126 protein-coding genes, 4 pseudogenes and 1 riboswitch (2 of these 131 only partly in view) are annotated in these 114,742 nt (G+C 38.6%); of the genes and pseudogenes, 102 read left to right on the top strand and 28 right to left on the bottom strand.

Annotation, left to right across the window (positions count from 1 at the left end; translation table 11 throughout):
- Together ACGLYD_RS10020 and ACGLYD_RS10015 are read left to right on the top strand one after the other, a co-directional pair.
- A protein-coding gene (locus ACGLYD_RS10020) for a sulfurtransferase (protein ID WP_187045108.1) crosses the window boundary here: on the top strand, positions 1–819 show its 3' portion. 3 nt of this gene lie to the left of the window's left edge; 819 of the gene's 822 nt are visible here — the last part of the coding sequence; its start codon lies beyond the left edge, outside the window; the stop codon is at positions 817–819.
- 18 nt (positions 820–837) lie between these two features.
- Positions 838–1,428 carry a metallophosphoesterase family protein gene (locus ACGLYD_RS10015; RefSeq protein ID WP_187045107.1) on the top strand — a complete coding sequence of 197 codons (591 nt, stop codon included), beginning with the start codon at positions 838–840 and terminating at the stop codon, positions 1,426–1,428.
- A gap of 25 nt (positions 1,429–1,453) precedes the next feature.
- Here ACGLYD_RS10015 and ACGLYD_RS10010 read toward each other — a convergent pair whose 3' ends face one another.
- Complete coding sequence (locus ACGLYD_RS10010; RefSeq protein WP_067210269.1) at positions 1,454–1,843, bottom strand: ribonuclease HI family protein; 390 nt, start codon at positions 1,841–1,843, stop codon at positions 1,454–1,456.
- 90 nt (positions 1,844–1,933) lie between these two features.
- On the opposite strand from ACGLYD_RS10010, the gene ACGLYD_RS10005 reads away from it, so the two are divergent.
- Positions 1,934–2,122 (top strand): zinc-finger domain-containing protein, encoded by a 189-nt coding sequence (locus ACGLYD_RS10005; protein WP_067210267.1) that lies wholly within the window; start codon positions 1,934–1,936, stop codon positions 2,120–2,122.
- 40 nt (positions 2,123–2,162) lie between these two features.
- On the opposite strand, the gene ACGLYD_RS10000 is transcribed toward ACGLYD_RS10005, so the two are convergent.
- Positions 2,163–2,372, bottom strand: coding sequence for a cold-shock protein (locus tag ACGLYD_RS10000; RefSeq protein ID WP_067210265.1), 210 nt, complete (start codon positions 2,370–2,372; stop codon positions 2,163–2,165).
- 145 nt (positions 2,373–2,517) lie between these two features.
- Here ACGLYD_RS10000 and ACGLYD_RS09995 point away from each other — a divergent pair, with 145 nt between their 5' ends.
- The gene (locus ACGLYD_RS09995; protein WP_067210263.1) at positions 2,518–3,147 is read left to right on the top strand and encodes an HD domain-containing protein; all 630 of its coding nucleotides are present in this window, start codon (positions 2,518–2,520) and stop codon (positions 3,145–3,147) included.
- Positions 3,148–3,363: 216 nt separating this feature from the next.
- Here ACGLYD_RS09995 and ACGLYD_RS09990 read toward each other — a convergent pair whose 3' ends face one another.
- The gene (locus ACGLYD_RS09990) at positions 3,364–3,921 is read right to left on the bottom strand and encodes a YkoF family thiamine/hydroxymethylpyrimidine-binding protein (RefSeq protein ID WP_399632769.1); all 558 of its coding nucleotides are present in this window, start codon (positions 3,919–3,921) and stop codon (positions 3,364–3,366) included.
- A gap of 198 nt (positions 3,922–4,119) precedes the next feature.
- Positions 4,120–5,499, bottom strand: a complete 1,380-nt coding sequence (locus tag ACGLYD_RS09985) for a glycine--tRNA ligase (RefSeq protein WP_187047908.1) — start codon at positions 5,497–5,499, stop codon at positions 4,120–4,122.
- Between the two features lie 443 nt (positions 5,500–5,942).
- Between ACGLYD_RS09985 and ACGLYD_RS09980 the strand changes: the two genes are divergently transcribed.
- From ACGLYD_RS09980 to ACGLYD_RS09940, 9 genes are all read left to right on the top strand, one after another.
- On the top strand, positions 5,943–6,572 hold the full coding sequence (locus tag ACGLYD_RS09980) for a helix-turn-helix transcriptional regulator (protein WP_082786604.1): 630 nt from the start codon (positions 5,943–5,945) through the stop codon (positions 6,570–6,572).
- Between the two features lie 10 nt (positions 6,573–6,582).
- Positions 6,583–7,398 carry a pyruvate, water dikinase regulatory protein gene (locus tag ACGLYD_RS09975; RefSeq protein ID WP_067210252.1) on the top strand — a complete coding sequence of 272 codons (816 nt, stop codon included), beginning with the start codon at positions 6,583–6,585 and terminating at the stop codon, positions 7,396–7,398.
- Between the two features lie 269 nt (positions 7,399–7,667).
- Positions 7,668–9,482 (top strand): DNA primase, encoded by a 1,815-nt coding sequence (gene dnaG, locus ACGLYD_RS09970; protein ID WP_067210250.1) that lies wholly within the window; start codon positions 7,668–7,670, stop codon positions 9,480–9,482.
- Positions 9,483–9,516: 34 nt separating this feature from the next.
- Positions 9,517–10,635, top strand: coding sequence for an RNA polymerase sigma factor RpoD (gene rpoD, locus ACGLYD_RS09965; RefSeq protein ID WP_067210248.1), 1,119 nt, complete (start codon positions 9,517–9,519; stop codon positions 10,633–10,635).
- Positions 10,636–10,744: 109 nt separating this feature from the next.
- Entirely contained in the window at positions 10,745–11,296 is a 552-nt protein-coding gene (locus ACGLYD_RS09960) for a hypothetical protein (RefSeq protein ID WP_187045105.1), read from the top strand.
- A 92-nt stretch (positions 11,297–11,388) separates the two neighbouring features.
- A complete protein-coding gene (locus ACGLYD_RS09955) occupies positions 11,389–12,528 on the top strand; it encodes an acyl-CoA dehydrogenase family protein (protein ID WP_067213966.1) in 1,140 nt (379 codons plus the stop codon).
- 197 nt (positions 12,529–12,725) lie between these two features.
- Positions 12,726–13,094 (top strand): cytochrome c550, encoded by a 369-nt coding sequence (gene cccA / locus ACGLYD_RS09950; RefSeq protein ID WP_067210244.1) that lies wholly within the window; start codon positions 12,726–12,728, stop codon positions 13,092–13,094.
- A 218-nt stretch (positions 13,095–13,312) separates the two neighbouring features.
- Positions 13,313–14,011, top strand: a complete 699-nt coding sequence (locus ACGLYD_RS09945; protein WP_187045104.1) for a tRNA (adenine(22)-N(1))-methyltransferase TrmK — start codon at positions 13,313–13,315, stop codon at positions 14,009–14,011.
- Entirely contained in the window at positions 14,008–15,126 is a 1,119-nt protein-coding gene (locus ACGLYD_RS09940; RefSeq protein ID WP_187045103.1) for a Nif3-like dinuclear metal center hexameric protein, read from the top strand. Before ACGLYD_RS09945 ends, ACGLYD_RS09940 begins: the two co-directional genes overlap by 4 nt.
- A gap of 112 nt (positions 15,127–15,238) precedes the next feature.
- On the opposite strand, the gene ACGLYD_RS09935 is transcribed toward ACGLYD_RS09940, so the two are convergent.
- A complete protein-coding gene (locus ACGLYD_RS09935; protein WP_067210236.1) occupies positions 15,239–16,216 on the bottom strand; it encodes a 4-hydroxy-3-methylbut-2-enyl diphosphate reductase in 978 nt (325 codons plus the stop codon).
- A gap of 64 nt (positions 16,217–16,280) precedes the next feature.
- Complete coding sequence (gene vrrA, locus ACGLYD_RS09930) at positions 16,281–16,796, bottom strand: VrrA/YqfQ family protein (RefSeq protein ID WP_067210233.1); 516 nt, start codon at positions 16,794–16,796, stop codon at positions 16,281–16,283.
- Between the two features lie 112 nt (positions 16,797–16,908).
- On the opposite strand from vrrA, the gene ACGLYD_RS09925 reads away from it, so the two are divergent.
- Positions 16,909–18,204 (top strand): DEAD/DEAH box helicase, encoded by a 1,296-nt coding sequence (locus ACGLYD_RS09925; RefSeq protein WP_187045102.1) that lies wholly within the window; start codon positions 16,909–16,911, stop codon positions 18,202–18,204.
- On the top strand, positions 18,201–19,106 hold the full coding sequence (locus ACGLYD_RS09920) for a deoxyribonuclease IV (protein ID WP_067210228.1): 906 nt from the start codon (positions 18,201–18,203) through the stop codon (positions 19,104–19,106). Before ACGLYD_RS09925 ends, ACGLYD_RS09920 begins: the two co-directional genes overlap by 4 nt.
- Positions 19,107–19,168: 62 nt before the next feature.
- Here the strand turns inward: ACGLYD_RS09920 and ACGLYD_RS09915 are convergent, their stop codons facing one another.
- Complete coding sequence (locus ACGLYD_RS09915; protein ID WP_067210225.1) at positions 19,169–19,417, bottom strand: hypothetical protein; 249 nt, start codon at positions 19,415–19,417, stop codon at positions 19,169–19,171.
- A 102-nt stretch (positions 19,418–19,519) separates the two neighbouring features.
- On the opposite strand from ACGLYD_RS09915, the gene ACGLYD_RS09910 reads away from it, so the two are divergent.
- From ACGLYD_RS09910 to ACGLYD_RS09900, 3 genes are read left to right on the top strand one after another with little or no spacing between them, the layout of a single operon-like run.
- Complete coding sequence (locus tag ACGLYD_RS09910; protein ID WP_067210223.1) at positions 19,520–20,290, top strand: metal ABC transporter ATP-binding protein; 771 nt, start codon at positions 19,520–19,522, stop codon at positions 20,288–20,290.
- The gene (locus tag ACGLYD_RS09905; RefSeq protein ID WP_187045100.1) at positions 20,287–21,153 is read left to right on the top strand and encodes a metal ABC transporter permease; all 867 of its coding nucleotides are present in this window, start codon (positions 20,287–20,289) and stop codon (positions 21,151–21,153) included. The genes ACGLYD_RS09910 and ACGLYD_RS09905 overlap by 4 nt, the downstream gene beginning before the upstream one ends.
- Positions 21,150–21,566 (top strand): Fur family transcriptional regulator, encoded by a 417-nt coding sequence (locus ACGLYD_RS09900; RefSeq protein ID WP_067210219.1) that lies wholly within the window; start codon positions 21,150–21,152, stop codon positions 21,564–21,566. Before ACGLYD_RS09905 ends, ACGLYD_RS09900 begins: the two co-directional genes overlap by 4 nt.
- A gap of 382 nt (positions 21,567–21,948) precedes the next feature.
- Here ACGLYD_RS09900 and ACGLYD_RS09895 read toward each other — a convergent pair whose 3' ends face one another.
- From ACGLYD_RS09895 to ACGLYD_RS09880, 4 genes are all read right to left on the bottom strand, one after another.
- Entirely contained in the window at positions 21,949–22,536 is a 588-nt protein-coding gene (locus tag ACGLYD_RS09895; protein ID WP_067210218.1) for a 5' nucleotidase, NT5C type, read from the bottom strand.
- Positions 22,533–23,657 carry a flavodoxin-dependent (E)-4-hydroxy-3-methylbut-2-enyl-diphosphate synthase gene (gene ispG / locus ACGLYD_RS09890; protein WP_067210215.1) on the bottom strand — a complete coding sequence of 375 codons (1,125 nt, stop codon included), beginning with the start codon at positions 23,655–23,657 and terminating at the stop codon, positions 22,533–22,535. Before ispG ends, ACGLYD_RS09895 begins: the two co-directional genes overlap by 4 nt.
- Before the next feature lie 82 nt (positions 23,658–23,739).
- A complete protein-coding gene (locus tag ACGLYD_RS09885) occupies positions 23,740–24,078 on the bottom strand; it encodes a hypothetical protein (RefSeq protein ID WP_067210213.1) in 339 nt (112 codons plus the stop codon).
- 45 nt (positions 24,079–24,123) lie between these two features.
- The gene (locus ACGLYD_RS09880; protein WP_399632759.1) at positions 24,124–24,627 is read right to left on the bottom strand and encodes a DUF1189 family protein; all 504 of its coding nucleotides are present in this window, start codon (positions 24,625–24,627) and stop codon (positions 24,124–24,126) included.
- A 199-nt stretch (positions 24,628–24,826) separates the two neighbouring features.
- Between ACGLYD_RS09880 and ACGLYD_RS09875 the strand changes: the two genes are divergently transcribed.
- The 4 genes from ACGLYD_RS09875 to ACGLYD_RS09860 all read left to right on the top strand — a co-directional run bounded on the left by ACGLYD_RS09875 (position 24,827) and on the right by ACGLYD_RS09860 (position 29,922).
- Positions 24,827–26,458 carry a Na/Pi cotransporter family protein gene (locus ACGLYD_RS09875; protein ID WP_067210208.1) on the top strand — a complete coding sequence of 544 codons (1,632 nt, stop codon included), beginning with the start codon at positions 24,827–24,829 and terminating at the stop codon, positions 26,456–26,458.
- Positions 26,459–26,482: 24 nt separating this feature from the next.
- Positions 26,483–26,965 carry a DUF456 domain-containing protein gene (locus ACGLYD_RS09870; protein WP_067210206.1) on the top strand — a complete coding sequence of 161 codons (483 nt, stop codon included), beginning with the start codon at positions 26,483–26,485 and terminating at the stop codon, positions 26,963–26,965.
- 98 nt (positions 26,966–27,063) lie between these two features.
- Positions 27,064–27,666, top strand: a complete 603-nt coding sequence (locus ACGLYD_RS09865) for a superoxide dismutase (protein WP_067210203.1) — start codon at positions 27,064–27,066, stop codon at positions 27,664–27,666.
- Positions 27,667–27,774: 108 nt separating this feature from the next.
- Entirely contained in the window at positions 27,775–29,922 is a 2,148-nt protein-coding gene (locus ACGLYD_RS09860; protein ID WP_067210201.1) for a penicillin-binding protein 2, read from the top strand.
- Positions 29,923–29,947: 25 nt separating this feature from the next.
- Here ACGLYD_RS09860 and ACGLYD_RS09855 read toward each other — a convergent pair whose 3' ends face one another.
- Both ACGLYD_RS09855 and ACGLYD_RS09850 read right to left on the bottom strand, forming a co-directional pair.
- A complete protein-coding gene (locus ACGLYD_RS09855) occupies positions 29,948–30,439 on the bottom strand; it encodes a hypothetical protein (protein WP_399632756.1) in 492 nt (163 codons plus the stop codon).
- On the bottom strand, positions 30,436–30,798 hold the full coding sequence (locus tag ACGLYD_RS09850; protein ID WP_187045098.1) for a hypothetical protein: 363 nt from the start codon (positions 30,796–30,798) through the stop codon (positions 30,436–30,438). Before ACGLYD_RS09850 ends, ACGLYD_RS09855 begins: the two co-directional genes overlap by 4 nt.
- 170 nt (positions 30,799–30,968) lie before the next feature.
- Between ACGLYD_RS09850 and rpmG the strand changes: the two genes are divergently transcribed.
- From rpmG to ACGLYD_RS09825, 5 genes are all read left to right on the top strand, one after another.
- Positions 30,969–31,118 (top strand): 50S ribosomal protein L33, encoded by a 150-nt coding sequence (gene rpmG / locus ACGLYD_RS09845; RefSeq protein ID WP_067210194.1) that lies wholly within the window; start codon positions 30,969–30,971, stop codon positions 31,116–31,118.
- Between the two features lie 61 nt (positions 31,119–31,179).
- Positions 31,180–31,743 carry a 5-formyltetrahydrofolate cyclo-ligase gene (locus ACGLYD_RS09840; RefSeq protein ID WP_399632752.1) on the top strand — a complete coding sequence of 188 codons (564 nt, stop codon included), beginning with the start codon at positions 31,180–31,182 and terminating at the stop codon, positions 31,741–31,743.
- Positions 31,740–31,928, top strand: a complete 189-nt coding sequence (locus ACGLYD_RS09835; protein ID WP_338656436.1) for a YqgQ family protein — start codon at positions 31,740–31,742, stop codon at positions 31,926–31,928. The genes ACGLYD_RS09840 and ACGLYD_RS09835 overlap by 4 nt, the downstream gene beginning before the upstream one ends.
- Positions 31,929–32,067: 139 nt before the next feature.
- Complete coding sequence (locus tag ACGLYD_RS09830; RefSeq protein WP_399632749.1) at positions 32,068–33,966, top strand: LTA synthase family protein; 1,899 nt, start codon at positions 32,068–32,070, stop codon at positions 33,964–33,966.
- A 234-nt stretch (positions 33,967–34,200) separates the two neighbouring features.
- Positions 34,201–35,298 (top strand): hypothetical protein, encoded by a 1,098-nt coding sequence (locus ACGLYD_RS09825; RefSeq protein ID WP_187045096.1) that lies wholly within the window; start codon positions 34,201–34,203, stop codon positions 35,296–35,298.
- 181 nt (positions 35,299–35,479) lie between these two features.
- On the opposite strand, the gene ACGLYD_RS09820 is transcribed toward ACGLYD_RS09825, so the two are convergent.
- Complete coding sequence (locus tag ACGLYD_RS09820; protein WP_082786602.1) at positions 35,480–35,656, bottom strand: DUF2759 family protein; 177 nt, start codon at positions 35,654–35,656, stop codon at positions 35,480–35,482.
- 213 nt (positions 35,657–35,869) lie between these two features.
- On the opposite strand from ACGLYD_RS09820, the gene ACGLYD_RS09815 reads away from it, so the two are divergent.
- A complete protein-coding gene (locus ACGLYD_RS09815; RefSeq protein WP_354313945.1) occupies positions 35,870–36,508 on the top strand; it encodes an MBL fold metallo-hydrolase in 639 nt (212 codons plus the stop codon).
- 70 nt (positions 36,509–36,578) lie between these two features.
- Here the strand turns inward: ACGLYD_RS09815 and ACGLYD_RS09810 are convergent, their stop codons facing one another.
- Positions 36,579–36,821 (bottom strand): DUF2626 domain-containing protein, encoded by a 243-nt coding sequence (locus ACGLYD_RS09810; RefSeq protein WP_067210178.1) that lies wholly within the window; start codon positions 36,819–36,821, stop codon positions 36,579–36,581.
- Positions 36,822–37,142: 321 nt separating this feature from the next.
- Between ACGLYD_RS09810 and ACGLYD_RS09805 the strand changes: the two genes are divergently transcribed.
- A complete protein-coding gene (locus tag ACGLYD_RS09805; RefSeq protein WP_399632745.1) occupies positions 37,143–37,466 on the top strand; it encodes an ATPase, T2SS/T4P/T4SS family in 324 nt (107 codons plus the stop codon).
- Positions 37,467–37,506: 40 nt separating this feature from the next.
- Here ACGLYD_RS09805 and ACGLYD_RS09800 read toward each other — a convergent pair whose 3' ends face one another.
- Both ACGLYD_RS09800 and ACGLYD_RS09795 read right to left on the bottom strand, forming a co-directional pair.
- Complete coding sequence (locus tag ACGLYD_RS09800; protein WP_399632743.1) at positions 37,507–38,211, bottom strand: recombinase family protein; 705 nt, start codon at positions 38,209–38,211, stop codon at positions 37,507–37,509.
- 44 nt (positions 38,212–38,255) lie between these two features.
- Entirely contained in the window at positions 38,256–38,609 is a 354-nt protein-coding gene (locus tag ACGLYD_RS09795) for a recombinase family protein (protein ID WP_399632741.1), read from the bottom strand.
- On the opposite strand from ACGLYD_RS09795, the gene ACGLYD_RS09790 reads away from it, so the two are divergent.
- Positions 38,596–38,706, top strand: a complete 111-nt coding sequence (locus tag ACGLYD_RS09790; RefSeq protein ID WP_399633175.1) for a dUTP diphosphatase — start codon at positions 38,596–38,598, stop codon at positions 38,704–38,706. The genes ACGLYD_RS09795 and ACGLYD_RS09790 overlap by 14 nt on opposite strands.
- Positions 38,707–38,743: 37 nt before the next feature.
- On the opposite strand, the gene ACGLYD_RS09785 is transcribed toward ACGLYD_RS09790, so the two are convergent.
- Entirely contained in the window at positions 38,744–39,010 is a 267-nt protein-coding gene (locus ACGLYD_RS09785) for a hypothetical protein (RefSeq protein ID WP_399632738.1), read from the bottom strand.
- A 248-nt stretch (positions 39,011–39,258) separates the two neighbouring features.
- On the opposite strand from ACGLYD_RS09785, the gene ACGLYD_RS09780 reads away from it, so the two are divergent.
- The 6 genes from ACGLYD_RS09780 to ACGLYD_RS09755 all read left to right on the top strand — a co-directional run bounded on the left by ACGLYD_RS09780 (position 39,259) and on the right by ACGLYD_RS09755 (position 44,153).
- A complete protein-coding gene (locus ACGLYD_RS09780) occupies positions 39,259–39,585 on the top strand; it encodes a hypothetical protein (protein ID WP_399632735.1) in 327 nt (108 codons plus the stop codon).
- A gap of 570 nt (positions 39,586–40,155) precedes the next feature.
- Complete coding sequence (locus ACGLYD_RS09775; RefSeq protein ID WP_399632733.1) at positions 40,156–41,181, top strand: Kiwa anti-phage protein KwaB-like domain-containing protein; 1,026 nt, start codon at positions 40,156–40,158, stop codon at positions 41,179–41,181.
- A gap of 25 nt (positions 41,182–41,206) precedes the next feature.
- Positions 41,207–41,818 carry a hypothetical protein gene (locus ACGLYD_RS09770; protein ID WP_399632730.1) on the top strand — a complete coding sequence of 204 codons (612 nt, stop codon included), beginning with the start codon at positions 41,207–41,209 and terminating at the stop codon, positions 41,816–41,818.
- A 462-nt stretch (positions 41,819–42,280) separates the two neighbouring features.
- Positions 42,281–42,565 carry a hypothetical protein gene (locus ACGLYD_RS09765; protein ID WP_399632727.1) on the top strand — a complete coding sequence of 95 codons (285 nt, stop codon included), beginning with the start codon at positions 42,281–42,283 and terminating at the stop codon, positions 42,563–42,565.
- 112 nt (positions 42,566–42,677) lie between these two features.
- Positions 42,678–42,884: a hypothetical protein gene (locus tag ACGLYD_RS09760; RefSeq protein ID WP_399632725.1), complete on the top strand. Its 207-nt coding sequence runs from the start codon at positions 42,678–42,680 to the stop codon at positions 42,882–42,884.
- 705 nt (positions 42,885–43,589) lie between these two features.
- Positions 43,590–44,153, top strand: coding sequence for a GNAT family N-acetyltransferase (locus tag ACGLYD_RS09755; protein WP_399632722.1), 564 nt, complete (start codon positions 43,590–43,592; stop codon positions 44,151–44,153).
- 222 nt (positions 44,154–44,375) lie between these two features.
- Here the strand turns inward: ACGLYD_RS09755 and ACGLYD_RS09750 are convergent, their stop codons facing one another.
- On the bottom strand, positions 44,376–45,587 hold the full coding sequence (locus ACGLYD_RS09750; RefSeq protein WP_342537653.1) for an IS110 family transposase: 1,212 nt from the start codon (positions 45,585–45,587) through the stop codon (positions 44,376–44,378).
- A gap of 817 nt (positions 45,588–46,404) precedes the next feature.
- Between ACGLYD_RS09750 and ACGLYD_RS09745 the strand changes: the two genes are divergently transcribed.
- From ACGLYD_RS09745 to ACGLYD_RS09725, 5 genes are read left to right on the top strand one after another with little or no spacing between them, the layout of a single operon-like run.
- Positions 46,405–47,373: a DUF1837 domain-containing protein gene (locus ACGLYD_RS09745; protein ID WP_399632719.1), complete on the top strand. Its 969-nt coding sequence runs from the start codon at positions 46,405–46,407 to the stop codon at positions 47,371–47,373.
- Positions 47,366–49,945, top strand: coding sequence for a DEAD/DEAH box helicase (locus tag ACGLYD_RS09740; RefSeq protein WP_399632717.1), 2,580 nt, complete (start codon positions 47,366–47,368; stop codon positions 49,943–49,945). The genes ACGLYD_RS09745 and ACGLYD_RS09740 overlap by 8 nt, the downstream gene beginning before the upstream one ends.
- Positions 49,946–49,997: 52 nt before the next feature.
- A complete protein-coding gene (locus ACGLYD_RS09735; protein WP_399632715.1) occupies positions 49,998–51,521 on the top strand; it encodes a hypothetical protein in 1,524 nt (507 codons plus the stop codon).
- Positions 51,502–52,140, top strand: coding sequence for a hypothetical protein (locus ACGLYD_RS09730; protein WP_399632713.1), 639 nt, complete (start codon positions 51,502–51,504; stop codon positions 52,138–52,140). Before ACGLYD_RS09735 ends, ACGLYD_RS09730 begins: the two co-directional genes overlap by 20 nt.
- Positions 52,133–54,736 carry an AAA family ATPase gene (locus tag ACGLYD_RS09725; protein WP_399632710.1) on the top strand — a complete coding sequence of 868 codons (2,604 nt, stop codon included), beginning with the start codon at positions 52,133–52,135 and terminating at the stop codon, positions 54,734–54,736. The genes ACGLYD_RS09730 and ACGLYD_RS09725 overlap by 8 nt, the downstream gene beginning before the upstream one ends.
- A 33-nt stretch (positions 54,737–54,769) precedes the next feature.
- On the opposite strand, the gene ACGLYD_RS09720 is transcribed toward ACGLYD_RS09725, so the two are convergent.
- The gene (locus ACGLYD_RS09720; protein ID WP_399632707.1) at positions 54,770–55,123 is read right to left on the bottom strand and encodes a hypothetical protein; all 354 of its coding nucleotides are present in this window, start codon (positions 55,121–55,123) and stop codon (positions 54,770–54,772) included.
- A 940-nt stretch (positions 55,124–56,063) separates the two neighbouring features.
- On the opposite strand from ACGLYD_RS09720, the gene ACGLYD_RS09715 reads away from it, so the two are divergent.
- Together ACGLYD_RS09715 and ACGLYD_RS09710 are read left to right on the top strand one after the other, a co-directional pair.
- Positions 56,064–56,618, top strand: a complete 555-nt coding sequence (locus ACGLYD_RS09715; protein ID WP_399632704.1) for a hypothetical protein — start codon at positions 56,064–56,066, stop codon at positions 56,616–56,618.
- 300 nt (positions 56,619–56,918) lie between these two features.
- The gene (locus tag ACGLYD_RS09710; RefSeq protein WP_399632702.1) at positions 56,919–57,041 is read left to right on the top strand and encodes a hypothetical protein; all 123 of its coding nucleotides are present in this window, start codon (positions 56,919–56,921) and stop codon (positions 57,039–57,041) included.
- Between the two features lie 72 nt (positions 57,042–57,113).
- On the opposite strand, the pseudogene ACGLYD_RS09705 reads toward ACGLYD_RS09710, so the two are convergent.
- Positions 57,114–57,260: pseudogene (locus ACGLYD_RS09705) on the bottom strand (Ku protein); the annotation flags it as partial.
- Between the two features lie 253 nt (positions 57,261–57,513).
- Between ACGLYD_RS09705 and ACGLYD_RS09700 the strand changes: the two are divergent.
- The 9 genes from ACGLYD_RS09700 (at position 57,514) to ACGLYD_RS09660 (ending at position 66,035) form a co-directional block, all read left to right on the top strand.
- Positions 57,514–57,819, top strand: coding sequence for a helix-turn-helix domain-containing protein (locus tag ACGLYD_RS09700; RefSeq protein ID WP_399632699.1), 306 nt, complete (start codon positions 57,514–57,516; stop codon positions 57,817–57,819).
- Positions 57,820–57,975: 156 nt separating this feature from the next.
- Entirely contained in the window at positions 57,976–58,770 is a 795-nt protein-coding gene (locus ACGLYD_RS09695; RefSeq protein WP_399632696.1) for a serine hydrolase, read from the top strand.
- Positions 58,771–59,206: 436 nt separating this feature from the next.
- Complete coding sequence (locus ACGLYD_RS09690; protein ID WP_399632694.1) at positions 59,207–59,986, top strand: alpha/beta fold hydrolase; 780 nt, start codon at positions 59,207–59,209, stop codon at positions 59,984–59,986.
- A gap of 187 nt (positions 59,987–60,173) precedes the next feature.
- Entirely contained in the window at positions 60,174–60,707 is a 534-nt protein-coding gene (locus ACGLYD_RS09685; RefSeq protein WP_399632692.1) for a dihydrofolate reductase family protein, read from the top strand.
- Between the two features lie 136 nt (positions 60,708–60,843).
- Positions 60,844–61,065: a transcriptional regulator gene (locus ACGLYD_RS09680; protein ID WP_399632691.1), complete on the top strand. Its 222-nt coding sequence runs from the start codon at positions 60,844–60,846 to the stop codon at positions 61,063–61,065.
- 611 nt (positions 61,066–61,676) lie between these two features.
- On the top strand, positions 61,677–62,786 hold the full coding sequence (locus ACGLYD_RS09675) for a tyrosine-type recombinase/integrase (protein WP_399632688.1): 1,110 nt from the start codon (positions 61,677–61,679) through the stop codon (positions 62,784–62,786).
- The gene (locus ACGLYD_RS09670) at positions 62,786–64,846 is read left to right on the top strand and encodes a tyrosine-type recombinase/integrase (RefSeq protein WP_399632686.1); all 2,061 of its coding nucleotides are present in this window, start codon (positions 62,786–62,788) and stop codon (positions 64,844–64,846) included. Before ACGLYD_RS09675 ends, ACGLYD_RS09670 begins: the two co-directional genes overlap by 1 nt.
- On the top strand, positions 64,843–65,226 hold the full coding sequence (locus tag ACGLYD_RS09665; protein WP_399632683.1) for a DUF6262 family protein: 384 nt from the start codon (positions 64,843–64,845) through the stop codon (positions 65,224–65,226). The genes ACGLYD_RS09670 and ACGLYD_RS09665 overlap by 4 nt, the downstream gene beginning before the upstream one ends.
- 593 nt (positions 65,227–65,819) lie before the next feature.
- Positions 65,820–66,035, top strand: a complete 216-nt coding sequence (locus ACGLYD_RS09660) for a hypothetical protein (RefSeq protein WP_399632680.1) — start codon at positions 65,820–65,822, stop codon at positions 66,033–66,035.
- Between the two features lie 407 nt (positions 66,036–66,442).
- On the opposite strand, the pseudogene ACGLYD_RS09655 reads toward ACGLYD_RS09660, so the two are convergent.
- A pseudogene (locus ACGLYD_RS09655) lies at positions 66,443–66,703 on the bottom strand (tyrosine-type recombinase/integrase); the annotation flags it as partial.
- Between the two features lie 399 nt (positions 66,704–67,102).
- Here ACGLYD_RS09655 and ACGLYD_RS09650 point away from each other — a divergent pair.
- The 7 genes from ACGLYD_RS09650 (at position 67,103) to ACGLYD_RS09620 (ending at position 73,666) form a co-directional block, all read left to right on the top strand.
- The gene (locus ACGLYD_RS09650; RefSeq protein ID WP_399632678.1) at positions 67,103–67,675 is read left to right on the top strand and encodes a GNAT family N-acetyltransferase; all 573 of its coding nucleotides are present in this window, start codon (positions 67,103–67,105) and stop codon (positions 67,673–67,675) included.
- Between the two features lie 136 nt (positions 67,676–67,811).
- Positions 67,812–68,219, top strand: coding sequence for a DUF4181 domain-containing protein (locus ACGLYD_RS09645; RefSeq protein WP_399632675.1), 408 nt, complete (start codon positions 67,812–67,814; stop codon positions 68,217–68,219).
- Positions 68,220–68,630: 411 nt separating this feature from the next.
- Positions 68,631–69,449, top strand: a complete 819-nt coding sequence (locus ACGLYD_RS09640) for an abortive infection family protein (protein ID WP_399632672.1) — start codon at positions 68,631–68,633, stop codon at positions 69,447–69,449.
- A gap of 38 nt (positions 69,450–69,487) precedes the next feature.
- A complete protein-coding gene (locus ACGLYD_RS09635; protein WP_399632669.1) occupies positions 69,488–70,438 on the top strand; it encodes a DUF2971 domain-containing protein in 951 nt (316 codons plus the stop codon).
- A gap of 133 nt (positions 70,439–70,571) precedes the next feature.
- On the top strand, positions 70,572–71,327 hold the full coding sequence (locus ACGLYD_RS09630) for a hypothetical protein (protein ID WP_399632666.1): 756 nt from the start codon (positions 70,572–70,574) through the stop codon (positions 71,325–71,327).
- Between the two features lie 388 nt (positions 71,328–71,715).
- Positions 71,716–72,255: a sigma-70 family RNA polymerase sigma factor gene (locus ACGLYD_RS09625; protein WP_399632663.1), complete on the top strand. Its 540-nt coding sequence runs from the start codon at positions 71,716–71,718 to the stop codon at positions 72,253–72,255.
- Positions 72,248–73,666, top strand: coding sequence for a DUF4179 domain-containing protein (locus ACGLYD_RS09620; protein WP_399632660.1), 1,419 nt, complete (start codon positions 72,248–72,250; stop codon positions 73,664–73,666). Before ACGLYD_RS09625 ends, ACGLYD_RS09620 begins: the two co-directional genes overlap by 8 nt.
- Before the next feature lie 315 nt (positions 73,667–73,981).
- On the opposite strand, the gene ACGLYD_RS09615 is transcribed toward ACGLYD_RS09620, so the two are convergent.
- A complete protein-coding gene (locus ACGLYD_RS09615; protein ID WP_399632658.1) occupies positions 73,982–74,425 on the bottom strand; it encodes a transposase in 444 nt (147 codons plus the stop codon).
- The gene (locus ACGLYD_RS09610) at positions 74,407–74,961 is read right to left on the bottom strand and encodes a transposase (RefSeq protein ID WP_399632655.1); all 555 of its coding nucleotides are present in this window, start codon (positions 74,959–74,961) and stop codon (positions 74,407–74,409) included. Before ACGLYD_RS09610 ends, ACGLYD_RS09615 begins: the two co-directional genes overlap by 19 nt.
- Before the next feature lie 30 nt (positions 74,962–74,991).
- Here ACGLYD_RS09610 and ACGLYD_RS09605 point away from each other — a divergent pair.
- From ACGLYD_RS09605 to ACGLYD_RS09575, 7 genes and pseudogenes are all read left to right on the top strand, one after another.
- Positions 74,992–75,480 (top strand): annotated as a pseudogene (locus ACGLYD_RS09605) (transposase); the annotation flags it as partial.
- Between the two features lie 239 nt (positions 75,481–75,719).
- On the top strand, positions 75,720–76,202 hold the full coding sequence (locus ACGLYD_RS09600; RefSeq protein ID WP_399632652.1) for a DinB family protein: 483 nt from the start codon (positions 75,720–75,722) through the stop codon (positions 76,200–76,202).
- A 258-nt stretch (positions 76,203–76,460) separates the two neighbouring features.
- Positions 76,461–76,766 carry a helix-turn-helix domain-containing protein gene (locus ACGLYD_RS09595; protein ID WP_399632649.1) on the top strand — a complete coding sequence of 102 codons (306 nt, stop codon included), beginning with the start codon at positions 76,461–76,463 and terminating at the stop codon, positions 76,764–76,766.
- A gap of 322 nt (positions 76,767–77,088) precedes the next feature.
- On the top strand, positions 77,089–78,216 hold the full coding sequence (gene solA, locus ACGLYD_RS09590) for an N-methyl-L-tryptophan oxidase (protein ID WP_399632646.1): 1,128 nt from the start codon (positions 77,089–77,091) through the stop codon (positions 78,214–78,216).
- 778 nt (positions 78,217–78,994) lie between these two features.
- Positions 78,995–79,468 (top strand): DUF4825 domain-containing protein, encoded by a 474-nt coding sequence (locus tag ACGLYD_RS09585; RefSeq protein WP_399632643.1) that lies wholly within the window; start codon positions 78,995–78,997, stop codon positions 79,466–79,468.
- 174 nt (positions 79,469–79,642) lie between these two features.
- A complete protein-coding gene (locus tag ACGLYD_RS09580) occupies positions 79,643–80,038 on the top strand; it encodes a VOC family protein (protein ID WP_399632641.1) in 396 nt (131 codons plus the stop codon).
- Between the two features lie 414 nt (positions 80,039–80,452).
- Positions 80,453–81,607: a hypothetical protein gene (locus ACGLYD_RS09575; RefSeq protein ID WP_399632639.1), complete on the top strand. Its 1,155-nt coding sequence runs from the start codon at positions 80,453–80,455 to the stop codon at positions 81,605–81,607.
- A gap of 200 nt (positions 81,608–81,807) precedes the next feature.
- Here ACGLYD_RS09575 and ACGLYD_RS09570 read toward each other — a convergent pair whose 3' ends face one another.
- Positions 81,808–82,647 (bottom strand): tyrosine-type recombinase/integrase, encoded by an 840-nt coding sequence (locus tag ACGLYD_RS09570; RefSeq protein WP_399632636.1) that lies wholly within the window; start codon positions 82,645–82,647, stop codon positions 81,808–81,810.
- Positions 82,648–82,926: 279 nt separating this feature from the next.
- Here ACGLYD_RS09570 and ACGLYD_RS09565 point away from each other — a divergent pair, with 279 nt between their 5' ends.
- The 13 genes and pseudogenes from ACGLYD_RS09565 to gcvPB all read left to right on the top strand — a co-directional run bounded on the left by ACGLYD_RS09565 (position 82,927) and on the right by gcvPB (position 94,343).
- Positions 82,927–83,385 carry an NUDIX hydrolase gene (locus tag ACGLYD_RS09565; protein WP_399632634.1) on the top strand — a complete coding sequence of 153 codons (459 nt, stop codon included), beginning with the start codon at positions 82,927–82,929 and terminating at the stop codon, positions 83,383–83,385.
- Positions 83,386–84,034: 649 nt separating this feature from the next.
- Positions 84,035–84,256 carry a transcriptional regulator gene (locus tag ACGLYD_RS09560; RefSeq protein ID WP_399632632.1) on the top strand — a complete coding sequence of 74 codons (222 nt, stop codon included), beginning with the start codon at positions 84,035–84,037 and terminating at the stop codon, positions 84,254–84,256.
- Positions 84,253–85,506, top strand: coding sequence for a DNA polymerase thumb domain-containing protein (locus ACGLYD_RS09555; protein WP_399632630.1), 1,254 nt, complete (start codon positions 84,253–84,255; stop codon positions 85,504–85,506). Before ACGLYD_RS09560 ends, ACGLYD_RS09555 begins: the two co-directional genes overlap by 4 nt.
- 13 nt (positions 85,507–85,519) lie before the next feature.
- Positions 85,520–85,678, top strand: coding sequence for a YolD-like family protein (locus tag ACGLYD_RS09550; RefSeq protein WP_399632627.1), 159 nt, complete (start codon positions 85,520–85,522; stop codon positions 85,676–85,678).
- A 256-nt stretch (positions 85,679–85,934) separates the two neighbouring features.
- Positions 85,935–87,143 (top strand): annotated as a pseudogene (locus ACGLYD_RS09545) (DNA polymerase thumb domain-containing protein); the annotation flags it as partial.
- Between the two features lie 39 nt (positions 87,144–87,182).
- Positions 87,183–87,362 carry a hypothetical protein gene (locus ACGLYD_RS09540; RefSeq protein ID WP_399632624.1) on the top strand — a complete coding sequence of 60 codons (180 nt, stop codon included), beginning with the start codon at positions 87,183–87,185 and terminating at the stop codon, positions 87,360–87,362.
- A gap of 5 nt (positions 87,363–87,367) precedes the next feature.
- Positions 87,368–87,496 (top strand): hypothetical protein, encoded by a 129-nt coding sequence (locus ACGLYD_RS09535; protein WP_399632621.1) that lies wholly within the window; start codon positions 87,368–87,370, stop codon positions 87,494–87,496.
- Between the two features lie 314 nt (positions 87,497–87,810).
- Entirely contained in the window at positions 87,811–88,881 is a 1,071-nt protein-coding gene (locus tag ACGLYD_RS09530; protein ID WP_399632618.1) for an MBL fold metallo-hydrolase, read from the top strand.
- Positions 88,874–89,119, top strand: coding sequence for a DUF3006 family protein (locus tag ACGLYD_RS09525; protein WP_399632616.1), 246 nt, complete (start codon positions 88,874–88,876; stop codon positions 89,117–89,119). Before ACGLYD_RS09530 ends, ACGLYD_RS09525 begins: the two co-directional genes overlap by 8 nt.
- A 316-nt stretch (positions 89,120–89,435) precedes the next feature.
- Complete coding sequence (locus tag ACGLYD_RS09520) at positions 89,436–89,951, top strand: shikimate kinase (protein ID WP_067209949.1); 516 nt, start codon at positions 89,436–89,438, stop codon at positions 89,949–89,951.
- Positions 89,952–90,182: 231 nt separating this feature from the next.
- Positions 90,183–90,275, top strand: a riboswitch (glycine riboswitch).
- 136 nt (positions 90,276–90,411) lie between these two features.
- Positions 90,412–91,509 carry a glycine cleavage system aminomethyltransferase GcvT gene (gene gcvT, locus ACGLYD_RS09515; protein ID WP_399632613.1) on the top strand — a complete coding sequence of 366 codons (1,098 nt, stop codon included), beginning with the start codon at positions 90,412–90,414 and terminating at the stop codon, positions 91,507–91,509.
- A 34-nt stretch (positions 91,510–91,543) separates the two neighbouring features.
- Positions 91,544–92,890, top strand: coding sequence for an aminomethyl-transferring glycine dehydrogenase subunit GcvPA (gene gcvPA / locus ACGLYD_RS09510; RefSeq protein WP_187045005.1), 1,347 nt, complete (start codon positions 91,544–91,546; stop codon positions 92,888–92,890).
- The gene (gene gcvPB, locus ACGLYD_RS09505) at positions 92,883–94,343 is read left to right on the top strand and encodes an aminomethyl-transferring glycine dehydrogenase subunit GcvPB (RefSeq protein WP_067209940.1); all 1,461 of its coding nucleotides are present in this window, start codon (positions 92,883–92,885) and stop codon (positions 94,341–94,343) included. Before gcvPA ends, gcvPB begins: the two co-directional genes overlap by 8 nt.
- Before the next feature lie 938 nt (positions 94,344–95,281).
- On the opposite strand, the gene ACGLYD_RS09500 is transcribed toward gcvPB, so the two are convergent.
- Together ACGLYD_RS09500 and ACGLYD_RS09495 are read right to left on the bottom strand one after the other, a co-directional pair.
- Positions 95,282–95,599, bottom strand: a complete 318-nt coding sequence (locus ACGLYD_RS09500) for a rhodanese-like domain-containing protein (protein WP_187047903.1) — start codon at positions 95,597–95,599, stop codon at positions 95,282–95,284.
- Positions 95,600–95,889: 290 nt separating this feature from the next.
- Positions 95,890–96,336: a hypothetical protein gene (locus ACGLYD_RS09495; protein ID WP_197485316.1), complete on the bottom strand. Its 447-nt coding sequence runs from the start codon at positions 96,334–96,336 to the stop codon at positions 95,890–95,892.
- A 101-nt stretch (positions 96,337–96,437) separates the two neighbouring features.
- On the opposite strand from ACGLYD_RS09495, the gene ACGLYD_RS09490 reads away from it, so the two are divergent.
- The 4 genes from ACGLYD_RS09490 (at position 96,438) to ACGLYD_RS09475 (ending at position 99,956) form a co-directional block, all read left to right on the top strand.
- On the top strand, positions 96,438–96,851 hold the full coding sequence (locus tag ACGLYD_RS09490; protein WP_399632609.1) for a pyridoxamine 5'-phosphate oxidase family protein: 414 nt from the start codon (positions 96,438–96,440) through the stop codon (positions 96,849–96,851).
- Between the two features lie 461 nt (positions 96,852–97,312).
- Positions 97,313–98,380, top strand: a complete 1,068-nt coding sequence (locus ACGLYD_RS09485; protein ID WP_399632606.1) for an ABC transporter permease — start codon at positions 97,313–97,315, stop codon at positions 98,378–98,380.
- Positions 98,381–98,383: 3 nt separating this feature from the next.
- Entirely contained in the window at positions 98,384–99,064 is a 681-nt protein-coding gene (locus ACGLYD_RS09480) for an ABC transporter ATP-binding protein (RefSeq protein WP_067209928.1), read from the top strand.
- Positions 99,065–99,119: 55 nt separating this feature from the next.
- Positions 99,120–99,956 carry a biotin/lipoate A/B protein ligase family protein gene (locus ACGLYD_RS09475; protein ID WP_067209926.1) on the top strand — a complete coding sequence of 279 codons (837 nt, stop codon included), beginning with the start codon at positions 99,120–99,122 and terminating at the stop codon, positions 99,954–99,956.
- A gap of 54 nt (positions 99,957–100,010) precedes the next feature.
- Here the strand turns inward: ACGLYD_RS09475 and ACGLYD_RS09470 are convergent, their stop codons facing one another.
- Complete coding sequence (locus ACGLYD_RS09470; protein ID WP_338656455.1) at positions 100,011–100,991, bottom strand: DUF1385 domain-containing protein; 981 nt, start codon at positions 100,989–100,991, stop codon at positions 100,011–100,013.
- Between the two features lie 129 nt (positions 100,992–101,120).
- Here ACGLYD_RS09470 and ACGLYD_RS09465 point away from each other — a divergent pair, with 129 nt between their 5' ends.
- The 19 genes from ACGLYD_RS09465 to dxs form a co-directional block, all read left to right on the top strand.
- The gene (locus ACGLYD_RS09465; RefSeq protein ID WP_187045001.1) at positions 101,121–101,549 is read left to right on the top strand and encodes a hypothetical protein; all 429 of its coding nucleotides are present in this window, start codon (positions 101,121–101,123) and stop codon (positions 101,547–101,549) included.
- 62 nt (positions 101,550–101,611) lie between these two features.
- Positions 101,612–102,052 carry a type II 3-dehydroquinate dehydratase gene (gene aroQ, locus ACGLYD_RS09460; protein ID WP_067209918.1) on the top strand — a complete coding sequence of 147 codons (441 nt, stop codon included), beginning with the start codon at positions 101,612–101,614 and terminating at the stop codon, positions 102,050–102,052.
- Positions 102,006–103,115, top strand: coding sequence for a M24 family metallopeptidase (locus ACGLYD_RS09455; protein ID WP_399632602.1), 1,110 nt, complete (start codon positions 102,006–102,008; stop codon positions 103,113–103,115). The genes aroQ and ACGLYD_RS09455 overlap by 47 nt, the downstream gene beginning before the upstream one ends.
- 25 nt (positions 103,116–103,140) lie before the next feature.
- On the top strand, positions 103,141–103,698 hold the full coding sequence (efp, locus tag ACGLYD_RS09450) for an elongation factor P (protein ID WP_067209913.1): 558 nt from the start codon (positions 103,141–103,143) through the stop codon (positions 103,696–103,698).
- Between the two features lie 135 nt (positions 103,699–103,833).
- Positions 103,834–104,043 carry a SpoIIIAC/SpoIIIAD family protein gene (locus tag ACGLYD_RS09445; RefSeq protein ID WP_067209912.1) on the top strand — a complete coding sequence of 70 codons (210 nt, stop codon included), beginning with the start codon at positions 103,834–103,836 and terminating at the stop codon, positions 104,041–104,043.
- Positions 104,022–104,420 (top strand): SpoIIIAC/SpoIIIAD family protein, encoded by a 399-nt coding sequence (locus tag ACGLYD_RS09440; RefSeq protein WP_156476044.1) that lies wholly within the window; start codon positions 104,022–104,024, stop codon positions 104,418–104,420. The genes ACGLYD_RS09445 and ACGLYD_RS09440 overlap by 22 nt, the downstream gene beginning before the upstream one ends.
- A 15-nt stretch (positions 104,421–104,435) precedes the next feature.
- On the top strand, positions 104,436–105,335 hold the full coding sequence (locus tag ACGLYD_RS09435; protein ID WP_340764027.1) for a stage III sporulation protein AE: 900 nt from the start codon (positions 104,436–104,438) through the stop codon (positions 105,333–105,335).
- 8 nt (positions 105,336–105,343) lie between these two features.
- On the top strand, positions 105,344–105,511 hold the full coding sequence (locus tag ACGLYD_RS09430; RefSeq protein ID WP_156476043.1) for a hypothetical protein: 168 nt from the start codon (positions 105,344–105,346) through the stop codon (positions 105,509–105,511).
- Positions 105,512–105,533: 22 nt separating this feature from the next.
- Positions 105,534–106,004, top strand: coding sequence for a hypothetical protein (locus ACGLYD_RS09425; protein ID WP_067209905.1), 471 nt, complete (start codon positions 105,534–105,536; stop codon positions 106,002–106,004).
- Entirely contained in the window at positions 105,991–106,536 is a 546-nt protein-coding gene (locus tag ACGLYD_RS09420; RefSeq protein WP_067209902.1) for a SpoIIIAH-like family protein, read from the top strand. The genes ACGLYD_RS09425 and ACGLYD_RS09420 overlap by 14 nt, the downstream gene beginning before the upstream one ends.
- 389 nt (positions 106,537–106,925) lie before the next feature.
- Positions 106,926–107,435 (top strand): acetyl-CoA carboxylase biotin carboxyl carrier protein, encoded by a 510-nt coding sequence (accB, locus tag ACGLYD_RS09415; RefSeq protein ID WP_067209900.1) that lies wholly within the window; start codon positions 106,926–106,928, stop codon positions 107,433–107,435.
- A gap of 13 nt (positions 107,436–107,448) precedes the next feature.
- Positions 107,449–108,795, top strand: a complete 1,347-nt coding sequence (gene accC, locus ACGLYD_RS09410) for an acetyl-CoA carboxylase biotin carboxylase subunit (RefSeq protein WP_067209897.1) — start codon at positions 107,449–107,451, stop codon at positions 108,793–108,795.
- Between the two features lie 17 nt (positions 108,796–108,812).
- A complete protein-coding gene (locus tag ACGLYD_RS09405) occupies positions 108,813–109,214 on the top strand; it encodes an Asp23/Gls24 family envelope stress response protein (RefSeq protein ID WP_067209894.1) in 402 nt (133 codons plus the stop codon).
- 114 nt (positions 109,215–109,328) lie between these two features.
- A complete protein-coding gene (nusB, locus tag ACGLYD_RS09400; RefSeq protein WP_067209891.1) occupies positions 109,329–109,709 on the top strand; it encodes a transcription antitermination factor NusB in 381 nt (126 codons plus the stop codon).
- 24 nt (positions 109,710–109,733) lie between these two features.
- Positions 109,734–110,609: a bifunctional methylenetetrahydrofolate dehydrogenase/methenyltetrahydrofolate cyclohydrolase FolD gene (folD, locus tag ACGLYD_RS09395; RefSeq protein WP_067209889.1), complete on the top strand. Its 876-nt coding sequence runs from the start codon at positions 109,734–109,736 to the stop codon at positions 110,607–110,609.
- 72 nt (positions 110,610–110,681) lie between these two features.
- On the top strand, positions 110,682–112,037 hold the full coding sequence (gene xseA, locus ACGLYD_RS09390) for an exodeoxyribonuclease VII large subunit (protein WP_067209886.1): 1,356 nt from the start codon (positions 110,682–110,684) through the stop codon (positions 112,035–112,037).
- Between the two features lie 33 nt (positions 112,038–112,070).
- A complete protein-coding gene (gene xseB / locus ACGLYD_RS09385; protein WP_067213961.1) occupies positions 112,071–112,280 on the top strand; it encodes an exodeoxyribonuclease VII small subunit in 210 nt (69 codons plus the stop codon).
- Positions 112,273–113,157 (top strand): polyprenyl synthetase family protein, encoded by an 885-nt coding sequence (locus tag ACGLYD_RS09380; RefSeq protein WP_399632594.1) that lies wholly within the window; start codon positions 112,273–112,275, stop codon positions 113,155–113,157. The genes xseB and ACGLYD_RS09380 overlap by 8 nt, the downstream gene beginning before the upstream one ends.
- Positions 113,158–113,253: 96 nt before the next feature.
- On the top strand, positions 113,254–114,742 hold the 5' portion of the coding sequence (gene dxs, locus ACGLYD_RS09375) for a 1-deoxy-D-xylulose-5-phosphate synthase (protein ID WP_067213960.1). The gene runs 413 nt beyond the window's last position; only the first 1,489 of its 1,902 coding nucleotides appear in the window; it begins with the start codon at positions 113,254–113,256; its stop codon lies off the right edge, out of view.

Below are 114,742 nucleotides of genomic sequence, written 5' to 3'. Positions count from 1 at the left end.
GCTACCGTTTTTGTTTCGATAAAAGATATTGATCATGCTAAATTCAAATGGGTAGATACACGTTTTTCATTGCAAGATGCGGATGAAGGCAAGCAGAAATACACAAAAAGCCATGTAACAGGGGCAGTTTACTGGGATCTCGAACATGATTTGTCCGACATGACGAAATCGGAAGGAAGACATCCGATGCCAGAGAAGGCGACTTTGACCGAGCTCTTCAGAACGAGTGGACTTTCAATTGACGACCAAATCATCGTTTATGATGACGGTGGAAGCCCTTTTGCAACTCGTGCTTGGTGGCTATTGCAATATGCTGGATTTAACAATTCATATATCGCACTTGAAGGATTCCAGGCAATGAAAGAAGCGGGTTTACCTTTAGATAATCGTCCACCGGAGCCACTGAGGACTTCAGTTACTCCTCAGTGGGATGAAACAATCTATGCCCCTAGAGAGCACGTTGAAGAAACAGTGGCTGGAAAAACAGCGAGTGTCCTGCTAGATGCCCGCTCAGCAGAGAGATACCGGGGGGAGAAGGAACCAATAGACCCGATCGCTGGACGGATTCCAGGAGCGCTAAACTTTGACTGGGAGCAATTAAAAAAAGGAGGCGCCTTCAATTTGGATGGTGCTGTAAGAGAGCAATTGCATACTGTGGTGGAACCGGCAGAAGAAGTAACGGTTTATTGTGGTAGCGGTGTAACAGCAGCCCCATTATATGCTTTACTCAAACACAATGGCTATGAGAAGGCCCGTCTGTATGTCGGAAGCTATAGCGACTGGATATCACAACAAGGTGTCAAAGTCGAAAAAGATTGACTTTCAGGAGGCTTATAAATGCATTATGCACTTCTTGGTGACATACATTCCTCTAAAGAGGATTTAGAAAAAGTACTCATGGATATTTCGGAGAAGTATCCGGAAGCAGTCCGTGTCGGGACGGGCGATCTGTTTGAATGCATAATTAGTAAAAAGAATATTACTGATCAGAAGTTTACGAAACTTAAAGACGTTATGATCATTCCAGAAGGGTTTACCGAGCTATTAACATTCTTGTCGGTTAGCGGCAATCAGGAAGACCGAATAATGATGATTACAGAAACAGACGATCCGCTTCGAGAAAAACTGGGCACTATGCCGGAAATGCTGGACATTGCGACGGCTAAAATAATCCATGGTCATCAGTGGAAATGGGGCGGTGAACCGTGGGCGCTTATTCAAGCGGACGTGGATGAATCTCCCGTGTTTTATGGGCATAGTCATACGTCCAAATTATCCCGAAATGGTGTGAATGAAGCAATTGAATTTGGAATTCCATATGATGTAAGTGGTGACAAGGTCCTCGTGAATGTAGGGGCAGTCGTCATTGATCGAGAATGGGCGCTGTATAATGTATCGGAGAATACGGTTACTTTTATGAAAGCCTAACAAAAAAGACTGAACAGATAACTGTTCAGTCTTTTTTGTGAATTGCTTCTCGTGCAAGTGCGTCTGCAGCACGGTTATCTACATCGGGAATCCATTTGATGAAAAAAAAGTCAAACGTGTCTGCAAACTCAAGTATTTTTTTCAAGTATTCTTTATATGCTTCATTTTTCACGAATTTCTTTTCCACGGCCATGACAACGATTTGGGAATCAGAACGAGCTGATACCATGCCAGTCGTCAGTTTGGATGTTTCTTCCAAGCCGCGTAACAGTGCTTGGAATTCGGCAGAATGATTATCCGTAGGTTCGATTTTTTCGGATAACTTTATTGCATGGCCCTCACCTTTTATGAAAATTCCAATACCACTTTTCCCGGGATTTCCTGCACTTGCGCCGTCTACGTACAACTCAATCATTTGATTTAGCACCTCGATTTAATTGGATTGTTGCACCAGTGTTCAAATAGTATTAGAATATATGAATCGTGTCTTTTGGGGGTAGTCATTATGAATAAAACAATCATTATGAATGAAATAGATGGAATTCTAGATGCCTATTGCGATGGCTGCTTCCTGAAAACACAGCTGTCAAAAGACAAAGGGAAGTCGGGATCACATAAGTTTTGTATTACCGTGTGTACGATCGGAGAGCAGCTTCGGTTTCTAGGCCAGGAAATGAATAAAAACACAAAATAATATCCCGCTGGAAATTGCATCAGCGGGATTTTGTGTTCGATCATTCATCTCCAAGTTTTAAGACATTCGCTGCCTGAGGACCGCGATTCCCTTCGATGATTTCGAAGGATACGGATTGTCCTTCATCAAGCGTTTTAAAGCCTTCAGATAGAATACCGGTAAAGTGGACAAACACATCTTCCCCGTCATCCGCTTCGATGAAACCATAGCCTTTATCATTACTGAACCATTTGACTTTTCCCTGGTACATGTATATTCCTCCTCGGCGATTCGATGTCCCATCCATTAGATACATGGATGCATCAACTATACATGAATCGACATTGTGCGTCAACGATATGCCTAAATATTCAGACGCATTTTCACATAAAAAATCTTTTTATAGGAGTGATTATATGATAAAAACGATTGAAAAATGCATGCAGATAGTCATTGGAATTTACAATAAGTTCGATGCAAGTCATGATTTCGCTCATATCCAACGCGTAATGAAAAATGCGGAAGAAATCTTGGTTCGGGAGCCTTCAGCGAATGAGGAAGTTGTCCGTCTTGCTGTTTTGTTGCATGATATCGAAGATGCTAAATATAAATCAGATGACAACCCATCCATCCTAGACATTTTACAGGAAATTGGTCTCGAAGATGAATTAACTAAGAAAGTAGTAGCGTGTATTGAAAGCGTGTCATTCAGTGGTGGTAATGCGAAGGACATCACGTCCATCGATGGAGCCATTGTGCGCGATGCAGACCGGCTTGATGCAATCGGTGCTATTGGGATTGCACGCACATTTGCGTTCGGCGGTGCAAGGGGAAGGAAGCTATACGATACAGACGAGATGGTTCGTGTTAATATGTCTGAAACAGAATACCGTAGCAAGGAAACGGCATCAGTTACACATTTCTATGAAAAGTTGTTGCTGTTAAAAGAGTTGATGGTGACAGAAGAAGGGAAGCGGCTCGCGGAGCAACGACATGACTATATGGAAGGTTTTTTGAAACAATTAGATCGTGAAATCGGTTCTTAATGATAATGAAAATGTAACCCCTTGTTCAATAAGAGACAAGGGGTTTTTGAATGATGTCAGTTGGCATGTTTTAGTAATTCTTTCTCAATGATTGCCTGGAGTTGATCAGTGCCGATTGCACCGCTAGAGAACGCTTTGCTTTTAATCCAAAATACGGTCCTCATCATTGTGCATCAGTCAATCGAAATTCGATGTATGGCCGATTGTCACCTAAAATTAAACGTTCTTATGCGAGGGACTATTCACACTCATATTCACGGTCATGATTACATGTGACTGAACACTTGAAAAACTATCCTCTAAGAATAAAAATACTGGGTGAACATCGCCGTGTAAACCACTACCATTTTTTGAAGTCGCATTGTACAAATCACTGTTTTTCAACCGGCTAATTTCGGAGCCTATACTATCCATATAATCAGGTTGACCCAAAGGATATAAATTGAACTTAGCGGAAACATATTGTTGAAATGGAGCGTATGATTCTTGATTAATACGGAATTTTTGTTCGGAAGGTTCATGGAATTCATGAACTACCGAAGGACATCCCGAGGAAAACGTACCATTGAATGCTATATGAGTTCCACTTTTTGAGGCGTGAATTATCATCGCTTTCACAGCGTCAAAGACAGCTTCCTGCTCGCCAATCATAGTTGAAGCTACGTCGTCTGTAGACATTGTCACATTTGAAGTGTTGACTCCTTGGAGTGCACCTTTTATGATTTCGATAAAGTTGTTAGTCATTGGATGGATGGAAAATTGGAGAGTGATCAAATTTTTTTCATTTCAACGTCCCCCTTATTGGTCAAATTGACATTTGTACCTGTTATTTTTTATTGTATCAAAGTGGTAAAATAGATACAATTATTCCCTTAGAAATACGAATTTGAATAAAATAAAACCACTTGACACCAAATTCATTGGTGGCAGGTGGTTTAGTCTTTCATCTGAATTTTTTCACGTTAGGATAGATTAAAATTCAAGCTGTTTTGCAATATAATCTTTCACTTCTGAAATAGGCATACGTGTTTGTTCCATTGAATCGCGGTGACGAACTGTCACTTGACGATCTTCTTCGGAATCAAAATCATACGTAATACAAAATGGTGTTCCAATTTCATCTTGACGACGGTAGCGTCTACCGATTGATTGTGCATCATCGTATTGAACGTTGAAATGTTTACGCAGTTCCGCATAGACTTCATCTGCGCCTTCCGCGAGTTTTTTCGATAATGGCAGAATCGCAGCTTTTACCGGTGCAAGCGCTGGGTGGAAACGAAGAACAGTACGTTTGTCGTCGCCTTCTAGCTCTTCTTCATCAAATGCATCGCATAGGAACGCAAGTGTCACACGGTCCGCACCAAGTGAAGGTTCGATACAATAAGGTACAAATTTCTCGTTTGTGATAGGGTCTAGGTAGTTGAAATCCTCACCGGAATGTTCCATATGACGTTTCAAATCGAAATCAGTACGGTTCGCAATGCCCCATAGTTCACCCCAACCAAACGGGAATTTGTACTCGATGTCAACAGTTCCTTTTGAGTAATGCGAAAGTTCGTCTTCATCGTGTTCACGTAAGCGCATATTGCCTTCTGTCAAACCAAGGTTCAATAACCATTGTTTTGAGAATTCACGCCAGAAAGCATACCATTCCATATCTTCGCCAGGCTTACAGAAGAATTCAAGTTCCATCTGTTCGAACTCACGCGTACGGAATGTGAAGTTTCCAGGTGTAATTTCATTCCGGAAGCTTTTTCCGATTTGTCCAATACCAAATGGCATTTTCTTTCTCATCGAACGCTGTACGTTTTTGAAGTTTACGAAGATACCTTGTGCAGTTTCAGGGCGAAGGAAAATTTCATTCGCTGATGAATCTGTAACACCTTGTGATGTTTTAAACATTAAGTTGAACTGACGAATATCTGTATAGTCCATAGCGCTACAAGTAGGGCAGACAACGTTATGTTCGTTGATAAGTTCTGCCATTTTATCGAAAGATAGACCATCGACAACCATTTCGATACCTTTTGCATCAAGTGCATCTTCAATTAGTTTGTCAGCACGATGACGTGTGTTACATTTTTTACAGTCAATCATCGGATCGTTGAAGTTTCCGATATGACCTGAAGCTTCCCATACTTTCGGGTTCATGAGGATAGCCGCGTCAAGACCGACGTTATACGGCGATTCTTGAATGAATTTCTGCCACCAAGCTTTTTTGATATTATTTTTTAATTCAATCCCAAGTGGGCCATAATCCCACGTATTTGCAAGACCTCCGTAAATATCAGAGCCTGGGAAAACAAAACCTCTTTGCTTTGCTAAGTTAACGACTTGTTCCATTGACATAATAAATCCCTCCAATTATTAATCAAATACGCCTTGGCGGATTTGCGTCCAGATTTTGAATTGAGCTTGCTCAAATAATTCCCCTCAAAATCTGTGACATCCGCCGGAGGCTTTAATTTTGTTCAGCGGGGGCTTATGCTGAAACAAATTAAAAAGCACCCATCCCTGGACATATGTCCAGGGACGAGTGCATGATTACCCGCGGTTCCACCCTAATTGGCTGACGAACAGCCCTCTTTAATAGTGCATTAGCTCCAGGTTGCCGTTTCATGTCGGTACGGGCTTTCACTATCCCCGCTCGCTTCAATTTGACATTACTCATAGACCTATCTTCGCCTATTCAATTCTAACTTAGTTTAGCATGGTTCCGATTTCTTCGCAATAGCTCGCGTCTTCGTATATAATAATCAAGGATAAACAATTGAACGCTTAGGGCGGTGACATATATGGAACTGAATAAGCGTCAGACGGAAATCTTTGAAATCGTTAAAGCAGATGGCCCAATTACTGGCGAACAGATCGCGGAGCGGCTTAAGCTAGCGAGGGCTACAATCCGTCCTGACTTAGCTATTTTAACAATGGCTGGCTTTTTGGATGCAAGACCTCGAGTAGGCTATTTTTATTCGGGAAAAAGACCTGCCCAATCAGTTGCTGACAGTATGACCGGCATGAGGGTGCGTGATTTTCAGTCAATTCCGGTCGTTGTGGAAGAAAATATTTCGGTTTATGATGCAATTTGTCAAATGTTCCTAGAAGATGTTGGGACATTATTCGTCGTCGATCAATCTTCATTTCTTACCGGAGTTCTTTCGAGGAAAGACTTACTAAGAACGAGTCTTGGGAACAATGAATTGGAGAAAATTCCGGTCCATGTCATTATGACGAGAATGCCAAATATTACGTATTGTGATAAGCAGGATACGCTCCTTCATGCGGCGAAGAAAATGATAGACCAGCAAATTGATTCGCTACCTGTTGTCGTTGACAATGGGGAAGGGCTTGAAGTTGTTGGTAGGGTAACCAAAACCAATATTACTGCAGCCTTCCTATCACTTGCGGATGATCACGAATTATGAGGGGGATACTATGAAGAAGCTAATTTTGTTCATCGTTTCTGACTCAGTCGGTGAAACGGCCGACCTTGTTGCAAAAGCAGCGGCAAGTCAATTCAGACAAGGGCTAGAAACCGTATTAATTAAAAGGTTTTCACATGTAGAGGATGAATCGCAACTTGATGAAATCGTCTATTTAGCGAAACAGCAAAATGCAATCATTATCTATACGCTTGTGAAAAGTGCAATGTGTCAAAAACTAAAGCAAGAATGTCGAATTAAAGAAATTCAGTGCATCGATCTCCTTGGGCCAATTATCGAACGGATAGGTATGGAACTTGGTGAAAAGCCATTAGAAGAACCTGGACTTGTGCGGCAACTTGATGAAGATTATTTCAAAAAAATTGAAGCAATTGAATTCGCCGTTAAATATGACGATGGTAGGGATCCGCGAGGTATTTTGAGAGCAGATATTGTTCTAGTAGGTGTTTCAAGAACGTCGAAAACACCCTTATCGCAGTACCTTGCACATAAACGTTTTAAAGTGGCGAATGTTCCACTAGTACCTGAAGTCGAGCCGCCGGAAGAACTATTTATGATTGACCCAGCTAAATGTTACGGACTTGTTATCTCTGCGGAAAAACTAAACTTCATCCGCAGAGAACGTCTCATCGCACTTGGTTTAAAAGATGATGCGAATTATGCGCGAGTTGAGCGGATTGAAGCTGAAATTACGCATTTTAATAATGTCGTCTCGAAAATCGGTTGCAATGTTATCGATGTAACAAACCGGGCTGTAGAGGAAACTGCAAATGTTATACTAAGTGAGCTTACGAATCGTCATTCGTAAGCAAGAAGTGGGAGTTACTGTTAATCCTGAGGTGGAAGGGTATTCATAATCAGGACACAGTGATGTAGAAGGACCGACCGCTAATACGGGTTGGTTCTTCTTTTGCGGATGAAGAATTTTTTTTTGAAATATGAGGTTCATATAGAGATAAAGCTTTACTATTAGTGTAGTATGAAAGATTCCGAGCATAATCGAAAATATTTTGTCGAAAATGAAGGGTTTTTGAATACTATCTCGAATTTAATCTTGATAGAGTGGTTGGTGATAGGATGACGAGAATACCAGAAGAGACTATAGAAGCCGTCCGATCAAAGACTGATATTGTAGATTTAATTGGAGAATATGTGCAACTTACAAAAAGAGGAAAGAACTGGTTCGGGCTTTGCCCGTTTCACGATGAAAGTTCACCTTCTTTCTCAGTTACAGAAGATAAACAACTCTTCCATTGTTTCGGATGTGGCGCTAGTGGAAATGCGATTACCTTCATTATGGATATTGAAAATAGCCCTTTCACCGAAGCCGTTGTAAAGCTCGCTGAACGAACTGGTATTGAAATCGATGCTACAGTGGGTGAAGGATCCGGAGCAAAGCAGCATAATGAATTTAAATCTATGATTGAAGCGCATGCTCTTGCTGCAAACTTTTATAGTCATCTACTCCTAAACACTGTAGAAGGTGAAGAAGCACTAGAATATCTTGAAAAAAGAGGGTTTACGAGAGAGAGTATCGAAAAATATGGAATCGGGTGGTCGCTAAATGATAATGAAGCGCTGTCGGGTCTACTAAAGCGTAAGAGTTTCGATATGAGGGATATGGAACGTGCTGGGCTTTGCATCATGAAAGACGATGGGACTGGCTATTTTGACAGATTTCGAGCACGTATCATGTTCCCGCTTCATGACGACAATGGTAACGTTGTAGCATTTTCTGGACGTATACTTACCGGTTCAAAACAGGAAGCCAAATACCTAAATAGTCCCGAAACCCCAATATTCGAAAAGAGTCATATTCTGTACAATTTTCACAATGCACGTCTTAACGTCCGGAAAACGGGTAAAGTAATACTGTTTGAAGGATTTATGGACACGATATCGGCTGATCGTGCTGGTGTGACGAATAGTGTTGCCGTAATGGGCACATCTTTATCAGATACACATCTGCTGAAATTAAAAAGAATTGCTAAAGATCTTATCATTTGCTGTGACGGAGATGATGCTGGATGGGAAGCGGCAAAACGATTCGCAGACATGGCCACCCAAAAAGGGTTGGATGTTAAAATCGCGTTGTTGCCTGGAAAGATGGACCCCGACGACTACATCACAGAGCATGGCGGTGATGCATTTCGCGAAAAGGTCATCGGTAATCCCCATTCATTCATGTCATTCATAATGGCATATGCAAAGCGATCAAAGAACCTATCTTATGAAAACGATGTGTTGCAATATATCCATGAAGTATTGGAAGAATTAGCGAAGCGTTCATCGCCAGTAGAGCGGGATCTTTATTTCCGGCAGCTTTCAACCGTGACTGGTGTATCAATCGAAGCCATTAATCAGCAGTTTATAAAAATGGCGGGACATCAAGCGAAGAAAGCAAAAACAGAACCAAAGCATGGGGAAACTATGCGTCCTCAACCTACTGTTCCAATCAGAAAGAAGACCGGTACTGAGCGTGCAGAGCGATTGTTGCTCTTTCACCTGTTAAGTGATGGGGAATTGTTTGATCGAATACGATTGGACAAGCAAAACCTGTTCGTTCGAGAAGATTATGTTGCTATCTTCATTCGGCTCGCTGGGTTTTATGAACAACACGGAATACCTGATTTCCACAGGTTTGCGGAATCGTTGGAAGACCGAGAACTTAGAAAAATTGTATTAGAATCTGCAATGGTGGAAAGAGATCCTGAACACGCTGCGGAAGAAATAGCTGATTGTATCAGTCACCTTGAAAAATATAAAATTAGTTTGACAATCCATGCAAAGATCCATGAATCGAAAGAAGCAGAAAAAATAAATGATCATACCCGGGCGCTGGAGCTGGCCAGGGAAATTATACAGCTCCGGAAATCATTGACGACATTGTAGTCGTTTTCCGGTGTACTTAGGAGGAACGGGTAAGATGAGCAAAAAAGAGCAAACAGAAGATATGGAAATTGAAATGACTGTTGAAGAAGTGAAGGCAAACCTGTTGGAGGCCGGAAAGAAAACAGGTGAACTTACGCTCGATGAGGTAACTGAGAAGTTATCTGTGTTTGAAATGGAACCTGAACAGTTCGAAGAATTCCTTGATTTGATTGAAGTACAAGGAATTGAAATGGACCGCAAAGCCGATGAAGAAGCCGGCGATGAGGGGAAAGTAGTGGCAGAAGAAAAGTTCGATTTGAATGACCTCAGTGTCCCACCAGGTGTTAAAATCAACGATCCTGTAAGAATGTACTTGAAAGAAATTGGGCGTGTTGATTTACTGACAGGTGCGGAGGAAGTTGAACTTGCAATTCGCATCCTGGATGGCGATGAAGAGGCGAAAAAGAGGCTTGCAGAAGCCAACTTGCGTCTAGTCGTAAGTATTGCAAAGCGGTATGTCGGACGTGGCATGCTGTTCCTTGATTTAATTCAAGAAGGAAACATGGGGCTCATTAAAGCAGTCGAGAAATTCGACCATACGAAAGGCTTCAAGTTCAGTACGTACGCAACGTGGTGGATACGTCAGGCAATCACCCGTGCAATCGCGGACCAAGCCCGTACAATCCGGATTCCAGTTCATATGGTTGAAACCATCAATAAGTTGATTCGTGTTCAGCGTCAATTACTACAGGATCTTGGTCGTGAACCATCTCCAGAGGAAATTGGAGAAGAAATGGATTTAACTGCTGAAAAAGTACGTGAAATCCTAAAAATTGCACAAGAACCTGTATCACTTGAAACGCCAATTGGGGAAGAAGATGATTCTCACCTCGGTGACTTCATAGAAGACTCAGAGGCTCAGTCACCGTCTGATCATGCAGCATATGAGTTATTGAAAGAACAACTGGAAGACGTACTCGATACGTTGACAGACAGGGAAGAAAACGTGCTTCGTCTGCGTTTTGGTCTTGATGATGGTCGTACAAGAACACTTGAAGAAGTCGGTAAAGTGTTTGGCGTAACCCGTGAACGAATTCGTCAAATCGAGGCAAAAGCATTACGCAAACTGCGTCACCCATCTAGAAGTAAACGACTAAAAGACTTTCTTGAATAAAAAAGGGCATCGGCATAATTTGTGCCGATGCTTTTTTCACTGTTAAGCAACAGGGCAGCTGATTGGCGCTCTCCGATTTACCTACACTTTTCAAGGAGCGATTTATACTATGAATCCACAGCGAAAACGAATGATTATTTCGGAAATAAAATATTGGAAGCAGAATAAGTTGTTGCCGGAACATTACTGTGATTTTCTAATTACTCTCTATGCTCAAGGGCAGGATGAGAAGGAAGTGAAAGCCACCGAAGCCATTCTTGTCAAGGAAAAAAAGAAATTGGAACGGAAAATTGTTTTGATGACCATACTAGCGATAATCGTTAGTGGAGGCATGTTCGTATTTACCCAATACCCAGGGTGGACACTTACCTTGACGGCTGTTGTTTTGTTCTCGTTTCTCCTGTTGACGATGCGTAAATCAATGATTCAAATGGGAATAGCACCTATTTTATACATACTGGCATCCTTAATGTTGTTATTAATGTCACTGAAGCTATGGGTTGTCTTTTTCGATGGGCATACGATGTTACTAATCGGATTACTTATGTTGAACTGTGCGCTCTGGCTATTTGCAGGACGTATGCTAAAATTACAGTATTTCACAATCTCTGGTGCAGCTGGGCTACTATTAATCATCGTATTTTTACTTGTTTCGTTCTGAATTCTCCTATTCTTTCAGTAATAGTTGTGAAAACGGTAGACAATTCGTTATAATTGAAATTGTAAGCGTTCACAACAAAGGGGATGAAGATGTTGAATTTCGATTTGACAGAAGAACAACAGATGATTAAAAAAATGATTCGGGAATTCGCAGATGAAGTTGTTGCACCAGGTGCAATCGACCGCGACCGGACAAAAGAATTTCCAGTACAGGTGTTTAAACAGCTCTCCGAAATGGGAATGATGGGTTTACCGTTTTCTGAGGAATATGGGGGCGGAGGAGCCGACACAGTAAGTTTCGCAATTGTTACGGAAGAACTGAGCCGGGCATGTGCATCAACAGGAATTACATATTCGGCGCATATTTCTTTGGGAGGGGCACCGCTCAACCTATTTGGCACTGAAGAACAGAAACAGAGGTATTTGACGCCAATTTGTACAGGGGAATCATTAGGCGCATTTGGATTGACAGAATCGAATGCGGGCTCGGATGCGGGGGGGACGCAAACGACAGCAAAAGAAGACGGGGACGATTATGTCATCACCGGTTCTAAAGTGTTTATCACGAATGCGAGCTATGCCAAGCACCTTGCAATTACTGCTATCACTGGGAATGAAGACGGAAAGAAAGAAATTAGTGCAATAATCGTTCCGACTGATGCAGAAGGCTTCACGGTTATTGATAACTATGAAAAAATGGGGCTAAATGCTTCTAATACGACAGAACTTGTGCTTGACAACGTCCGAGTACCAAAAGAGAACCTGTTAGGGACTCAAGGTAACGGTTTCCGACAATTCCTCGTAACGTTAGACGGTGGACGTATTGGGATCGGTGCTATGGCAGTAGGAATCGCTCAGGCGGCATTTGACCGGGCACTCCGCTACTCTAAAGAACGTAAGCAATTCGGCAAAACTCTTTCTGAATTCCAAATAACACAATTTAAGCTGGCAGATATGGCGATGAAAATTGAGCTTGCACGCAATATGGTCCATAAAGCAGCATGGCTGAAAGATCAAGGGCGTCCATTCTCGAAAGAAGCTTCCATGTGTAAACTATATGCATCGGAAATTGCTATGGAAGTAGCGAGTGAAGCAATCCAGATTCATGGCGGTTATGGCTATATGAAAGAATATGAAGTCGAACGCTATATGAGGGATGCCAAGCTTCTTGAAATTGGAGAAGGAACTTCGGAAGTCCAAAGAATGGTCATTGCCAGACTAATTGGCTGTTAACAATAAAAGCGTCTTGCACCCGCTTAGACCCGCGCATTTGGTGCCTGTTGCTAGATAATAATAAAATATTTGTCGAAATTGTCACAAACACCGAAAAGATCATCGTTAACCCTTTCAGTTTTCTATTGAATACAGTACAATAATAGTTGTGTACTGTATTCATTACAGAATAGATCCTGATAAAGGAGGGTAATTCAATGGGAAAAAATCCAATAATTCCTTATATTCTTATTTTTGCGCTTGGAATCGGTCTTATTTTCTTCATGTCCCTTTATGGACTTGAACAGAAAAGTGAAATCGCTGAACAAGGCGAAGAGGGGGTAACTGAAGAAGCTCCAAGTTCTGCGGAATTTGATGCTGAAGCAGTTGCTCAAGGGAAATGTATCGGCTGTCACGGTGGAGACCTTACAGGCGGAATGGGACCAGGACTGGTTGGAACTAAACTGTCTAAGGATGAAATTAAAAACATCATAAAAGACGGTACTGATGGCGGAATGCCAGCAGGACTCGTTTCGGATGATGCCGAGCTTGACGCTATGGCAGATTATATTTTATCACTTAAATAATCCTTAATTAGGAAGAGCTGTCAGTTAGCAGAGCATTTCTGTAAACTGATGGCTTTTTCTGTTTTTTATGTTGAACAATTGAATACTTACATAAACAAAGCGAAGGTTACTCTTAGCCCCGCTGCGAATTCAATAGGATTCTTAATTTTAACAAATAGGATAAAGTGCAAAATACGACAAAATCCAATACAATAAAAGTATTGAAAGGCGGCGATCAATTGAATTCCGAACGATTATCTAACAGATTGAAGGCGGTTGCTTCTTTCGTTGACGAGGGTGCAGTCGTTGCAGATATCGGCAGCGACCATGCTTATTTGCCATGTTTCCTCATTCATACAAAGAAAGTGAAGAGGGCAGTCGCAGGTGAAGTAGCCAAAGGGCCATTTGAGTCTGCGGTTAAAAATGTGAGACGTGAAGGTTTTTCCGATGCGATTACCGTGCGATTGGCAGATGGTTTATTCGCTATTGAAGAAAATGATGCTGTCGATACGGTGACAATCGCGGGGATGGGTGGACCGCTCATCGCTACAATTTTGGAGAGCGGAAAAGACCGTCTTTCTCAAGTGAAGCGAATCATCGCACAACCGAATATATATTCTAGAGCAATCCGAGAATGGGCCGTTTCTAACGGTTGGAAAATAATAAAAGAACACATTTTGAAAGAAGACGGCAAAATATATGAAATTATCGTGATGGAAAAAGGGCAAGCGGTCTATGAGGAACTAGAATTAATGGCAGGACCTTTGTTATTGACTTCAAAAACCGACGTATTCATTGAAAAGTGGGAAAGTGAATTGTCGGAATGGAATCGCGTACTTGATTCCCTCGAAAAAACAATTGAAACAGAGGCAATAAAAACGAAAAAAGTACAGTTGGCACGTCATATTGCGTTAGTTAGGAAGGTGTTGACAACGTGAAAAAAGTGAATGGTCATGAAATTATTGCGCTTTTTGAAAAGTGGTCCCCAAAACGATTTGCAATGGATGGAGATCCAGTCGGTCTTCATATCGGGCAATTGAATCGAACTGTAGAAAATGTGCTTGTTACATTGGATGTCAATGAAGAAGTGATTGATGAGGCGATTCGAAAAGGTGCCAACCTTATTATCGCGCACCATCCACCAATCTTCAGGCCGTTGAAAAGCCTATTAACAGACACGCCGCAAGGTAGCATGATCGAAAAGTGCATTAAAAATGATATAGCTGTCTATGCGGCACATACAAATCTTGACGTTGCACCGGGCGGAGTGAATGATATGCTCGCTGAAAAACTTGGTTTGGTTGACACTAAAATAGTTGAGTCGACGCATTCTGAGTCACTTTATAAACTGGTTGTCTTCAGCCCCGCAACACATGCTGATGACATTAGACAAACGCTGGAAAAAGCGGGTGCTGGTGCAATTGGCGATTATGTCGGATGCAGTTTTAGCGCATCAGGTATTGGGCGTTTCACACCTGTCGAGGGGGCTGAGCCGTTTATTGGTGAAATGGGTAAAAGTGAGGCAGTTGAAGAGGAAAGAATCGAAGTGGTTGTCCCTGGACCTATTCGCAGTAAGGTACTAAAAGCGATGTTAGAAGTCCATCCATACGAAGAACCTGCGTATGATTTAGTCGTTCTTGATCAACAGTCAACTGACTATGGTCTTGGTCGTGTTGGGAAACTTTTGGAAAAGACAACGCTTGGACAATTTGCGGAACTTGTAAAAAAAGCTTTTGATGTCCCGGCACTTCGATTTGTGGGTGATCCAAACAAGCAGATTCGAAAAGTTGCTGTCTTGGGCGGAGATGGGAATAAATATATAGGAGCTGCTAAACGAAGCGGAGCGGATGTTCTGGTAACCGGGGATTTGTATTACCATGTTGCACATGACGCAGAAGCGATGGGTATTGCTGTCATCGACCCGGGGCACAATATTGAGAAAGTAATGATTCAAGGTGTTGCGGACTATATGCAGGCAGCTTGCGCGCAGGCTAGCTATAATGTCTTGTTTATCGAATCGGAAATTGTCACAGAACCGTTTACTTTCATTTGATAATGTTTGACGAAAAAAACCAGCCTCTGTAAAAGAGGCTGGTTCATTTTAAAGATGAAAATATGTTTTTCAACACGGAATAGTGTCTAGCTCTAAGCGCCAGAAGCTTATCTTAAGTTGTTGTGTACGGTTCAATTCGTATCACAGGTGTAGGGTTTTTAATTTTAGGTAGAATTTTTTCTACTAGGAATTTCCGTTCTGGAAGATGTGTAGAAGTATCTTCAGGATCGAACTTCTCAAGGAAAGCAATTACTTCACGAACAATCAAAGTTGGTGTCGAAGCACCCGCAGTGACAGAGACAGTTTCAACACCTTCCAACCACTTCACATCGAGTTCCGAAAGATCCGAGATTCGGTATGATGGAGTGTTGGCAATTTCGACAGAGACTTGTGTCAGGCGATTCGAGTTGTTGCTCTTCGGATCTCCTACGACGATAAGAAGGTCTGATTCCCCGGCATGCTGTGCGACGGCCTCCTGCCTTACTTGAGTAGCAAGACAAATTTCCTTATGAACTTCGATATGTGGATATTTCAGTTTAAGTGCGTCCATAATGTGAACAACATCCCATTGGCTCATTGTTGTTTGGTTTGTGACAAGCAATTTAGGGTTCTGTACAGTAAGATTTTCGACATCCTTAATCGTTTCTATCAAATGGACCGCGTGAGGTGCCACACCGATTGCTCCTTCTGGTTCTGGATGATATTTTTTTCCGATGTAAATGATGTCGTAGCCTTCTGCAGTTTTTTCCCCAATCAAGTCATGGGTGACAGTTACATCAGGACAAGTTGCATCAATCGATACAAGGCCTTTTCTTTTCGCAAGCTCCCGCACTTCAGGAGAAACACCATGTGCTGTGAAAATCACTGTACCCGTCTCAACTTTTTCAAGAATTTCTAGACGATTTTCACCATCAATCGTGATGATGCCATCTTCTTCAAACGCATCTGTAACATGTTTGTTATGGACAATCATTCCCAATATATAAATGGGTCTCGGCAATGTTTTGTCGAGTGCCGCATTTCTTGCGATGATCATTGCATCGACAACCCCATAGCAATAACCTCTAGGGGTAATCTTTAATACTTTCATGTCGTTTCACTCCTCTAATAGGATCTACCATCCATTATAACGGAGTTGGACGGCGGATTCAAAATTATCGGATGGGCGGCTGAAAAATACGGGGGGCTGACAGTCCGGAAGTGACATTAGCAACTGACCGTGCGGCAACTGCTCCACTTGTAGGTAAACTAGCGGCACCGGCTACCGGAAGTGATTGAAAGCCTTTGTACAATCTCCACATTGCGGGCAAGTTTTGAACCATTGGCGCGAATTGTTGGACCACAGGAGCGAATTGCTGGGCTGTGTTTAAGAATTGGTTTGCCGTTTGCATATACGATTCCATTTTTGATGGAATTGGTTGCTCTCCTGGACCACCCATAGGGCCACCACCTAATGGATTGTTCTGCGGGCCATTCATTTGAGCACCTAATGGATTGTTCTGTGGACCCCCCATAGGGCCACCAAATGGATCGTTCTGTGGACCATTCATGAATGGTTGTATAGGTGCCTGCAATTGCCCCATTTGAGGAGGTGGTCCGAAGTTCATTTGTCCCATTGGAGCCGGTGGCGGTTGTTGTCGCGCGAATGGATAAAAGGATTCATATCTCATAATTATCTCCTTTCAATAAATCAGAATGGACTTTCACATAGTATACTATGCGAAAATCGCATACGGCGGAACGAAATCGTGTTATAATAGGTGTACATTAGGAGGGTTACGAATGTCTAAATTTACAGACTATCAATTTAAACCGTTTTTACGGGAAGCAATCGGGAGGCTCGGCTTTGAAAATCCGACACCGATCCAAAAGGAAATCATACCGCTTATTCTGAAGGGTACAAATGCAATCGGACAAGCACATACAGGAACGGGGAAATCCCACAGTTTCCTTATACCGATATTACAACGGACAGATGCAACTGTCGATGAACTGCAAGCAGTTATCACGGCCCCGACAAGAGAGTTGGCGACGCAACTGTACAATGAACTTGCGAAGATGACAGAAGGAACGGAGTTGCGCAGTTCGCTGCTCATAGGTGGTACGGACAAGCAGCGGTCTATCGGGAAATTAAAATCGAATCCGCATATTATCGTTGGAACGCCAGGACGAATTAATGATATGTCCGAAAATGGGGCACTTGTAATTCATACAGCAAAAATCTTGGTTATAGATGAAGCGGACCTTGCATTCGACATGGGCTTTATTGAAGATATCGATAAGTTCGCAGCAAAAATGCCTGCTAAACTTGAAATGTACGTATTTTCTGCAACGATTCCGGAAAAGCTAAAACCGTTCCTAACTAAATACATGGAATCACCTGTTCATGTGAAAATTGGTGAACGCAAACCATTGACGGAAGGGATGCACTACTCCCTAGTACCTGTTCGCAGTATGAGTAAAAAGAAAAAGTTACTGCAAGTAATGGAAGGGATCAATCCTTATTTGGCAATCATCTTTATGAATACAAGACAAAACGCTGAAGGACTCGCAACTTACCTTGCAGAAAGCGGCATTAAAGTCGGAAGAATTCACGGCGATTTAACACCGCGTGAACGGACACGAATGATGAAGCAAATCCGGGATCTAGAATTCCAATATATAGTAGCGACAGACCTTGCGGCACGCGGAATTGATATTCCTGGTGTCAGTCACGTTATTAACTTCGAACTTCCTGATGACCTTGAATTTTTCATTCACCGCGTGGGACGTACTGCACGTGCTGGGCTTAAGGGAACGGCAATTACACTGTATGAACCTTCTGAAGACGATAAAGTAGTCAGAATTGAAAAGATGGGTATTCCATTTGTTCATGAAGAAGTAAAAAATGGTGAGTGGGTTGAAGTAAAAGAGCGTCATTCAAGACGAAATCGAGTAAAAGAAGTAGATGATATTGACCGTAAAGCAATCTCATTCGTACCAAAGCCGTCGAAAGTGAAACCAGGCTATAAAAAGAAAATGGCTCAGCAAGTAGAGAGCTTCAAAAAGAGAGAAAGGAGACTGAAACGTAAAAAATGACAAATGATAAGCCACTATTGCTTGGCTCCCATGTTTCGATGAGCGGAAGCAAAATGTTGTTAGGCTCAAGCGTGGAAGCTGCAAGTTACGGAGCAACTACATTCATGATTTATACCGGTGCACCCCAGAACACACGGAGGAAGCCGATTGAGGAACTGAATATTGCAGCGGGCCATCTTAGTATGGAGGAAAATGGTCAGTCAAATATCGTCGTCCATGCTCCGTATATTATCAATATTGCTAATACGTTAAAGCCCGAGACATTCAGACTTGGTGTCGACTTCCTTCAAAGTGAAATCGAGCGCACAGCTGCACTTGGCGTTGACCAGATTGTTCTTCATCCAGGCGCGCATGTTGGTGCTGGTGTTGACCTAGGGATCGCGAAAATTATCGAAGGACTAAATGAAGTGCTTTCCCAGGACTATCCCGTCCGCATAGCTCTCGAAACGATGGCGGGGAAAGGGACTGAATGCGGTCGTAACTTTGATGAAATTGCCGCGATTATCGATGGAGTCACACATAACGAGCGTTTATCGGTTTGTTTTGATACTTGTCACGTTCATGATGCGGGCTATGATATCGTTGGTGATTTTGAAGGAGTGCTAAACGAGTTCGATAAAATTGTGGGCATGGACAGAATATCTGTTATTCATGTTAATGATAGTAAGAACGAGCGCGGTGCAATGAAGGACCGACATGAAAATATAGGTTTCGGCCATATCGGCTTTGAACCACTTTCTTATATTGTCCATCATGAAGGATTCCAATCGATTCCTAAAATTCTTGAAACACCATTTGTGGGTCTGGATCCAAAGAAAAAATCGGCACCTTATAAATTTGAGATAGAAATGTTTAAGGCGAAATCGTTTCAACCAGATAAGATTGATCTGCTAAGAATTTAAATAGAAAACCCGCCTGCAAAGTATATATACGCAGGCGGGTTTTCTTCTTTTAAATAAATTTATCACTTGGTGGAGTCTAAATACTTCTTGAATAGGATTTCAGTCTTTCTATCACCAATAGCTCCACGGATTTTATTGATAAACGTTTCAGGAACACCGGTGAAAAGCCAATGGAAAGAAATTTCATCAAGCAATGGTCGAAGTGCCCTTATTTCTGTCTTAGAAAAATCAATTCCATATTGCTTTGCAATGATTTTCACTTCATCATCACTTCTCATTTTGACTTCATTCAGTAGTTGAGCATAATCCACTAATAATCCCTTCTTTCTTAAATGGTTGTATCCGGTCGTGTCATGGTTTATAATTTGACGAGTGAATCGGAATGATTCCTGTTTCAAAGAAAGGATAGTAAAATGACAAATAATCTTATTCAATTGGACGATGTCAGTTTCAATTATGAACAGTCAATCGCCCTTGATCATATTTCTCTTGAGGTAGGAGAGGGTGAATTTTGGGCGTTGATAGGGCCAAATGGTTCTGGTAAATCAACACTCATCAATATTATTCTCGGTCTCTTACAACCAACGAGTGGAACAGTAAAGCTTTTCGGTTCGGAAATAGAATCATTTAAGCACCGGGAACGGATTGGCTATGTTTCACAGAAATCCAATTCTTTTAACTCTGGTTTCCCAGCAACCGTTCTTGAAGTTGTGCGGAGCGGATTAACTCGGAAAGTAGGAATGTTCAAAAGCTTTTCAAAAAAAGATGAGCAGCGAACATTAGAAGCGCTTAGCATAGTCGGTATGGACACTTTCGCACAACGGAATATGGGCGAGCTCTCCGGTGGCCAGCAGCAGCGTGTGTTCATTGCAAGAGCGCTTGCAGGAAAACCAGATCTTCTTATTATGGATGAACCGACAGTTGGTATTGATCAGCAAAATGTCGCGTCGTTTTATTCTATGCTCAATACATTAAATCGTGAGCACGGAATTGCGATTTTACTTGTGACACATGAAATTGACCTTGTTACTGATCTCGCAACCCATGTGGCTTGTTTGAACCGAACAATTCATTTTCACGGTAAACAATCCGATTATAAAAAGATGGAAGATGATGACGTTTCTAGATGGTATGGACACCCAGTTCGCCGCGTCCATCAGCACACGGATGAGGTGGAACGATGATTAATGATATTTTATCGTATGAGTTTTTGCAAAATGCATTTCTTTCCGGTTTAATCATCGGTGTCATCGCTCCTTTACTTGGCTTGTTTATCGTCGTCAGACGTCTTTCCCTGATTGCGGATGCGCTCAGTCATGTTGCACTTGCGGGAATCGCTGGAAGCCTTTATTTAAGCCAGCAAGTGCTCTTCTTTGCTGCGCTGAACCCAGTTTACCTTGGGATCGCATCTGCAGTAGGTGGGTCACTACTGATTGAGAAGTTGCGGGAGGCATACCGTCATTATGAAGAACTTGCAATTCCGGTTATTTTGTCGGCAGGTATTGGCCTTGGCGCTATTTTCATCTCATTATCGAAAGGCTATGGCTCTGATTTGATTGGCTATTTATTCGGTTCAGTGTCAGCGGTTAGCAGGCAGGATCTTTTCGTTGTTATCATCATTGCAATCATTGTCATCACTTATATCCGATTTCTTTATAAAGAACTATTTGCCTTATCATTCGATGGGGAGTATGCCAAGGTTTCTGGTATTAATTCACGCTATATCCAGATGGTGTTCATGATCATTGTAGCGCTTGTTATTGGGGCTTCTATGCGGATTGTCGGTATTTTACTTGTATCATCACTTATGACGATTCCGGTAGCGGCAGCTATCCAACTTGCGAAAAGTTTTAAGAGCGCGATGATCTACTCCATTATTTTCGGTGAGTTAGCGGTTATCATTGGTCTTGTTTCTGCCTATTATCTTGATATTGCTCCGGGGGGAACGATTGTCGTCACATCGATAGTTATTTTGTTAGTGGTACTCGCTTTGAAGAAAATACAAGGCGGACGTAATGCCCGTACAGTGAAGGGGGAGTTGGTATGACACTCGATGAGGCATGGCGGATTCTTCAGGAAAATCAATTTAAACGGACGAAAAATAGAGATACAATTTTACAGTTCTTTTCGCATAAAGACCGCTATTTAACGGCTCTTGAAGTGAAGAATTTCATGGCGAAGGATAACCCTGGAATAAGTTTCGATACAATTTATCGAAACTTGACGACGTTTTCTGAACTCGGTATTCTGGAAGAAACCGATTTGAATGGGGAACGAAATTTCCGTATGCAATGTGATCCAGGCATCCACCATCATCATTTCATCTGTACTGCATGTGGTAAGACGCGCAGCATCCCGCATTGCCCTATGGAAATGATTACTGTTAATTTACCCGACTATGAAGTGGAAGGACATAAATTCGAAATCTACGGAAAATGTCCGCTATGTGTGGAACAATGAAAAGCGGAAGGCGCCTTCCAGATGCGACAGGCATAAGTCGATCCAGCGACGTGGCGATCTTTGCCACATAGCTGGATTGCTTATGACCAGAGCGGCTGGCGCCTGAAGCTAGACACAATGAAAAGCGGAAGGCGCCTAAAAGGAACGCAGCATAAGTGCGCCACTTAAGAGGAAGCGGTCTTAAAACCGTGACGTCCTGTCGCGACAAGGAGGGATGAAGTTCAATCCCTCCCCACACTACGTACCCAGCAGCCTTGCAGGTACGTAGTGGCGTCTCTACAAGGCTTGAAGCGACTCGAGGGTCTAGGGCGCTGAAGCTAAACATAATTCTAAGTCGAAAAAACGGTGTGAAACTCTATCATGAGAGTTTCACACCGTTTTTTTAATTAAATGAAGGTTCTTCTATAGGAAATAACTTCTTGATCCAACTATTCGCTTCTTGCCAATCGTAGACTCGGATGACGCCTTCAGGAATCGGCATCCTGTTATACGGTGTGTCAAATAGTATGACAGGAATGTCGAGTTCTTCATGGATTTCAACCGCGTTGTCATGCTTGTCTTCAAAAAATGCATGAACACCGAACTTTTTCGCGGTCTCAATTTTATAATGACTTCCGACAAGTTCGATATGATCGTACGGGATTTCCTGTTGTTTGAACCAGTCCAGCGTGGAGTCATAGACATGATGGCCACGGGCAGAAATGTAATACAGTTCAAACTGCGCTTGAAAGCTAGTTAAAATGTCTTTGGCATATTGTTGTGCGGGAGACGTTTTGTAAATATGTGCCTCCGCACCTTTATACCACTCGTAGAATGCTTTTTCATCTACTGTAAATGCTTTTGTTAAGTCATATTCTTTAATATCATCAAGGACAAGATTACATCCGAACTGTTCATTGATATGCGGCAAGAGAGAAGTGGGGCATGTCACTGTACCATCAATGTCGATGCCGAAGCGGAGGTTTCTCATTCCGCTGTCTCACCTTGCAGGAGGAGTTCTTCCTGTCTTTTCTTTTCGAAATACTCTTCCGCAAGCTTGTCGATTTCGATTTTTAACTCTTCAACCATCGTTGCTTCCGGTACTTTGCGGACTGTTTTTCCTTTCATGAAGAGAAGGCCTTCGCCACGTGCACCCGCGATTCCAATATCCGCTTCACGCGCTTCGCCGGGACCGTTGACTGCACAGCCAAGCACTGCCACTTTAAGTGGAGCTTTAATATGCGAAATATATTCTTCAATTTCATTTGCGATCGTAATAAGGTCAATTTCAATTCGTCCGCATGTAGGGCATGAAATAAGTGTCGCGGCGTTTGAGGAAAGACCGAATATTTTTAGCAACTCCCTTGCCACTTTAACCTCTTGGACAGGATCGGCACTCAGTGATACACGCATCGTGTTGCCGATGCCTGCTGATAGAAGGGTGCCGAGACCCGCAGAGCTCTTAATAGACCCCGAAAACAACGTCCCAGACTCTGTAATGCCGAGGTGTAAGGGATAATCGAATGCTGCCGCAGCTTTTTGATACGCTTCGACCGCTAAATTTACATCGGAAGCTTTTAACGACACGATGATATCGTGGAAATCAAGGTCTTCCAATATTTTAATATGATGCAGAGCACTCTCTACCATTCCGTCGGCAGTTGGATAGCCATATTTTTCAAGAATTTTTTTCTCAAGTGAACCGGCGTTGACACCAATTCGAATCGGAATACCTTTTGCTTTAGCTGCATTGACGACAGCTTCGACTTTTGCCTGTCTTCCGATATTACCAGGGTTAATCCGAATTTTGTCTGCCCCTTGTTCAATAGCGATCAACGCTAATTTATAGTCGAAATGGATATCGACGACAAGAGGAATGTTGATACGTTTTTTGATTTCACCGATAGCATATGCCGCGCGCTCATCTGGACACGCAACACGGACAATTTGGCATCCGGCATCTTCTAAACGCATGATTTCTGCGACTGTTGCTTCGACGTCATGTGTCTTGGTCGTTGTCATACTTTGGATGAAAAGCTCATCACTTCCGCCGATTGTCAGGTTACCAACTCGTACAGGACGTGTGTTTTTTCTGTTTATCATAGCATTCATTTATTTCGCTCCTTAGTCGGCATTAGCCTCATAACTATAACTATTTTAGCAATCTTCATAGCAAAAAGACAAGGGACAACCCTTATCGATTAGACTCTATGCATTTTTCCGTTTGCATAACGGTAAGTGGGAGTACGATTTTCTCGCCTCCAATAATCTGTTGATTTTGAAGATGTGGGTTCAATGAATAGAAGGAAGCCAATCTATCAATGAAGCTAGATTCGGGATCGGGATACAATGAGAATAGTGATTCAATCGTATCTCCATCAACTGTTGTGACAGGTATCGTCTTGACTTGTTCTTCTTCACATGCAGGCTGTTCTTGAACAAAAGAAGCAAGCGGGATTGTGCCTTCCATTAAATCGAGTCGGATGAAATGAACGGTTACGAATAATAAGGCTGCGAGTAGTAGTATTCTCATGGAAATTCCCCCTTTCGCCACTATATGCACGAAAAGAGGAAGTATTCATCGAGGTATTTTGGGATAGTACTTAGCAGCCACCGCAATATAAGCGAAGTGGACAAGGGATGTAATACCTGTACTAACGTTTTTCATTGCCGGAAAGAAATCAAATCCGATGGTCAGAAGAACAGGGATGGTAATCGCGATAGCGGAAGTTCTCCACATATGACGGTATTCTCCTCGTCTTTTCATCAGTTTTAACAACAGGATTCCCACGTAACCAAAAATACTGATTCGGATGAAGATATAAGTCGTACTGATAACGAGCTGCAGAAGAAATGCAATTGGATAAATGAGTCCACCGATTATTTCTCCGTGTTCGAGCAGTTCTGGCGATGATTCGAATAAGACTGCATCTCCTGCTATATAACGGGTGAATGATAGCAATGTGAACAACGCAACGAAAATGAAAACATAGCGAAACACTTTGCCGATAGGTAATAGGCGAAAGGCTGCTAATTTTTTAGGTTCATGGATTGCTGCTTTGACTAGTTGGTGGAACTTCACTATAAAACCCCCTCCATCAATAACAGTCTATCATTTTACGACGCAATTGTGCGCGCTACTATTTTCGACAGATTGATGACGTTACGTAAATCAATTGTAAAGGGAATGTAAAGATTCGACTACTACTATTTACAATTTGGGGTGACTATCCTCATAATGAGATGCAATACATAAAGCATAATGAGGGGTTGACTGCGTAATGGAGGTAAACTGGCAGGAAATGCTGTTTCAGTTTCTTGGTGGACTCGGAATTTTCTTGTTCGCTATAAAGTATATGGGAGATGGCCTTCAAAAAGCGGCGGGTGATAGGCTCCGCGCAATCCTTGACCGATTCACGACGAATCCGTTCATGGGTGTACTTGTCGGAATTATCGTCACAGTCTTGATTCAATCGAGTTCTGGGACGACTGTTATTACCGTAGGACTTGTGAGCGCAGGTTTCATGACGCTTCGTCAAGCGATTGGCGTCATAATGGGAGCGAATATCGGAACGACTGTTACTGCTTTTATCATCGGATTAGATGTAGGAGCCTATGCACTTCCGATTATGGCGTTTGGGGCGTTCCTAATCTTTTTCATTAAAAAGAGTTCAATTAGAAATATAGGTGAAGTTATTTTTGGATTTGGTGGCCTGTTTCTAGGACTTGAATTAATGAGTGGTGGGATGAAGCCGCTTAGGGAATTAGAAACGTTTACAGATCTAATGATATCGATGAGTGACCAGCCTATGCTCGGCGTCGTGGTTGGAACGGTATTTACTTTGATTGTTCAAAGCTCCAGTGCGACAGTTGGTATTTTGCAAGGGCTTTATGCAGAAAATCTCGTCGATATCAATGGAGCATTACCAATTTTATTTGGAGATAATATTGGAACAACGATTACAGCTGTGCTTGCTTCAATCGGAGCATCGGTAGCGGCAAAGCGTGCTGCCGCAGCACACGTATTATTTAATGTTGTCGGAACGGTCATATTCATGCTACTTCTTATACCCTTCACTGCGTATGTCGAGTGGATATCAGGGGTATTGACCCTTGAAAATAAAATGCAAATTGCATTTGCACACGGTTCGTTCAACATTGCCAATACAATCATCCAATTCCCTCTAATTGGAGCATGGGCTTGGTTGGTTACAAAAATGATCCCAGGTGAAGATGTATTAATAGAATACAAGCCGAAGCATTTGGACAGGCACTTTATAGAACAATCACCTGCAGTTGCAATCGGACAAGCGAAAGAAGAAATTATTCGTATGGGTGAATTCGGTGTCCGTGGTTTACAGGAGTCTTTCGAATACTTGAAAACGGGTAATAAAAAACACGCAGAGACTGCTTATCAAATTGAAGATGCCATTAATAACTTGGACCGCAAGATTACGGACTATCTTGTTGAAATTACTTCAGTTAGTATTTCGCCAGTTGAATCTGCACGTCACTTTATGCTTATGGATACGGTTCGTGATATTGAACGCATTGGTGATCATTTCGAAAATATCATTGAACTCATTGACTATCGTGATGTTAACCGCGTAAAATTGACGGAAGATGCGATGAATGATTTGACGGAAATGTTCACGCTAACGATTGAAACCGTTCAGAAAGCTGTTGACGCACTCAATCAAAATGATATGGAAATGGCAAGAACGGTTGCTGAAAAAGAAGTTCTCATTGACAAGATGGAACGGAAATTTAGAAAAAATCATATTTTGAGGCTTAATGAAGGTCGTTGTACTGCGCAATCTGGAATGGTATTTGTCGATATTGTTTCTAACTTAGAGCGGGTCGGTGACCATGCCGTAAATATAGCCGAAGCAATTCTTGGAAACAGAGCATAATCGTTCGAATAAGGGGATGGTTTTTTGGAAGTTATAGGTTGGATTATTGCAATTGCCATGTTTATTATTGCTTTTGCCGGACTCGTATATCCGATCATTCCAACGGCTCTTTTCATTGTAGGAGGTTTCCTTCTATATGGACTCATCGATACATTTGAAGGGATGACTATTTGGTTTTGGATCATTCAGGTATTATTCGTTATCTTGCTGTTCGGTGCAGACACACTATCGAATCTCGTCGGTGTGAAAAAGTTCGGTGGCTCTAAGGCGGGGATGTGGGGAAGTACAATTGGACTTCTTATCGGTCCTTTCGTCATTCCGGTTGCTGGTATTTTAGTTGGGCCATTTTTAGGTGCGGTCATTGCGGAACTTGTCGTATCTCGGTCCGGAGTGAAGCAGTCTGTAAAGACAGGCATTGGTTCGCTAGTTGGATTTCTCACTTCGGTTGTGACAAAAGGACTTGTCATGGTTGTGATGATTGCAGTCTTTATTTTCTTTATCAAATGAAACGTTCCTAAATAGTCCATTTTATTTGAACGTTATTCATAATTTTGATAATGTTGAAAGGTAGCATATTTATGAATCTCTTGAGGAGGAATGGACAAATGACTTACAAATTACCAGAACTACCTTACGCTTATGATGCACTTGAACCACACTTCGACAAAGAAACGATGAACATTCATCACACTAAACACCATAATGCATATGTAACGAACTTGAATAACGCTCTTGAAGGAAATGAAGAACTTCTAAACAAATCTATCGAAGAACTTATTGCGAACCTTGATGCAGTACCTGAAAGCAAACGTACGGCTGTCCGTAACAACGGTGGCGGTCACGCAAACCATTCACTTTTCTGGGAACTTTTATCAGCAGAAGGTGGCGGCAATCCATCAGGCGCACTTGCTGAAGCAATCGACAACAAGTTTGGTAGCTTTGATGCATTTAAAGAAGAATTCGCAAAAGCGGGTGCAACTCGTTTTGGATCAGGATGGGCTTGGCTCGTACTGAATGGCGGAGAGCTTGAAATTATGTCAACCCCAAACCAAGATTCACCAATCATGGAAGGCAAAACGCCTCTTCTAGGACTAGACGTTTGGGAGCATGCTTACTATCTAAACTATCAAAACCGTCGCCCTGACTATATTTCAGCATTTTGGAATGTTGTTAATTGGGACGAAGTTGCAAAACGTTTCGGTAAATAAATTTATAACTTTATCTAGAAGGAACCAAGCACACATCTTGTTCGTCAAGATGTGTGCTTTTGTTGTTTTGAGTGTTATAATTCAAAATGATTAACGAGGGGGGACATTATGAAAAAACAGGTGCGTAAGGCGGATCAGGCTAAAATACGCCAACGAAAACATATCGCATTCCGAATGAACTTCCTATTCTTTTCAATCTTTGTCCTATTTTCATTGCTCATTTTTCGCCTTGGTTATTTACAAATCGTTAAAGGGGAAGAATATTCCCGCGAGTTGGAAAAAAAGGAAGAAATCCCTATCAATACAAGCGTGCCAAGGGGGAAAATATTTGACCGCATGGGACGCGTTCTTGTTGATAATGATCCGAAAAACGCCATTACATATACTAAAATGACGTCGACGACTTCAGCAGATATGCTAAAAGTCGCTGAGCAACTTGCGATCTTGATTGAACAAGATACGAAAAGGATTACCATTGGGGATAAGAGAGATTTTTGGATTTTAAAGAATTCTGAGGCTGCGTTGAAAAAGGTTTCTATAAAGGAACAAGAGGCGCTGGAAAAGGATAGTACACTTTCACGGACGGAATTGCAGAAGGAGATTAATAGGCTTACACGAGAACGAATTACGGACGAAGAAATTGATTCTTTTACGGAAGAGGAGCTAGAAGTACTTGCGATTTACAGAGAAATGATGTCGGGCTATGCGTACTCCCCACAAATCGTTAAAAGTGGGAATGTGACGGACGAGGAATTCGCAACTGTATCTGAACGTCTAGGAGAGTTACCGGGCGTGGATACAACGACAGATTGGGAGCGTGTGAGGAAATCAGACAATACGATTCTAGGGACAACCACGAGTCCCATTGAAGGTATTCCTAAATCTCGTGAGAAGTATTTCCTGGCACGGGATTATTCAAGAAATGACCGTGTTGGAAAAAGTTATATTGAGCAATATTATGAAGATTTATTAAAAGGGCAAAAAACAATTGTGAAGAATATTAAAGATCGTAGCGGCCGTGTCGTCGAAACGAAAACAATCCGACAAGGCGAACCTGGCAAGGATCTTATTCTGACGATTGATAGCGAACTGCAAGAGACACTTGAAAATATAGTTTCGGATAAACTGTTGGAATTAAAAAGAAAACCAAATACCGGAGAATTGGACAGGGCTTTCTTAGTCATGATGAATCCGAATAACGGTGAAGTTCTATCACTTGTAGGTAAGCAGGTTGTTACGAATCCAGAAACAGGCAAGCTCGAAATATGGGACTATGCATTTGGTACGTTCACTGCACTTCACGAGGCTGGATCAACAGTGAAGATGGCGACGCTTCTTACAGGGTATCAGGAAAATGTGGTACGTATCGGCGAAACGAAGATAGATGAACCAATTAGAATCGGTGGTATTACAAAAAGATCGCTGTTTAATCAAAACTCTAGGGTTGCTGTAACTGATATTGAAGCAATCGGTAGATCTTCGAACGTATACATGTTCCGTATTGCATTGGCCTTGGCGAATTCTAACAATAGCTCTGAAGACTCGGCACTTATTAGAAAAAATGCATTCGATACGTTCCGGCAATCTTTCGCTTCTTTCGGACTTGGAACAAAAACCGGCATTGATTTACCGGGTGAGTCAGGCGGTCTGATTGGGGATAGTAATTCAATAGGTATTTTATTGGATTTATCCATTGGACAGTACGATACTTATACAACACTACAACTTGCTCAATATGTCTCAACAATTGCAAATGGTGGTTATCGGGTGGCTCCGAAAGTGTTAAAAGAAATTCGCGAACCATCTGAAGACGGTAAAATTCTTGGTCCCCTTATTCAAGAAACAGAGGTCAACATCTTAAATAGGATCCAGAATACTGATGCGGAAATTGCTCAAGTGAAGCGTGGAATGCACTACGTGTATTACGGGGCTAAAGGGACGGCCCCGAATTTCTTTGCTGGAAAAGAATATGATGGAGCCGGGAAAACGGGGACGGCGCAGGCATTTAGCTCTGGAAAACCGACAATCAACTTATCACATGTCGGTTTTGCGCCTTATGAAAACCCAGAAATAGCTTATGCAGTCGTCATTCCTAATATCTCTACAGTTCCGCGTGGCTACACATATGCAAACAATCAAATTGCAGAACAAGCTGTGGATGAATATTTTAAATTGAAAGCAAAAAGAGCTAAAGAAGAAACGTCCACAGCGGCTAAACAACCTATCATACAAGCACCTAAAGTAGAGTCCAATTAAAAAGTAGGAAAACCATTTGGTTTTCCTACTTTTTTACTGTCGTAATTTCTTTGGCGATTGTTTTGAAATTCATTGAAGAATCGACTTGGTGTTCACCAATCTGTATTTTGCCAGTTAAGTTATATTCTTCAAGATATGACTCGAAGATGGCTGCATTCTCGATAATACCCAATTCCTCTAGGGTTGCTGAGACAACTGTCGAATTCGAACCATTTTCAATCGTTAAAATGGTTTTAACAATCGCATCGGAGGAGGGGGTACTTTTGGCTGCGTCATCTTTCTTGCTAACGGCTTTCTCTGCATCTGTTTTTGGAACATTTTCTTTAACTGAAGATGTTGTCTGTGCAGTAGCTAATAGCTCTTTCGTTTTAGCAAGTTCACTTTGGAGTTTCTCAACATTTGCCTGCAATTGTTGCGTGTCATTGTCTGAAGGAACCTTACTATCAATGGTGAAATAAAGGATTCCCGCGGCAAGAATACAACCAATCCCGACTGCCCGTAAAATTTCACGGATCATGTAATCACGCCTTTCGATTGTAACACTGCGATTACATCGTCGTTTGATAAGGAGGAACGTACAGCGATATCACTGATAGAATAACCTTGGGAATGCAATGATAGAATTTGATTGACAATGATTACGTGAACAGGTTTTGCAGTTGTTTGCGTTTTGCCGACTGTAGTTAGCGGACCAACACCAATCATTAACTCTTCTTCAACAGCCTTCAATCTTTTCTTTAAGCCATTCGTTTCCTGATGAATACTAATTGAAACCTGTTCCAATTCATCGGCGTAGCTGGATGAAGAATTGCCGAGGAAAAATGAAGTTATTATACATATAAGTCCAATAATAATCAGTATTATCGTGATGTCCATTTTACCACTCCTCTGGTGAATCATTTTGCTACTATTTTATCATAAGAAAGCTGTTGTGGAAATTTTGGTTTTTTTAGTGGACATTTGCTGTTGATGTGGTATACTTGATAGGTCGTATAAGTTATGCTCATATAAAACTTTACATTCTTGATGAGTGGGAGGGACCAACAATGCGCGTAAATGTTACACTTGCTTGCACAGAATGCGGTGAACGCAACTATATTTCTAAGAAAAACAAACGTAACAATCCAGAACGGATTGAAATGAAAAAATATTGCTCACGTGAAAAGAAACAAACTTTGCACCGTGAAACGAAATAATCGCTCAGGCCAAAACCTTCACCGGTTTTGGTTTTTTCATTTCAGAACGGGGGGATACTAAATGAATAAAGAGATTTTAAGGAATCAAGTGTTAGTTACATTGAATAATATAAATCGAACTGAACATCTAAAAAAATCTTTGAAGATTACAGACAGGGTACTTGCATCAGATGAATTTCGAAGTGCGGATACAATCGGGGTAACGATTTCTCGTTATCCCGAAGTGGACACACGCCCGCTTATCGAAGCGGCTTGGGCAGCTGGTAAACGAATTGCTGTACCTAAATGCATCCATGCAACCCGGAAGATGGATTTTCGTCTTATTACATCATATGAAAGTTTGGAAACGGTCTATATGGGCCTTTTTGAGCCGATAACTGATGAAACACTGTCGGTTGAGAAAAACGAGATTGATTTGCAAATTGTACCTGGGCTAGTCTTTTCTGACGGAGGATATAGGATTGGTTTTGGTGGAGGATATTATGACCGCTACATGTCGGATTACAATGGTGCTACATTGTCGTTAGCATTTGTAGCTCAAACGAGGCATAGGATACCTGTTGAAAGTCACGATATTCCTGTTAGCAAAATAGTTACAGATGAAAAAGAGATTATCTGTATATGAAAGACTATCTGGGTGTCCTCCAATTGCTGAAGCGTTTCGGGATTTATGTCTATACGGGGAATCGAAAAGATGACATCGATATGGTGCAATCAGAAGTGAAGGATCTTTATGACAATGGACTGCTAATGAAAGAAGACTATTTGAAAGCGGTGCTAATCTTGCGTAGTGAAATAGCAAAACTATGAGGATAGACCCAGTATCATCGTTCATTTGGACTTGTTTTGGTAATTAGTGAAACTTTTCTTCAGCTACCCCGTCTATTATGTAGTAAGATTTAGTTCGAACGTTTTTTATGTGAATCTATTTTCGAAAGGAAGAGATGGAGTGAACAAAATAGTATGGTCAAAACATTCCGTACTCGTAGTAGCAATAGTGGCGACTTGGTTGACAACATATTTCGGTTATCTTACAAGCTTCAATATGAAAATCGATAATATAATGCAGGAATTCATTCTTTTTCTGAATCCTCTTAGTTTCCTTTTATTTGTTTATGGTATTGCACTATTCATCAAGAGTACGAAAAGACGCAACATTTATATACTGACAATAAGTGTGATGACTTCAATTGTTATGTTTAGTAATGCAGTTTTCTATAGATTTTTCAATGATTTTATTACCTTGCCAGTCTTGTTCCAAACGAGTAACTTCGGAGATCTTTCATCTTCAGTTACTGCTAATCTAATGGTCACGGACATATTCTTTTTCACAGATGTGTTCATAATCTTTTTGGCAATCAAATTTATACCTAAGACTGATCGGGTGGAACAATCAAATAAAATTGGACGTAAACTTTACTTCGTTATGACTGCTGCAGTTATAATGGTAAACCTTGGTCTAGCCGAAATGGAAAGACCACAACTATTAACACGCAGTTTTGATAGAGAACTTCTTGTGAAAAATATCGGAACATATAATTACCATATTTACGATTTGTTCATTCAATCCAAATCCCATGCTCAACGTGCACTTGCGGATGGCAGTGAACTAGTAGAAGTAGGTAACTATATTAATGCGAATTACGCTGCTCCAGATCCTGAGATGTACGGAGTTGCAAAAGGTCGTAATATTATTGCAATCTCGCTTGAATCCTTGCAGTCGTTTGTCATTAATGAGGAAATGGATGGACATGTCATTACGCCATTTTTGAATGAATTAACGAAGGATCCGGATACATTCTATTTCTCTGATTTTTATCACAATACTGGTCTAGGAAAGACATCGGATTCAGAGTTTATCATTGAAAACTCACTGTACCCGAGAAATGGTAGTGCTGTATTTTTCACGCATAGTGGAAACACTTACCAATCGATGGCGGCTCAGCTAGGTGAAAATGGCTACTTCACGAATGTAATGCACGCAAATAACCGAAGTTTCTGGAACCGCGATATCATGTACGGTGCTCTCGGTATCGATAAGTTTTATGATCTTGAAAGTTATACAGTCGGAGAAGGAGAAGCGGTCAACTGGGGCATGAAAGATATCCCGTTCATTGACCAATCGGTAGAGTTGATGAAAGAAATGCCGCAGCCTTTTTATTCAAGGCTGATTACATTGACAAACCATCATCCATTTGACTTGGATGAAGAAGATAAGCTTATTCCTGAATATACATCAAATTCAAATACGTTGAATAAATATTTCCAAACGGTACGCTATATGGATGAGGCAATAAAAGTTCTTTTCGAAGACTTGAAAGCAAGCGGTTTGTATGACAACTCGATTATTGTTATGTACGGAGACCATTATGGTATATCCGAGAATCATAACAAGGCAATGGGCATGTATTTAGACAAGGAAATTACCCCTTATGATAATGCGAAATTACAGAGGGTTCCATTGTACATTCACATTCCTGGCTACGGTAAAGGGAAGACAATGGATGAAGTATCGGGACAAATCGACTTGAAGCCTACCCTCCTACATTTAATGGGGCTTGAAACAAAAGACGATATGTACCTTGGTTCAGACATATTCTCGCCTGATCATGAACCGTTTACTATTTTCCGTGATGGCCGTTTTGTAACTGATAAAAATGTTTACGCGCAAGAGGTCTGTTATGATAGTAAAACTGGTGAAGAAACTGATATGGCTGAATGTGAGCCGTTTATCGAACGGGCTGCCACTGAGCTAAATTATTCCGATATGATCATTAATGGAGATTTACTTAGATTCAAGGAAGAACAGGAACAATCACCGAAATTAAACAGTAAAAGTAAAGAATGATAAGGTTCTGCACGGAACTTTCCGTGCAGCCTTTTTTTTAAGATAAAGTATAAGTTTTTTAACAGGGACAATGTCAAGCTCCAGGCGCTCTGGCTATAAGTCAAGCCAGCTAGGAAGAAGGATTGAACTGTGCATCCTTCCTAGGTAAAAGAACGCCGGTCCGTCTTATGCCTGTCGTATCTGGAACGGGACCTTGCGCTTTACTCAGTTTAAATACAGAAAGGGGGAGGCGCGGTGAGAAAAAGAATATTCATCTTTTGTGTAACAGTCATGTTACTAACGGGCTGTTCAAAGAAGACGAATGAAATTATCGATGGACCAACTGCCGTTGAACAACCAGGGAATAACGAACTGATTAAAGAGGAAGTAACTAAAACGTTAGTTGCTGATCCTTCGAAGTTCCATTTCGTTGCAGACTGGTTAACCGAGTCAAAAGTTATCTACGTCGAAAAGGTAAATGGGCATTATCAAGTGAATAGTTTTGATTTTGAATCAGGTCAGACAGACACGTTATATGAGGATGAATCTATAATCATCGACCTCCTCATTCATCCTTCAAAAAAATATCTATTATTACATACTAGTGATAATGCTGCATCTGCAACAATTAAAATCGTGACTATGGATGGTGCGGTACAAGATGAAGTTATAGTTGCTTCAACAGAGTTGGCGATTGAATGGAACGATACTGACCCCTCACTTATTCTTCTCACGGCTTTTCATCAAGATTGGACTTTTGATTTATTTATTTATAACGGAAAAGTAGAGAGTTTGGACCTGCTTGCGATTGAAGATCCATTCCCGAAATGGCTAGGTGAGGATAAAATTGCTGTAGGATATGTCGAAGGCCACGTACTTGATGGTGGAGAGATACATACATATGAACCACTTACTAAAAAGTGGGGGCAGCTAGATATTAGCGGTGTTGTTTACTTTGATACATATGAAGATACGCTACTCGTTGTGCGAATAAATGGAGACAAGGATGCGCACTACACCATCATGGGACAGGATGGGATGATTAGCTCGGAATGGACAATGCCCGTCATTAGTAATTATTCAGAGTGGGTAATACCTGATGTTGAATGGGGTTCAAGTGAAACCGTGTTCATACCCGCTCCTGACGAGGGGGGGCAACTCGATGAACTCCTATCACCATATCGACTTATTCGCGTTATAGAAGGACGTCAAGACGTTGTAGCCGATGATATCACGGCGGGTGTTCTTCGATGTTCACCGTCGGGGCAAAAGTGTTTAACTGGTTACTCCGCGGAAAAATTGATTGATATAAAAAAGAAAACGCAGACGACGTGGTTAACGTTTCCTGAGTAAAAATAAAACAAGCTTAGATGAGGCAAGTAGCAAGCTGCTGGATCTAGCTGTGAAATCATCTGCTAATTGTTACTCACAGCTCAAGACTTTATTAACTTTAAGGAAACAAAAAAACACCCTTTGTGTATAAATACACAAAGGGTGTTTTTGGTTGTCCAAATTTAGACTTACACTTTCTCGATTATAGAGTTGGTGGGAATCCTTGGAAAACAAGTGTAGCAATTGTGAAGCCTCCAAAAACGACTGCAGCTCCAAGATTGAACAGAATACTTAAAACGTTACGTTCTTTGAATGCTTGGACCGTACCGACCACCGCTAAAATTGCGATGAGTCCAAAAATAATCATCAATAAGTTCATAGGGAAGACACTCCTTTCAATAGGAACTTCTGCTAAAACCGCTCACGATCTGTTGTGAGCAATACAGAAGTCAGCACATACTGTGCAAGTCCGGTTTAGCGCTATTCCTCTTCTATTGTACTGTTTGCAATCAAATTTGTCGAGGGATATTAGTGACGATTGTTTGAAATCGTATTTCACATTGCGTAATATAAGTTGCAGGAGGTGCCGACCATGTTGAAAGTTAATACATATCCGCTCGGACCAATCCAGACAAACTGTTACATCATCAGTGACGAATCAGGGAATTGTCTAATCATGGATCCAGGTGAAGAAAGTGGACGTATTATTAATAAAGTGAAAAGTAAAGAGTTGACTCCTGTCGCGATTTTATTGACACATGCGCATTTTGATCATATTGGGGCGGTTGACAGCATAAGGGACCGTTATACTATTCCGGTCTATATCCATGAAGAGGAGCAAGACTGGCTGTCTGATCCGAGATTAAACGGTTCTGCCAAGTATCAAGGATTACCTGACGTCCGCATTAGAAAAGCCGATAAACTTATCAGCGATGAGGGAATGATGACTGTGGGCCCGTTCGAGTTTGAAGTGAGGCATACGCCCGGTCATTCTCCGGGGAGTATTTCGTATATTTTCGGACTATCTCGTTTTGCCGTTGTTGGCGATACACTTTTCCAGCAGGGAGTCGGAAGGACAGATCTACCGGGGGGGAATACAGGGGTTTTGCTGACATCTATCCATGATAAGTTGCTTTCCCTAGATGATGATTTTATCATCTATCCAGGTCATGGACCGTCTACAACTCCAGAAGAGGAAAAAGATTCGAATCCATTTTTGAATGGATTTTGACCAATATAAGTATAGAAAAACAAAAAAACAGCCAATAAAAAAAGGCTGTTTTTTTGTATGTACTTTTCTTTTAGTGGCCAGCGCCTGGTACGTGTATAAACGTTGTGTAGTAGCTGAATCCGACCATAAATATCATCAGATATGCTCCAAATAAGTACATGTACATCCGCTCTGTTAGGTTCAAATATCCAAGTAGCAGGAAGAACCCAGTGTTCGCAACAAAAAGAAGTGCGGCTGGCAGCATGTCTCCCATATAAAACATAACTGCGAATATGCCTGTCCAGAAGCCCATCAACTTGAACATGTTATCCATGTGTGCGTCCCTCCTTAATAAAACATTACAATAAGCTCCCATTCATTATAAGGGATAACGACAGCAGATGTAAACTCCAATCGTTCTTTCATTGTGACAAACACGTGTATAAGGGTGATTGTCACGAAAAATGATATTTGCTGTCGAAAAGTGGGGCGAATTTCAAGTATCGCCCTCTTTCTGGGGATACACAATTCGACTTTGAGGGAAATTATTCCAATACGTATTTGTAAGTCGTATACTGTGCCCAAGGATGAATTGCGATTTATCCGACTGGGTTGGATTGAACTTCACTCAACCCAAAAGAAAGAGGGGTGTTCAATGATTAAGAATGATAACGTCGTAGAACAGAAAAGTTTTCGACTATTAGAGAAAGCGATTAAGTACGAAGCGACTGACATTCACCTTGTTCCTATGAAAGAAGGATATGATGTGTCATTCAAAAAAGATTCAAGGCTGAACCGGTCCGGTATTCTTCCCCCACAGTTGGCGGGCCGCATGATTTCATTTTACAAATTCCTATCCTCACTCGACATTAGCGATAAGCGTAAACCCCAAAGTGGTTCTTTTCATAAACAGATACGAGGTGAGAATTATTCTTTCCGAGTTTCAACAATCCCTTCGATTCAAATGAAAGAGGTCTAAAACATCCTAAGGATGTATATAAACATGTACCATCTTCGATTCAAATGAAAGAAAGTGACCATTTTCCGTGGAGGTGCAGATCCAGTAAGTGGTCTGTTTTTTCTTGGACTGATTGCTTTTGAGCTTCGAGTCTCTTGATTTCTTTGCTTAATTTAGAAACTTCGTCAGCATCAAACCCGGAATCTATATAGAGCTTCGCTTTTTCTGGGTCTATAAGAATATACTTCACAGCTTCTTTCAAATTGTGCTGGATTCGTTTTACATTAATGAAGGGCTTGCTGCTGCATTTGTCCTTCTGCTTCCAATAACCTGAGTGTTCTAAGCTGTATGTGGTGTACTCCTGATCACCACTATTGTCGGAGGCGGTAGACTTACTGATGGTTAAGGTATTTCCACAATTTGCACAATTAATATCTATACCTCGCAGTATATGAGGTGATGCGGGATTCCAATTATACCTTCTTTCAATCTCGGCTTGTATCCTGTTAAAAGTTTCTTCCGTTCTTAATTTCGGATAAATATTCGGCACGGTAATCGTTTCAGCTTTAAATTTTCGTTCAAAGTCTCCGTGATACGCTTTGCGTTTTAATTTATCGACAACTTGGGAATCAGTCCACTCTTTGCCTTCGGCGGTTTTACATCTATTATTTAACTCCCTTGATATGGCAGTAGGGTTCAATTCTTCTGTTAGGTACTTTCCGTCAATGAACGGTATTATCCAGGCCTTTTTCTCATTAACTTTCAATATTCCGGTCGCTTTATCGTAGGGGTATTCCTCAGGTTGAGGACCTAGACTTTGCCTTCGCGAGTTCGCTGTTTTGTTCCGTGCACCATTTTCCGTAACATATCTTTTCGCGACCGTTGTGCTACCAGATTTTTAATATCAGATACGAATTCGTCATCTATATTAGTTAAATCCACAATACTGCCCGGCTCAGCTATTTTAACATCGTTATCTCGAAGTACGCTTTTAAGGTATTCCCATTTGACTGTGTCCAGGCGTGAAAGGCGATCTTGTTCGATGCATAGCACTATGTCCACTAATCCCTCTTCTATGGCGTCTAGCATCGCTTCCAGTCCATCTTTATCAAGTTTAGTTCCACTATCGGCATCTTTGTAAACGTCGACTATTTCCCAGCTCACACTCGGACGAGCATTAGGATTTGAGTGGGAACAAATTGGAATTGCGTATTTTGAGAAGAATGCGACAAATCATTTTCGACAGGATAACGGCTATTAAAAAGATAAAAGGCCGCAACTCTTGTCGGCCTTGAATCTTACTTAAAGAGAGCGTCAATAGCTTCCCAACTGTTCTTTGGTAACCAACCGTACTTGTTGTTCGTAACTTCGATTACCAATAACCAATCATTTTTATCGATAAATGAACTTAACGAGTTGTAGACATCTTGAGCAGTTAGGGGAGATTTAACCAGCCATGCTGATTGTTGATACTTATGGGAAGTCAATGAATCAAGCGCTTTAATTAAACCGCTGTAATCTTGTCCTTCTTTTCTTAAATCGTACGTTACTGAATAAACAGCCATGTATATCACCTCCTTCTATATTCCTATTATAGGAATAGAATTAGGAGATTAGCAACGAAGTAACAGATTATTGCTAAAGGTTGTGCATAATTAGACAATTGACGTCAGTAAAATTTTTTTATATTTCAAAATAACGGGGTGGTGAATACGTGAAAACACTAAACAGACACGATATTAAAAAACTTGAAGAATACTGGATAAACTATAATGAAAATATCAAACAATTAAAGTTTCGTGAATAGGAATTAATGAGTAAGAATTCCGATGATGAGAATAGCGGTGGTGGTAGTAATTCGGTTCGTCAGATATCTAAGCAGACTGAACAATTTGCTATCATACTGTTGGAAGATAAACTGCATCAAAATTTAACCACTGTCACAAATGTCGTGAAGAGCTTATATGAACAACTTGATGAAGATGCTCAATCAATTGTAGACAGACGCTATTGGTGTAGCGGAAGGGACTTTTTGGAATGGGAGGACATCGCGTTTGAACTCGGCATGACGCGCTATAAGGTGTTGAGAATACGGAACAACTTATTAGATGATACAGCTAGATTGATTGGATATGTATGATGTAGTAGGCATAAAATACGAAACAAAGGGGATGTGCAGTAATGAGTAACAACACTAAATCAACAGTTTCTTCAGGCATTACATTCGGTTCAGCTTTAGCTATTGCTATTTCTTGGAGTTTACACAAATCTATTTTATGGGCTTGTATACACGGATTATTTAGCTGGCTGTACGTAATTTATTATGCTTTGATACGTTAAATTAGTTCGCAGTCTGAACATTATCCATATCGAACTTGCTAGGGGTACGTAAGTTCGAACTAATACAATGTAAATTGATATTGTAAGTTGTTTCGATAAATGACTAACGAATAGTTTCCCCTCTTTTATACATTCGAACAAGCATGCTGTTAATCGTGGTGTGCTACTGTGCGGGTGTATTTTATCAGATATAAACGATGAGTTTTTTAGTCCCTTTTAAAAATTACCGATTATTTTTGTTTGATAATGTCGAAAAAATGATATAATATTAACGGAACGAGCGTTCTTTTTAGTCCTTTTGATATAACTATTAACCTAGTTAATGTATGATTGAATTATTAAATTCATACAGTTAAAGGGGATTAAACAAATGCCAGTAAACGCGAAAACACATGTAGTTAATCAAATGCTTGAATTAGATGATCTCTCTAAGATAGATATAGGGGTCCATTTGATAGTTAGAGATAAAAATAAAGAAGATTATTACTTTTCCAGATCAGTTGAAGTAGAAGAAAAAATCAAGATCTTTTTAAGGGATCACATAAGGAGTCAGCTATTACTCCTAAAGAATGACGATATGAACGAGCCTTTACCTGTCAAAGAATATAACCAAGAGTTAGCATTACCAGACTACATGGCAAGATTTAACCTGAAGAAATTCGGGGAAGAGAATAAAGCCGTAAAAAATCTGAAACTACTAAATAAGGCTATGGCAAAAGACGCTTTAGAAGATTTAAGCAAAGTTAAATTCCAAATAATCACCCTGATTTACGGAGGAAAGAAACTATCTTTTTGTTTTTACAGAGGGACTAAGAAAAATGCGAAAACAATAAAAGTGGCAATGTTCACCTCTAAGGAGTTTAAGGAAATAAAATCAGAAATGATTGAATTTGGAGGGAAAATAGCATTTTTCATGGATGATACCGATTTATATATAATAGATCCTAAAAGCTTCGAGTATGCATTCGATTACAGGGATCACATAAGCGAGATAAGCGGAGAAAACTTAGAAAAGATTACAAGCATGAAATTCTTTACAGATGAAGAAACCAGGGATAATTTCAAGAACGCATCGAGCCATCATTTGCTAGCGAGGGGCTTAGCTAATATCAAACCTGAAACCCTAAAGAACGTCGGAAAGCACTTCGGTAACAGAATCGAGGAGCTACGTAAAATTAAAACTGAACGGGATAAGATAAAAGATAAAGAAAAAAAGAAGTTATTCGAGAGTAAAATGGGGGAATTAAACAATTTAATAGATTGTATAGATTTTAAGAACAACTCTATAATCTTTAACGAACAGGATGACCCAAAACCCCTACTCCATTTCTTTCAAGACAAGATTGTCGAGTCGTTTTTAACAAAAGAAATTCGAGTGATGATAGGCCTGCAATGAATAGTCTCCGAGAGAGGGTGCGAGAATGTGGGGCAAACTTGAACAGACTTTTTTCTGGATAATTGCTTACATACCTGTGGTTTCAATAGGATCATACAGGTTTTTTTTTGAAAATCAAATCTCAGAGTTGACTATTTATAAATACGAGATTTCAGGGGATACAATAGATATCATATCAGTTATCACTATTCTAGCAGTTTCTATAACTATCTATATGAACACCCCGAAACTTGCATTACGTAAATTAGAAAGAAAGTTAGCGACGGGAGAAAAAGGAGGAGATTATCAGATAAAGCATTTTGAGAAGCTAAACTTAAACGATTATACTTTTTTCCTTTTAACTTTAATCTTACCGTTAATAACCGTGGACTTTTCATCACCTGTGAGTACGATAGTTTGTTTTTTTGTTGTTGTTTTCATTATTACTCTTCTTGTTAAGATAGACTATATTATTGCTTGCCCATTGTTTTTTGTATCCAGTTATAAAATATGGAGAGTTAAGATGGTTGAGCCAAGCATGAAAGATATCGAGATAGATGCCTTTTTAATTACGAAAATAAATGATTTTTTTGAGCAGGATTTCCGGGCAGTAAAATTGATCAAGAATGTATACCTATTAACAGAGAAGAAAAACTAAAAGCATCTCTTCGGAAGTGCTTTTATACTATTAGAGGATTTACACCATATTTAACGAATGTTGTCATGAAGGGGGAATTGGGATGTGGAAAAAAACAAAAATATTTATAACCGAATAAGTTTAATCATACTCGCTCTTTTATTGATAGTTTTTTTCACGGTAACAACAATAATTTTTATTTAAATTATGATTAGTGTGGAGGGAGGTGATTATGAAAAGTAAAGTTAAAAGCATGAGTAGAAAAAAATTGAAGAGGTACTTATAAAGCCTTAGTGGAATTGAATGATAATGAAATAGTAGACGTTAAATTTACTTAAGGGACAGGTAATAATGATGCTGTAGTTTTATCAGCGCTTATTCTTTATTAATAATATTACATAAAAGTCACGTCCACTCGGGTGTGGCTTTTTATTATGAAACTTTTCCCATGGATATTCGTAAGTAAGTGAAGGGGGAATATTTATGTGGCAAACTATAAAAAGAGTATATAATCGTATGAGTTTAATAATACTTGCGATAGCATTAATTTTCTTTTTATTCTTTTCAATCTTCACATTAATAGTTGAAGGTTTCAAAGGAAAACCAGATTCAATAACCATGATTTCAATTTTTGCTATTATTTTATCATTTCCAGGCATGGTCAATTCATTGGGTGATGAGTTTAATCCGAAAAAGAAAACTTATAAATTATCTTGTCGTTGTCCAAAATGTAAGTATTTAATTCAAATGGATATGAAGGAGGAATAAGAATACATAATTTAAGACATTTCATATTAGGTGCTTCTGGTAACGTCGAATTATGTTAGTGACAATCATTTCCATTCATACTATGATTGGTGTGGAGGGAGGTGATTTAATTATGAATCAGCAAAAGTTGCATCAAGAAGATAAAGAAACAATAGTAAGAGCAATCGCATTCTATTATGAAAATCACGTTTGGACAGACCTTCTTTCAAAAGATCATGCAGAAAGCTCTGATAAGGCAAACGATGAAGATTACAGGTTAAGAAGTGTAACAAATAAGCTTGGACTTAATTTACCAACAGAAATCCTGCAACGATTATAATAAAAGTAGTATATAAAAAGTCACATCTAACCAGGTGTGACTTTTTATTATGCTTTGAAGACTACATATCACACAGTCACAAAATAATCGCGGGCTAGTAGGTAGCAGCTACTTTAATGGAGTATCGTAGTATGCAGAAGTTAGCTATCATTAGGACTCGATATGGTAAGTAGTCTTGAAAGTATATAAAATTTTTTTAAGTCGCATCCAATACGGGTGTGGCTTTTTTAATAAAAAAATAATAGGAGATGATGATTCGTGTTTAGTAAAACAGTCGTGAGTGCGTATCCGATCATAATAACAAAATACAAGTTCTTAGGGATTCTCATTTACAAAAAAACAGAGGATAGGAAGGCGAGATCATGATAGTGGAAACATCTGTGGTGTAGCGCTGATTTTGCGCTACATGTATGGCTAACGGGGCAGGTTATAGTTGAAGAGTGTTGTTTAACTTGCGTTTAACAATCGGGCCAGATTGTTGGGATTTTGAAACGAAGTTAGATAATTCATAAGAAAGTAATTGTTAGGACGAATTGGTTACTTCAACAAACGGGCCAATTTTGTTGAGGATTACAGTTTTATAGTATTTTTTGAAATAAGGAATATATTGTGAAGAAATGTACTTAAAGTAAAGGGCAGTTTAGTTTAATTACATACAAATTAATGTGGGTAAATATTAAATAGAATTAATGGAGTGTGAATGGAATGGTATATCTAGCTGATAAACCACTAATAGTAGGGGAGAAAGTTGTTCTTAGACCCTTTAAGGATGAAGACTTTCCTTTTATAGAGGAATGCTTAAAGGATTCGGAAGTATTAAAACTAACAGGAAGCAGTTCGGATTTTGATAGGGAATTAATTCTCCATTGGTACAATACAAGAAATGGACAAACCGATCGCTTGGATCTTGCTATTGTTGACCAATCCCAGGACTTCTTAGTGGGAGAGGTGGTGGTCAATTTATACGATGAAAAAAATCATAGTATGAATTTTAGGATACTTATTGGGCCGAGGGGAAGGAATCAAGGATTAGGAACGGAAGCAACTCGACTCATAATTGATTATGTATTTAAAAACACTACACTGAACCAACTAACTTTAAGTGTTTTTGACTTCAATCCAAGGGCAAAGTATGTTTATGAAAAGGTTGGCTTTGTAATATATAGCATTGATGAAAACGAACTAGAATTCGAAGGTAAATGGATTGACTCTATTAATATGAATTTAACAAGAGAGAATTGGCTAAACAGAGAAAAAAATGCTTATTGAACTAAAAGGTGCGTTAATTTAACAATCGGCTGCCTTTACAGGGCAGCTTTTCTTACGATTAGTCAAGTATCTTAGATAACTTTTCTCATTTCCTCTGAAGAAATTTTTTCATGAACATTCATGCATTATGAGGATTTTGATTGTTGATCCACACCAAATAAGCCTAATGACTTTTCGTTTTTTCACAAGGCTTGAATATGTTAAAATGATGCTACGGCTATACTAGGGGGCTAACCTGTAGTCGTAGTTTTGATTATGTGTTACAAGAAAGAAAATCGTCTTTAACAACTTGTTCACGCATGCGATGGAGGCAACCTTATGACATTTATTGTAGGGTTGCGCTTTTAATTTATCGTAATACTCCACGATATGATTTCCACCGAATCGTCGCTGTTTAATCATGTTCTGAACGTTTAGATACATGATTTTACGCAAGTGCTTATTCCCACGTTTATTGATTTTATCTCTCGCTAAAAATTTCCCTGATTGGTATCGTCTAATATCGATACCTGCATATGCGTTTAGCTGTCTGTTGTTGTCAAACCTACGAATGTCGCCAATTTCCGCTATGATTCGGACGGCCGTGTTCGCTCCAATAGCAGGGAGACTACGTAAAATTTCATATTCTTTAAGTTCCTCGGCAAGGGACTCCATTTTGTCGATGCATTGATTCTTCTGAAGAAGGAGCTCTTGATATCGTTTTGCATATACACGTACTTGATCACACAGTACATCAGTTGAAGAGGCGGCTGGGTAAGATTGTTTTGCTGCCTTGAGTAGTTCAACTGCCTTTTCCTCCGCTTTTTTAACGGACAATCGTTTATTTGTATTGGCAAGTATCCGATTTTTAATGACCGTCTTTGATTGATTTATGACAAGATCTGGATGCGGATATAATTGTACTACGTTCAGGAATAGCTCGGATTTGGTTGTGAATATCTTCTCGAGCTCAGGAAAGGTTTCCTGAATGACCTTATGCATTCGGCTCCGGGCGACGCTCAATTCATCGTCCAATTCACTGTAATGCCTAGACATTCGTTTCAGTTGTCTGTAAACATCATCCGACACTGTTTCAATCCGTCTTTCGGTCGTAAAGTGTGTGAGTGCCAATTGATGTGCATCACTTCGATCCGTTTTGTGCATACGCAAAGAATCGCATTGGAGTTTTGCTTCCAAGGGATTTAAAAGACAATACCTGTATTTGTTCTCTATCATAAAACGTTCCAGAGGCCTTGAGTAGACACCTGACGCTTCAAATACGATGTGAGGATGCTCTCCATATCCGTCAATTAAGTCATCGATCAAAACTTTGAGTTCGATGAACTCGGGACGATTGTGCTCGATTTCTTTCTCCAACTCACACTTCTTCAGCGCGTTATAAACGACCATATAGCTCTTTCCCATACTGACATCAAATGCGATGACGTGTTTCATATTCACCCTCCTTGTGTGTTTTAAAGCCCTCACCTTCACCTTATCGATTCCCATTTCTTATACACGATCTCGATGGATCCAACATACTTAAACCTGATTCAAATAAGGGGAGTGAAGTAGGTCGGTTTTTTATACGGATTCAAGACCCCAAAGCTGCCACGACCTATTCTTCACCTCTACTATATAAAAAAATAGTAGTGCTAACCAATGCCTTGGTCTGCACTACTGATCTTAGTATGTTTCTTATTGAGTAATGGAGTTAACTACTTCCGTGAATAGGTGTTATGTAATCAGAGGCTTATGTAGCATACCAATCCGTTCAGCGATCAAATACCTTCTTGAACTAACGGGGCAGTTTAGTTGAGTAAAAAATGAATTATTATACGCATTCAAAAAATAGAAAGCATTGGTGCTATAACCGATGCTTTTTTTGACGTTAAAATCAGTGCATTGATGTAGTAGTTAAGTTGGATTATATCTTCATCCTTTTCGCAAGCTCCTGAGATGAGTCATGTTGGGAAAATGCATTAGTGTATTCATTATTAGGTCTAACCTTTAATATTCTTTCCGATTTTTGAGCAGATCTAATGTTCTTATCATTAATCAATATTTTTCACGTTCTACATTTTTCAGATTTTCGGTGCACATGTTATCAATAATTTTTTAGTCATAACAATCCTCCTGGCATATTTTGGGGTTACTCCATGGTTCGACTCGGAAAAAGGTTTTCAAATACTCAACCAAATTATCATGTGTCGATATATGGTATACTAATAGAAAAATTATCAAAAATATCAATTTTATTAGGAGGTTAGACATGCTTGCTCAACCTTTACTAAATGGGACTATAAATATAGATCAATTACTAGAAAAATTATTGAGAGGAAAAAGAAATGAGTTAGATGCTTTTTTAACCGAAGTTAAAATTAATGAAAAATTACTAGGGACGGAAACAAATGTACACTGCTTTATGATTGGTCATGATGGCAATGATGTTCCAAGGGTAGAGCAATTGGCAATTGAAGTTGCAACAAGGGTTCTTGATTATGCCATCCCTAGGTCTGAAATTGAAAAAGCGAAACAACAAGATTTTCAAGATAATACTTCTGTTAATACAGTTAGGCTAAAGATGAAAGCTAAGAAATTGTTTACTTCTATTTCGAATACGGGTGAAGGTGGCGAAATGCTTTTATATATGCTCGTTCAAAGCTTTCTCGGTTATCCTCAACTGCTTTGTAAAATGCCGTTAAAAACAAGTAGTCAAGTTCATTATCATGGTTCGGATGGAATACATGTAGGTTTTGATGAAGTTAGCAAAAAACTAGCACTTTATTGGGGAGAGTCAAAGCTTTATCAATCAATCGATAATGCTATTTCGAATTGCCTAGATAGTATTAAACCATTTTTATATGATGTTGGATATGGAGCCACTGAAAGAGATATGCAACTTATCACCTCAAACTTGGATGTGATAAGTGAAGAACTTGAAGAGATTCTTCTTAAGTTCTTGGACCCTGCTGATCCAATGTATAAGAGGCTTCAATATAGGGCTGTATGTTTAATAGGCTTCGATGAAGCTGCTTACCCCACGGGTCCAAACCAAAAAGTAGAAGATCTAGTAATGAACGATATAAGTAAATCTCTTATCAATTGGCAAAGTAAGCTTAGTACAAAAATAAAAAAAAGGAACCCTCTTGATACGTTTAAACTAGAAATCTTTTTGATTCCATTTCCATCTGTTGAAGAGTTCAGAAAATCCTTTTTAGGGGGATTACAGTATGTCTAAAGAATCATTGGCAACAAAACTTTATGACTTGAAGGGGTTTAAAGACCTCTACAAACCATTGTTAGTTAAATCAGTTAGCGAACAATTCATTAAACTAGAAGGTATAAAAAATAGCGTTGAAATAGATTGGAGCTATCTACTGCTTTGCAGCAGTATTCTTGCCCAATCCTCTCAATCAGCACATCAAGATGTAGCGTATCGGATTGCACAGCATTGTCTAAATAGTGAGGAAACGGACGAATCACAAAAAAATGCTGCTATTTTTATTTTTGATTCGATGACAAACCACCCATCAATTCAATTAGCTTTAAAGAAGAATATCATTAAGGAAGATTATAAAGAATCAATTCCCCTGCCATTGAAGTTGAAAATGATTTCAAGAGGAATGAAATTTTCGTTATTTGATCAGGAAAAAAATAAGCTATTGCCGATCAATCGGTTTCAACATGATGTTATTGAGGGGTATAAACAGTCTACTAACTTAAGTATTTCTGCCCCGACATCTGTTGGGAAATCCTTTATCCTTCTTCAAATTATTAAATTGGAGCTTGAAGAATATCTAAGCAGTACCATTATTTATATTGTGCCAACAAGATCACTGATACAGCAGGTTCAAGAGGATATACAAGAGTTGCTTTTGGAAAATAAGATAAAAAATACTTATATTACGGCGGTACCAGTAATTCCTAAAAATAGTGATGGTTTAAATCTGATTTTTGTGTTAACTCAAGAAAGGTTACAATGGCTATTAGCTGACAGCCTTTTATTTGTTCCTGATTTGATCTTGGTAGACGAAGCACAAAAAATTGGAGATGGGTCTAGGGGAATATTGCTTCAACAAGTGATCGAAGAGATAAGGAGACGTTCCGATGAGTCAAAGATAATCTATTCGAGCCCAATGGCTTCAAATCCCGAAGTTCTTTTACCAAGATTATCGGATCAGAGAATAAATAAAATCATTGAAACTGAACAAGTAATAGTAAACCAAAATTTAATTTGGGCAACACAGGTTTATCGTAAACCAAAACAATGGGAAGTAAATTTATGCTCGGGTTCAGATACGACACCCATTGGTTCATTAACTCTTCTTGCAGCGGTGAAAGTAGATGGGAAAAGACTTCCAACAATTGCTTACATGTTGGGTTCCCCATTGGGTGGAAATCTAATTTACGCAAATAAGCCCTCCTATGCCGAAGATATGGCATATGTGCTTCGGGACCTTGTTGGAGAAGAAAATGAGACTTTCGATGAAGAAGTTCAGTCACTAATTTCTCTTGTTAAGAAGGTTATTCATAAAGATTTTTCACTTGTAAAGGTACTGTCAAGGGGTATTGCTTTTCACTACGGGAATATGCCCCTTATTATAAAAAATGAAGTAGAAGCGCTTTTTAAGAAAGGGAAAATCCGATATTTGATTTGTACTTCTACGCTTATTGAAGGTATGAATCTACCTTCCAGTTCCATTTTTGTTCGTGGACCAAGTAAAGGAATTGGAAAACCTATGGGTGAGGTGGATTTTTGGAACCTTGCTGGTAGGGCGGGAAGACAAGGAAAGGAATTTCAAGGGAATATAATTTGTGTAGATCCAGATAAAAAAGATGTGTGGAGGAACCCACCTCCAAGAATTAGAAAAAAATACGAAATAGAGAAATCAGTTGATCATGTCATTAGCGATGCTGATGAGTTAATGGACTATATTAAGCGTGGAACTCCAAGAGATGAGTTATCGGGAAAATTCGAGTTAGAATATGGCTTTGTATATCTACTAGGTGAAAAGATTAGACATGGTGAATTAAATAAGTCACCTTTGCTAAACCAGTATGATAAAAACGTTATTGATGAAATTGATGTTGTAATTAGTCAGAAAATGAGTGGAATTGAAATACCAGACGAAATAATTTTGAAACATCCAGGTATAAGTCCACTTGCTCAACAAGATCTTCTTGCCTTTTTTCGATCTCAATTACTAATAGAAATGTATTTCCCGATTGATCCTTATGACGAAGGAGCACTGGGGAGATTTATAAACATTATTGAAGCAATAAGTGAATATTTATCTGGAGATCATCCTGGAGCAACTTATCCCCACGCAAGACTTATTCATGATTGGGTGCGAGGGCATAGTTTATCAAGAATCATTAATAGAAATTGGAACTATTGGAAAGACAGAATAGATAAACCCAAAAAACTGGGCACAGTAATAAGAGACACCATGAGAGATATAGAAGAATACGCAAGGTTTAAATTTATTAAATATTCCTCCTGTTATAATGATATTCTTAAATATTATGTAGAAACTGAAGTGAACTCGGATTTGTTGAAAGAAATACCTAATATGAATGTTTGGTTGGAGTTCGGTGCATCAATCGAAACTCAAATTTCATTAATGAGTTTAGGGTTATCCCGCACTACCGCTATTACAATATCCGATTTAATAAGTAGGGATAACTTTACCCCAGAAGATTCTATCGACTGGTTGACAATAAATATTAGAGATTTAGAGCTTTCTCCAATTATGATGAGGGAAATTGAAAAGATAGTAAATTTTTATGAACAAATAAGAAAACAGTAATTGTTATTTTGAATCGCACAAAAAATGTAAAAAAGACTGTGAGGGTAATGGGATGACTACCACTGCAAAAGAAACAATAGAACAAATTCATGACCTCAATATAAATAGGGATGCGTACCACTCAATAAACGGATATTTTTATCAATTCGAGTTAACCTTACTCCATATCCTTGATGATGGGGCCACAAATGATGCATTTGAAGATATTGATTGCCAATCTAGCTATATGATTGAAAGAATCGAGGATTACGTTAAGTATTTTGATAAAGACGAAAAGAGTTTTATTAGAGTTGCACAAATTAAGCATCATTCAAATAAGGAAAGTCCATCAACCTATTATAATGCTGTTCTTTTTCTTTATTATAATTACTTGAACTTTATAGAAAAAGACTTACCTGATACGGAATATGTTGCAAGAATTTTTCATTTTGATTTATCTAAAGATAAAGGAAATGTTAGGCCTATCCTTGACTCAGCTTTCGAATCACATGAGAAGAAAAAAACTAAGCTAATAGAAGCTGACAAGGAGAAGGTAAAAAAGAAAGGTAAAGCAATCCAACGTAATGAAGATCTTTTGGATAAAATTTATAAGACGCGGTTAGACAGTGAAGAAAACAGAGTAGCCTTTGCAACTATTGCAAAATTTATTAAAACCAAGAGTCAAGCGGATGTAATCGAGATACTAAAGACTAAACTCAAAGAACGCTATCAACACCTCTCTTCGTTCAATAGCGATGAATTCTTGTATGCAGCTTCAATAAGTAAGTTAATTATAGAGGGGCGAAATGGAAACGAAATTTCTTTGAGCGAGTTGGATGATTATTTTAATGGAGAAGTAGAACAATTGGAAAACTTCTATGCTCTAAAAATAACGGACTATGTAAAGGGAATAATTGATTCAAATAGTATTGATGTCGAATTGAACCCGCTAGGTAGAGGTGTTTACGAGCATTACGAGAGGATATATATAGATATTGCTGGCTTCATTGAAGAGAAATTTAAAACTAGTGAATATCGAAACTCATTTCTATTATCTACAAGCCCTAAAGAAATTAGAAAGTTTGAAGCAAATACTTTAGATGAATATATTGCTTTCACTGAAGCGAGTGTTGCTATTTCAGAACTGTTATCTAAGCTTTCTAAAATCATCTACCACTATCTAGACACTGGTGAAGAGGCATTTAATTTAGATGAGTGGTTTGAAATTAATGACCAAGGTTGGCTATTTAAATACCCAGGAGAGCAAAGGGGAATAGGCGTGATAACTGGTAATTTTTCGTCAGATGTTTTCTCTTCATTACGTCACATTTTACCACGATTGAGGAATGAGAAATTAAGACCTGATGTTTGGTACGTTAAACATGATGATGATTTTTTTAATGCATCTAAAAACATGAAATATGATCACGATTATTCAGATGTTCCATTAGAGGGACAGGAAGATTTCGAACCATACTTTTGTGACCCTACCGAAGATCATTTTCACATACAATGTTTGAGATGTTTATCACTGGGGAGCTATTCTAATAATTCTAAAGTCCATGAGATATTTGTTCATGGTTGCAGAGAGGTATGAGAAAGAGTTGAAAATCGAAATAGTAAGCCAGTTTCTGAAAGATCATGGTTTTTCAGAAAAAGAGTATATACGCACATGGACAATTAGCAATGCCGAGGGAAAGAAAGAAGAGATGAGTAGGAATATCCTCCCTTTTTCTAGTGTTTTTGTTGACAACAACGAAAAAGAAATTTATATCATCGAAGAGAAAAGCAGTCATTTCACTGTTGAAGAAATCAATAAAATGGAAAATGATATCCTTACCTTTATTCAATTTTTATCAAACAAAGAATCTATAAAATATAACATAAACTTATTGCTTCTTTGCCCACTTAATGCAATAGATAAAACGGAAGAGATAACTAATTTATTGAGTTTTGAAAGAAGCAAATACACGTGTAGAAAAATAATTTTAAATACTGCTAATGCAGAATTTAATCAAGAGTTAGCGATTCTTCCATCTTTCCCTATAAGTATAAACAGTGACTTTTCCCGAGAAAAAGTTGGTGAATTAAAAGAGAGGATAAAAGAAGTTGTTGATGAGACTATATATCAAGAATTATTGAAAGAAAAAGATGAAATAAATCTAGAGGAAATACTTAATCATTTAACTATTGAGGATGATGTTCAAAGTGAATAGTAACTTTTTTATAAAAGATGTAGAGATAAAAAACTTTAGGGGTTACTCGAATCAAAAATTCGATTTTTTTGAAGGAAGAGAAAATTACCGTGGGTTAATATTGTTAGGTGGACCTAACGGGTACGGTAAAACATCCTTATTAGATGCAATTGAATGGTGCTTTACAGGATCGGTTCATAGATTGAAAGAAGATTATAGTACAAGAAGAGATAGTAATAACAAATTGTTAAAATCATTAATCAGAAATAATCCAAGTGATATGGAAGTATGGGTGAAGATAAACGTTTTTTTTAATAATGTGCAATTAGAAATAGAACGCTCATTTAATCAAACTGATGAAAGCAAAGCATTTGATCCTGAAAATAGCATCTTCAAAGTGAATGGCCTTTTAATTGAACAAAATAATACAATTGACTTTATTATTAGCAAATCTATTGCATCTGATTTTTATGAACGCTTTACATGCTCCTACGAGAAGAATATTACGATTTATGAAAAAAATAGGACTGATATTTATGCAATGTTTTCTTCCTTTTTGGGAGGTACGAAAGACATTCAAGTTGCCATTGGTAATTTAGATGGCGGGGGTGCAAATGAAGGACTCATAAGTAAATTAGAAAACAAAATTAATTCAGCTTATAAACCAAATTACAATAATTTGAAGGACGCTTATGAAAAGATGGCATCTAATTTAGATACATTACTTAAAGAAAAAGAGACAAGTATTGATATTGCTGAACTTATTAGTAATTATCCAAAAGATAAGGCGTTCGTTGATGAAATGATGCCCACCATGTCATTACATGAAATAGGTAATGATGTTGATAAGAAGTTAATTCAATTCAAGAATCAAAAAAATAAGCTAAAGAAACTAAGGTTTCTTAAAGGATATAGCACAGCCTATAACGAGTCTAAAAAATATAAAGAGGATTTAGAAAAAGAGAAAACATACACTGTTTTTAGTGAGAGGGTTTATCAACCATATAGCCTTAAAGAAGAGGATATACAAAGCATACAGGGGAAAGATCTAGCAACTATTAAATTCAAAAAAGAGAAGTTAGAGTCACTTAAAATAAATTTAATGAAGTTTCAGAACCCGACTAAAGACAGTGCTTCAAAACTAAAGGAACTTTGTCTGGAAGTTATTGATGGCGACGATGCCCAATTAGCAGCCTTTGTAATGGGTATATCGCAGTTCGTGACTCATGATTCACTATCAAATCAATTAAAAGGATTTAAAACACCTGACAAAGCACTCACGGCTTTGCGATTGTTAATTGATCAGGCCGAAGGATTCGAAAAACATAGGGAAAAAGAACACAAGGCATGTCCGTTATGCGGTAGTGAAGAAAACTTCCCCAATAAAGAATTAGAACTCGCGAAAGTGGCGAGGGATGTTTTAGGAGTAGTTGATGAAAAAAGAGCTGATCTCCAGAAAAAGTTCGATGATTGCGATAGAGAATTAAAAGAGACGTATAAGACATTTTATGAATATTTACTTGGCAAAGTTGAAAATACTTTATTAGAATTAGTACAAGTAATCAATAATTTCTATAATCTTCAATCGTATATCTTGGCTTGCGCTTCTTTCTCAATAGATATTAATCAACTTAATCAATCTTTGCTAGAAGCAAAGCAAGAGGATTTCAAGAATCAGTTAAAAGAGGAGTCAGTTCTTGTAACGCTAGAAACAACTATTTTGGAGCAATTAGTAACTGAACAGAGTGTTCTTTTGGCAATCACTAGTCATGATAACCAGAGGCAACAAGTAAGCATGCAAGAATTTAAAGCATTTAATGTTGCTGATAAAATCAGTGGTTTAACTCAATTTATAGATTATTATCAGGATATACTAGAAAGTACAGCAATTGAAACTGATTTAAATGATATAAAAATAGAATTATTGGTGAATAAAGTCGCTGCCTTGGATAAATTCATCCTATTGGTGGAGAATGATAAAGAAATCCTGAATATTTCTTCTGAAATTAAGGAACAAAGAGGGTTGCTTGAAGAGAGTGAAAAAATATATACCAGGAGTAAAAAGGAATTAGATGAATTCAAAAGGATATCAAGAGATTTAAAGCGTTTGAGGGTTCAATGGGATAAGGACCGAGTTGATGAAATAAAGGAACCTTTGCGAAAAATTTATAAAAGAATTAATAGACACACAAACATTAAGGATATTAATTTATTAATTGAAGGAAGAACGAATAAAATTGCTGGCCTATGGGCGAATACAAACGAAGATGAAGAGATATTTGCGACAAATATATTAAGCGCGGGACAATTATCTGTTGTTGCCCTTGCAATATTTATTTCTGTTGCGTTAGGTCAAAAAGAGAGTCCTTTTAAATGTTATTTTATGGACGATCCTATACAAACGATGGACGACCTTAATATCCTATCTTTTATTGATTTGTTGCGCGCAGAGTTGGCACCAGAAAATCAATCAGGAAACCAATTCATAGACCAATTATTTTTCACTACTTGTGATGAGAAATTGGAGAGACTCATCTCGCACAAAATGAAAAACTTCGGTGTGAATTTTTCACATGTTCATTTCACAAGTTACGGTAATTTTGAAATGAAAGCTTAAAAGAAACAGACGTGACCAGTCACGTCTGTTTTTCTAATTAACTTCGATGTCTTTTAAATAAAGAACCGCTAAGCAAATAACTTCTGGCAAAGTAGAGCCTTCTATTTTAAATAAAGGGGTTCTGTCTTCAGTGGATTTAACTAAGGTACATTCATATTTATCTCTGGATATCAGGACTTGAAAATTGATACTAATATCTTTTATTATCCTTTCAGATAAATCAATAGCATCTGATAGCCTTGTGCAATAACGCCATTGACCCAAATCATAGTGTTTTCGGTACCAATTTAGACCTTCATTTGTATCAAAACAATTGAATTTTAGTACTTCTTTTGCTATTAATAAATTTTTTTCTGCGTTAGTCATTTTCTTCCAGAGATATGTCATAGAAACCGACCCCTTTTTCTAGATAATACTAGCGTTTTTGGTTTACAGTAGAAAAGTTAACTATTTCGAGAAAAATTAGTGAACAAGATTGTTTTATAGAAATATATGTGAAAGGGCCATCAAATAGGAGGGCTATTCGAAGATTAAGGGGATAAGTTTAGAAATACAAAATGAAAGTTTGTAATGCAAGCGGTAAAGAAAATAGTTAGTAAGTGAAAAAGGAATAGCGAGGGTTTGCTCATGTCAGATATTAATGGATAATTTAAGATGCTCTTAAAAGGTTGATTACGACCACTCGATTTTACTACTCACGACATCTTTTTTACCGTCGAATGCCGAAAAGCTTACCAGGTAATTCCACTATATGCACCAACATGTGAAGATGCATATCAGCTGGGGAATAAAGCGCATTTATTACAATATTAAGGCGTAACGCACGACGCACATGAATGACAAGAAGCTAGTAAGTAACACGAGCTCGGTTGCCCCACTTCTCAGTGTAAAGTTGTAAGGAAAATAGGCAACGTCGGTATGTATCTATGGCTCCCGAATGCAGTAATCAATTATACAAAAAGTGTGAAGCAGTGAGGAGTTGATTACAGCCAATGAAATGTACCACTAGTGACATGTTTTTTACCACCAAGTGACATAGATTGTACCAGTGAGAGACAATACCTTTACCACTTCATACCTTTTGGATAGTTAAAGACAATAAATATACTTTTCAGAAATGGAAATTCTATACTTGCTATACAAACTCGGCTAATTCGTAATAAAGTCTTTATGCTGCAAACGGGACATTTACTTTAATAAGAAAAAACTTGTTGTTGTGCCAAAAACCAGTTAAAGATAGAGTATCAGAAAGCAAAGGTGAAATTCATAAATTTTTTTTGAGTCTTCTTCGATTTTAAACAGTATAAGTTACTAAGGGGGTTATGTAATGCTTGAACGAAAGAACAAAACACTTATTATTTTTTTGACTATAATTATGTCTATATCAGGATTTTTAATTTCTGGTTGCTCGCAAGATGAAACAGGGGACCCAAATAAGGTAGTCATTCTAAAAGTACTAGAGCACCAATTTACGGGACCAGATAAGGAGTTTATGGATTTGTTGTGGAATCCTAAATACAAGATTGTTGAAAATGGGGCAGAAAGAAATTCAGAATTAGATAAGTATATAGAAGAGGTTTATGGAGAGTATTTCACAGAGAGCCAACTAGATTTCTTCATGCGGGCATTCGGTACTACTTATCAAAGTTTCGCTGATTCTAATGGATATACGTTACATTTTAAAGAAGCCTTGATTGAGCAGGATGAAGAGGTCTCAAATCGGTATACATTCGTAGCAAAGGTAGGGTATCAGAAAAATGGGGATGAAGAAAAAATAATTAATGTAGAAGGTTTGGTCCTTTTTTCTACAAAAGAAGAAGGTAAAATCGGGAAATTCCAATATGGAAATGACAACGGATTCTCAGGTATATTGAGACAATGAGCAATTAAACAATGACTTTGTTAGTCAATAATCGGGTGTGTTTGTTTAAGATCATAAGCCTAATTCCTCGTTCAAGGTACGTGGGGTTAGGCTTTTTCCTTCCGAAATCCTTAACATTTTACATTTTCGACGTTACACCACTGGTAAACTCATTGGCAACGGGTGGTAAAATCCATGACAATCGCTGGTAAAAACTATGGCAGTAGTGGTACATTCTCGTGGCTGTAATCAGGAGTTTGTCATTCAGTGATATACATTTTGTCATTTTGCGTAAAAATATGTTAAGGAAGGTGCATTTCATTGGTGGTAATCATAATAAATGCTCGAATGGAGCAAACACCGTTATATATAGAAGCATTCACTCAAGAAATGCTAGATGCAACAGATATAAATGAATTGCAAGTCAAAGGAGAAAATTATTGAGGTTCTATTTCTTATTTGAAAAGCTCTTCGATCTCGTTGAAAAATGATTTTATCTCGTCATTGCACAGAGTGTGGACATACCTTTTCCTGTTTAATCGGCTTCTTACATTTATCATGAATCTGCCTCACCTTAATTCCTTTATCTTCCGTGGCGGCGTGTAATTTAACATGAATTGTTACAAAACCGAACGGTATGGCACCTTTCCATACTGTGTGCACTTAAATCACCACATGATTATTATCGCCATTTTATTTAATTGTGATACAAAGTAAAAGCGGTCCTCCACAGATAAAATTGTGGATGGGCCGCTTTTTTTGTTTAAGCGAGTTTGCAAGGTTCCAACATTTCCCATAGAATATAGGCTAAAGGATTGAATAATAGATTAATAGGAGGGGCGTCTTTATTGGTATTTAAAATAATCCTGTAACTACAAATAAAGAGGATGCAGGAATCTTGGAAGGACGGACCATTATGAAGGAAAAGAGTGAGATTTTTTTAAAGCTATATACTTTATTATTTGGGTCAGGGATGGCCAAAGATTTGAGGCCTGTAAATTGCACGACACTGCTTGCTATAGCGTCATTCATAGACGACAAGGGAAACTGTTGCCCGACACAAATACACATTGCCGAAGTCACAGGCATGTCTACAGCTACTGTGAATAAGGCCGTTAATGCTTTACTGGAGTTCAAAGTAAATGGGAAATCAATAATTACTCGTGAATTTGTTCAGCAAGCACAATTTACATACTCCTACTACACTTTTCACCTGATTTGACGCTTTACATAGGTAATGTAGGAAACAGGACGTACAGGGCTTCAGATTAAAAAGAATAAATATTTCTAATTAAACTAACGGAGCAGTAGGGTTGAAAAAGGACAAGTTTACAGAGAGTATAAGTTAATAGAAAATAGTGAAAAGCGGGGTTCGAAAATGGAGAAAGTTCTTGAAAAACTAAAAGAATTAGAGTCAGGTGAAGTGGGAATTATTATATATTCTCAAGTAAAACAGGATATACTTTTATCATTAAATAAAGGTTTAATAATACCTCTTGCTTCTGCGGCAAAAGTTGCAATTGCCTTTTGTATAGCAAAATTAGTTGAAGAAAGACACTATAAATGGACTGACATTATTGAAGATGTAATTTTAAATCCTGAAGAGGATAGTAACGAAGTGTATCCTCACTTTCAAAGTAGAGAGAATTTGGCACTCCAAGATGCGGTTGAAGTGATGATAGCCTGTCATGATAGCTTTGTTGCAGATAGAATTGTTCAATTTTGTGGTGGATGGGAAATGATTAACAATAAAATAAAATCATATTTTAAAAACATAAATATTACTCAAAATCCAAGAGACTTGGATAACAACGGAGAAATGAGTGAGATGCTAGAACTTTTACGATTAATATATCAAGGGTACAAAACTAATCATGATTTATGGATTCCGGTTATTAATGGTTTAGTTAGGCAACGAGGTAATATAGAAGGTATACCAAGCCATTTCTTAAATCATATGACTGGCGGATTAGATAATGTAATAGTTGACATCGGTATAATGGGAGAGTTTTCCAGAAACCCGTTATTATTTATTTTGGGTGCAAAGGAGTTACCAAATCGATATAAAGAGAAATTAGCAGATGAAATAATTATTGATGCAATGAAATTACTTTATGATGAGTATTGCAATCAGGAAGTTGCGTTAGAAAATAAAAGTCTTTCTAATTCATAGTGCAACTTAAACACCCATGAAAATTAAAAAACGCTCAAAATCTATAAAACTGCATAACAAAAAAGCTCAGAAAAAGTTTTTTTAAAAAAAGGCTGAGCCTTCAAAATGATTATATTAAGTTGAAAGTTAATCAGTAACCAACTCCATTCTTCATAAAATAAAGTCAGGCTGGTGCAATAACCAGAGTAGGATTAATCTCCCATGAGTGCTACTCGTATAGAGTGCGACAGTCTGTATGCACCGTGGTCGTTGGAGTCAGACTAACGGATGGGCTCTATGGCACCATAGTTCATCGACCTTCTTCGCCAGCCGTAGTATCCAATACACGTTCTACATATATTTTCATCCTCTGTGGTGTAGCACTGACTTTGCGCTACATGTATGGCTAACGGGGCACGTTACTTTAATAACAAAAGACATATAAGAGGTGAATTGTTTGGGCTTATATTATCAAGAGTATGGAGATAAGAACGCTCCGTTAATGGTGTTTTTACACGGAGGCGGAGTAAGTAGTTGGATGTGGGATAAACAAATTCAATACTTCAGTAATTATCATTGCATTACAATAGATTTACCTGAACAAGGGGCAAGTAAATATACAGAAAACTTTACAATTCAATTAAGTGCAGAAATAGTAAATGAGTTAATAGATAAAATAGCAAACGGTAAAAAAGTAATTGTTATTGGCTTCTCATTAGGTGCACAAATAACTATTCAAATGTTAAGCATTAATACCAATTTGATTGATTATGCGTTCATTAACAGTGCATTGGTTAGACCCAATTCATTTGTTAGGAAAATGATAAGACCGTCCATAAAATTAACTTTTCCTTTAGTTAAAATTAAATCCTTCTCAAAACTTCAAGCGAAAACACTCTATATTGATGAAGAATACCTTGAAACATATTATAAGGAAAGCACTCAAATGAAATCAGATACACTTATTAGAATATTAGAAGAAAATATGTCATTTGAAATACCCAACGATTTTAAAAAAGCAGTGGGCAAGATATTAGTTACTGTTGGTGAAAAAGAAAAAGCAGTAATGAAAAAGTCAGCGATAGATATAGTTTCAAATAATTCAAATTGCACTGGAATAATTATTCCTAACGCTGGTCACGGAATATCTTTGGTGAATCCTGATTTCTTTAACCAGATGATAGGAAAGTGGATACAGGAAGGTACTTTACCTCAAGACGTAGTAATAATAAAATGAAATGATTATTGTGCTAACGCTCAGCTTTTGTTCAACAAGAGGAGATCGTCAATTGACGGTCTTTTTTATTTGCCCAAATATCTAACTTGTACCATTACAAATGTTAATTAGTAATATTTTTTAATTTCAGGTTTATGGTTGTGGTGAGAACTTGTGTTCTGTATACTTGTGAAAAAGGGGGATATTTATGAGTGAAAAACGTGATTTGGTACTGTTTATTGCTACGAGTTTAGATGGTTACATAGCTACAAAAGATGAGTCTTTAGAATGGCTATTTAATGTTGAAGGGGAAGGTGATAATGGATATTCAGATTTTTATGAGTCGGTAGATACAGTTTTAATGGGCAAAAAAACATACGATTGGATAATGAAACACGAAACAGGGGAATTCCCGTATAAAAACAAGGCGTGTTATGTGTTTACAAGGTCGCCAATTGAAGATACGGTCGATGTAAAGTTTACAAATGAAGATATCATTAGTTTTACTAATAAACTGAAAAGTCAAGAAGGGAAAAACATTTGGATTGTTGGTGGAGGAGAATTGTTACAATCTTTTATAAAAGAAAAATTAGTTGATGAACTAATAATAACAGTTGCCCCAAGCATAATCGGAAAAGGAATACCGTTATTTAAAGAAGGAGATTATCAATTAGACCTTTCTTTAAAAGGTACAAGGAACTTCAATCAATTTGTTGAACTACATTATGGAGTTCTAAATTAATAACGTGTTCTTGAACTAACGTGACAACAGAAGGTCGTCTATTGGCGGCCTTTTTATTTGGTTAAAATTAACATCTTATTTTTAGTTGTGATGCGAACGTTCATTCTCTATACTGGAGGTAGAGGAGGGAACAAGTGTGCGTGATCAATTAGTTAAGTCAGTGGAATACAGCGAACACCTAGATATGATGTACATGGCTGCAGACAGTTCAATCAGCAAGCGAAGAATCAGCGTACTACAGGTCGGTGAGGCATCATTTCGCGCATTCTGTTTCTTACGTAAATCGAAGCGTACTTTTACAATTGATAACGTGCTCGCGCTTGTTCCCGTAATTACAAAAGAACGTGCAGTTATATGATGGACTACAGTAAGTTTCCCGACCGACAAATCGCCTGTATCGATATGATGAGCTTTTATATGGAGTACGCTTTATAGGAGTAGTTATAGTATTCTATGGATATTATAACTACTCATTTTTATCTTTAAACACATATTATATTTACGGAATATTTGTAGTGTTTATAGTTGTCAAAGAACTTATGTTTGAGTTAGAATATTCTTATAAACATAAAAGTTTGAACGCTATTTTGTTTGTATAGGTTCCTTACTAGCCTCCTTTAAGACACTTATAACAAAAAAAACGAGGGAATTTATGGAAGATTAATTAAGGAATACAGGGAAGACGAGGTAAAACAGATTGTAGTTAATATGATTTTTCCAACGATTGGTTTTGAAGCCTATGAAGAACTAGCCAATCTCTTCACTTCTATAGGCATAAAGAGGACAGCTGAAAACTTTTGTTGTTATAAACAATCCCCTCAAATCAGGAATAATTTAGGTTGGTTTAGGAGAGCAAAAGATATATGCCTACTTGATTTCCCAATAAAAACTAATAAAAAAGTGTATAGGTTACTTCTATGTACCCAGAGGATAGCGGCATAAATTTCTATGACTGGATAGGTGAATAATATGAGAGTTGTAACTGTAAAAATACCTGATGCATTTGATAGTGGAAAAGAAATTGAAAGATTTATGCTTATTAACGAATCTGGGGAACCAGTTGTTCCTGTAGTTAAGTATTTAAAATACCTAGATGACATTGGTAGGGAATACAATACACTGAGGAATTATTGCTACCAATTAAAACATTATTTTTCATTCTTAGAACAAAGTAACATTAGTTATCTAGATGTTAAATTAAGCGTTTTAAAGGACTTTATAGGATGGTTAAGAAAACCTTATCGCCAATTAAAAGTTACTGAAATTAATCCGAATAGTTCGAAGAAGAAAAAAATTAGTAATTCTTCTATCAATCAAATAGTGAATTGCATACTGAATTTCTATGAGTATTTGTATCTGTATGAGGAGTTTGAGGATGAATTAAAATCAAAAGCAATGAAAACAGTATCAATTAGATTTAGTTCATATAAGCCATTTTTACATCATATATCAAATGACAAAAATAAAGAAACTAACATTTTTAACTTACCAACTCATAAAAGTCCAGTGAAAATTTTAACACAAGAACAGGTTCAATATATTATTGAGGCATGTTCAAACTTAAGAGATATTTTACTTTTTAGAGTCCTATATGAAACAGGAACACGGATAGATGAGGCCCTTGAAATGAAGTTTGAGGACTTCGATATCTCGAAAGGTACTGTTGCAGTTACAAAATCAAAAACAAAAGCTGGAATAGGAAGAACAGTATATGTATCGTCTGAAACCTTGAATATTTTCCAGGACTACATTATAGAATTATTGGATAATGATATTGATTCAGATTACGTTTTTGTAACCTTAAGGGGTTCTAATAAAGGCAAGAGGCATAAATATAATACTGTATATTCCAAAGTGAAAACCCTAATTAAAAAGACCAAAATCAGTTTTCATCCACATATGTTCCGGCACACGTTTGCGACAGAAATGCTTGAAAGTGGTGTAGATATTAAAGCCGTCCAGGAAATACTTGGTCATGAACATATTCAAACAACATTAGGAATCTACTCTCACCCTTCCCAGGAATTTATTCGCAAAGAATATGATAAGCGTTTTTCAAAAAGTAAGGAGTTGCATTGATGGGGTTAATAGGAAAGGAAAATGTTCTGCTTGAACTCAAAAGTAGTAAACGCACTGAAATGAAAGATTTTATTAATGGGTATTTGGATGGTTTTTGGGTAAAGGACGTCCTTAGGTTTAAAGAAAGCCCTTATTACCATCCAGACGTAGAAAAAGATAGAAAAATTTTTAGCATTTTAGATTTTACTAACATTAAATCCGAGACTATTAAACTTGAATTAAAATACTTTTTTGCTTACCAAATAGAAAGCAAAGTAATTAATCCGAGAACAGCTTGGCTTCAATATGCTCTTTGCTTTAGAAAATTTATTGCGTTTATCAATCAGGAGAAAGTATTAAAAGATTCTATAGTCGAAATTAGAAAAGAAAAATTATTGACGATTTTTAGATCCTGGATGGTCAAAAATAATTATAAAATAACTAGAGCTAATTGGAAAAATCCACAACAAAATGTAGTTACAGCAGCGATTTCTTTCTTTAATTCTTTATATGACTTTTTCTTTGATTTTTACGATGAACGTGAAGAATTCGAAAAGGATATCTGGAACTTTGATAAATTGGGTATTGACTTTAATGAAGCTTCAAGCAAGAGGTCCCTAGATTTTACTGAGATTAAGGAGCCTTGGAAGGCTGTTACAAAGAGGTATATCAAAGAACGTTGCGTGGTAATTCAAGAGATAGTGCCTTCAACTGCGGTCTCTGCTGTTATTAGATTAACTTATTTTTTTAGTTGGTTATTCGTCGAATATCCTAACTGGACAGATTTAAAAGGATTAACTAGAAGTATTGTGCTTAAGTACCTTCATTATTTAAGAACTACGCCGATGGGTGGCACCAGATACCAAAGGAAGCCTACAGATTCTCATGTGAAAACAACTATGGTGTGCTTATCAGTATTTCTTGACTATATCCAAGTGAACGAATGGGAACTGGCACCGACTGTACCGGTAAAAAAATTAATAACTTCAGCAGAAAAGCCAAACAGTTATAAAAAAAGAAGAGAAAACAATGGAGATGTAATTGAATATATACCTGATGAGGTTTGGGAACAGGTTGTGGAAAATATAGACAAGCTTCCAAACAGATATAAAATAATGGCATTAACAATAGAAGAATCAGGCTTTAGGATCACAGATATCTGTTCATTGAAATGGGATTGTGTCTATAAGGATGGAAAAGGTGAATTTTGGCTAAAGGGAGACCAGCGAAAAGTTAGAAAGAAGAATCACAAGGTTCCAATTTCTGTGGAATTAGCTAGTGTTTTACAAGCTCAGATAGAAGCTGTGAAACAAGAGTCTAATGAACAAAACAATCCTAAAAACTATCTATTCCCTATCCTAAATGGTAGAAGAGTAAGAAAACCTGTTTCTACTCCAAACATTGCAAGAGTCTTAAACAAACTAGCTGAAGAATGCGATATTTACGACAAAGACGGCCGAATATTTCACTTTAGGGCACATCAATTTCGCCATCGCTATGGAATGACCCTTGTAAATAAAGGAGTGAATATAATTATTATCCAAGAGCTTATGGCTCATGCGAGCCCAGAAATGACAGTTGTATACGCTAAATTACTAGATAATACAAAACGAAAAGCATGGGAAACATCAAGAGAACAAGGTGCATTAAGGTTAGAGTCCAACTGGAAATTCACTCCTGTACAGTTAGAATCCTCAGCAGAGGAAAATGGTATTGAATTGGAATGGATAAGACATAATTATGATTCTTTAAGAATGGACCACGGCTACTGTATCAAAAGCCCAAAAATGCCTTGTAGTTTTTTGGAGGAAATGGTAGAGACCCCTTGTATTAAAAATAATTGTCGCAGCTTCCACGTTGATAATACGTTCGTAGATTATTATCAGTTTCAAATAATTCAATTAGAGCAGGATATAATATTGTATAAACGCCAAGGAAGAGTTCGCTCCGTAGAACTATCTGAACGAAGAATTCGAAATTATGAAAAGATTCTAAGTGCGATTCAGGAAAATGGCGGGGTTTTTGGTATTCCGAAAGACAAGCGTGAAGTTTTTGAAGATGAAAGGATATTAAAGATATGACCAATAATAATCCTAATGTTCAGAAAATAATTGAATTTAATAAAAATAAAACAACTAGAAAAGAGGAAGTAGTAAATAAGGTTATTACCGATTTAATTAAGGGTAAGGAAAAAATCAATTTCAATACTGTTGCGGAAAAGTCAGGAGTATCAAAAAGTTTCCTATACAAAAATAAAACTCTAAAGGAAAGAATAGATTTCTTACGTAATCAACAAAATGGTCTTTCTTCTCCAAAAAAAGTAAAAAATAATACTAGCGATAAATCTAAAGATGTTATTATAGAAAGTCTAAGACAAAAGGTTAAAAAGTTGGAGGAAGAAAATAAAGACTTAAAAAAACAACTTCAAAGTAAACTTAGTGATTTATATTTGAAAATTTAACCGGAATTTTCTTTTGCATGTAAATCAGTCAAGAGCTGTAGAACGAGCGTATAAAATGGAAAATAGATAGGGTCTATTTGAAGAGGGCTTATCTGTTATTTATAGTTATTTTTAAAAAATTATTGGGTAGTAATAAATCACAATCAATTGTTACCGTTTTTTATCGTTAAAAAAATGCTATATATAAATTTGAAATTTGATACAAAAAAGGCGGTTATATATAGCTAGACCTGGACTTTTCAAAAATTAGAAGCTTTGATGGAAGCCAAGACAATGGATTTGATGCGGGTTTTAACCCTGTTTGACGCTCTAAATCTAGTAAATAAGAGTGTAACTCTTCAAGTCCTTCCACCGTATGTTCAATCTTCACACTGCTTTTATAGTGCGTTTTTTTATCCAAGAACATTTGAACCTGACTTTCACCTTTTGCGACATCCAGACCAACTACTGAATTTATAGAAATAATTGAAATGATATATGGAAGTTTGCGGAAAAATGCACTTCAACTAACGGGGCAGGTTAGTTGAAGAAGACCTGGCTAAAATATTTTAATAGGTAATATTGATATAGTTAGGAAAAATGGAGGTGTAATGATGAATTTTTTTGATTGGAAAATAGAAATGGTAGAAAGTTTAAAACCGTATATAGATATTGAAAATAAGAGAATGGCTATTCTTACAGCTGCAGATGATGAAATTCATATGGCTTTAGAATTTGATGAAAACAATAATTTAGTTATGCACCCAAGATGGAATATAAACATTATTATCTTAGGTGATAAACATTTAAAATTCACTACAAATTCATAAAGATATTCTTCAAGTAACGGGGTGCTTTACTTCAATTAGGGGGTTAAGCACACTTTTCTTATTCAACTAAAGGGGGAGTTTAGTTTAACAATAAGCCATAAAAATGGGGGAATTAAATGTATATTGTGCTTATCGGTTTTTTTATAATTTTTCTTATGTTAACGACCACGGGACTACTTTTAATGTTTAAGCTGAGAAAGAAAAATAAATATAACGTTGTTACTGGGGTTATTTTTTTGGGGATTGGAATCTTTTTTTTAATAGCCTGCATATATATTTTTGTAATTATTTCTTCCAGATTTTAAAGAATGCCAGGATAAAAATAGTAAGTCTGAATTATGATTTTTCACTAACAGGTGCTTTAGTCAAGTAGAGCAACGTCTTTTAAGACGTTGCTCCTTTTACATTTAAAAGTACTTCTGATAATACTCTTTCCTTAGCCTTCCGCTTAATTGAGCGTATATCCTTGTGGTTTCACTTTTCTCATGCCCCATAAGACTTTGTATGACTTCAATAGGAGCTCCATTATTCAACAAATGAGTTGCATAGCTGTGTCTAAGTTGGTGTGGATGAATCTCTTTATTGATTTCAGCACGATTTGAGATCCGCTTGATGATGTATCGCATTTGGGCAACACTCATTTTATGTGGCTGCCTTACTGTCACAAAGGCATTATTAAACAGAAAAGAATCTTTCCTTGATATAGCTTAATTAACGGTTTTAATCATAAATGAGAAAACCTTCCAAAAGTTATTTGGAGGGCTGTTTAGCATGCTCAAAATAGTATAACATAGGGTTAATAAGAATTTTAGAGAAAAATATTGACATCCTATTAGCTGGTTTAGTTGAACAATCGGCTGCCTTTACAGGGCAGCTTTCTTATTGAATAATGGAGTTAACTACTTCCGTGAACTGGCGTTATGTTAACCTGTTGTGTATGGACTATACAAGCCCGTCCAGCGATCGAATCCAGTTTCTTGTTGAACTAACGGGGCAGGTTAGTTCAACAAACTGCAATATTTAGACCCGATACCGAATTGAATGAGGTAGAGAGTAATTAGTTTAAAATGAAAAAGATTATTAATATTTTTGGGGGTGAAATGAAATTGGAAATAGAAACAGCAAGATTAATAATAAGACCTCCAAGTATAGAGGAGTTTGACGAGTATTGGGAGATGAATAACGACCCAGAGGCAAAGAAATATACAGGTGGCGTTATTAAATTAAGTTACGATGAAACATTAGCTATTCGTAAAAAGGTGTGCGACAGGTTTGAATCGAGTGATAGTAAGGTCTTTTCCGTCATTGAGAAATCAACAGGGATGTATATTGGATATTGTGGTTTTAAGTATTGTGAGTTACTGAACGGCACTGAAATATGTTACGGATATAATCGAAGTGCGTGGGGAAAGGGGTATGGGCAAGAAGCAGCAATGGCTACTTTACCATATGCCTTTGAGACACTGAAACTTAAAATACTTGTTTCTGCGGTAAATCCCAAGAATATTGCATCCGAAAGAATTTTACGAAAAATCGATATGCAATACGATGGGCAAATTGAATGGAAAGAACAAGGTTTGGTAAACAAATATAGTTTGACATCAGATAAATACTTCAACCTGGCTGCCGACGCCAATTAGTAGCAAGAGTCCAATAAAAGAAGATTGCTGCAGGATAGTTTTTCTTTTTTAACTAACGGGTGCTTTACTTCAAGAAGGAGTGAAGCTCTTTTCTTCTTAAACGAACGGAGCAAATAGTTCAAGTTGGAGGTATTGTATGTTTTGGATAAAGTTCGCATTTATTGTGTTGATTGTGTTTGTTATAAATATAATAGTTAAGTTGCTTTTGAGAAAATTACTCAAGATCGAGAAGGAGAAAAAGTCCTTTTTTTCTTACAATCACATAAACGAATTGCATAGAAAAATTGATTGGGCCATCAGAATTACTTCTACGATTGTACTTATCGTTACCAATACCTTGGTCATAATTGAAGGTTATTCGATAAACTTAATAATAATTGCAATGATTTTCTACTTTGTATTAGATTACACAGTAAGGGCATTATTTGAGTGTAAGTATTCGCAGAACCCCAAACAATATATTTTAACTATGAGCGAAGGGTTTATATTTTTACTTTCCATAGTTATTGTCATTTATTTTGATTTACTTATAAAATTACCTTAATAGAGAAAGTCATTCTGGTTGCAATAACGGTGCTTTGCTGGAGACAAAATACGAAACGTTGAAGGAGCGTTGTAGATTCCCTCTGAAATGAAAGAGGATTCGTTTTAAGGGGCTCTTGATCAATCAGTTGGTGAAACATCGTCTCGTCTGGGAGACACGTCGAAATGAGCTTCCTGGTGACTCTTCGTTGTATCGAAACGAAAGCAAGGGTTTGACCCACTTTTTAAAAAAATGAACAAAAAAAACCCATTTTTTTTAGAAACGCTGATTTGACGCGGTTTTTAAATGGGCAAAATTTGATAACAATACTCCTCTCTCTTTTGCTGGTCTGGGTTCCCCGATCGTTTGTTATCTTATCTACTGTCCTCTTGCTATACTTTACCTGTATATACTTATCCTGGAGGTGTTGTTGTGAGTTCTTTAACTACGAAAGATTCGCTTTGGTTTGAACAACTTTTAGAGATGAGTGGGGGCTGGGTTTTAAATTTTAATGATCGGACCTTGCGTATTTTTGTCCTAGAATCTGTTGGTATTGACATTGAGGATGGGATTTACGTAGGTGTTGGGTCAAAAGCCAAACGATTACGACATTTTTGGAAGATGGAAAATGATTTTCGAACTCAAAAGTTACTATCTGATCTAATCTCCCACTGGTATGATCCTAAAGAAGTTTATGGTTATGAATTTAGTGATGATGAGCTGCGTTTGTATGAAAAATGTAAGTTCATTATTGAAGTATTAAAGGGTAACAGTATAGTTGAAGATATGGATGATTTTTCTAGCATTGATGTATTGAATTCTCAATCAATCCAGTTGTTATCAAAAGAAATTAAAGAAAAGATACAAGGAAATGAACCAGAGTTGGCTTTGGACCGATTACATACATTCAGTGTTCGATTTTTTAGAGAACTAGGTAAAAAACATAGTTTGGAATTTAAAAAAGATGATGGATTACATACATTATTAAAGAATTATCGTGAATTTATAGTGGGATCTGGACATATTCAATCAGATATGACGATACAGATTTTAAAGTTGAATACAAATGTATTGAATAATTTTAATTTTGTTAGAAATAATGAAAGCTTTGCTCACGATAACGACGTTTTAAACAAAATCGAAAGTAAGTTAATTTGTAATCACGTTATTTCATTATTGAAGTTTATCGATGAGGTAGAAGAGGTGTTTCAAAAAGCAAATATCGCCATGGAAAAAACGCCCATGTGGTAAGGGTTTGAGCCATTTATGTTAACTCAAGGAGGCATTACATGGAAATGCTACAAGAAGAAGAATATTTTGATCTACTCTTCGCAAGAGAAGTAGGACCGAATCATATTGCTGAACTAATACTTTCAAAACTACAAATTATTCCCAATAAATTATATAGATATCGACCTATTAATGATTATTTAAAAGATACACTTATGAACGATATTGCTTTTTTAAGTTCCGCAGATAAATTTAATGACCCCTATGATAGTGGTTTAACTGTAGATTATAACGAAATCCATTTAAATAAAATAAAGGATAATGTATTATCTGACTTTTGTAAGGAAATTCACTATTTGTATCCAAATCAAAGTTTTGAAAGCTTTTATACAATGGTGAAAAATATTACTAAAGATGTACCTATAAAATACTTAGGGGATATGCTGGGTAATACATTAAAACAAGAAGAAAATACTAATCTTAAATCGAAAATCAACTATATCATTGAAAAAACCTATGATGTTTATGAAGACTACATAAAAAGTCTGAACGATATATATCAGTCAACAATCTATACAGCTTGTTTTAGTGAAACAAACGACAACATTCTAATGTGGAGTCATTATGCACAATATCATAAAGGTATCTGTATTGAATACGATTTTTCAAATATTGACTATACAAGTAGAACGTTGCTTACTCTTTCCCCTGTCAAATATACTAATGAATTATTTGATATGAATAATTATCCGAATAGAACTCCTATTGATAGAATTCAATTGGCTGCACTGAGTAAATTTGAATGTTGGAAATACGAAAATGAATGGCGACTTATATCATTTTTAAAAGAAGAACAAAAATTTAAATTAGATAAGCCGACTGCCGTTATTTTTGGAACAAAAACTTCAAAAGAAGATAAAGCTTGGATTTCAGATTTATGTGCCGAACGTGATATACCGATTAAACAAGCTAATTTAGACCGTACAGAATATAAATTACATATAAAATAAGTGGAGAAACTATGGGCTGAAATGACAAAACAAAATTTTGTCATTTTGTCCCCCCTATATTATTACTTCTTAGGTATAAGGGGGTCAGGTAATTAAAACTAAGATTAATTTATCTATTTCTGGGGGTGAGCTTTTGGAAGTTATCAATATTAGAGGGCTTTATGATGATCTTGGTAAAAGAAATGATATTCTCGATTATTTGGATGATCGAGATGGGGACTTTTGGGCAGGGCTAAGTTTATTAAATGCCTTAAATCAGGAACCTAAACATGTCAATGAGGATTTAAAATTTTGGAATGCTCGTTATTTTATTTTTGGACGGTTGATTAATAATATAGCTGCTTCATATGAATTGTTAAAAATGGGGCTTGAAGATGAATTTTTAACTATGTATAGACAATCACTTGAAAATGCTTGGTTATTGAAATATTTTATTGAATATCCTGATAAAATTGATGGCTGGATAAAAGATGGTGTTAAACCGTGGCAAAGAAGGAAGGCTGTTGATGGTAATACTGTAACTGGCAGAATATATGGAGAATTATGCGATCTTGTCCACTCAAACCGTAATTCTATACGAGGAGTTTGCATTGGTGGTATGTATAATCCTTGGATGTTAAATAAACTATTTGGTCATTTGATTGTTTTGGTTGCTAATTCTTTGGATTATTTTTTAGAGGTTATGAGTTTATTTAATATTGATTTAGACAAGGAGAATAAGGAATTATCAGATTTACTTAGTAACGAGATTAATAAGCTTAATTTGTGTATGTGTGTTACTCAATATTTGGAAGATCCACAGGGAGTTAAAGAAATTTTAAAAAATGGAAATGAAGATGTTATTGAATATTTGGAATCTCTTTATGAAGTAGTTGAAGACACTCTTTAGGAATAGGGGGTGTTTTTTTTATGTTTAAAAAAAGTTTCCTGAAACGGCTCTTTATATCAATGCTTTAGTCGATTTGACAAACTAATTAACACATCAATACGCACCCAAATTGAAGACATTATGTGGTGTTGTTAAAACAAATTTAAATATTGTGAAAGGTTTCACTTAAACTAACGAAGCAGTTTAGTTCAATAAGAAGTGCTTTTGTATGATGTCGCAGCACACACTAAAAAAATGTAAAGGTTTCAAAAAAATAAACAGAAACCAAAAATGGTTTCTGTTTATTTTTTTGAGCTCAGGATTTTATTTGCATGATATTGAAAAAATCTTAATTTCTTGAAACTTTTATTGATGATAGAGTCCACTAATAGGTGAAGGGGGTGAATTGATGGAAGCGGAAATCCACCGATTAGTTAAAAAAGCAATTAAAGGTAACAAAAACGCCTTTGAAAAGTTGGTTCAACATCACTATGAAAGAATCTACCGGACAGCTTATCTTTATGTACATAACGAATCAGATGCATTGGACGTGGTTCAGGAGGCAACCTATCAGGCCTATACATCCATCAACTCGTTAAGAAATCCGGAGTCTTATACGACCTGGCTCACCAGGATTGTGATTCGATGTTCGGGGCGTGTGATAAAGAAAAGGGACAATGTTATTCCAATGAGTGATGAATTATTAGCCAACTTACCGGATGAATCGAATTCAAACATTGAAGAGTCTTCACAGCTTCTACATGCCGTTCAGCAGCTAAGACTGAATTATCGTACAGCCATTATTTTATTCTACTATTACGATTACTCGATCAAAACGATTAGTAGTGTGATGGAAATCCCAGAGAATACCGTCAAAACATATTTAAGCAGAGGAAAAGCAGAGTTAAAAAAGGTTTATAAAAGTGAGGAGGACAAATGCCATGGATAATAAAGAACTCAATGATTCAATTGAACAAATACCTGTGCCAAAAGAAAAAGTTTTTAACGCCATTTCCAAAGGGATAAACAAAAATGTGGATCGAGGATATGGAAAGAAAAAGAAGGTTCTTGCTGGTGTAGCGGCTACGGCTGCTATTCTTGGAATCACCGTGGCCTCCGGATTTTTTAATCCTACCATGAATAATGTATTGGCTAATGCACCTTTAATAGGTGCAATATTCCAAGAATTTAACGATCCAACAGGTGTTGATTTAGCTTATCAAAATGCCGTTACTGAACTAAATCAAGCCATTACAAAAAATGGAGTGACTGTCAAATTAACTAGCGCTTACTTTGATGGCAGTGCAGTGTCAATTACAGGATTTGTAGACGAAGAAGTTGAAAATGGGGGAAATGAAAAAGGGGAAGTAAGTTTTGATGTTAACTTTGAGCACAATGAAGGGGATCATGACCCTTGGTTGAACGGAAAGTCAACGCGCATAAAGAAAGTAGATAATGGATATACCTCCTTTCAATGGAAAATCGAATATCCATATAAATCATTCAATGAGAATTTCACTCTCCCTATAACCATTCATAATATCAATGGTATAAAAGGTGAATGGAATTTTAATATACCTATTCAACAAGATAAAAACACTACACTTGCCTTAAATCATGAGCAAGGATACCCGGAAGATGGAGTCAAAATCCGTATTAAAGAAATACTTACCGCAAAAGCGTCATCTTCACTTGTTTATGAGACTGTGAAAAAATACAAGGGTGATGACTTTATTATTTCAAAAGCTGTTGATGATAATGGAAATGTATATAGGTTTGGAAACCAAACAGTCCTCCAGGATTCTGAACAAGGAGATGGATATCATAGTACCGTTCGGACAGAGATGCCCAAGCTAAATTCCAACGCTACTTCCCTTACTTTTTATCCGCAGTTAAATATAGCAGACCCAAAAGTAGAGCAGCTATTGGATAAGAAATCATTTACTTTAAAAAACGAGCGCCTTAAAGTAGGACTGCAGGTAAATGATTTTACTCAAAAAGGTGGGAAATTGGTAATAGATTATCAATTTACAGGGCTTCCCAAGACTTTGAGTAAACGTAAACTTGAAATAATTAACCATAATTTGGAGTACAATTTCTGGTTGGTCGATAAGGAGTATTTAACCAAGATCGACCCGGAAAATCCATGGCCTCCTAAAAACCACGGAATTCCATTTAATAAAGTAGAAATGATTGATAAAGAAACAGCGCACTTCCAATCTACATTCTATTTGAACGGAGAAGAAAAAATAGAGAACTATAAGCTGGAAAATACAATCCTACTGTTCGACTTTTCAAGCTTTGTCTCTTCTGAAGATTTAAAACCTTTTACTGTTGAACTTCCGGTCGGGGAAGAATAAACAGTTACAGTAGCTCATTTTAGGGATCGAGTGGAATTCTATTATTGCATTGAATCATTCGTAAAATCGGGCAATGACTTATGTAAGTCACCGTCTCTTTTCTATTAGTTAGAGGTTTGTGAAATATTGCACTTAAACTATAGGATAGCTTTAGTTCAACAACAGGGGCTTCTTAGGGAGCTCTTATTTCTTATTGAACTCCCATGAAAATTAAACGCCAAACTTCGCAAAAATGACAACACTAAAGGAGACGCAGCTCAATATTTTTTAAAAAAGAGTGCAGCGTCTAGTTCCTGACTAAGATTATTTGTTGGATTAGGAGACTTCTGGTTCAGTGATTGTAACGTTGTACCCTAAGTTTTCGAGCCTTCTAACAGAATACCGTACAATGGATTGTTGTTTTTGTTTGTCGAAATAATCTTCGCCTAAGTCTACATACATTTCTTTGCGTGTTAAGAGATAATAGGCAATCCTCAAAATGGCATGGGCGACAGAAATACCTGCACGTTTTTTTCCTTTCCGTGCTGCTGTACGCCTATACATTGCTCCAAGATAGGTCTTCGACCCTCTTATAGAGTGAGCGGCTTCTATTAAGGCTGACTTTAGATATTTGTTTCCTTTTTTCATATTCGTTGATTTCCTTTTGCCAGCACTTTCGTTATGGCCAGGGACTAATCCTGCCCAGGAACATAGATGGGAAGAGCTTGGAAATTGATTCCCGACATCGGTTCCAACTTCAGCTAGGATTTGTTCAGCCATACGAGTGGCAACGCCAGGAATAGAATCCAACCGTTCAACATCTTCTTGGTGAGAGGATAGTAAGCTATCTCCTGGTTTAGTAGCTCAACTTGCTCACTTAGAAAGTCGATATGAGTGAGAATGGTTTTTATCATGAGCCGTTGGTGTGAATTGATGTATCCGCGAAGAGCGAGTTCAAGATCATCTTTTTTCTTTTTCATTGTACGTCGAGCGAAGCTCGCAAGTTTCATAGGGTCATCCTCGCCATCTGCGATGGCATTAAGCATGTCACGAGCTGAAACACCCATAATATCGGAGACAACGGAGCCCAACTTGATATTCGCTCCTTCTAACACTTTTTGAATCCGATTATGTTGTCTTGCGCGCTCTTCAATAATGCTGCGACGATAGCGAACCAACTCTCGAAGTTCCCGTTGATTTCGATCAGGAATAAAACTCGCTTTGAGTAGTCCATGACGAAGTAACTTGGCAATCCATTCGGCATCCTTCACATCGGTTTTGCGACCCGGCACTGCTTTCATATGTTGGGCATTCACGACTAGAAACTCAATATTCTCAGCTTCTAGCAACTCGTTTCGAAATTGAATCCAAATATTTCAGAAGGTCACCGAAAAAAGGAAGATGAGTTCGATTTCAATAAGGATGCCGGTATGTACGTTTGTCCAGCCGGGCATTTAGCGATTCGAAAAGCTCGTGAAGGAAAGAAAAATCAAGGTGCCAATCAAAAGTATACGTATTATTTTGACATTAAAAAATGCAAAACCTGTCCTTTAAAAGAAGGGTGTTATAAAGAAGGTGCGAAAAGTAAATCATATGGCGTCACAATTAAGTCGACTGAACATAAAGAACAAGTGACATTTCAAAATACGGAAGAATTCAAAGAAATCGCAAAATCACGTTATAAAATTGAAGCGAAAAATAGTGAGCTGAAAAATGGACACGGGTATGATACAGCATCATCTACGGGTCTATTTGGCATGGAAATACAAGGGGCCACAGCAATATTTGCGGTCAATCTCAAGCGGATTATCACACTGTTAAAAGAAAAAGAATAAAAACACCAAGAAATAGGCAACTTCCTGTTCAAAATCGAACAGGAAGTTGCCTATTTTTGTTGAAAAGATAGTTATGAAATTAATAACGTAAGTTTTTCAGTGCCCTCCTTAATTGAGCGGTCGCCTTTTTTAAAAAAGTAAAGAGGTATTCGTATTGATAGAGTCGAACAATAGAATAAATGACAGATTTTGTTCTGAGTGGATTAACATAAATCATTTTATAGCAGGAGGGTGGAAATATGTTTCATGCTAAAGATGTTTTGTCTGACCAATTGTTAGCAAATGCTAATGACCCTAGCTGGTATGTGCCGTTTTCGGATTCGGTGGAAAACTTGTCCGAGGAACAAGCATTCTGGAAGCCAAAAGAAGATAGTAATAGCATTGCTGAAATTGTTTGGCATCTTTTATATTGGAATCAAACATGGCAAACGAGGTACCAAAAGTCTCATGTCAATGCTGTTCCAGCCATAGAAAATAATAATGAAAGCTTTGTAATTCCTGAGGGTTACGCATTTATCGAATTGAAAAAACAACTTTTAGAGGTCCTGTTGCATTGGCAAGAATTATTAACTGAAGATAAAGTTGAAAGTAAAGTTAATGGTTTTTCTGAACCTGTGAAGTGGTGGGGGATACTCGCAAATATTACAACCCATAACGCATATCATATTGGTCAAATCATTTATATTCGTAAGTTGCAAAAAAGCTGGGGAATAGATGAATAAGTAAGTAAGTAAGTAAGTAAGTAAGTAAGTAAGTAAGTAAGTAAGTAAGTAAGTCCAAAAAAGCGGTCCTCCACAGATAAAATTGTGGATGGGCCGCTTTTTTGTTTAAGCGAGTTTGCAAGGTTCAAACTTTACCCATAGAATAAAGGCTAAAGAATTGAATAATAGATTAATAGGAGGGGCGTCTTTATTGGTATTTTAAATAATCCTACAACTACAAATAAAGAAGATGCAGGAATCTTGGAAGGACGGACAATTATGAAGGAAAAGAGTGAGATTTTTTTAAAGCTATATTCTTTATTATTTGGGTCAGGGATGGCCAAAGATTTGAGACCTGTAAATTGCACGACACTGCTTGCGATGGCGTCATTCATAGACGACAAGGGAAACTGTTGCCCGACACAAATACACATTGCCGAAGTCACAGGCATGTCTACAGCTACTGTGAATAAGGCCGTTAATGCTTTACTGGAGTTCAAAGTAAATGGGAAATCAATAATTACTCGTGAATTTGTTCAGCGAGCACAATTTACATACTCCTACTACACTTTTCACCTGATTTGACGGTTTACATAGGTAATGTAGGGGAAAACAGGACGCACAGGGCTTCAGATTAAAAAGATTAAATATTTCTTATTAAACTAACACCGCAGGTTAGTTGAACAGTGTTGTTTAACTTGTGTTCAACAATCGGGCCATATTGTGGAGGAGCATTTTAAAAGAAAATCGGTATTTATCGATGAGATTGTGAGGATTGTACTTAAGCTAAACGAAGCAGGTTAGCCTGATTGTTAAGTATTAGAAGATTAGTTAAAATAAGAGGATATTACCCAATACTTAAGACTTTAGTGGTATGGGTATTTATTTACGAGGGGGGTAACGTACTATGCATTATGACGTAATTGTAATTGGAGCAGGTTCGATGGGGATGGCTGCAGGTTATTTTTTATCAAAGAGTGGGAAAAGAACTTTATTATTAGATTCCTTTAGCCCGCCCCATAACAAAGGGAGTCATCACGGTGACACGAGAATCATTCGGCATGCGTATGGTGAAGGTGAAGAATACGTTCCGTTGGCGCTCAAGGCTCAAGAATTATGGAACGAATTAGAGAAAGTGACGGGAAAACAATTATTTCTCCCAACCGGAGTTCTAAACGTGAGCCATGAAAAAACGGATTTTATTCAGAATATCATCTCAAGTTCAAAAGCCTATTCATTGCCACTTGAGGTTTTAGATTCTATTGAAGTGAATAAGCGTTGGCCGGGCATCACTTTACCAAACAAGTATATTGGGTGCTTTGAACCAACATCAGGAGTGCTGAAATGTGAGGAATGCATTGCAGCCTATCGAGAACTTGCAGAGCGACACGGAGCTACCATCTTAACCAATAGTAAGGTGAGAGAATTATCGGTTCATGATAAAAGAGTTACCATCAAAACCGAGGGTCAAACTTTTACCGCTGATGCGTTAGTGGTTTCAGCAGGAGCATGGTCAGGAAGTCTCCTTTCCATGTTAGATTTAAATCTCCCTTTAAATCCAGTTAGAAAAACATTTGCTTGGTTTGATGTCAATGAAGATTTGTATAATCTTAAAGATTTTCCAGCCTTTTCGTTTGAGACATCTCAAGGACAATATTATGGTTTTCCAAGCATCAATGGTTCCGGATTAAAAGTAGGCCGACATGATGGAGGAGAAACAATCAATCCAGATGAAGCCATCCTGGGATTTGGTGAACTAGAGAAAGACGAGACAGATTTAAGACAATTTTTACATAACTATATGCCTTCTACACAACAATTAAAGTACGGTAAAACCTGTATGTATACACTGACTCCTGATGAAGATTTCATTATCGATTTGCATCCAAACTATTCAAACGTTGCCATTGCATCAGGCTTCTCAGGACATGGCTTTAAATTTAGCAGTGTAGTTGGACAGATTTTAAGTGAATTGATTATTTCAGGGAAGACAGAACAAAACATTTCTCCTTTTTCAATCAATCGATTTAAATAAACGTCTTTAAACTAACTGGTGCTTGTGCGGCCGAGCCTAGGTCGTATCATATAGCGGGTGGGATTCCAGTCGAGAAAGAACTAGCCATTCACTCGTAGCGAATCTTGGAGGGCTACTGGTAACAGTAGCCTTTAAGCGTAGACAGTTAGGTGGCGGGCCGAAAGCCAACCGGTTGAAGGGATTGAGCTCCATAATGTTAGTAAATCGAGAGGGCTGATGCCTTAAGCACAGCAGAAAGCTACATTTTATCCATCGTTAAAGGCAAGAAGGATAAAACCTCTCTGGAGTCAGAGACCTTGGCACGTCACACATTGATATGATACGGCAACTCGGGAGACCCTACCGGTCTTTTCTGCTTATAGAAGAGTATGGTGTACAAGCGATAATAAGCAAGGAAGCCAAATGCCGTTGTAGGGAGTCGGATAGCAGCGTAGTACCAATGAAGTTGGGTAATGCCGATGGAGGAAAGGCTGCTACCAAGTTATCACCCTTACTAGGGACACATTTACTACACACAGAGGTAGAAATAATAAATGTAAACTAAACTATTGAGGATAGCAGAATTATCATTTTGTGAATGACAATTTGGAGGAGCCGTGTGCGTAAATAGCGCAAGCACGGTTCTGTGAGGGGGGAGGAACACAATCTACCGTAAGGTAGAGAGGTTCCCTTCTACTCGACTACCGGAATAGGGAAATTCCTAGTGGCAAATGGACCATTTTGTTGAATTGTTGTGGTAGTTTTTTGAGTAGATAATTTATTATTGGGAGGAATACCAGTGAAGCAAATACTTAAACTTTCGTCTTTTTTACTGTTGGCAATTTTAATCGTGAGTGGGTGTAATACGAAAAACGGGGAAGAAGATATATTTAAATTTAAGGATTCGTATGTTGGAGATAACAGTGCAATAGGAAATATTGTGAATCAATTACAGGGTGCAGAGCATTTTAAAGGATTTGAACTTAAAACAAACGAGAAGCCGTATGGCATTATATTGAATTATGATTGGTCGGAGTCGGAACAAAACTATAAAAAAACAGCTATTTATAACGCTACTTTTTTATTTGCATTAGTTCAGAATGTAGAATGGATAACATTTAATTTTGGTAACCAAGAATACAAAATAACAAAAGAAAATCTGCAAAATTGGTATGGAGAAGATTTTAGCGGGTTGCAAAGTGAAGATGAACTAAAAACATTCATACAAAAACATTTGGATGATGAAGATAAAGTAAACCAGTTATTCCGTTAACGCGCGGGATTGTTGAATAAGCTTCACTTTTCTTCTTCAACTAACGGGTGCTTTAGTGGAACAACAGTAATGCTTTTCTTATTGAACTAACGGGGCAGGTTAGTTGAAGAGTGTTGTTTAACTTGTGTTCAACAATCGGGCCATTTAATTGAGTAAAGAAAGGAGGACTATTTCTTGTCAAAGGGATTACTTCACCACATTGAGATATATGTTTCTGATTTAAAAAGGTCAATTGATTTTTGGGGGTGGTTTCTTGAGGAATTGGGATACAGTCCCTTTCAAGAATGGGGAAGTGGACAAAGTTGGAAGGTAGAGGATACTTATATCGTTTTTGTTCAAGCAGAAGAACGATTTCTGGATGTCCAATATCATAGATGTCGAGTAGGTTTAAATCATTTAGCATTTCATGCTGATTCACGCCAACAAGTTGATGAAATGACTAAGAAATTAAAAAATAGAGGAGTTACCATACTTTATACAAAGCAGAATCCTTTCGCTGGAGGAGCTGACTATTACGCTGTTTACTTTGAGGATCCAGACAGAATAAAAGTGGAATTTGTAGCACCTTAACAGTTGAACAATCAGGTGTGATTGTTGAATCGTCTCTTATTTCTTCTTGAACTAACGTGGTGCTTTAGTCGAACAACAGGGGCTTCTTAGGGAACTCTTTTTCTTATTGAACTAACGGGGCAGTTTAGTTTAATAAAGATTGAAACTTTTCATGATATATAGTGTCATATTTAGAAAATGAACTAGGGGTGTATAATGAAGGAATAAATTCTTATTGAACTAACGCCGCAGGTTAGTTGAATAGTGTTGTTTAACTTGTGTTCAACAATCGGTCCAGATTGTGGCATAATCACTGTTTAAAATTGAAGTCAATATATTAAATAACAATCAACTAGATAATTGAGTTAAAATAAGTGTGGTTACCTAGATTAATTATTCTCTAGGTCAGTTTCTTTTACCAGGGGGGAAGTAAGAATGAATATTAAAGATAGACTAATGCTTGAATACCCTCGAACGTGGAGTAATTTTGAAATGTGTACTAAAGATTTCGAAAGTATAAAAATAGAAGAATTAGAAAATAAAAATTTATATGCTTCTAAAGTCAAATATTTAGACGCAGATTATATCGAGCCATATATGATTTACATTGTTTTTGTTCAGTTCCTAGAATTTGAACATACTTATGAGCAAATGGAAAAGGTGTTGTATGAAATACCTTTTCAATATCAAGGATATTATTGTATGTTTTCGATGGAGAAGTTTGGATTAAAGTTTATTATTAATACTAATGAAGAAGCTATACTAAAAAATATATTTAAGAAAATAAAAAGTGCCTCCAAGCTAGCGGAAAGACTTCTCAAACCAATTATTACTGAGTCCATTGATAATGGCGATATTACTATTGAAAACCAATCAGGAATTCTTAGACGGAGGTATTTATATTTTAGAGAAACAGCTGACCAAATTTATTCTGAGTATAAGGACGAAAAATTTAAAGATTCAAAAACTATAGTTATAGGAATTAATAGAAAAACTAAATTAGAACAGGAAATTATATTTAATACACAAGCAATGTTAGATGCATATTTTAGCTATCAAGAACACCTTCTGATATTATTGTTGCCTTTCACAAATATTGACTTTAAAGTAAAAAGGATTACACTTTTAATGAATTCAAATTGGACAAAGAAATTTAATGAAATATTTTTGTCTGCCAAAAATCCGGAATTGATGAAACATTTCGATGATTTAAGAAACCTAAAAGAGTTAAGGAATAAATATGCTCATGGTGGATTTGAAAAAGGTGAAGGATCCATTTTATCACATGTTAAAGGTGTCGGTGCTATTCCAGTTGAATTACCATCTAATAGTGAAGAAGTGTTTACTTTCACATTAATAAAAGATGTTAAGCTTAAAGAAGCATGTGAAATAATAGATGCTTTTGAATCTTATTTATCCACTTCAGATTGGTCAAGAGCACTAAAAATCTTAGAGTGGGGTATTGATATGAGATTTGATAAAGGATATATTCTGGAACTTAAGATGGCAATTGATTCGGATGAAAATTTAGAGATTTTCGCGGAAAAAGAATCTTACATATATAGTCGAGAAGCTAATATGGATTGGTGAAGTAGTATGATATAAAAATATTTTGATAAGGACATGAAAATTAAATTCATATTTGTCGGTGGTGAATAGATAGAACACAGAATTTCAGAAAGTACCGATAATCTGTGTTTTTATTTCATTATTGTTATAACTCTTCTTCAACTAACGAGGTGCTTTAGTCAAGTAGAGCAACGTCCTTTTAAGACGTTGCTCATTTCCATTTAAAAGTACTCCTGATAATACTCTTTCCTTAGCCTTCCGCTTAATTGAGCGTATATCCTTGTGGTTTCACTTTTCTCATGCCCCATAAGACTTTGTATGACCTCAATAGGAGCTCCATTATTCAGCAAATGAGTTGCATAGCTGTGTCTAAGTTGGTGTGGATGAATCACCTTATTGATTTCAGCACGATTTGAGATCCGCTGGATGATGTATCGCATCTGGGCAACACTCATTCTATGTGGCTGCCTTACTGTCACAAAGATGGCAGGGTTATTGTCATTACGGCTTTCAATATAGCGTTTATGCCATATGTCGCAGCGTGTATTAAAATAAACTTCTCTTTCCCTATCACCTTTTCCTCTAACGATCGCGGATTGATTGGACCAATTAATATTGTTCTTTTCTAACGCAACTATTTCTCCAATTCGACAACCGGTAGAAAACATGAATTCAAAAATTGCTTTTTCCATAGGGGAATGACAGGATTCACGAAGGTGTTCAATCTCCCGTTCGGTTAAATACTTGGGTATCCGCTTACCTACCTTGGGCTCTTTAATCTTGGAAGTTGGATTCTTACTCAAGTAGCCTTCTTCATGAGACCAACGAAAAAACGATTTCATAAAGCGGATGCGATGTGCAAGACTAGCTGGTTTTAAATGCTTGCCTGATACAGCAAGATATTGCCTCAGTTGATTTGTATCCAACAATTCCATCTCTACATCATTAAAATAACCAATTAGTAGCAAAGACTGTAACTGATAAGCCTTCAACGTTTGTAGTGAAAAACCCTCTATTCGTTTATCAGCTTCAAACGAAGACCATGCTTTTGACAGTAACAATTCCATTCCCCCTAAAGTAGTAATGTTAAAGGAATTATTGCCAACTTAATAGAGTTATAGACATAAGGAGTGATTTTACTAACGGGGCAGGTTAGTTGAACAAGAAGGTTTTTTTGCGATTGTGTTATATAAGTTAATATATGTAAATTACTGAACAAAAGGGGTGCTTTACTTTAAGTCTTGGGTAACACTTTTTTATTGAACTAACGCAGCAGGTTTGTTGAAGAGATATATTTATGATGCAAAATTAATTAGATAATTTAATTGTGGAGGTATTATATGGGCTATATTATGGATTTAAGAAAGTTAGTAGGTAGTCGTCCGCTTATTATGGCTGGGGCATGTGTCATCGTATTAAATAAAGATAATAGGATACTATTGCAACTTCGTAAGGATAATAACTGTTGGGGATTAGCTGGTGGTTCTTTAGAAATGGGTGAGTCTTTGGAACAAGTAGCTAAAAGAGAATTACTTGAAGAAACAGGTTTGGTCGCAAATAAATTAGAGTTATTCAATGTCTATTCTGGCGAAAAATTCTACTATAGATATCCGCATGGTGATGAGATTTATAATGTGGTAACAGCTTACATATGTAATGATTATGAAGGAGTATTGAACAAAGAAGAAAGTGAAGTGAAAGAACTATATTTCTTTCACTTCAACGAACTTCCGTCGAACATTAGTCCTCCCGATTTACCAATAATCCAAGAATATATTCAAAATTGTATCTTCAACTAACGGGTGCTTTAGTTGAAGTAGAGGGGCTTCTAAGGGAGCTCTTTGTTCTTATTGAACTAACGAGGCAGGTTAGTTCGCACGAGACACCAGACATTGCATTTGGAGTAGCTTTACAAATATTTGGAGGGTTGCGTAAAGGAGAGGTGGGGTCATGTTAATGACTGGAGAGCGAAAATCACAAAAAACAGAAACTACTTGTATTTGTGGCAAAAAAAGCTGAGCTTCGACACGGAACCCGTAATTTTAATATCAGACAGAAAAAATCGCTTTAAAAAACGTCCCTCATTTTTATTGCTCTTATTGTGATAAAGCATCATATGATTCATCGGTAAATGTGGATGAACTGCTTATATATGCATATAAAAATGATAGGGATGCAATTGATTGGGATAAAAGAGATAATTACTTTCCACAATAAACAACTTGAATACGAGTTGTCTTTGAAAGCTGAGTCAACAATTTTATTGGCAGTTTAAAAAGTGACCGTTTCCATAATTGGAGCTGTCACTTTTTTGAGTTCTATTACTGTCCGGACAGTTATATAGTCCAAGGTGTGACATTTACACATTTACTTCTTAGCTCATCATAACATATTTTCACTTGTGATACGAACGTTCATTCTGTATACTGGTTAAAAGGGGGAACGAATGTGCGTAATCAATTACTGAAGTCGATAAAGTATAACGAGTCACTGGATATGACGTGCATAGCAAAGGACGGTTCAATCAGTAAGCGAAGAATTAAGGTACTGCAGGTCAGTGAGGTATTGTTCCGAGCGTACTGTAATCTTCGTGGGTCCAAACGAACATTTACTATCGACAATGTGCTCGCACTTGTTCCCGTCGTTACTACAGAGCGTGTCGTTATATGATTGACTACAGCAAATTTCCTAACAAAAACATCGCTTGTATTGATATGAAAAGCTTTTTTGCAAGTTGTGCAGCTGTCGATAGAGGTATTGATGTTCTAAAACATCCGATCGCAGTTGTCGGCAATTTGAACCAAAAGGGAAGTATCGTATTAGCAGCTTCCCCATCTATGAAAAAACGATTCAGAGTCAAAACGGGGACGCGTTTATACGAAATACCGCAACACCCGGACATTATACTTATTGAACCGAGAATGGAATTCTTTATCAAAGTTTCTATGGAGATTTCGCGCTTATTAAACCAATACGTTCCTACAGAAGCCATACATGTCTACAGCGTTGATGAATGCTTTTTTGATTTGAGTGGAACGGAAAGACTGTGGGGACCGATTGAACAAACGATAAAAAGAATACAAGATGAATTGTTAGAGCAGTTCCAATTACCGTCTGCAGTCGGTGTCGGGCCTAACATGCTGATGTCCAAACTCGCCCTGGATCTTGATGCCAAAAAGACGGGATACGCAAAATGGACATTCGATGACGTGCAGACGAAATTATGGCCAGTTTCTCCTTTAAGTGAAATGTGGGGAATTGGCAGCCGCACGGAAAAGTCTTTAAACGACATAGGGATATATACAGTTGGTGATTTGGCCCATACTGATTTTAAAAAACTCGAGAAGAAGTTTGGCATAATGGGAAACCAGTACTATCACCATGCATGGGGGATTGACCTATCTGAGCTCGGAGCACCACTCGTCGAGGGCCAAGTGAGTTACGGCAAAGGGCAAACCTTGTACAGGGATTACGTGACTCGTGAATCGGTTCTCGTCATATTAGAAATCTGTGAGGACGTTTCTCGTCGTGCAAGAGAAGCAGGAAAAGAGGGCAGGACCGTTCATCTTGGAATCGGATATAGTAAACATTCTTTTGGCGGTGGTTTTAATCGGTCGATATCAATAGAAGAAGCTACAAATGATACGTTGAAAATATATAAAACGTGTATGGCTTTATTTGATAAATTTCACGATGGCCGTCCCGTACGCAAAATTACAATTTCGATAACCAACTTAGAAGATGAAACATCCATGCAGCTGAGTTTATTCGATGAACATAAATTGCGGAACCGTAAGTTAGGCACGGTTATGGATGATATCCGGAATAAGTATGGCTCCACAGCTATTCTACGAGCTGTGTCACTCATGGAAGATGGGACCGCAATCGGTCGTTCGAAGTTAGTTGGCGGACACAAGTAATGGGAGGTTTAGTATGATTCGAGATCGTATCAAGTGGACTGCAATGATGCTCTCGGAGCACATTAGAGAACTGCGTATTTGGATGAAAGAAGATAATTACAAAGAACGTCCAGAGCTAGACAATTATGATTTACAAGGCATTCAAGAAGAAGTAGAAGTCGCGTTTAGATGATGAGATTCATGAATAGTGCAGGGCAACGACAACTAAGACTGCAACTGGGGTAGTCTTTTTTGCAAATAAATGGTCTGGTAATTAAAAATAATAACTCTGATATTTTTATGTTCAAATTTGCTTAGTATATAATTTTGCATATTGTTGTTAGAACCTTGATTAGGGTTATTAACTAACACTACCGATTAAAGTATGAGGATATGTGTTTATTGTTTGAAGTCAGTAATTTAGGGGTTTTGTATATAATACTAAATATAAGAGTTTCTACGCGAGCTGCATGGCTACATTGCATAATTTAGATGTCCAGACAGTCCCTATTGCAGTTGTGGGCAGTTTTAAACAAAGCGGGTCCGTTGTATTGGCTGCCAGTCCACCCATGAAAAAGAGATTTCGAATTAATACAGGTAATCGATTATTTGAAATCCCTAGCCATCCCGAAATTCGATTATTCGAGCCGCAAATGGCACATTTTCTTGAAATGTCAATGTCCATCACACGAATCCTCCACAAATACGTACCTGCAGAGGCTATACATGTCTACTCGGTCGATGAATCGTTTATTGACCTAACAGGAACCGAGAAGCTATGGGGCGACCCCGTACAAACTATCAAAGACATACAAGCAGAAATACTGGAAACGTTAAATTTACCGTCAACGGCTGGCATGGGACCAAACATGTTAATGGCAAAGTTGGCTCTGGATATCGAAGCAAAGAAAACAGGCTTTGCAAAATGGATCTATGAAGATGTGCCGACGAAGCTATGGCCTATAGCACCCTTAAGTGAAATGTGGGGGATTGGCAGTCGGACAGAGAAATCTTTGAACGACATCGGTATATATTCGGTTGGAGATCTAGCAAATGCTGATTTGAAAAGACTTGAAAAGAAGTTTGGCGTTATGGGCAATCAATATTATCATCACGCATGGGGAATTGATTTGTCAGAGCTGGGAGCTCCACTCTTGGAAGGTCAAGCGAAGAGTTACGGCAAAGGACAGACGCTATATAGGGATTACGTGACCCGTGAATCCGTTCTCGTTGTCATATTGGAGATGTGTGAGGATGTTTCTCGTCGGGCAAGAGAGGCAAGAAGAGAAGGCAGGACTGTTCACCTTGGAATTGGTTACAGTAAGCATTCATTTGGCGGGGGATTTAGTCGTTCTCTCTCAATAGAAGAAGCTACAAATGACACAATGAAAATTTATCGAACTTGCATGGCTCTATTTGATAAATTTCATGATGGCCGTCCTGTGCGAAAAATAACGATTTCAATCACCAATCTTGAAGATGAAACGTCCATGCAGCTAAGCTTTTTTGATGAACATAAGGTCCGGAGTCGCAAAATAGGAATGGTTATGGATAATATTCGTGATAGGTATGGATCCACAGCAATGCTAAGAGCCGTGTCGCTCACGGAAGATGGTACCGCAATCGGTCGTTCGAAGTTAGTCGGCGGTCACAAGTAATGGGAGGATTATCATGATAAGAGATCGAGGCAATATTAAATGGACTGCGATGATGCTATCAGAGCACGTCGCAGAGTCGCAGAGTTGCATAGATGGCAAAATGAAGATCATTACGAAGAACGTCCGCAGCTTGATGATTTTGATTTACAAGCTATTCAGTATGAAATAGAAGTTGCACAAAAAAAGGGAATGCACAGTACGCGTAAAGTTTTGGGATAAAGGGAATGCCGTTTTTTTACATGGGTGTCATTCGAGAAGTAAATGTTGAGGCGATGTGGATTACGGTTGATAGTCCTTTTGGAGGGGACCGCATGCCGGTATCAGACATCATCAGTGTGCAGATTGCGGAATAGTAGACGGAGGAAAGGCGACCTCTCTGCGGAAGAGGTCGCCTTTCGATACGGTGTATTTGATAACGCCGTATCGGTATTCATTTGAATTGTGTATTCATTTGCAATATATCGAACGATTCAGTTTATGTCGACGAGGGTAGGAAATAAAAAAAAAATTCGCAACGACCGACCAAAATTAGTTTGTCGTTCTTATTTGTCGTTAATTGTCGAAATATTAACAGTTGTTTTAAGTTACTGCTAATTCATGTAGACTTTCCCAAATCTATCAACTACCATCAAATATGTAGGTAAATAGAATTAGAGGAGGAACATGAATGATGAAAAAGTATTTATCGATTATCATGGCGTTTATATTAGCCATCAGTTTATTGCCCGCTTCAATTGCAACTGCAGCACCAATTGAATTAAAGGTGCATTTTATCGATGTTGGGCAGGGGGATTCAATCCTAATCCAAGCACCAAACGGTAAAAACATGCTAGTTGACGCTGGTACGAAAGCAGCTGGTGCAAAAGTTGTTTCGTTCCTAAAAGAAAAAGGTGTAAAACGACTTGATTACGTAGTCGCAACACATCCGGACGCGGACCACATCGGCGGATTGATTCCAGTTATAAATGCATTCCCTGTTACGAACTTCATAGACAGCGGGAATGTTCATACTTCGCAAATATATTTCGAAATGCTTGAACTGATCGACAAGAAAAACATCAAGTTTACTATCGCTAAAGAGTTGGACAAGCTTGCACTAGATCCAAACGTAATCATCCGCGTCCTACATGCTGATGAAAATGCAGCAGACTCTAATGATGCATCAATCGTTTTAAAAGCAACATACAACAAAGTGTCATTTTTACTGATGGGCGATGCGGATACGGCGATCGAAGACCAAATCAGATCAAAGTATGATGTCAAAGCTACTGTGCTTAAAAACGGGCACCTCGGATCTGACACGAGCAGTTCAGCAGCATTCATCAGTAATGTTAATCCAAGTATAGCAATTCTAAGCTACGGCAAAAATAACTCATATGGCCACCCGGATCTATCGGTAGAAAGCCGACTGCAGAAAGTCGGGGCTAAAGTGTACAAAACGCCACTTGATTGTAATATTACAGTTACAACAAACGGTGTTAAACACTCTGTAGCAAGTACTTGTAAAAATGGTAATGTAGTTAAAACTCCGGCACCAAAGCCGACTGTGAAACCTACACTGCTTCCAGTACCTAAACCAGTAAAAAAGCCAGCTGCAAAACCTAAACCGGCTCCTGTGCAATCTTATTACAAAAATTGCACGGCATTGCGCAAAGATTATCCATACGGAGTAGAGAGAGGTCATCCTGCATACGCGAAAAAACATGATCGGGATGGTGATGGGCATGCCTGTGAATAAAATAAAATACACGCTTGATAAAATCGAAGATGGCCAGTATGTTTTCCTGGAGCATCAAAACGAAGAAAATCAATTACTCATTCCTGCAGCTGAAATTAATGTTGAAATTTCAGAAGGAAGCATTGTGTTAATCAGCAAAACAGATTCTGTTTATGAATTCGAAGTATTAATAGTAGAAACTGTAGACATGCGTGATAAAGTCAGCAACTTGCTTGAGAAGTTGAAAAATAAAAAGTGAATACAACAACAGCCACCAACTCTATTGAGAAGGTGGCTGTTTTGTTTTCGGATTTTCTTGAATCAATCACAAAACTAACTACAAACTCACAAAAGTAACGGAACGTTACTGGAATGAATGGAAACAGAAAATTAAATCAGTTCCACAACCATCGAAAACAAACGCCATTCAGAAGATTGTAGAATATAGCCGAATTACAGTGTAAGATAGTATTCAAAGAAGTTACGATTCGCTTGAAACGTATTATGAAAACGAAACGGTGAGAACAATGAAACGGAACGGATAAAACTATTCGTTCTGCCAAGTGGGTGATGACATGAAAAAAGTGTATTTGATTGGCTATATGGGATGTGGGAAGAGTGCGATCGGTAAACGACTCAGCTTTGCGACGAAAATGCCATATTATGATATGGATACTGAAATCGTGAGGATGACTGGTTTGACGATCCCCCAAATATTTGAAATGTATGGTGAAGAACGTTTTCGTGAAATGGAAACGGAGTTCCTTCGCACGTTCCGTGATGAATTTTGTATCATTGCGACAGGTGGTGGTGTGGCGATGCGTAAAGAAAATAGGGAGATTATGCGGGAAACAGGTCTTGTCTTTTTTCTGAATGCTCCGTTTCGTGACATATGGCGACGGATTTCCACGGACCGAAACCGTCCGATTGTACAAAGATCGACACGCTCCGACCTTGAACAGTTGTTTAATAATCGAAAACCTCAATATCTACAAGGTGCACATTTTAAAGTCGAAACGGAAAATCGATCTTTGCGTGACATTGTGGATTATATCGCATTCCAAATAGGAAGACTTAAAGGGGAAATATAAATGAAGACGAAAATAAACCACCGATTATCGTTTTCTTATTCCTTTAATTGGACGAAAATTTAATTAATGACCAAAAAGACGAACGATTTATAGTTAATATCTATTTTAGTTCGTTAAAACGACTGTCAATTAAAAAGTATTGCGCTTTTAAAAATGAAATGTTAAGATATAAGGCGAAAGGGCATTAGTTGTCCGAATCTTAGTTATCTTTATTTCAATTGAATAACGCGAATGATTGTATGGGGAGAGCACGCAATGGCGTCGCCGAAGGAGCAAGTAACTTATTGTTATGAATCTCTCAGGTAACAAGACTCATACATGACGCATCTCTGGAGAGCGCCGGTTAAGCTGGTCACCAACGAGGAAAGCCGCAAGGTCAAACTTTCAGGTACAAGGACAGAGGTTTCCTAATTAGGGGACCTCTGTCTTTTTTTATCAAATTTTTAAGGGGGAATAGAACTTGTCAGAGTCATTGAAACGCACGGTTCTTTTTGACAGCTACGCTGAATACGGCGGTAAAACGATTGATTTTGGTGGTTGGGAATTACCTGTTCAGTTTTCAAGCATTAAAGCTGAACACGAAGCTGTACGGACAAAAGCAGGTCTTTTTGATGTTTCGCACATGGGCGAAGTGCTTGTCACAGGAGAAGGCGCATTATTATATTTGCAAAAGATGGTTACGAACGATGTATCGAAACTTAAAGACGGACAAGCTCAATACACGGCTATGTGTTATGAAAGTGGCGGGACTGTGGATGATCTTTTAATCTACAAACGTGGGGATAATAATTACCTTTTGGTAGTCAATGCTTCAAATATCGACAAAGATCTTGAGTGGATGAATAGCCATACTACGGACGATGTCAAAATTGAGGACGCATCATCTTCTTACGCACTGCTTGCATTGCAAGGACCTATTGCGCAAGAAGTACTTCAAACATTGACGGATGAGCCTTTAGCAGACATTAAGTTTTTCCGTTTCAAAGAAAATGTTGACATTTCCGGACACCAAGTTCTTGTTTCGCGTACTGGATACACGGGAGAAGATGGATTCGAAATTTACGGCTCTCCTGAAGCAATTGTCGCATTATGGAGTGTTATTCTGAAAGCGGGCGCAAGTGAAGGTGTTGTACCAGCAGGTCTTGGTGCACGTGATACACTACGTTTTGAGGCTGGTTTACCACTATATGGACAAGAACTATCAAAAGATATTTCACCACTTGAAACGGGCCTTGGCTTCGTTGTGAAGTTGAATAAAGAAGAGGATTTCTTTGGTAAAGAAGTTCTAGCTTCCCAAAAAGAAAATGGTGTGCCGCGTAAACTTGTCGGCGTGGAAATGATCGACAAAGGAATTCCGCGTACAGGTTATAAAGTATTCCTTGGCGAAGAACAAATTGGTGAAGTAACAACGGGTACACAATCACCGACACTTAAAAAGAACATTGGTTTTGCACTTCTAAACAGTGAACACACTGCTGAAGGAACTGAAATTGAAGTCGAAATTCGTGCTAAGCGTTTGAAAGCAGTAATTATCGCTACACCATTTTATAAACGCTAATCATATACCATCTATGAAAAGGGGTTAAGAGGACATGCAGCATCGTTATATTCCAATGACTGAAACCGATCGCGATGAAATGATGAAAACAATCGGAATTACTTCCGTAGATGAACTTTTTGAAGATATTCCTGAAAAGGTTAGATTTAAAGGCGAGTACAATATTAAAAAAGCGAAATCCGAGTCTTCTTTGACAAAAGAACTTTCAAAACTTGCAGCGAAAAATGCGGATGCGCGTACATATGCATCATTCCTTGGCGCAGGTGTCTATGATCATTACAAGCCGATCATTGTCGACCATGTCATTTCACGATCCGAGTTCTATACGGCTTATACACCTTACCAACCGGAAATCTCGCAAGGGGAATTGCAGGCTATCTTTGAATTCCAGACAATGATCTGTGAACTGACAGGTATGGATCTTGCAAACTCATCTATGTATGACGGCGGAACGGCTCTTGCAGAAGCGGGTACGCTTGCATCAGGTCATACACGCCGTAAAAAACTTCTTATTTCTGAAACAGTTAACCCTGAATCGCGTGATGTTGTACTTTCTTATGCGTCTGGGCAATATATCGAAGTGGTAACAATTCCACAAAAAGATGGAGTAACTGATATGGCTAAGCTAGAAGAAATGATGGATGAGGATACAGCTGCTGTCCTTGTACAATACCCAAATTTCTTTGGTCAAATCGAAGACATTCAAAAAATTGGTGAAATTGCACATGCTAAAGGCGGACTGTTCGTTGTTTCATCAAATCCGCTTGCACTTGGCATACTAACACCACCAGGTAAGCTTGGTGCCGACATTACAGTTGGTGATGCACAACCATTCGGTATTCCTGAATCATTTGGCGGACCACATTGTGGTTATTTTGCGGTGACGAAAAAGTTGATGCGTAAAGTTCCAGGTCGTCTTGTTGGAGAAACAACTGATGATGAAGGCCGTCGTGGCTACGTGTTGACACTTCAAGCACGTGAACAACATATCCGCCGTGATAAAGCGACGTCTAATATCTGTTCAAACCAAGCGTTGAACGCACTTGCTGCTTCTGTAGCGATGACTGCGCTCGGTAAAATAGGCGCACAAGAAATCGCCTACCAGAACATTGTTAAAACACGCTATGCGAAAGAAACCTTTGAAAAAGCTGGCTTCGACGTTAAATTTAGTGGATCACATTTCAACGAAATCGTCGTTGATTGCAAACGGTCTGTAAAAGAAGTAAATGCAAACCTATTTACAAAAGGGATTATCGGTGGTTATGACTTAGGCCTGACGTATCCTGAATTTGCTAACCATGCACTAATCGCCGTTACAGAACAGCGTACGAAAGAAGAAATCGATGCACTTGTGCAGGAAATGGAGGCCCTTCATGCATAAAGATAACCAGGCGTTAATTTTCGAACTTACTAGAGAAGGACGGATAGGTTATAGTCTTCCTGAACTTGATGTCCCTGAACTTGACCTTTCCAATCTATTACCAAAGGGATTTGTACGCGAGGAAGCTGCTGAACTTCCGGAAGTTTCTGAACTTGACATTATGCGTCATTACACTGCACTTTCCAATCGTAACCATGGTATCGATTCAGGATTTTATCCACTTGGATCATGTACGATGAAATATAATCCGAAAATCAACGAATCCGTTGCACGTTATCCTGGATTCGCGAATATTCATCCATTGCAAGAAGAGTCGACTGTTCAAGGTGCACTAGAGGTTTTATATGACCTGCAAGAGCATCTTGTAGAAATTACAGGAATGGATGAAGTGACACTTCAGCCGGCGGCAGGAGCGCACGGCGAGTGGACAGCATTGATGATGATTCGGGCTTTCCATGAAGCTAACGGCGACTTCAAACGTACAAAAGTACTTGTTCCCGATTCTGCACACGGTACAAACCCGGCATCAGCTACAGTTGCTGGTTTCGACACGATTACAGTCAAATCAGGTGAAGACGGACTTGTAGATCTTGAGGACCTGAAACGACATGTAGGGGATGACACGGCGGCGCTTATGCTGACGAATCCGAATACACTTGGTCTTTTTGAAGAAGAAATTCTTGAAATGGCTGAGATCGTTCATGCTGCTGGCGGAAAACTTTATTATGACGGCGCAAACTTGAATGCGGTTATGTCTAAAGCACGCCCTGGCGATATGGGCTTCGATGCTGTTCACTTAAACTTGCACAAAACATTCACAGGACCACATGGTGGCGGTGGACCAGGTTCAGGTCCGGTTGGCGTGAAGAAGGATCTTATTCCATTCCTGCCGAAACCAGTCCTTGTGAAAAAAGATGAAGTTTACACATTTGAATATAATTTACCACAATCGATTGGTCGTGTTAAACCGTTCTACGGTAACTTCGGTATCTATCTGCGTGCATACACGTATATTCGTTCAATGGGGCCAGATGGCCTGAAAGCTGTTACGGAATATGCCGTATTGAATGCGAACTACATGATGCGCAGATTGGAGCCACATTTCGATTTGCCATATAACCGTCATTGTAAACATGAATTTGTTCTGTCGGGTCGCCGTCAGAAGAAACTTGGCGTGCGTACGCTGGATATGGCGAAGCGACTGCTTGACTTTGGCTATCACCCGCCTACAATTTACTTTCCACTTAATGTTGAGGAAGGCATGATGATTGAGCCTACAGAAACAGAATCGAAAGAAACACTCGATGCATTCTGTGATGCACTTATTCAAATTGCGAAAGAAGTGGAAGAAAACCCGGAAATCGTACAAAACGCACCGCATACAACTGTTATCAATCGTCTTGATGAAACGAAAGCGGCACGTTTCCCTGTACTTCGTTATACAAAAGCATAAGTTTGTAATTAGTCGCTAGTGAAAAAGCAAAGCATGCAGAGAAAGTAATTTATTTCTCTGCATGCTTTTTTGTCATTTTTAGGAGTAACTTTGAATGGAGAAGGATATGATCACATTGGAACAATTTTTGTTTGAATTCTCTTTATATCCCGAGGGTAATGCTGAATTGGTACTGTAATAATTAGTGGAGGTTAGGAAACGTAGCTTGGTTCGTTAGGAAAATGAGAAATCAATTATAAATCCATTGGTTTCTCTTTTTGTCCGATCATATTCAATTCGCATTATGGAAGTGATTTTACTTTTCTTTACTACATATAATTAAAGAAAAGGAGTGGGGAAGATAAAACAGTCAAAAAGGACTTTATTTGTACTGTGTATTGTAGGCGTTTTTCTAGTAGTTTACGGATCAGCCATCGTCTTACGACTTCTATTAGGGAATTTTTTATTAGATGGTGGACTAACCAATCTGAATTACTTATTACTTACTCTTTTATGTGTGGTACCATTTCTATTATATTTATTGATCAGCAAGAATTATTGTGAAAAAGTTACGGAAGTAATTTTGATAAGCGGGCTCTTCTTTTTGACTTTTTTTGTTTACTCTAACTTTATGCTTGTGTTTTCTATGACTGAACAATCACAGGCGATTGCAGTCAGATTATTGATGATTTATCCCACGTTAGCACTAATATTAGTAGTTGTTTTGCATTTTACTCAAGGTAGTAATGTAGGAAGTAAGAATTTAATTGAACGTTAATGTGCTTTCTTTTTAACGTTGGAAATCTTATTCATCATCATACCTTTCTTCGAAATCAGAGTAAGAAACTCTAAACAAAAAGATGATATTTCGTTCGAATACGAACGGAATATCATCTTTTTAAATTCAAATAAACTTACACACTTACGAACGTTTTCCAATGAAGGAAGAAGTTTCTGTTTTATTTACTTTTCACTTTACCTGTCCATTGACGGAAACCGCCTTGCAGGTGAAACAGTTGTTGATAGTCTTTTTTCTTTAAGAATAATGCTCCACGTGCACTTTTTCCGCCATTTTGATCGTACAAATAAACGGGCTTGTCTGAACGGATCTCTTTAAACCGTTGACGGAACTGAGAATAAGGGATATTGCGCGCACCTAAAATATGACCGGCATCATAATCTTTTGCCTCACGTACATCAATCAGTTGTGCTTTCCGATACCCTTCGATAAATTGCTCCTGCGTCAAGTTTGTAACGGCTTTACGCAGACGTAGCATCGTCACAACGAAATAAATGATTACGATGAGAGCGACGGCTCCTAAAAATATATAATTCAAAACAACTTTCCCCTTTCTCTCTACCTTTTCATTATAAAGATTGAACAGCACTTGTTCAATGGGCAAGCTCTTTTTTGATGTCGGTTAAAAAGCCATTATGATCAAAAGTTTGAACTTTTACTGGTTAATCCCTCCTTTTATAATTCGGATTTCGGTCATGTGGTGTTATCGCAGGAAGTAAAAGTGGCAAGATACTTTTTCACTAGAAGAGAGCGGAGTGAGTAAGGTACTTAGTTGTCCTTCGACTTAGCTAGTAAATAACCTAATATATAACCATAAATAATATGCCCAGCCATCCAGTATGAAAAAGAAGGAAAACTCCTGAAGTCTGGTGTTTTGTCTGAAAAGGTTGTTGTAGGAAAAAGGGCGATACCGATAATGAGGCAGACAGTAGTAGCCGTAACTATGATTTGCTTTCGGGAAGATATTTTTAGGTGAACAAACAACAGATACAAACAAATTGCTAAAGCGATTGAGACGAGTAGGTGAAAACCTACTTCAATTAGTTCTGGAAAAGCGAACGTGTTGATATAAGGAATATAATCGACGTTTAATAACAGTGTGTAAACTGTTAAGTGAGTAATTAGTTCAACGCCTTTCAAAAATGTTGCTAAAACTAAACCGGAGAGTAATCCGTATAAAATAGCATTTTTCAATCCTGTCTTTGTTAAAATCATGCCATCATTCCTTTTAAATTTTTCCATGTACACAAACTGTGTTTAGCTTCTTAATTAGTGAGGCAAACTACAATAATGTTGAAAAAAGGGAGTAGATCATTATGAATGCAAAAAAAACAGCGCTGAAAATCCTAAAAGAAAGCTTCGTGGGTACGATGGCGACTATTCAACAGAATAAGCCCCATACAAGATACATGACGTTTTTCAGTGATGAATTTATACTATACACCGCAACATCGATAAAAACGCAGAAAGTGGATGAACTTGAAAATAATCCATATACGCACATATTAATCGGCTACGATGGAAAAGGTATTGGAGATGACTATCTAGAAATTGAAGGGACTGTCACTATTTCAGACGATGAAAGCTTTAAAGAGAAGGTTTGGAATAAGCATATGGCATCATGGTTTAGTGGTCCAGAAGATCCGAATCTCATCATTTTGAAAGTTTTACCCGATTCAATACGCTTAATGAATAACAATGGTGAAGAACCGCAAATGATTGAATTATGAATAGCGGGTGCCGGCTAAACAAGCCGGTGCCTTATTTTTGATCAATAGGATTGCAAAAAAAATTCTTAGTTGCATAGTCGATTGCACTCGTGCCGATAAGGTGAATATCGGTGCGCTCATTTTTTAGGGCTAATTTTTCGTGTATTTATAATAGATTGGAATCCTTTTTAAAAGAAATAGTTGTTTACGCTCTGACTATTCAAAGGGGAAAAGGTTACGGGATAGGGTTTAAATCTGCAATATGCATATAGAAACTGTATTATGGAAGAAGTGTTACTGTCCGAACAAGCTAAATTACGACTATCTATGCTGTCGGTTGATCCGTATACATATCCTAAATTGAGAAACAAGTTAGACTAGATTGGTCTTCCTCACAGGATATAGAACTTGTAAAATTGTATGAAACGAAGTGTAAGCCGATTTATGGTATATTACTATATAAAAAGAATGGATGTGAGACAATGTTTTTAGCTTGGAATGAAATTAAAAAGAATAAATTGCGATTTACATTAATCATAGGAATATTAATGCTCGTTTCATATTTAGTATTCTTTCTATCAGGTCTCGCAAATGGCTTGGAAAATATGAATCGAGAATCCGTCGACAAATGGGAAGCGACATCAATCATTTTGACTGAGGAATCAGACAAAAGTATGAATCAATCATCTCTTAAACTGGCTGATGTGGATAATATCGATACAAAGGAAATTGCTGTAATTGGTCAAATAAATGCTATCGCAGGAAACGGAGATCAGAAGAGCAACGTCTCTATTTTTGGGATAAATAAAGATGAATTCATAATGCCAAAGGTTACGGAAGGAGAAGTATTTGCAGGCAGTAACGAAGTGGTCGCGAGTGATGCATTAAAGGAAGACGGATTTAAAGTAGGCGATGAATTGCAACTATCTTCCTCCGATGAAGTTTTAACAATTGTCGGATTCACAGACAAAGCGCGATTTAATGCAGCTCCAGTACTTTATAGTGACCTTACCACTTTCCAACGGGTCAAGTTTGGAGAAGCGGCTGAGGCGAATAAGGAAAGCATAAATGGAATTGTTGTCCGAACTGGGGATACTTCAGGTCTCATTCGGGATGATTCACTCGAAGCTATTGAGATTGAAACTTTCATACGGAGTTTACCTGGTTATACAGAACAGAATTTGACGTTGAATTTCATGATCTATTTCTTGTTTGTTATTTCGGCGGTCATCGTAGCAATTTTCTTGTACGTATTGACAGTCCAGAAGATAAGTATGTTTGGTGTTATGAAAGCACAAGGCATCTCGAATAGGTATCTGTCTCGCTCAGTCGTTGCACAGACATTCCTATTGTCGGCAATTGGTGTAGCCATAGGTTTTGGATTCGCGTTAATTACGGGAGCATTTTTACCAAGTGCGGTGCCTGTTGCATTTGACCTTGTAAGTATGCTCATCTATGGAATGATTCTGATTGCCGTTGCGATATTGGGCGCATTGTTCTCGGTCCTTACAATTGTGCGAATCGATCCATTGAAAGCGATAGGAGGATAAATGATGGCAGTTTTAGAATTAATTCAAGTGAAAAAAACATTTGGCAGCGGTCATAAACAAGTTGAAGCAATGAAGGCAACTGACTTCATTGCAGAAAGAGGAGAACTTATCGCAATTATCGGTCCTTCAGGTTCGGGCAAAAGCACATTCCTTACGATTGTGGGCGGGCTTCTTACGCCTACTTCAGGAGATGTAATAATTAACGATAAGAATCTTGCGGATTTAAATGAAAAGGAACGGTCAAAAATTCGGCTGAAGGAAATTGGATTCATTTTACAGGCGTCTAATCTTGTCCCATTCCTAACTGTCGCAAATCAATTAAAACTGTTGGATCAAGTGAAAAAAGACAATATGACAAAAAAACAACTCGAAGAACTCTATGAAGACTTGGGAATTGGCGACTTGCGTTCTAAATATCCAGCTGATTTGTCCGGTGGTGAACGTCAGCGAGTGGCAATTGCCAAAGCACTTTATAGTAATCCATCTATTATTTTAGCTGATGAACCAACGGCTTCCCTAGACTCAGATCGTGCCTATGAAGTGATGGAACTGTTGAAAAATGAAACTAAGAATAAGAACACTACGACTATTGTGGTCACGCATGATACCCGTTTAGTTGGCTATTGTGACAAGGTATATAACATGACGGATGGTGTTTTGATCTTAGATGATGAAAATAGATAGCCTAAGTGTTGATGGGAATGTTAAAATGATAGTCGTTGTGAAGGGGGGAATTCGGATGGGGAAAAAGGTTTGGCACTTCATTAATTCAGGGAAATGCCGCGCTTCGTTCAACATGGCGCTCGACGAAGCATTGCTGGAATGGCATAGTAAAGGGGAAATTGGTCCAGTGCTTCGATTTTATGAATGGGAGCCGGCGACACTGTCGATTGGTTATTTTCAAAGTGTTGAAAAAGAAATAAATTTGGATGAAGTGAAAAAACATGGGCTTGGTTTCGTCAGGCGACCTACTGGAGGAAGAGGCGTTCTCCATGAACATGAACTTACATACAGCGTAATTGTCAGTGAAAGTTATCCGAATATGCCTGAAACGGTTACGGAAGCATACCGCGTTATTTCGGGTGGTGTGCTTGAAGGGTTCCGTAATCTTGGGCTGGATGCAACATTTTCAGTGCCCCAAACGGCGCAACAGAGCGATGATTTAAAAAAACCAAAAAGCGCCGTGTGTTTTGATGCGCCTAGTTGGTATGAACTTGTTGTTGAAGGAAAGAAAGTGGCTGGCAGTGCGCAGACGAGACAGAAAGGTGTCATTTTGCAGCACGGTGCGATACTTCTAAGTCTGGATGTTGATAAGCTCGTTTCCCTTTTTACATTCAAGTCAGAAGTGCAGCGTGAACAAATGCGTACAAGCTTGCCTGAGAAAGCGGTAGCGATCGATAGATTGGTTGACCGTCCAGTGACGGTTAGCGAATGTGCGGACGCGTTTTCAAAAGGATTTGAATTAGCGCTCGATATGGAACTGGAACCTATGGAATTAACAGAGCAACAGCTCCAATATGTCTTCGAAATTGAACGTACTAAATATGCAAATGACGACTGGACATTTAAGAAATAATACCTAATTAAATGAAAAAGCGGAAGTAGCCATAATTGGCAGCTTCCGCTTTTCTTAAGTTACAGGAACAGTTTCTGTTTCTGTTTCAGAATCGCTCTTCGTTACAACTTCCATAGCCACAGCGCCATGCTCTTCAATCTCTAACAATCTTTCGAATGAAGCAATTGCAACTTCTACTTGCTTGTCATCCGGATCTTTTGTCGTCAATAACTGAAGCCATAATCCAGGATAACCTAAATATTTCAGTACTGGAACGTTACGAAGTGAGTTTGTTAATTGTAAAACCTCGAAAGAAATACCAAGCACAACCGGAATAAGAAGAATCCGGTTCACAATGCGTAACCAAAATGGGTCGGTCGGCACGAGGAAGTAGACAAACATCCCAACAATTACAGTGAATAGCATGAAACTACTGCCGCAACGGAAATGAAGTCTTGACTGTGCCTGAACATTTTCGACTGTCATGGGCAATTTGTTTTCATAAGCGTTGATTACTTTATGCTCAGCCCCGTGATATTGGAATACCCGTTTAATAAGGGGAGTCATCGAGATGAGGGAAACATACGTCAGTAGCAAAATAAGTTTGAACAAACTTTCAAGTAAAATTTGGGCAGTTTTCCCTGGAGCAACAAACTGCAATGCTTGTGCAAGAAAAACTGGGATAAGTGTGAAAACAAATTTCCCGAAAAGCAGAGATAATACTCCGACCGCAGCGACACCAAGAACCATCGCTAATTTTGAAGTCTCTTCTTCCTTTTCTATTTCTTCTCCCGGCATTACATCGTACCGTTCGCTTGAAAATGTTAAATGCCGCGATCCGACGCCAGCGGATTCGATTAATGCAACGATCCCCCGAACAAATGGGATTTTTTTCAGTTTCATCCGGACACTATTCTTTTCTTTAGGCAGATGGAAGTAATCGATTGTATCGTCCTTCCGTCTAATTGCCGCCACAGTATGATTTTTACCGCCGAACATTACCCCTTCGACAAGTGCTTGTCCCCCGTAAGCGGGAGGTTGTTGTTCTTTTCCCATACATTTACCCACGCTTTCTTTTATATCAACTAAATCCTATAATTCATTATACTAAAAAACAGCCATACACTCCACAATGATGTTTAAAATGTTCTGAACCTCCCGACACTTTGTACAGGAGGGATTTTCATGATTAATAAAACATTAATATGGACCGCGTTAATTGGCGCCTTTTTCACCACAATAGCACTTAAATTTTTGCAGTCATTTAATTTTATAAGCTGGTCGCCTGTTGGCTGGGCAAAAAAGTGGCAGTTGTTCGCTTCGGCACATTTCACAATCAAATGGGCTTTGCTTTTTGTAGCGCTAGTATTGTTATATATTATTGTTTATTTTGCGGTTTCATTCACAACGTCAATTCCTCCATCTATTACTGCCTTAATCATCGGAATTATCGTTGTTTTTGCAGTCGAATGGACGATTGGCTCACCGAAAACACCTTTAGAAGCTATAAAATCCATATCACTCCCATATTTTGCCGTTATGGCTATAGTTTTCAGGTTTATTACTGGTACGGCCGTTTTTATGAAGAAACTTTCGGATGAAAGTGTAAAATGAGTTGCTACAAAAGAACGATATGATAAAATGGGATAGACAACGGTGAGGGGAATGGTGTGGCGATGAAGTTACTAATTCTGAACGGACCCAATCTTAACAGGCTCGGAAAGAGAGAGCCGGGTATTTATGGCGCAGAAACATTGGAAGACGTTGAACGTAAATTAGACAAAGTGGCTTTGTTACATGGTGTTGAACTATCATTCTTCCAATCTAACTGGGAGGGTGCTTTAATCGACCGAATCCATGAAGCAGAAGACGCTGGCTTGGATGGTATTGTCTTCAATCCAGGTGCGTTTACGCATTATAGTATCGCTCTGCGTGATGCTGTCGCGTCTGTTGATGTACCTGTCATCGAAATCCATATTTCGAACATACATAGCCGTGAACCGTTCAGAGAGACATCCGTTATTGCGCCAGTCTGTATCGGCCAGTTAGCTGGATTCGGCACGGACGGATATGAACTCGCCTTCCACGCTTTCCTTCTCCGGGGAAAAGGGGTATGAAACTGTGAAATTGACAAAACTACGTGAACTGTTAACAGAAAATGGCATTGATGCACTACTCGTTACGAACTCGTACAACCGTCGTTATATGACTGGCTTCACGGGGACAGCAGGACTTGCTCTTATCTCGTCTGACGATGCAGTGTTCATTACAGATTTCCGTTATACTGAACAGGCGGAACGAGAAATCAATGGCTTCCGCATCGTTCAGCATACGACTACCATCATTGAAGAAGTGGCCGAGCAAGCGAAAAACATGAAGCTTCGGACAATCGGTTTTGAAAAAGATGATATGTCATTTGGTCTTTACGAACTATATAATGGAAAAGTCGAAGCGGATCTAAAACCTGTTTCGGGACTCGTCGAAAAACTGCGTATGGTGAAAACAGAAGATGAGCTAGCTATTTTGAAAAAAGCAGCTAAAATTGCAGATGATGCATTCACGCATATTTGTACATTTATCAAGCCGGGCGTGACGGAATTAGAAGTCTCAAATGAACTTGAGTTTGCGATGCGTAAACAAGGGGCAACTTCATCTTCCTTCTCAATTATCGTGGCATCTGGTTTACGCGGAGCACTTCCACATGGAGTTGCAACGGACAAAGTAATCGAATCAGGAGATCTTGTTACGCTCGATTTCGGCGCGTTGTATGAAGGGTATATTTCTGACATTACGCGTACTGTCGCTGTCGGTGAACCTTCTGATAAACTGAAAGAGATTTACGCAGTGACTCTTGCAGCACAAGAACTTGCTTTAAAAGAGATTAAACCGGGTATGACCGGAATAGAAGCGGATGCAATTGCACGCGATTACATCATATCTAAAGGCTACGGTGAAGCATTTGGTCATTCAACGGGACATGGTATCGGTCTTGAAGTGCACGAAGGACCGGCATTATCTTTCCGTTCTGGAACGGTACTTGAGCCAAATATGGTTGTCACAGTTGAGCCAGGTATCTATCTTCCTGGAATCGGCGGTGTCCGTATCGAGGACGATATCATTATGACACAAAATGGTAACGAACGTTTAACACATTCAACAAAAGAACTACTTATCTTATAATCTATTATTAATTGGAGGAATCATCTTGATTTCAGTAAACGACTTTAAAACAGGATTAACAATCGAATTTGACGGGGATATTTGGCGCGTTATGGATTTCCAACACGTTAAACCAGGTAAAGGTGCGGCGTTCGTTCGTTCGAAACTGCGTAACTTACGTTCAGGCAACGTCAATGAAAAAACGTTCCGTGCTGGAGAAAAAGTGGCGAAAGCACAAATTGATAACCGCCGCATGCAATATTTGTATGCAAATGGAGACGAGCATGTCTTTATGGATAACGAATCGTACGAACAGATTGAACTTCCAGAGAAGCAGATTGAAGACGAATTGAAGTTCCTAAAAGAAAATATGGAAGTTCATGTTATCTTGTTTAAAGATGAAGTACTTGGTGTTGAACTACCTGTAACAGTTGTCCTTGAAGTTGCAGAAACTGAGCCGGGTATTAAAGGCGATACAGCGAGCGGTGGTTCTAAACCAGCTAAAATGGAAACTGGCGTTGTGGTTCAAGTGCCATTCTTCGTTAACATCGGAGATAAACTTATCATTAACACAGTGGAATCTGAATACGTTTCTCGCGCATAAGGAAGAATCGTTCTTTTGCCAGTTTACTTTATGAAAACTCAAAAAACACCTTGCATTCCAAATCGGGATGCAAGGTGTTTTTTTGCATATGACAGGTCCCCTGCACATAGGATAGTGCAATGGGGGGAATACCGGATGGAATTAAATGATTTGCTACGCGTTGCCGGTATCGGATTAGTCATCGGTTTTCTGCATATCTTTTTCGAACAAACTGGCAGGAAAGAGTTTTCCTTTTTTCTTTTTTTCATCGCTTATATCTATATCACTGCTGAAATGCTCCGCTTCCTGAAGATTTTCTTCACTGAAATCACGGAGTTTTTCCAGTGGTTGTCGATGTCAGTCTGATGTTAACCTTAATTCAGTTAATTGTTGTCTTCCTTATTCTCCTCCTCATTTCATTTACTGTACCTAAATTGCAACCAATTTTGTATGCATCTATTTTTTTCTATTTTCTCTTCCACCTGCTTAATACAATCGTCTTTCCGTTCGGAAAATATTTTGTCGCTTTGTTTGAACCATTACCTGATCCATTTGCAAAATTATTAATCGGCAGTGCCATTCTGTTTTATGTCTCTGAGCTCATCGCAAAACATATCGAAGAGGCAGGATACGGCTCACTTGCCGCAGTAGCTCATTTCGCTGTAAAAATTGTCATACTGACTTTGTGGATGCAGCAGACGTCCGCATTAATCGAAATCCTTTCAAAACTCATTACAAAATGAACAGGCGGGGCATCCATGATTTCTTTTATAGAATCGATACTCGGAACCGTATTGTCAAGCTTTGTCATTATCATCATTGCAACTTTTATGGCATTGTTGGTAGATTTTTTGTTCCCATCGTTTGCAAAATGGACGAGGATGATTTTGATATTTATTGTTGTAACGGTTGTATTGCAACCCGCATTTGAACATCTAACTCTCATTCGTGATATTGCAAACTCGATATCGATGATGTTCATTTCTATTTATCCGATATTGACTGCCAGCATGGTTGCTGCGGGTGGAGCATTCAGTATGCTGAACTTTCAGCCTGCAATGCTGTTATTTGCAAATGGTGCAATTGTCCTCACGGAGAAAGTACTGATACCACTTTTAACAGCTGCACTTATCTTAGATCTTGTATCTAGGATACTACCGGCCGTTCCGTTTACTAAAATGGCAGATTTAATTCGGACGACCCTTCTGGGAACGGTTTCGGCCGTCGTTGCAGCTTACTCCATTTTTATAACCGTGGGAGGCACGATGACTTGGGCGCTCACTGGGCTAGCGAGCGAACCTATTAAAGAGCTGATACGTCAAAACGTCCCTCTTATTGGTTCATTTATGACCGAAAGCATGGGAACGATGGGTCGATATTCGTCGGGGGCGAGTGTTTTCGCTGGAGGTTGGCTTATATCGGCAATTTGGACTGTTGCACTCATTCCGTCGTTTAAAACACTCCTTACCGCGTTTTTCTACAGATGGACCGCAGCACTCATTGAACCATTTGCGAATGAAGATATCACTGGAATTTTGGACGATATTGGGAGAACGTTATTTGTGTTATGTGCTGTTTCTTTTTTAATAGCTTTTGCGTTTATCTATACTGCACTTTTTTCAATAATCCTTGTGAAGTTGATTACTACGATGAAATGAGGCGTGGAATGGAGTCTTTTTTAATAGGTGTTCTTCTTATCACCCTTTTGGCTTCAACAATTCTGTTGTTATTTCCAAATGAAACAGAAGAAAATTTCCTGCCAATTGTTAAACTCGCTATGGGCATTTGGATGATTCAATCATTCTTCAAGATTTTTGGTCATAGCCTTCTATGAAACTGCATAAAATGATTCATTGATGACAGGTCGTACAAGCGGCACAATGAGTGGAAATGGTGATAATATGCACAAACCAACAAGGAAAACCCATACGATCCTCCTCGGGACGATTGTTCTCCTGGTCATCATTTTCATCAATTCTAGTCTTGGAGTCATCGGGGGGGAGAAGGGAAAGAAGGAGGAGAGCGGGGAATTTGCAGCACTACAAGAGTCGCTGATGAAAATTGAAGGGATCGGGGAAATTTCGTTATATTTCCATTATGAAAATAGGGAGTCTACTAATCAGCTAACCGATTACTTTTCAACGTCCACTGCATCGGCTAAAAAGGGAAGTGAGCTACAAGGCGTTCTTGTCGTTGCGGAAGGTGCGGAAGACTTCAAAATTCAAAACGAACTATCGAAGATCCTGTCAACCGTCCTCCAGCTGCCCGAACATCGAATTGTCATCGCTAAAATGAATAATAGGGGGAACACTAATGAGAACGAATAAAAGAACAGTATGGTTTTTAACATTGCTCAGTCTAGTTGCAGTCATTTCCATCTATTACATCAAGGAAAAATCACCAATGCCGTTCGATGGGATCAACATTTTCAAAGACTCAGAAAGCGCTGTACAACTGGTCGAAAACTCGAATGATGCAGAAAAAACACAACCAGTCTTCGCAGAAGCAGTTGTGTTCGAAGAAATGCGAATGCAGATCCGTGATGAACGAAGCAAAATTGGGGAGCAATTGTTGTCTAAAATATTAACGTCTGATACAGCCGAAGAAAAAAACAAGGTGTACGAAGAGATGGGTCAGCTGACTAAACGCGAATCGGCTGAGGCGCTAATGGAATTACAAATTAAAGCAATGGGATATCCTGAAGCATTTGTCTACAATGAAGACGGTGCAGTGAAAATTACTGTCCTTTCCAACGAAGGCCATTCATCTAAAATGGCGGAAGAGATTACTCATTACGTCATGACGAGCTGGAAAGACGCAAAAGCAGTGAATATTACTTTTACTGGTGACATGGAATGAATATGGAAAATGAAGGCCCTAAATAGGGTCTTTTTTTTATTATAGAGGAGATAATAAAATCTCGTACTGTGGAGAAGTTGTAACGTAGAGATTTTACGTCTAGACTCCAGCGCCTATCCCTTGGCCCACACGACGTGGGTCATGCAGCTATTGCAACAGGATGTCGCGGAATTAAACTGCCTTCCTCTGTCACTTTAGGCCTTTGCCTACTGGCCTTCCGGGTGAGACTGAACTGCATCCCTCCTACATATCGGGGCTAAACATACGCCTATGCTTTTGTTCTTTAACAGCAAACTTTAATGTAAATAACCATTATCTATTTCAATATGGGACGAAAACAGCTAAAATAGTTAAAGAACATAATTATAATGGAGTCAGGAGAATCGATCATGCTAAAAATTCAAGAAATCCGTGAAATTATTAAACTAATTGATCAATCTTCAATTGAAAAATTCACTTATGAATCAGATGGTGCAAAACTCGTATTAAAAAAAGGTAGTGCGGCACAAGCTGCAGTAGCTACAACAGTTGTCGAACAAGAACAATCTGTTCAACAGGGAGTTTCTGCTGAGCAAGTTCAGAGAACAGAAGAAGTAATTGCTCCTCAACAGGTAACACCAGTTGTACCCGTTGTTGAAGTACAAGTGGAAGACCCATCGCTGCACAAAATTACATCACCGATGGTTGGAACATTCTATTCAGCATCGTCCCCTGATGTACCAGCTTATGTACAAAAAGGTGATAGCGTGAAATCGGAAGCTATCGTGTGCATCGTAGAAGCAATGAAGCTATTCAATGAAATTGAAGCGGAAGTTTCAGGGGAAATCGTTGAGATTCTCGTAAAAGACGGTCAGCTCGTTGAATACGGACAACCTCTCTTCCTTGTAAGAGCTAATTAAGGAGGAATGAAAAATGAAGAAGGTTTTAATAGCTAATCGCGGTGAAATTGCCGTACGTATTATCAGGGCTTGTAAAGAACTTGGTATGAAAACAGTCGCGGTTTATTCAGAAGCTGATCAGGAAGCTCTTCATGTCGAATTAGCAGATGAAGCTTATTGCGTCGGTCCAAAATTATCTAAAGACAGCTACCTAAATTTTTCAAATATCATCAGTGTTGCAAAACTAACTGGTTGCGATGGAATTCATCCGGGATATGGTTTCCTGGCGGAAAATGCGAGTTTCGCCGAACTATGTGAAGAGGTTAACATTGAATTTATTGGACCTACTTCGGACAATATTTCACGGATGGGTACGAAAGACGTAGCACGTGAAACAATGCGAGAAGCAGGTGTGCCAATTGTTCCAGGTTCTACTGGAATCGTTGCTGATGAACAAGATGGTCTCCGAATCGCTGAAGAAATCGGTTTTCCAGTTATCATCAAAGCTACAGCAGGCGGCGGCGGTAAAGGAATTCGTGTTGCAAGGGACGCTGAAGAATTAATCAATGGAATCAAAATCACTCAAAAAGAGGCTGCTGCTGCTTTCGGCAATCCTGGAGTCTACATTGAGAAGTTTATTGAAGTGTTCCGCCATATCGAAGTTCAAATACTTGCTGATAAATATGGTAATACAATTCATTTAGGAGAACGTGATTGTTCGATTCAGCGCAGAATGCAAAAGCTTGTTGAAGAAGGGCCATCACCAGCTCTGACACCTGAACTGAGATTAGCAGTAGGTGACGCGGCGGTCAAAGCGGCAGAAGCTGTCAATTACGAGGGTGCTGGAACAGTTGAATTCATTTTCGATCATATCAATCAAAAATTCTACTTCATGGAAATGAATACGCGAATCCAAGTAGAACACACGATTACAGAGATGATTACAGGAATTGATTTGGTTCAACAGCAACTGAAAATTGCGTCAGGTGAAAAACTTGCCTATCGCCAAGAAGATATTAAAATCAATGGTTGGTCAATCGAATGCCGCATCAACGCAGAAAATCCGTCGAAAAACTTTATGCCTTCACCGGGGAAAGTAACTATGTACATGCCTCCAGGCGGCTTTGGTGTTCGGGTAGATTCTGCCATGTATACGGGCTATTCAATCCCGCCGTTTTACGATTCGATGGTTGCGAAACTAATTGTTCATGCAGATACAAGGGAAGAAGCGGTAGCTAGGATGAAACGTGCACTTGATGAATTTATCATTGAGGGTGTCGAAACAACTATCCCGTTCCACTTGAAGCTTATGGATAATGAAGTCTTCAAATCAGGAGATTTCGATACGAAATTTCTTGAAAGATACACGATTATGAACTGAAAGGGAGGGGACTTGGAATGACTGATAAAACAATTCCAACATTCGTCGGGATGGCTCCGGCGGGGGATGGTGAGCTCGGACGTGTCCAGCTTGCTCCCGAAGTTCTTGAAGTGATTATCGGAATTGCGACGACGGAAGTAAAAGGCGTCGCGAATACAAGAGGAAACTTTGCCACTGGAGTTGCGGAAAAGTTCGGTAAAGTGAACCATGGGAAAGGGGTCAAAACGGAATGGTCTGAAGAGGGTCTGACGATTGACGTATATTGCGTTGTCGAATACGGCTATTCTGTACCTGCCATTGCCGTGGATATCCAAAAGCAAATTCGTCATGCAATTTTCCACATGACTTCCCTTGAAACGAAAGAAGTCAATGTCCATATTACAGGGATCCAGTTTGAGGCTGGAGCGGAAACGGAATGATCTGAAAAGCATCGTCCAGCCGGATGATGCTTTTCAACTTGTCTTACTGTATCCGGCAACCTGTTTATGCTATGATAATGCCCTAGAGATATGGTAGTGGAGGAGAATAAGAAGATGAAACGAAGAGAAGCACGTGAAAAAGCAGTACAAACCCTTTTTCAACTTGATAATACAGAATTGAGTGTAGATGAAGCAATTAACTACATTGTTGAAGAACCAGCAAATCGTTTTTATGAACAGCTTGTACGGGGAACTGTGCAAAATAAAGAAGCAATAGATGAGGTCCTCACAGGAAAACTGGAACACTGGTCATTGGACCGACTTCCGAAAATTGAGCGGACTGTTTTGAGAATCGCAGTTTATGAATTGCTGTTCAATGAGGAAGTACCACATAGAGTGGTCTTGAATGAGGCAATCGAGCTATGTAAAATATTCGGCGATGAAAAATCAGGCCGTTTTGTGAACGGTGTACTATCCAAGTTTGAAGAAAAATAATTGAAACCATTTGGAGGTATCATGATGACTGGAAAACTGATTGATGGAAAAGTAATCGGGCAAGAGATCAGAGACGAAATCAAGGAAAGAGTAACTGCTTTGAAAGAGCACGGTTGTCAGCCGGGGCTTGCGGTCGTTCTGGTTGGCGAGAATCAGGCTTCCCGTACATATGTTAGGAACAAGCAGAAATCAAGTTCGGAAGTGGGCATGAAATCGGAACTGATTGAACTTCCAGTCACAGTATCCGAAAAGGAGTTACTCGATCATGTCACACGGCTGAATAATGATGATTCAATTCATGGTATTCTGGTTCAGCTTCCGTTACCCGACCATATTGACGAAAACCTAGTCATCAGTGCAATTGACCCGACAAAAGATGTAGATGGATTCCATCCTGAAAATGTTGGGAAAATGATTATTGGTCAAAAAGCATTTCTATCATGCACGCCATACGGTATCATCAAACTCCTCGAACGAACAGATACTGAAATCAGCGGTAAGCATGCTGTTATCGTTGGACGCAGTAACATTGTCGGAAAACCGATGGGTCAATTGCTTTTACAGCGCGATGCGACAGTCACATACTGTCATTCTAAAACCAAGGATTTAGCTTCATTTACGAAACAGGCTGATATTCTCATTGTCGCAATAGGCAAGACAAAGTTCATCACAGATGAGCACATTAAAGAAGGCGCTGTCGTTATAGATGTTGGTATGAACCGCGATGAAAATGGTAAATTATGCGGAGACGTCGATTTCGAATCGGCAAAAACGAAAGCTTCAGCTATTACACCGGTTCCAGGTGGGGTAGGTCCGATGACAATTACGATGTTACTGAAAAACACACTTCATAGTGCAGAACAGGCTTCTGCAGAGGGAAGATGTTCACAACAACTATAAAAAACCGGACGGACGCTGTTTTTCATTGAAAAGACAGCGTTTCTATACGTCAAGAAACGGGAGGCGGGACTGTTGGCCGGACACCCACACTTGTCTGTACAAGCATTAACGAAATACATTAAACGGAAGTTCGATGCAGATCCCCATTTACGTAATGTATTTGTTAAAGGGGAACTGTCGAACGTTAAAAGTCATCCGAGCGGACATATATACTTCACCTTGAAAGATGAAAAAAGTAGGATCCAGTCAGCGATGTTCCGTTCTAGCGCATCAAGTCTTAAATTCAAGCCTGAAAATGGCATGAACGTACTGATTACAGGCGATGTAACAGTTTTTGAAACGAGCGGAAACTATCAATTATATGTCCAATCAATGCAACCTGATGGTATCGGTGCGCTTTATCTCGCGTTTGAACAATTGAAAGAGAGTCTGGGGAAAGAAGGATTGTTCGATGCGCGTTGGAAAAGACCGCTACCTTTGTTTCCAACTAAAATCGGTGTAGTTACGGCGCAATCAGGTGCCGCAATTCAAGATATCTGTTCAACAATTGAAAGACGTTATCCACTTGCAGAAATCATTTTGTTTCCTGCGATTGTTCAGGGACCGCAAGCCGCACCTTCCATTGTCAAATCAATTGAACAGGCAGATACATATGGTTCCATCGATGTTCTCATCGTTGGACGCGGCGGGGGTTCTATAGAAGACCTGTGGGCGTTCAATGAAGAGTCGGTAGCACGAGCAATCTTTTCTTGCCGACTTCCGGTTATCAGCGCTGTCGGGCATGAAACCGACACGACAATTGCCGATTTTGTCTCGGACAGAAGGGCACCTACTCCGACAGCTGCAGCTGAAATGGCCGTTCCTGCACGTGACGAGTTGTTTGAAAGGCTATTGGACCGGAAACGTGCTATTTATAATTCACTTTCCAATCAGATAAAAAATGAACGCAAACATCTTATAAGCTTACAAACATCCTATCCACTTCAATTTCCCGAGCGTCTTTATCGTCCGTTCACTGATAGATTGATTGGACTTGAGGGCAGACTCTTACGAAGCGGACAAGATATTACAGGCCACCGGCTATCCCAATACCAAAGGTTAAATAGTATGCTGTCCACTTTCTCACCTGAACAGCGAATCAAAGAAGGTCACAGGAATACAGTGGCACTCACGGAACGTTTGACTAGGGGAGTTCATCAAGACGTTCGCATACAAAGTGATCGTTTCCATGCATCTGTTCGTATGCTAAAGGCACTTAACCCACTTACTATTATGGAGCGCGGCTATTCGATTGTTTATCAGAACAACGAAGTTGCTAATTCTACCAAATCGCTTGAGGTTGGTGGAAACATTCAAATACGCTTGCAAGATGGAACCGTAGAAGCGATGGTCCAAAAGATTACATTGCATGAAGGGGAGGAAATTTAATTGGGAAAAGAGCCAATCCGCTTTGAAGAAGCGATGCTTAACTTAGAGGAAGTTGTCCAAAAGCTTGAAACAGGGGACGTACCACTTGAGGATGCAATTACACTTTACAAAAAAGGGATGGAACTATCCGCTTATTGCCACGGGAAATTACAGGATGCTGAAAAACAACTCATTTCCATTATCGACAAAGATGGCAATAAGGCAGAATTCGATCCTGCGAAAGGTTCTGAGTCGAATGCATAATGAATTACAACAATTTATCACAAAAAAATTACCTATTATCGATGCCAAATTGAATAGCTTGCTTGCGGCTACGAATGTATCTGAAACATTGAAATCCTCGATGGCCTATTCAATCAATGCCGGTGGAAAAAGGATCCGACCTCTCCTCGTTCTAGCCACGCTCGAAGATCTTGGCGTGGAATCTAAAGATGCTTTGACGGTAGCTTGTGCTGCTGAATTGCTGCACACGTATTCCCTCATTCACGATGATTTGCCATGTATGGATGATGATAATTTTAGGCGCGGTAAACCGACGAACCATATCGTGTATGGGGAAGGGGTTGCTGTACTTGCAGGAGATGCTCTACAGACGCTGGCATTTGGAAGTTTAACTCACTTATCAGATACATCCGCACAAGACACTATTCGAATCATCCGTTTACTATCGGACGCTTCTGGAGCGACAGGAATGGTCGGCGGACAAATGCTTGATATTGAAGGCGAGACAAAAAGCGTGTCTTTATCGGAGCTTGAAACAATACATGTAAATAAAACAGGGGCTTTATTGTCATTTTGTATTGGTGCTGGTGCCATATTAGCCGGTTTAGATGAAGAAAAGTCTGCAAAGTTGAAAGACTTTGCTTACCATATTGGACTCGCATTTCAAATACAGGACGATATTTTAGATATTACGTCTACGACTGAAGAACTTGGAAAGACTGCAGGAAGCGATGCGTTAAGTGAGAAGTCCACGTACCCATCACTGCTTGGTCTAGAGGGTGCAATGGCACGTCTGGCAGAACATCACCAATCCGCAAGAGAATCTCTTGCTTTTTTGGAAGCGGAGCATCCGCTTCTAGGGTTATTCGCGGATTATATCGTCGAACGAGAGTCGTAAAGCGAACTAAATTGTTGTGCTGATCGTCCTTATTGATATAATGTATGCAGTTCAGAATTATCCGTGGCAATTAATATGTGAAGGTGTGTGATAATGATGGAACTCACAGAAATTACTAATCCATCTTTTATTAAAAAACTCAATAGGGATCAGATGGTGGAATTAGCAGAAGAAATTCGGAAATTTCTTATTGGAAAGTTATCAGTTACTGGTGGTCATATAGGGCCTAATCTTGGAGTAGTTGAATTGACAATTGCTTTGCATCGTCATTTTGATAGTCCTGATGATAAAATCATTTGGGATGTCGGCCACCAGGCATATGTCCATAAAATTTTAACAGGTCGTGCTGGTGATTTCGATACGCTTAGGCAATTCAAAGGCTTATGCGGATTCCCCAAAATGATTGAAAGCGATCATGACGTCTGGGAAACAGGTCACAGTTCTACCTCTCTTTCGGCGGCTATGGGAATGGCGGCTGCACGAGATGTCAAGGGAGATTCGAACTATGTAATACCGGTCATCGGAGACGGTGCGCTAACAGGTGGTATGGCACTTGAAGCACTTAATCATATCGGTCATGCAAAAACCAACATGATTGTCATTTTGAATGACAATGAGATGTCAATTGCTCCAAATGTCGGTGCGCTTCATGCAGTCCTTGGAAAGTTAAGAACTGCCGGTAAATATAATAGTGCAAAAGATGAACTTGAATATATATTGAAAAAAATTCCGGCGGTTGGCGGTAAACTTGCTGCTGCTGCGGAGCGTGTGAAAGATAGTTTGAAATATCTTCTCGTTTCGGGTGTCTTTTTCGAAGAACTTGGCTTCACATATCTTGGACCAATCGACGGGCATGATTTCAATGATCTTGAACGCAATATTCAATACGCCAAGAAAATGGATGGACCTGTCTTGCTTCATGTTATTACGAAAAAAGGCAAGGGATATAGCCCGGCCGAAGACGATAAAATCGGTACATGGCATGGCACAGGACCTTATAAAATCGAGACAGGTGATTTCGTCAAATCTTCTTCAGTGGCACCTTCATGGAGTGGACTTGTTGCAGGTACGGTTCAAAAACTTGCTCGAGTTGATAGACGTATCGTCGCAATAACGCCGGCAATGCCTGTCGGTTCGAAATTAGAATCATTTGCAGCGGAATTCCCGGATCGATTCTTTGATGTCGGTATTGCTGAACAGCATGCAACGACGATGGCAGCAGGTCTTGCGACGCAAGGGATGAAACCGTTCTTAGCAATTTATTCGACATTTATGCAACGAGCTTACGATCAGATGCTTCATGATATCTCTAGACAAAACCTAAACGTCTTTATCGGTATTGACCGTGCTGGGCTGGTTGGCGCAGACGGTGAAACGCATCAGGGCGTCTTCGATATTGCATTCTTAAGGCATATGCCGAATCTGGTTATTATGATGCCGAAAGATGAAAACGAAGGTCAGCATATGGTGAAAACGGCTATAGATTATGATGAAGGACCTATAGTAATGCGTTATCCAAGAGGAAATGGACTCGGTGTAACTATGGATGAAACATTACGTCCAATCCCGATTGGCTCATGGGAAG

It is taken from the genome of Sporosarcina sp. SG10008 (assembly GCF_044569405.1).
GTDB classification, from domain to species: domain Bacteria; phylum Bacillota; class Bacilli; order Bacillales_A; family Planococcaceae; genus Sporosarcina; species Sporosarcina psychrophila.
The sequence above is the reverse complement of the archived record's forward strand: the minus strand, read 5'-3'. Positions and strand labels throughout refer to the sequence as shown.

Coding starts and splice junctions, on each gene's coding strand:
- ACGLYD_RS10015 (WP_187045107.1), top strand. CDS start 838: ATGCATTATGCACTTCTTGGTGACATACATTCCTCTAAAGAGGATTTA.
- ACGLYD_RS10010 (WP_067210269.1), bottom strand. CDS start 1,843: ATGATTGAGTTGTACGTAGACGGCGCAAGTGCAGGAAATCCCGGGAAA.
- ACGLYD_RS10005 (WP_067210267.1), top strand. CDS start 1,934: ATGAATAAAACAATCATTATGAATGAAATAGATGGAATTCTAGATGCC.
- ACGLYD_RS10000 (WP_067210265.1), bottom strand. CDS start 2,372: ATGTACCAGGGAAAAGTCAAATGGTTCAGTAATGATAAAGGCTATGGT.
- ACGLYD_RS09995 (WP_067210263.1), top strand. CDS start 2,518: ATGATAAAAACGATTGAAAAATGCATGCAGATAGTCATTGGAATTTAC.
- ACGLYD_RS09980 (WP_082786604.1), top strand. CDS start 5,943: ATGGAACTGAATAAGCGTCAGACGGAAATCTTTGAAATCGTTAAAGCA.
- ACGLYD_RS09975 (WP_067210252.1), top strand. CDS start 6,583: ATGAAGAAGCTAATTTTGTTCATCGTTTCTGACTCAGTCGGTGAAACG.
- dnaG (WP_067210250.1), top strand. CDS start 7,668: ATGACGAGAATACCAGAAGAGACTATAGAAGCCGTCCGATCAAAGACT.
- rpoD (WP_067210248.1), top strand. CDS start 9,517: ATGAGCAAAAAAGAGCAAACAGAAGATATGGAAATTGAAATGACTGTT.
- ACGLYD_RS09960 (WP_187045105.1), top strand. CDS start 10,745: ATGAATCCACAGCGAAAACGAATGATTATTTCGGAAATAAAATATTGG.
- cccA (WP_067210244.1), top strand. CDS start 12,726: ATGGGAAAAAATCCAATAATTCCTTATATTCTTATTTTTGCGCTTGGA.
- ACGLYD_RS09935 (WP_067210236.1), bottom strand. CDS start 16,216: ATGAAAGTATTAAAGATTACCCCTAGAGGTTATTGCTATGGGGTTGTC.
- vrrA (WP_067210233.1), bottom strand. CDS start 16,796: ATGAGATATGAATCCTTTTATCCATTCGCGCGACAACAACCGCCACCG.
- ACGLYD_RS09925 (WP_187045102.1), top strand. CDS start 16,909: ATGTCTAAATTTACAGACTATCAATTTAAACCGTTTTTACGGGAAGCA.
- ACGLYD_RS09920 (WP_067210228.1), top strand. CDS start 18,201: ATGACAAATGATAAGCCACTATTGCTTGGCTCCCATGTTTCGATGAGC.
- ACGLYD_RS09910 (WP_067210223.1), top strand. CDS start 19,520: ATGACAAATAATCTTATTCAATTGGACGATGTCAGTTTCAATTATGAA.
- ACGLYD_RS09905 (WP_187045100.1), top strand. CDS start 20,287: ATGATTAATGATATTTTATCGTATGAGTTTTTGCAAAATGCATTTCTT.
- ACGLYD_RS09900 (WP_067210219.1), top strand. CDS start 21,150: ATGACACTCGATGAGGCATGGCGGATTCTTCAGGAAAATCAATTTAAA.
- ACGLYD_RS09895 (WP_067210218.1), bottom strand. CDS start 22,536: ATGAGAAACCTCCGCTTCGGCATCGACATTGATGGTACAGTGACATGC.
- ispG (WP_067210215.1), bottom strand. CDS start 23,657: ATGAATGCTATGATAAACAGAAAAAACACACGTCCTGTACGAGTTGGT.
- ACGLYD_RS09885 (WP_067210213.1), bottom strand. CDS start 24,078: ATGAGAATACTACTACTCGCAGCCTTATTATTCGTAACCGTTCATTTC.
- ACGLYD_RS09875 (WP_067210208.1), top strand. CDS start 24,827: ATGGAGGTAAACTGGCAGGAAATGCTGTTTCAGTTTCTTGGTGGACTC.
- ACGLYD_RS09865 (WP_067210203.1), top strand. CDS start 27,064: ATGACTTACAAATTACCAGAACTACCTTACGCTTATGATGCACTTGAA.
- ACGLYD_RS09860 (WP_067210201.1), top strand. CDS start 27,775: ATGAAAAAACAGGTGCGTAAGGCGGATCAGGCTAAAATACGCCAACGA.
- ACGLYD_RS09855 (WP_399632756.1), bottom strand. CDS start 30,439: ATGATCCGTGAAATTTTACGGGCAGTCGGGATTGGTTGTATTCTTGCC.
- ACGLYD_RS09850 (WP_187045098.1), bottom strand. CDS start 30,798: ATGGACATCACGATAATACTGATTATTATTGGACTTATATGTATAATA.
- rpmG (WP_067210194.1), top strand. CDS start 30,969: ATGCGCGTAAATGTTACACTTGCTTGCACAGAATGCGGTGAACGCAAC.
- ACGLYD_RS09840 (WP_399632752.1), top strand. CDS start 31,180: ATGAATAAAGAGATTTTAAGGAATCAAGTGTTAGTTACATTGAATAAT.
- ACGLYD_RS09835 (WP_338656436.1), top strand. CDS start 31,740: ATGAAAGACTATCTGGGTGTCCTCCAATTGCTGAAGCGTTTCGGGATT.
- ACGLYD_RS09820 (WP_082786602.1), bottom strand. CDS start 35,656: ATGAACTTATTGATGATTATTTTTGGACTCATCGCAATTTTAGCGGTG.
- ACGLYD_RS09815 (WP_354313945.1), top strand. CDS start 35,870: ATGTTGAAAGTTAATACATATCCGCTCGGACCAATCCAGACAAACTGT.
- ACGLYD_RS09810 (WP_067210178.1), bottom strand. CDS start 36,821: ATGGATAACATGTTCAAGTTGATGGGCTTCTGGACAGGCATATTCGCA.
- ACGLYD_RS09805 (WP_399632745.1), top strand. CDS start 37,143: ATGATTAAGAATGATAACGTCGTAGAACAGAAAAGTTTTCGACTATTA.
- ACGLYD_RS09785 (WP_399632738.1), bottom strand. CDS start 39,010: ATGGCTGTTTATTCAGTAACGTACGATTTAAGAAAAGAAGGACAAGAT.
- ACGLYD_RS09780 (WP_399632735.1), top strand. CDS start 39,259: ATGAGTAAGAATTCCGATGATGAGAATAGCGGTGGTGGTAGTAATTCG.
- ACGLYD_RS09775 (WP_399632733.1), top strand. CDS start 40,156: ATGCCAGTAAACGCGAAAACACATGTAGTTAATCAAATGCTTGAATTA.
- ACGLYD_RS09770 (WP_399632730.1), top strand. CDS start 41,207: ATGTGGGGCAAACTTGAACAGACTTTTTTCTGGATAATTGCTTACATA.
- ACGLYD_RS09765 (WP_399632727.1), top strand. CDS start 42,281: ATGTGGCAAACTATAAAAAGAGTATATAATCGTATGAGTTTAATAATA.
- ACGLYD_RS09760 (WP_399632725.1), top strand. CDS start 42,678: ATGAATCAGCAAAAGTTGCATCAAGAAGATAAAGAAACAATAGTAAGA.
- ACGLYD_RS09755 (WP_399632722.1), top strand. CDS start 43,590: ATGGTATATCTAGCTGATAAACCACTAATAGTAGGGGAGAAAGTTGTT.
- ACGLYD_RS09750 (WP_342537653.1), bottom strand. CDS start 45,587: ATGAAACACGTCATCGCATTTGATGTCAGTATGGGAAAGAGCTATATG.
- ACGLYD_RS09745 (WP_399632719.1), top strand. CDS start 46,405: ATGCTTGCTCAACCTTTACTAAATGGGACTATAAATATAGATCAATTA.
- ACGLYD_RS09740 (WP_399632717.1), top strand. CDS start 47,366: ATGTCTAAAGAATCATTGGCAACAAAACTTTATGACTTGAAGGGGTTT.
- ACGLYD_RS09735 (WP_399632715.1), top strand. CDS start 49,998: ATGACTACCACTGCAAAAGAAACAATAGAACAAATTCATGACCTCAAT.
- ACGLYD_RS09730 (WP_399632713.1), top strand. CDS start 51,502: ATGGTTGCAGAGAGGTATGAGAAAGAGTTGAAAATCGAAATAGTAAGC.
- ACGLYD_RS09720 (WP_399632707.1), bottom strand. CDS start 55,123: ATGACATATCTCTGGAAGAAAATGACTAACGCAGAAAAAAATTTATTA.
- ACGLYD_RS09715 (WP_399632704.1), top strand. CDS start 56,064: ATGCTTGAACGAAAGAACAAAACACTTATTATTTTTTTGACTATAATT.
- ACGLYD_RS09700 (WP_399632699.1), top strand. CDS start 57,514: ATGAAGGAAAAGAGTGAGATTTTTTTAAAGCTATATACTTTATTATTT.
- ACGLYD_RS09695 (WP_399632696.1), top strand. CDS start 57,976: ATGGAGAAAGTTCTTGAAAAACTAAAAGAATTAGAGTCAGGTGAAGTG.
- ACGLYD_RS09685 (WP_399632692.1), top strand. CDS start 60,174: ATGAGTGAAAAACGTGATTTGGTACTGTTTATTGCTACGAGTTTAGAT.
- ACGLYD_RS09675 (WP_399632688.1), top strand. CDS start 61,677: ATGAGAGTTGTAACTGTAAAAATACCTGATGCATTTGATAGTGGAAAA.
- ACGLYD_RS09670 (WP_399632686.1), top strand. CDS start 62,786: ATGGGGTTAATAGGAAAGGAAAATGTTCTGCTTGAACTCAAAAGTAGT.
- ACGLYD_RS09665 (WP_399632683.1), top strand. CDS start 64,843: ATGACCAATAATAATCCTAATGTTCAGAAAATAATTGAATTTAATAAA.
- ACGLYD_RS09660 (WP_399632680.1), top strand. CDS start 65,820: ATGAATTTTTTTGATTGGAAAATAGAAATGGTAGAAAGTTTAAAACCG.
- ACGLYD_RS09650 (WP_399632678.1), top strand. CDS start 67,103: ATGAAAAAGATTATTAATATTTTTGGGGGTGAAATGAAATTGGAAATA.
- ACGLYD_RS09645 (WP_399632675.1), top strand. CDS start 67,812: ATGTTTTGGATAAAGTTCGCATTTATTGTGTTGATTGTGTTTGTTATA.
- ACGLYD_RS09635 (WP_399632669.1), top strand. CDS start 69,488: ATGGAAATGCTACAAGAAGAAGAATATTTTGATCTACTCTTCGCAAGA.
- ACGLYD_RS09625 (WP_399632663.1), top strand. CDS start 71,716: ATGGAAGCGGAAATCCACCGATTAGTTAAAAAAGCAATTAAAGGTAAC.
- ACGLYD_RS09620 (WP_399632660.1), top strand. CDS start 72,248: ATGGATAATAAAGAACTCAATGATTCAATTGAACAAATACCTGTGCCA.
- ACGLYD_RS09615 (WP_399632658.1), bottom strand. CDS start 74,425: ATGGCTGAACAAATCCTAGCTGAAGTTGGAACCGATGTCGGGAATCAA.
- ACGLYD_RS09600 (WP_399632652.1), top strand. CDS start 75,720: ATGTTTCATGCTAAAGATGTTTTGTCTGACCAATTGTTAGCAAATGCT.
- ACGLYD_RS09595 (WP_399632649.1), top strand. CDS start 76,461: ATGAAGGAAAAGAGTGAGATTTTTTTAAAGCTATATTCTTTATTATTT.
- solA (WP_399632646.1), top strand. CDS start 77,089: ATGCATTATGACGTAATTGTAATTGGAGCAGGTTCGATGGGGATGGCT.
- ACGLYD_RS09575 (WP_399632639.1), top strand. CDS start 80,453: ATGAATATTAAAGATAGACTAATGCTTGAATACCCTCGAACGTGGAGT.
- ACGLYD_RS09565 (WP_399632634.1), top strand. CDS start 82,927: ATGGGCTATATTATGGATTTAAGAAAGTTAGTAGGTAGTCGTCCGCTT.
- ACGLYD_RS09555 (WP_399632630.1), top strand. CDS start 84,253: ATGATTGACTACAGCAAATTTCCTAACAAAAACATCGCTTGTATTGAT.
- ACGLYD_RS09550 (WP_399632627.1), top strand. CDS start 85,520: ATGATTCGAGATCGTATCAAGTGGACTGCAATGATGCTCTCGGAGCAC.
- ACGLYD_RS09540 (WP_399632624.1), top strand. CDS start 87,183: ATGGACTGCGATGATGCTATCAGAGCACGTCGCAGAGTCGCAGAGTTG.
- ACGLYD_RS09535 (WP_399632621.1), top strand. CDS start 87,368: ATGCCGTTTTTTTACATGGGTGTCATTCGAGAAGTAAATGTTGAGGCG.
- ACGLYD_RS09530 (WP_399632618.1), top strand. CDS start 87,811: ATGATGAAAAAGTATTTATCGATTATCATGGCGTTTATATTAGCCATC.
- ACGLYD_RS09520 (WP_067209949.1), top strand. CDS start 89,436: ATGAAAAAAGTGTATTTGATTGGCTATATGGGATGTGGGAAGAGTGCG.
- gcvPA (WP_187045005.1), top strand. CDS start 91,544: ATGCAGCATCGTTATATTCCAATGACTGAAACCGATCGCGATGAAATG.
- gcvPB (WP_067209940.1), top strand. CDS start 92,883: ATGCATAAAGATAACCAGGCGTTAATTTTCGAACTTACTAGAGAAGGA.
- ACGLYD_RS09500 (WP_187047903.1), bottom strand. CDS start 95,599: ATGCTACGTCTGCGTAAAGCCGTTACAAACTTGACGCAGGAGCAATTT.
- ACGLYD_RS09495 (WP_197485316.1), bottom strand. CDS start 96,336: ATGATTTTAACAAAGACAGGATTGAAAAATGCTATTTTATACGGATTA.
- ACGLYD_RS09490 (WP_399632609.1), top strand. CDS start 96,438: ATGAATGCAAAAAAAACAGCGCTGAAAATCCTAAAAGAAAGCTTCGTG.
- ACGLYD_RS09485 (WP_399632606.1), top strand. CDS start 97,313: ATGTTTTTAGCTTGGAATGAAATTAAAAAGAATAAATTGCGATTTACA.
- ACGLYD_RS09480 (WP_067209928.1), top strand. CDS start 98,384: ATGGCAGTTTTAGAATTAATTCAAGTGAAAAAAACATTTGGCAGCGGT.
- ACGLYD_RS09475 (WP_067209926.1), top strand. CDS start 99,120: ATGGGGAAAAAGGTTTGGCACTTCATTAATTCAGGGAAATGCCGCGCT.
- ACGLYD_RS09470 (WP_338656455.1), bottom strand. CDS start 100,991: ATGGGAAAAGAACAACAACCTCCCGCTTACGGGGGACAAGCACTTGTC.
- ACGLYD_RS09465 (WP_187045001.1), top strand. CDS start 101,121: ATGATTAATAAAACATTAATATGGACCGCGTTAATTGGCGCCTTTTTC.
- aroQ (WP_067209918.1), top strand. CDS start 101,612: ATGAAGTTACTAATTCTGAACGGACCCAATCTTAACAGGCTCGGAAAG.
- ACGLYD_RS09455 (WP_399632602.1), top strand. CDS start 102,006: ATGAACTCGCCTTCCACGCTTTCCTTCTCCGGGGAAAAGGGGTATGAA.
- ACGLYD_RS09445 (WP_067209912.1), top strand. CDS start 103,834: ATGGAATTAAATGATTTGCTACGCGTTGCCGGTATCGGATTAGTCATC.
- ACGLYD_RS09435 (WP_340764027.1), top strand. CDS start 104,436: ATGATTTCTTTTATAGAATCGATACTCGGAACCGTATTGTCAAGCTTT.
- ACGLYD_RS09430 (WP_156476043.1), top strand. CDS start 105,344: ATGGAGTCTTTTTTAATAGGTGTTCTTCTTATCACCCTTTTGGCTTCA.
- ACGLYD_RS09425 (WP_067209905.1), top strand. CDS start 105,534: ATGACAGGTCGTACAAGCGGCACAATGAGTGGAAATGGTGATAATATG.
- ACGLYD_RS09420 (WP_067209902.1), top strand. CDS start 105,991: ATGAGAACGAATAAAAGAACAGTATGGTTTTTAACATTGCTCAGTCTA.
- accB (WP_067209900.1), top strand. CDS start 106,926: ATGCTAAAAATTCAAGAAATCCGTGAAATTATTAAACTAATTGATCAA.
- accC (WP_067209897.1), top strand. CDS start 107,449: ATGAAGAAGGTTTTAATAGCTAATCGCGGTGAAATTGCCGTACGTATT.
- ACGLYD_RS09405 (WP_067209894.1), top strand. CDS start 108,813: ATGACTGATAAAACAATTCCAACATTCGTCGGGATGGCTCCGGCGGGG.
- nusB (WP_067209891.1), top strand. CDS start 109,329: ATGAAACGAAGAGAAGCACGTGAAAAAGCAGTACAAACCCTTTTTCAA.
- folD (WP_067209889.1), top strand. CDS start 109,734: ATGACTGGAAAACTGATTGATGGAAAAGTAATCGGGCAAGAGATCAGA.
- xseB (WP_067213961.1), top strand. CDS start 112,071: ATGCTTAACTTAGAGGAAGTTGTCCAAAAGCTTGAAACAGGGGACGTA.
- ACGLYD_RS09380 (WP_399632594.1), top strand. CDS start 112,273: ATGCATAATGAATTACAACAATTTATCACAAAAAAATTACCTATTATC.